Origin of the sequence: Shewanella sp. ISTPL2, assembly GCF_013283205.1 — a bacterium.
In the GTDB taxonomy this organism is placed as follows: domain Bacteria; phylum Pseudomonadota; class Gammaproteobacteria; order Enterobacterales; family Shewanellaceae; genus Shewanella; species Shewanella oncorhynchi.
Map to the genome: position 1 here is coordinate 2,710,558 of NZ_JAAPAV010000001.1, position 115,343 is coordinate 2,825,900.

A 115,343-nucleotide genomic window follows, 5' to 3' on the forward strand; every position below is an offset into this window, starting at 1 on the left:
AGCAAGCCTATTGGCGCGATGTGGGTACGCTAGACTCTTTCTGGCAAGCGAATATGGAACTGTTATCGCCTACGCCAGCACTGAATTTGTACGATGCGAAATGGCCAATTTGGACTTTCCAAGAACAATTACCACCCGCTAAATTTGTGTTTGATGACGATGATAGACGCGGTATGGCGTTGGACTCGATTGTTTCGGGCGGTTGTATTATTTCGGGGGCGACAGTGCGCCGTAGTGTATTGTTTAACGAAGTGCGCGTTTGTTCTTATTCGTTAGTTGAAGATTCAGTAGTGCTACCCGATGTAGTCGTGCTGCGCCATTGCAAAATCAAGAATGCGATACTTGACCGTGGCTGCATTATTCCCGAAGGCATGGTGATAGGTTATAACCATGATCACGACAGAGCTAAAGGCTTTAGGGTGTCGGAAAAAGGCGTCACCTTAGTGACCCGTGACATGCTAGGTTTGCCTGTAGGCTATGAATAGTGCTTTGATCATTAAAGTAAACTGATCATTAAAGTAAAAATGGCTTAGGTATAGGCAGCTTAATAAAAGCTGCACAGTTGAAGTAGCGGGAGTATCCAATTAATTGAAACAACGCATTTTGATGGTCGCGGCTGAAAACGGTGCCCTTGCGGGCGCCAAGGTTGGCGGTATGGCGGATGTCATCCGTGATTTACCCGCCGCTCTGGCGGGTGTTGATTTGTGCGCCGATGTGATCATGCCAAGCTATGGCTTTTTAACTGCGGTAGCGAATCAACCCCAAGATCTGGGTGAGTTAACTGTGGCCTTTGGTGGTCGCTTGGAGCGAGTGCATTTGTTTGCCATGCCCCATCCCCATGTGCCAGAGGCGATGATTTATCTGCTCGAACATGCATTATGGCAATCCGTACCTGGGCAGATTTATAGCCAAGGCAGTGCCGAGCGTCCTTTCGCCGACGATGCGACTAAGTTTGCTTTCCTTTGCGCGAGCGTCGCGACAGCATTAGTTACTGGCCGAGTGCCTATGCCGACTGTGCTGCATTTACATGACTGGCATGCGGGCTGCTTAGCCATGTTAAGAGCATTCGTGCCTGAGTTCAGTGTTCTCAAAGAAATTGAGTGTGTGTTCTCTATCCACAATCTTGCACTGCAGGGGATACGTCCCTTAAGCCAAGACTCATCCTCCTTTGCGGCTTGGTTTCCCGAGCTGTTTGCCACTTTGACGCTGGGGCAAAAACAGTTAATTACTGATCCCCGTTATCCCTACTGTGTTAACCCTATGCGTATGGGCATAGTGCTGAGCGACAAAGTGCATTTAGTCTCGCCCAGTTATGCCAAGGAAGTGTTGCAGCCCTCCAAACCAGAGGCGGGATTCTTTGGTGGTGAAGGGCTAGAACATGACTTACAGGTCAAGGCCAATGACGGCAAAGTGGTGGGGATTTTAAATGGCTGTGTATATTCGTCAGTATCGGATTTACCCGCTAAGCCACCTGCGCGTATTCAAGTACCCGAGTTCAAGCAATTGCTCAGTGCGATTGAAACTGCGTTAGTGCAATGGCAGGGGCATCAAACGCAAGTGAGTGGCGTGGACATGATTGCTTTTGCCCGCACCCAAGCCCATTGGCGTCAAGCAATGGCGGAGCAAGTACCGAATCTGTTATTGACTTCGGTGGGCCGTTTGACCGATCAAAAAGTCTTACTGCTGCGCCATCAATTGCCCTCGGGTTTATCTGTGCTTGAAACCTTACTTAAAGCATTGAAGCAAACAAAACCGACGGCGCTGCTGATTTTACTCGGCAGTGGCGATGCATCGATTGCTAAGTCTTTTCAAGCGTTAGGGGCTAAATACGATAACCTATTATTTTTGCAGGGATACAACGAGGCGTTATCCGAAGCGCTGTATCAGCATGGCGATCTGTTTTTGATGCCAAGTTCCTTTGAGCCCTGTGGCATCAGTCAAATGTTGGCCATGCGCGCGGGACAGCCATGTTTAGTGCATAGTGTAGGCGGTTTAAAGGATACCGTTGAGGATGGCGTTAATGGTTTTGCTTTTAACGGCAATAGCTTAAATGAGCAGGCCGAAGCGTTTCTGCAAAGGTTGACGCAAGCCATTGCTTGTTTCGAGGGGAAAACATGGCCACAAGTGCGTGCTGCGGCCATGGCACAGCGTTTTGACTGGCATTCTATTGCAGAGCAATATCGTCAACAACTCTATTGCAAAATGTAATGTGGTAAGTCCAAAGTGTGATGCGGCAAAGGGAATTAACGCATGATTTCTAAGTGATTCTGCTACACTTGTGGGGGAATGTTAAAATGGTATCAAGCCCCCTCATTTTTGGAGTCGCTCTCTGAGTTATGGATAAAGGTATTCTCTTTCCGTTAGTACAAAATGCGGCTTTATTGCTGGCGTTGGTCTTTTTGTACGACGTGATTCCTAAAAAGCATCAGCGGCAGTATTTTTTACTGTGGCGCATCATTATTGGGATGCTCATCGGTGGTATTGGTATCACTATTATGAGTACGCCTTGGGTATATTTGCCTGGCGTTTTCTTTGATACCCGTTCAGTTATTCTCTGTATTTCTGGTCTATTTTTCGGTGGTTTACCGACCTTAGTGGCTGTCGTGATGACGGCGCTGTATCGCATCAGTATCGGTGGCGCTGGTATATGGATTGGCGTCGGCGTGATAGTGTCATCCGGTTTAATCGGGGTGATCTGGCGTCAATATCGTAAGTCTCTGTTAGCCAATATTTCAGGTGGAGAAATTTTTCTCTTTGCCTATACCGTTCATATCGTGATGTTGTTGTGGTTCTTATTTCTACCCGATGGCATAGCAATGCCATTACTCGCCAAAGTGACCCTCCCAGTATTGACCATTTTCCCGATTGCGACTTGGCTATTGAGCCGCTTGTTATCGCGACGTTTTGAATTAGAGCGTGATGAACAAATTCGTCTGCAGGATGATTTTCTTTTTAGGAGCCAATTCAACGCGGGCAATATTGGTATTGCAATAACGGGGATAGATCAAAAGTGGATAAAGGTGAATCCACGGTTATGTCAAATGCTCAAGTATTCAGAAGCTGAATTGCTACGGATGACGTGGGCACAAATTACCCATCCCGATGATTTAGAAGCGGATGCCCTGAAATTTGAGCTTATGCTGCGGGGGGATATCGATAATTACGAGATGGATAAACGTTTTATCGTTAAAGACGGCAGCGTGGTTTACACCCATATGACAGTCGCCTGTAAGCGCGGTGGTAATAATGCCGTGTTGCTTGTTATTGCTGGATATTTAGATATCACCTCACAGGCCATTGCTGACCAAGAGGTGCTCGCTAGCCGTGAACAACTCGAACTGGTGTTGAGTAGTAGCGATCTTGGGGTGTGGGATTGGGATATTCGTAATGATCGTATCGAACGTAACGCCCGCAGCGCCGATATTCTTGGCTGCGATGTTGATATGCTCAACGCTAATAGTCGCCAATGGATGGATGCGATAGTCGCCGAAGACAGGCCTAAAGTGCTGCATTCGATTGAGGCCCATATTCGTGGCGAAACGGCGCAACATAAGATGGAGTACCGCTTAAATACCGTAAACCGTAAGGTGCGGTGGATCCTTGATACAGGTAAAGTCGTGAGCAGAGATGCAAACAACAATGCTCTGCGTATGTGTGGAACCTATACCGATATTACCGACGCAAAACTTATCGAAGAATCCTTAAAGTTGTCGGCACTGGTTTACGATAACAGCTCTGAAGCCATGAGTGTCCTCGATGAAAAGGGCGTGATTATTACCGTCAATGCCGCCTTTAGTGTGATGACGGGTTATCGCGAATTTGAAGTGCGGGACCAACATATTCGGCTGCTTTATTGTGACCTCAATGGCCGCGATTTTTACACCAAAATGAATAATGATATCCGCGAGAAAGGCCAATGGCAGGGGGAAATGTGGCAGCGGCGCAAAAATGGCGAAGAATATGTCATCTGGTTAACCATCAATACCATTAATGACAAAGAAGGCCATCCCTATCGACGTGTTGCCCTGTTCTCAGACATTACCGATAAGAAGCAAAATGAGCATCTGATTTGGAAACAAGCCAACTACGATACGCTGACGGGGTTGCCCAATCGGCGCATGTTGTTGGAGTATTTAAGCAGCGAAGTGAAAAATGCCGACCGCAATCGCAACCACTTTGCTTTATTGTTCTTGGACTTAGATTTCTTTAAAGAAGTGAATGACACCTTAGGCCATGCCATGGGCGATTTACTGCTGATAGAAACCGCGAGTCGTTTGAAATCCTGTGTGCGTGATGCCGACGTCGTGGCGCGTCTTGGCGGCGATGAATTTACTGTGGTGTTAAGTTCGATGGAAGACCATAAGGGGATTGAGCGCGTCGCCGAGAATATTTTGCGACGAATTGCCGAACCCTATGTGTTAGGGGAAGAAACCGCTTATATCAGCGTCAGTATTGGGATTACTTTATATCCCGATGATTCGACCAGTATTGAAGGGCTTCTCAAGCATGCGGATCAGGCTATGTATGCGGCGAAAGATCAAGGGCGTAATCGCTTCAACTATTTCACTCCATCGATGCAGGAATACGCCAAATACCGCATGCGCTTGATCCAAGACTTACGTCAAGCGGTCGTGAATAAAGAATTTGAACTGCATTATCAGCCGATTGTTGCCTTAGCAACGGGTGAAGTGACCAAGGCTGAAGCCTTGATCCGCTGGCATCATGCAGAGCGTGGTGCTGTGTCGCCTGCTGAGTTTATTCCTGTGGCGGAGGATACTGGCTTGATTGTTGAAATCGGCAATTGGGTGTTCGAGCAAGCCGCTCGCCAGAGTGCGGCGTGGCGTCATGAATTAGGGGTTGAAATCCAAATCAGCGTCAATAAATCCCCAATCCAATTTCGTGATGAAGGCACGCTGCTCAATGATTGGTTGAAGTTATTGCAAGATCTTAATATTACAGGCGCGGGCGTGTGCGTTGAAATTACCGAAGGCCTGTTATTGGATGCCAGTATGGGCGTGACCGAAAAACTACTGGCCTACCGCGATGCGGGTGTGCAAGTGTCGCTGGACGATTTTGGTACTGGCTATTCGTCACTTGCCTATTTGAAAAAGTTTGATATCGATTATCTTAAAATTGATCAATCTTTTACCCGCCATATTGATACCGATTCAAACGATCAAATTCTCTGTGAGGCGATTATCGTGATGGCCCACAAGTTGGGAATGAAGGTGATTGCCGAAGGTGTCGAAACCGATGCGCAGTGCCAAGTGTTGTTGGCTGCAGGCTGTGACTACGGCCAAGGTTACTTGTTCTCAAGACCTGTGCCTGCGGGTGAATTTAGCCGAAAATACTTACAGGATCCGCTTTTAGTCTCCCATGTCTGAGGAGATATTAACTTAGTGGCGATAATTGCCTATAAAAACGCCGCGGATTTTGCTAGACTCCGCGGCCCCGCGTTGGGGCATTGAGTATCACCTCGCATCAAAGTTTTACTACTTAGCTAAAGAGTCCCTATGAAATTTGAAACACTCGGTTTATCTTCTCCTATTTTGAATGCGATAACTGAGTGTGGCTATCAGCAACTCACTCAAGTGCAAGAGAAAGTGATCCCGCTTGCCTTTGAAGGCAAAGACATTATGGCCTGCGCCCAAACGGGTACAGGTAAGACGGCTTCCTTTGCTCTGCCTGTACTTGAAAAGTTGGCGGCCGAGTCTTTAACAAGCGACAGCAATGATAAACCGATTTTACGCGCGTTGGTGATGACGCCAACTCGCGAACTTGCGATTCAAGTCTGCGAAAATATCCAAAAATACAGCCAGTTCCTACCACTGAAAACCTTGGCTGTTTACGGCGGTGCTAACATGAATCCCCAGCGTAAAGGGGTAGAGCAGGGCGTTGATATTTTGGTGGCAACTCCTGGTCGTTTATTCGACATTATTGGCCAATTCCAGTTAGATTTGTCGAGCGTGACCACATTAGTGATCGACGAAGCCGACCGCATGTTAGACATGGGTTTTGTGCGCGACATTGAAAAAGTGAAACGCTTAATTGCGCCACAGCATCAAACCATGTTGTTTTCAGCCACATATAGCGATGCTGTCAAACAACTCGCCGAGAAAATGCTGAATGAACCTCAGTGGGTGAATGTTGCTGACACGACTACCGCATCCACAGTTGTGCAGGAAGTCTATCGCGTTGATAAACGTCGTAAAGCCGAGCTGTTGTCAGAGCTCGTTGGCCGTAATAATTGGCGCCAAGTGCTGGTGTTTGCCAGCACGAAAGAAAGCGCCGAGCATTTATTACAAGAATTAAAGCTGGATGGCATAGCCGCTGGTGTATTCCACGGCGATAAAACACAAGGCGCCCGTAATCGGGTGTTGGAAGAGTTTAAAGCCGGTAAATTGCGGGTGCTGGTGGCGACCGATGTGGCCGCTCGTGGTTTAGACATTCATGCCTTGCCTATGGTGATCAACCTTGAATTACCTTTCCTCGCCGAAGACTATATCCATCGTATTGGTCGTACTGGCCGAGCAGGATTAACGGGTCGCGCGATTTCGTTTGTTTCACCTTCTGACGATGAAATGCTCGCTGAAATTGAAGCCTTGATTGAGCAGAAACTGCCCGTGTCGGTACAACCGGGTTATGAAGAAGGCACGCCTTTGCCTGCCCGTTACCGTGATGCGCCCGCGGCACCGATTAAGCCGATTGGAAAGTGGAGCCATAAGGCGCCGCAGGATCGTACTATTGGTCAGTCTCGTCAGGGTAAGTACGCTAAAGGTAAAGCGCAGGATAGCAAAACCAGTGCCGATAAATCCTCTAGCCGTGCTAAGCCAGCTTCTGGCTCAGGTAAGCCGTTTAATGCAACTAAACCTAAGTCGAATTTGGTGAGCAATAAGTCAGGTTTTGGCTCTCGCACCAATAAGTCAAAATAGGCTAAGTCAAAATAAGTTAAGTCAAAATAAGCTAAGCACAACAATCAAGGCTAATAAGTGCAAAGTGCCTATTAGCTTAGCCGTCTAACGGTTACCTAGTTTGTTGATTTGACTGTTGAATAGTCAGTTGCATATTTTGCTACATAGCCTGTCGCTATTCTAAAAGCGCATCCTCACCGATGCGCTTTTTGTTGAGCTTCAAAGCCAATACTTCTACACTCGAGCGCCAAGCTTTTTATTCGAGCGAGTTTCCTTATGATTATCAAAGCGATTCCCACCAATATCATTACAGGTTTTTTAGGCGTAGGTAAAACCTCCCTGATTAAGCAATTGCTGGCGACTAAACCCGCGGATGAAATTTGGGCTGTGCTGGTCAATGAATTTGGTGAGGTCGGCATTGATGCGGGGTTACTGAACTCCTCCGATAACGGCATACAAATTCGTGAGGTTGCGGGTGGCTGTATGTGCTGCGCCGCAGGCGTGCCGACGCAAGTGGCAATCAATCAGTTGATTGCGAAAGCGAAACCTGACCGCTTATTGATTGAACCGACTGGGCTTGGGCATCCTAATGAAATCATTAAAGTACTGAGTGCGCCCCATTATCAGAATGTGATTTCACTGCGTAGTACCCTATGTTTGGTGGACGCGCGTAAGATCCACGATCCTCGCTATCGCGAACATGCAAATTTTATCCAACAGTTGCAAGTGGCCGATGTGATCATCGCAACTAAGTCTGACTTGTATGATGCTGAAAATACTAAGTTACTCTATGAATTGCAGACTTATTTAAGCCATATTGAACGTACTGATATTCCTGTAGTGAGCCACTCTAATCAACAGTCTTTACCTAGCGCTTTACTGGACTATCTTAACCAGCCAAGGCGCGTGTCACTCAATATAAATGGGCATGCTAGCGCGGGCCTAAAGCTGGGTAGTCTACCGACGACGGCCCCAAGCTTGTTTCGTGCTGGTGGTTCTCGCTTGAGTGAGTTGAGCCTCTTTGCCGAAGGTGCAATCGAAGCCGCACTTGATTTTGATGATCGCGGTATAGTGCGAAAGCAGAATCAAGGTGAAGGTTGTTTTAGCTGCGGCTGGGTGTTTGAACCGAGCCAAGAATTTGATTTTGATAAATTAATGGATTTTATTCAGCGGCAAGCTCAGTCATCCAACGTTGGGCAAGTGTTGCTTAGATTAAAGGCCGTGATGATCACTACTGATGGAATTGCGGGATTTAACTGGATTGACCATGAGTTTACTGTAGTTGAACTCGATGACACCTTAGATTCCAGACTAGAAATGATTACCATGGACGACGTCAATTGGGACGAGATTGAGCTGCAGTTGATTGCTTGTCTTAGCTAACAGAGTTCCCCATCACTCTTTATTACAGGTGTGAGCAAAGATAAGAGGGGCGGGTTTGGTGGGAACAGTTAGGTTGGATCAGTAAGGCAAGGTCACGCGGTATTTTTGGCCGAGTGTCGTGAGTGTGCCATTCTGGAGCATCTCCTCGAAGAAGCTGTCAAAACGAATTCTTAGCGGATCAAATTTAGCTTGTTTCGGAAAAGCCATAAAGCCGTCTCGCACATCTATTATCGGCATGATTGGCGTAATTGCTTTAGGGATTTTGATTTGGGCGAGCACTGCATTGGTATTGCGACTATTGGTGGCGAGTAAATCTAAATCACCCCGCGAAAGCCGTTCTATGCCACTTTTAATATCGACAAATTCATTGATATTTAATGATTTAGTTTGTTCAGTAAACCTTGTGCCATAACTCCAGCCCTGCATTTTTCCAATCCGTTGTGTTTTAATACTGGCATAGTCGCCATTCCACACTATTTCATTGTCTGCCCGAGCATAAAACACCATATCATCGCGGTAAAATGCCTTCGCCGCAAAAACCAAGTTGGCATTACGCTCTGGGGTATCGTAGGGACCAATAAGAATATCCGCTTGGCCACGTTCAACCATAGAGATAGCGCGGCGCCATGGGGTAATTTGATAGTGAATGTTCACACTTTGCTGCTGGGCGAAGCGATTCAAAATATCGACACCTAAGCCGGTATATTCGCCATTGGCTTGTAGTTCAAAAATTTGACTGAAACTCGAACCCACTGCGAGCAGGTCTTTGGCCTGTGCAGTCAAGCAAAGGCTGCTGAGCGCCAAAAGGACGACTTGTGCAAAGCCTTTGCTGAGTATCATGGCATTCCTTGTGTGGTTTGAATGCGGGAGGTTAGAACACAGTCTCTCGTAAAAGCGGCGATATTATTATGCAATTCACTAAGGTTAAGGTTAGCAAATTTTACCCAGATTTGATTGAACGTTAACATTTTAATGTTTTGAAATAAATGGAAGATAAATCGTAAGGGCATTAAGCCGTTGATCTTCAATCGATACATCATCCTATCTCTCAGCCTGCTTAGTTACGCCTAAAAGTTTCAATTTGTATCGTTTGTAAGTGAGAATGAGAAATGTATTTTAGCTATGCGTTTAAATCAATTAAGGCCGAATAAAGGGGATTGGGGTATGCTCTGCCATTCATTGATTTATACCCCAATGCTGGGCGGTTTATTTGAGCGGGATGTTATGAAGCTGCAGGAAATAGATAAAACCTTGTATCGTAAAAATATGAATTTATTCATTGTTATTCTAGTTGTTAGCTTAGTCGTGTTATCACTGATTTTTGGTACTGGACTCATTGCGCTGTTTGGGGTGACGCCAGTGCCAGGTGAGCCAACAGGTAATTTTCACTTGAATCTCTTAGGCGTGATTTTCAGTTTGAGTCTGTGTAGCGCCGTGATTTACAACTTAAAAGACCGACCTTTTTTCAGTGAAATTTATTATGTGTGGCAATTGAAGCAGCTCCATAATCGTATCTATCGCAAGTTGATAAAGATTAAAGCCGCTGCGGCGCAAAATGATGTGAATGCTTTGATTATATTGCTTTTTTATTACACCAGTTTAAGACAAGTGTATGTACTCGATGATAATACGCTGACCTTACCGGCACTGACTCAAGATCTTAATCGTCTAAATGCGCAAATCGAGAGCTTAGGCCTATTGCTTTCGCCCGAACAATTTACGCTCGAGTTGCTGACAAGATCTTTCTGATGCTGACAAGATAAGATGAGGATTGCTCCTCACCTTGCCATCATCTAGCCCTTATCTTGTCTTTGTCGTCCTTGCCCAGAATGAGGTCAGCGAGTTTCACTTATGCGGCTTGCTGGGCTCTTTGTAGTGTGAGTAACCACTTACCATAGATGTAAATTCCTACCGCTGAGATAGTCCCTATGGCGGCTATGATGTACCACGCCATGCCAATGTTATGGCTGTGGTACAGCAATTGAGTGAGATCGTGTGCGTTTTCACCTGTGTAACTCACCAAAGTAGTAAAGGCTTCACCTTGGGGAATGGCGCTGACCTCAGTGCTGTTCATGCCGCGCTCTAGCAATAAATCCCGCGAAAACAATTCCTTTGATGCATAAATCTCATAGAGTTTAGGGCCAAAGTAGCCTTCTAATCCCCAGCCGATCCCTTGGGGCAACATCACAAATCCTAAGTACATGGCTTTTTTGCCTTCGGGAGCAATATTACCCATAAACTCGTTTTTCTTCGGGCTAATCATCATTTCGCCAATGGAGAACATGGCAATCGCGAATACGATAAACCATGCCGCATGGAAAGCACCGATAAACACAAAAGCTAAAATACTCAGCAAACAACCAATAAACATAGCGGTAGTAATACGGTATTTAGCCGTCAGCGCCGCGACGATAAAACAGCAGGTCATAATCAGGCCCGCATTGAGGTTTAACATGCCTTCGGGCATCACCTTAGTGCCTTCGTTATTGAGGCCAAGCCAAAATTGCAGAATACCGTTACTGGTGCCTTCGCTGCCAAAGAGAGAGGTGACGATTACGCTGGTATCGACCCATTCGGAAATATGGATAGGCAGCACATCGAATAGGGCATTGAACAAGAACCAAAATCCTGAAAAAACGAGCATATAGTAGATCACAATCGGCTTTTTCAGCTCGCGCCAAGCATCACGCCACAGGGATTCTTGTTCGACTTCACCCGATTTTATTTGCTTATTGCGTTCCAGTCGCTCGGCTTTACCTGGCTCGGTATAGGTGAGTAAGAATAAGAAGTTGAGTGAAATAATCGCGGCGCAGGCGAAAAATACATTGTCCCACGACAATTGGCGCATATGCACGGCAACCAAGGGCCCGAGGAAACCGCCAATGTTTACAACTTGGTAAAAAATGCCCCAAGCCATTGAAGTGTTATTGCGATTAGTGGACAGCACTAAGGTGCCTTGAATGCCCGGTTTAAATATCCCTGTGCCTATGGCGAGGAGTAATGCACCGACAAGGAAGCCCCAAAAGCTGGGGAAGAATGCCATGACGAGATAGCCAAAGATTTTAATGATGGTGGAGCCGAAGATGGTTTCTTTGTAGCCCACTCGGTCAGACATGCCACCGGTGAATACGGGCACAAAGGTTTGCATGATTGCCCAGAGGGAAATAATAATGCCGTAGTCACTCAGGCTGATCCCAAGGCCGCCCGCAGACTCTGGCGCTTTAGCGTACAGTCCTGCACTGGCTTTAACACCGTAGTAGGCTATACGCTCGACTAACTCCATACCGCCAACTAACCAAAACACATAACCTAAGCTAGTAATGGAGGCCCACATGCCGAGCTGTTTGACTTCTCGCAGATCGTTGCCTGCATTTGGACTATTCTGACTCATGTCCTTCCCTTATTATTGTTATTGAATTTATTTCTATTTAACCCATTAATTATCAAAAACTTAAATTTATAAAGTTAATGATTTCATCTTGCTTAAATACGTTAATGGGCTTGCTTGAACGGATACTTTACCTAATTCGGCCTTAAACACCAAAAAAGTAGCAGAAAATGATGAATTAACCCACATCTGTTATTGAACTGTACTGAGTTTGTCATTTGGCTGAAATTGGACTGTTTCTTCTTAAGTCATTGTGATGATTAATCTTTATTGTTAATTATTCACAATGAACATGCTTTGAGTTCTCGCTATTTTTAGGTACAATCCATTGTCGCATTTTTGTTCACCCGATCATTTTTCTAGATAGATACGACTCTAGCCCCCCTTTTTGTGAGAAACGCTAATGACAGCAACAACATCTAATCATGCTCCTGCGGATATGAGCTTGCTCGAGGAGCCGATTGCGAAGCTTTTTTGGCGCTATACCATACCCACCATAGCCTCTATGTTGGTGACGGGCGTATATGTGACAATTGATGGCATCTTTGTTGGCCACTATTTAGGTGAAACAGGGTTGGCGGGGATGATGTTAGCTTACCCTGTTGGCGCGATTTTATACGCTATTGGCGCCATGATAGGTATGGGTAGCGCGGCATTAGTGTCAATCAATCTTGGCCAAGGTAATGTAGTCAAGGCCCGTAAACTACTGGGTAATGCCTTTACGTTATGTTTATTAACGGGATGCTTTTTTGCCCTTGTTGGTGGGATATTTTCGCGAGATATTTTGGTTGCTCTCGGGGCGCAAGGGGAGATGCTCGAAAACGCTAATGAATACTTATTCTGGTATTTTGCACTGTGTCATTTTCCCATAATTTCAATGACCTTCACCACACTGCTGCGTAATGATGGCAGGCCATCCATGGTGACTTGGGTGCTGATTTTGGGGGGTGTATTAAACACTTTCTTAGACTGGCTGTTTATTGTGGTTTTCCCCTTTGGTTTAGCAGGTGCAGCGATTGCGACTATGTTGTCGCAGGCGGTAACGGGGCTTTTGTGTTTGCAGCATTTTTTCAGTCCGCGCACTCAGCTTAAAATCACTTTTGAGCAGATGAAGCTCAAGCTCGATAATTGCCTTAATATAGCCCGCGTTGGTTTCCCCAGCTTTTTGATGAATCTGTATTTGTCGATAGTGTTAACCCTGCATAATACGGCTTTTTTGTGGGTTGGCGGTCCATTACATGTTGCGGCCTATGGTGTGGTGAGTTACACAGAAGCGTTTTTCTATCTGATTTTTGAGGGCATTGCGCTTGGTACTCAACCTATTTATAGCTTCAACGCGGGAGCTGGGCGTTTCGATAGGGTTAAACAAGCGCGCAATATTGCCTTTGGTATGACGTTACTTACCGCAGCTTTAGGTTTAGCGCTGATTTATTCTCGCCCTGAATGGTTAGTGTATTTGTTTGCCGGTGATAATCCGAATTTAACACCAGTGGCGATTGAAGGTATGCGCTGGTATTTTTGGGGCTTGCCTATGGAAGGCTTAATCTTAGTCGGTGCGAGTTTCTTCCAAGCGATTAACTGTTCGAAACAAGCTTCTATGCTGACGGGCGCTAAGCTTATTCTTATCGCTGCGATCATCTACTGCTTTGCATGGGCGTTCGGCGTGATTGGTGTGTGGGTGTCGCTCGCGACCTGTAGCACTATCTTGACGATATGGATGTTTTACGCCATGAAGCGAGTCGAGGCTCGTCTGCATTAATCCTTGCTTTGGGTTGTATTGGTTTCGCCTGATATATTGACAAGACAAGGGGCGAGGCAAGTAACCTGTAGCTGTGGCATAAGTGTTTAGTTTTACGTAAATTTTACAATTGGGGCGATTAATGGCCCCGATTGTAATTGCCTGCATATCTTTCGTCGTTAAACATGACTTAGGGCTAGCGTGGGATGATGGCCTCTGGTACATTTCGCTGGTTTAATCTGCAATCAAAAATGACTTATCCAAGTGTGCTGTTGAGCCGAGGCTATAGCCCTCAATTAACAGACTGAGTTCGCTTAGGCTTTTGGGTCGATTGATTGTTGATATGACTGGGTATTGAGCCGAATGACTCGCTCGTTGATTTTAGTAATTTATGTTTTATGAGGCCCTTATGCGCACCACTGCAGTCATTTCTATGCTGTTGCTTGGCGTGTTAACGACAGTTAATGCCAGTGCCAAAGAGAATGAGTTAGTGTTTGCCAGCGACTTCGAAGGCAATCGTTTATCTCAACCTTGGTCGTGGATCATGGGTTGTCAATTTGAAGGCGCTGAACCTCACACAGGTGAAAGTGCGCTGCTTTGCGTCGAAGGCAATAGCAGTATCGTCAGTAAGTATCCTATTTCTGAAGCGGGTCTATTAGAGTTTTGGGTCAAAACCCAGAATACTCAAACCCAATATCGAATCAATGTATTGACCTCTCCGGTATTAAAGCTCGATGCCCAGTGGCAGCATGTTGCTTTAATCGATATCACCCCTGGGGCTAACGAATATTTAGCACACCGAGTGTCTATTGATGATCCGAGTCGCCAATATATCCGTCTTGATATTGAGGCCATTAATGGCCCTATCAGTTTGGACGATTTGAGCTTAGGTAAAATTCGCCTTGATATGGCCCTGCAAAAAAATGAGCAGAAAATTATCGGCGGGATTTTAGATAAGCTGAAAGCTGACAAGAATTACGAAGTGCAGTCTGAGTCATTTCGTACTTTAGGTAAAAATTATGCCGCCCAGCTAGAGAGCCAAAGACAATACCTCGAGTACTCGAATGCTATTTATTCAAGTATCACCTTTGTGTTGGCGACGTCTGAACGCAATAAAATGTCTAACCCTATGGGATATAACACCTTTAGGTCGGTTTTAACTGACGCTAAACGTGTGGCATCACCTCTCCAACAGGCGCGTTTAGGCTCTATGGTTAAACCCTTTGGTGACTTGGCTACTGCCACCTTAAACGTGGTTAGTGCCGGTGCGTATTCCGCCTTTGCCGAACCCTTTAAGTCATTCTTAGCTGCGACTTTTGATCGCTCTAATTATGACAACAGTGACTTAAGCCGTAGTGATAAAAAGTTTGCTGAAGAAAATGGCCTGAAAATTTATCAGCAGGCCGAACGGTTTATGTCTGAAATCGAAAAAGAACTGCAACAAGTCACTGCACTTGACAATGATTTAGTCAGTATGCAGAAGAACTTAGATAATTTCCGTAAGGATCTCGACAAACATCTGCGCAGTTACTTACAGCATGCCAGTATTGCCCGCACACCTGAAAATTACAGCCGAGTGATGAGTAAAGACGAGCAGGCACGCGCGCTGGTGATTGCCGAGGCGAGTGCCAATATCAGTGCTAAAGCTGAGGCGCTATTGGCTTCGAACAGCAATGCAGAGTTAGTGCAGTACATGATTAAAACCACTGAGAAGATTGATGAATTTCAAGAGTTCAAGGAACGTTTTAATCAGATCACTTCGGCCATGCTGACCTTCTACGACAAATTTGAGCGCTCAATTGCCGCCGAGCAAAACCCCTTTACTGATCCTAGCGATCGCGCCGTGTGGGAGCAGCACGCCAAAAGCGCCCGTAACTACATTCGCCAGTCGAAGGAAGCGTTCACTAAAGCCTTTATGTAAAGGATTGTTGTAAGTAAGTGGTAGTAACGGCCTAAAATTATGGCGATTTTTCTATTTTAGGTTTGGAGTTATCAAGGATAAAACAGGTAGTCAGAATCATTTCTGTTAGTGGGCAAGGATGATGAGTAAACCCTATACAACAACTCGGTTTGACACAGATACCGCCACAATGGCGATATTTGATCCCGCGGCATTAACTCATCGCTGTGAAGATACGGCTGATTGGTGGTCTGTGCCGAGTGACGAAATTTTGGAAATCAATCAAGGTCATGTGCTATTCGTAGGACTTGGCGCCGATGGCTGTTATGAGGTTGAAATTTTCCGTAAGCTAGGTGAGGCTGGGCTCAATTCGAATTATCTCTCTGCAAACTTAACAATATTGTCAGGGTGCCTGTATATTGGCGCCGCCGAGCAAGTTCCAGCAGGAGATCTTGGGCCTGAAACAACCTATGGCGGCGCTTTAATTTATGCTGTGCGAGGGAATATTGAGGTGAGGGTGTATCGGCTTACACCCCATAAACTGGTGGTTGAATATGAGTCAACCTCAGAAGATGTACTAAACGAGTTTACGTCTAGCCCATTACTTTAAGCGGCTTACTTTATTCGCTACCATTTTTAATCCCTATATGGGCTGTTAAACACCAAAGGTAACTTGTTAATCATCAGGGGTAAAAAAGCAATTTAACATTATGAGTTCTATGATGAATAATACTAAATGGCGCGAATGTATGACGCTGTTAGCTTCTCGTCCTGTGTATTTGCAACTACAGTTGGTCGGTGAAGAGGACTTTCCTCTCGATTATGAAGCTTCAAATCAAGTGTTATCCGAGATCATGGCTACTGATTGTCTTTTTGTGCAAAGGTGTATTCGCTATAAATCCATTAACGCGATTAGAATTGCGAAAACCGTTTTTCCCGCCGGTTTGGCGGATGACAATGTATTTCTGCTTGCTGAATTAAAAATCAGATTACAGCAACTCGGCCAGTTACCACTAATTGAAGACGATCAGTTTATTGTTATTCATGGCTATCATGACCTCATGGTTTGTTGAATCCAGAGCATCTACACTGGCTTACAACACACACCATATCTTAAGTTCGCTCTGCGATGGAGTTCATAGACTTCACAACCTAACAATGGCTCAGTTCTATTAAGAACTGCGCCAAAACGTTCAAAGTAGTCCTCATTAACTTGTTTTGCACTGATAAGTGGTACTTCAATACTGACATCTACACGACCTTTACGTATCAACGCTGGGTCAAGATTATCAGGATGATTTGTGGTCATTATTACAAGGCAGTCATCAAGAGGAATGATTCCGTCTAACGCGTTTAGAACGCCACCTAAAGTGAGTGGTGGGTTATCTGCATTACTTTCAGCAGTACGTGATACCGTAGCCTTTACACAGTCACAGTCCTCTATTAACAACATAGCTCCGGGCGGTACCTTTCTAATCGCCTTATGAATAGTGGCATCATTTACAGTCGATAGATTCAATATGTATAGATCGCGATGATACTCAACAGCTAAGGCTCTCGCTATACCCGTCTTACCTGTACCCGTTTTGCCATGTAACAGTATGGTTAGCTTACTTACAACCGATTTTCCCCTACTTGCGAAGTTATCAACTTCCCTCATCAACTCCTGCTTAAACCCTTCATCTAGCACTAATTCACTAAAACCCGATGATTTCAATGTGCCGTAGCGACACCATTCGGTTTCTTCGAAAATATTCACTTTCGGCTCGGTAGAGATGTCTCCACGAGTATGTTCTAAAAAACTATATAGTTTATCTTTTGCCCACCATGGTGCACTTACAGTAATAGTATCGTATGCCATCGTACTATCGACCTTAGATCGGGTAGCCAACATGAAACAACCACCGTATTTAAACAGGTGCATACCGTAGCCGATAGACTTAACACTGACACGCCCGTCGTAACTCACACTATAGTCATAGTACACAGCCTCAGAGATAGAGCGTGAAAAAAACGGAATAGTAGTATTACTGATCAAAAAGGACAGTTTATTGAATACCTCTGTGCGCGCCTGATGACTATCGTCTATAGTGAGCCGCACAAACAGCAGACTACTGAGCCAACTTAACAGCTTCGCGGGGACATCTTTTAGCATATAGCCTACGAGTCCAATTAACGTAAATGTTAATACTCCAACAATGACAGCCGTCAACAAAGGATCACCATTGGTGAGCGCCTTTATTTGTAGTAATACCTCGTTCATTTACTCACCTTTACTATAAATGCCTCATGGACATAGTCGAGAATACTATCAACCGAGTCGAGGATACTATCAAGGTATCCTCAGTATGTGCGCTATCGCACGCGGTTAAAGCGACTTGATAAAGATCCCCAGCTTATTACTAACGATTACCTTAGGTCGTAGCAATATCACACTGTAAATCAATGTCTTAATATTTAATTGATATTTAAGCTTTCACTAACGTACGCAGATAAATATCAGAGATGGCGCCGTTCATCAAAGAGCTGGATGGGGCGGCCCTGCATCCACGGATTGACTTGAACAACATCCGCGTTTAACTGCCAGTTCGCCATCTGATAGGCAGGACGCCTGAATGTCGTGCAATGCAGGGATGCATGAGAACGACCATGGCTCTCGTTCATAAGCTTAAAGCCCTCGGTTTCTATTCACAGAGTCGGCGAGTGAATGCCATGGCAAGCCTGTAAACTGCTTGTCAATAAACGTTAATTGGTAAGCAGTGTTAGTGGTTTATCAGCCTACAAATCAAATATCATTCAGCGAAGTCTCAATAAGAAAGCCGCTAATGAAGGCGGCTTTTGTGTTTCGATTATTCCATAACCTTTGAATTTTCTTGGTTACATTAAATCTCGAGGCATTATAGCAAATACACGTTCAAGCTGCAGGCGCCGTGGGCGCCGACGACGAGGGCTTGTTCGATATCGGCGGTTTTTGATGGACCTGCGATAAACACCCCGAACTCACCTGAGGCTAACGTGATTTCTTTAGCTGCCTGATGTAGGGTCGGCACAATCTTATTCGTTGGCAGGGCTAAGATCAGGTTTTCACAGATAAAAGGTGTCACTCTGTGGCCTAGATTCTTATTGTTAACCCAAATGGCACCGTTTTCGGCAACGCCAATGTCACCTGGGATCACTGCATAATCTATGTTTTTGAGCTCGTGGGCTGTGGGTGGCATTTCACGGTTTGCCGTGACACCCTCTACAAGGGAGATGACCTGTAACCCTTGGGCGATAAGTTCATCGACTTTGGCTTGCAGGGCTTTGATGCCACCTTCTTTATGCAGCGTACCCGCGACAGTATTGAGGTTGGTCTCGAACTGGCCGACGAGATTTTCGACTCTTGGCGTCACATCTATGCTTGGCATAGGATGATTTGTTAAGGCCGACAGTTTGAGCGCATTGAGAATTTCAAGTTTACTAGACATCTTATAGGCTCCTGTGTTTCTTAAACCAAGCTTCGAAGCTGGAGTTCGGGGCAACGGGCAGTTCACGGTATTTACCCCATGCACCGCTAAAGGGTTTTAACAGACTACCCGGTAGAATGCGCAGCGCAGTTCTCGCCATACTCATAGAGCAGTTCAGCATGGTTTCGCTTGCCATAAATTTACCCACTAATGGCATGTAACTGTTTTTGCCATAGGGGAGTTTTCCGGCTTCAGCCTTAAGGCGTCTGTGGTGGAAAATAATCTTATCGAGCGGCACCTTAGTTGGGCAGATATAGGTACAGCTGCCACACAAGGTACAGGCCCAGGCAATCGAGTTAGTGTCATCAATCTTAGCGCCCACTGCGATACCAATTGGGCCAGGGATGGTGTAGTTGTAGCTGTAACCGCCGGAGCGACGATACACAGGACAGGTATTGAGGCAACCACCACAACGAATACACTTCAATGATTCTGCGAGGATTTTATCCTTGAGCATCTCAGTGCGGCCATTGTCGACGATAATAATGTGCATCTCACCTTCGGGCTGTGGGCCACGGTAAAAGGCGCTATAAGTCGTGACAGGTTGGCCTGTGGCGTTGCGTGCCAGTGTGCGTAGCAAGACGGCTGCGCTATCGATATCGGGCACCACTTTGTCGATGCCCATTGAATGCAACTGCAACTTAGGCAGGTTAGCACCCATGTCGGCGTTGCCTTCGTTCGTGCAGACCACCACGGCGCCTTTATCGGCAATCGCCATGTTCACGCCTGTCATCGCGGCATCGGCGCTAAGGAACTGTTCACGCAGGTGGGCACGGGCGGCGCGGGTTAAATACAAGGGATCGGCTGCCCCTGCTTTAGTGCCGAGTTTCTCATGGAAGAGTTCGCCGACTTCTTCCTTTTTCATATGGATAGCAGGCACGACTATGTGTGATGGTGGCATTTTGGCGAGCTGAATAATCCGCTCACCTAAATCGGTGTCTATGACCTCAATGCCACGTTGTTCTAAGTACGGATTGAGGTGACATTCCTCGGTCAGCATAGACTTAGACTTCACCAACTTTTTGACTTTATGGCGGGATAAAATGTCATGCACGATACGATTATGCTCTGCGCCATCTTTCGCCCAATGGACTTGTATGCCGTTGGCGATACAGTTTTGTTCAAAGGTTTCAAGATATTGAGCAAGATGGGTTAGCGTGTGGAGCTTAATTTCTGAGCCAAGCTGACGCAGTTGTTCCCATTCTGGGATGCTACCCGCGGCGCGGTCGCGTTTTTCTCTGAGCATCCATAGCGCTTTTGAATGCCAGTCGACACGGGTTTCGTCGCGGCAAAAAATATCGGCTTTATGGGCATGGACTTGGGAGCCATTAGCTCCGTGATTATGATTGTAAGCCATGGTGAGTCTCCTAGATCGCGGCGTTTAGCACTTGCGCTATGTGGCGAATTTCAATCGGCAATTGCTGTCTGCGGATCATGCCATCGAGGTGCAACAGGCATGAGGGATCAAAACCCACCACATACTCAGCACCCGTTGCGGCGTGGGCTTGGGCCTTGTCTTTGCCCATTTTGGCTGACACTGCGCCTTCATCGACGGCGAAGGTGCCACCAAAGCCGCAGCATTCGTCACGGCGGTCTGGATACACTATGTCTATGCCTGCAATATTGGCCAATACAGCTTCGACTTTGTTGAATCTTGGCCCCATTTGCTCACTTGGGGTGGCAAGGCTTAACATGCGAATGCCATGGCAACTTAGTTGCAGGCTTACCTTGTGCGCGAAGGGCTTGGTAAAGGCGGGGATCGGCGCGATATCGTGTAAAAACTCTGTGAGTTCATAGAGTTTGTTGATCACAGCTTGTGCTTCTGGGCTGCTATCAAACTCGTGGAAGTTTTCTTTGGCGGCCACTAAACAAGAGGCGGCAGGGCAAACAATAGCGTCGCATTCCACTCCTTTAAAGGCGTTGAGCAATTTAAGGGTGGTACTGCGTGCTGCATCGAAGCAACCCGAGTTTGTCATCGGCTGGCCACAGCATGTTTGACCCGCGGGTAGAATCACTTGGTGCCCGAGTTTCTCTAATAATTCCAAGGTGGCAATCGCGACCTCTGGCATCATTTGATTGACTAGACACGGGATGAAAAGGGCGATTTTCATTGTGTTTTCTCTTTCTTGTTAGTGAACGACATTGCCTTGCAGTGTGACCCAATATCCACACTAATGCTAAGGTAGTTGATCAAATATAGGCCTATCTTAGCGGAATAAGTAGCCCTAATTTAGTAAATGAGCTTGTAGATTTTTTCAAAAATGAGAATATTTTAACTTTATGATTACATTGATTTTAAAATGTATTTATTCAGGTTTGAAATTCTCAAAAAATACTTAATGACAAATAAATGAGAATAGTTCGCTTATATAAACAAACGGGGCTAAAAATAGCCCCGTTGTTTACTACTGACATACCAGATTAGCGGCTGCACTCTTCGAGCAGATAAGCTAAGTGGCGGTAGGAAATGCCGCTGTGTTGGGTCAAACCGACTTCGCACATACGGTTGGCGTAATAGCCTTCCTTAATCTCGACAGGAATGAGCTTTTTGATATTACGCAGTGCGCTGGCGTTGATTTCAGGCTTATACAAGCCTTTTTCACCCGCGTAACCGCAGCAGTCAATTCCTGCAGGTTTGAGCACTTGTGCAGAGCAGGCATCAGCGATTGCTTGCATCTTAGGTTCAAGTTTCATCTTGCGTGCGCTACAACCTAAGTGCAGTGCCACATTGACTTTTTTGCTGATGTTGAGCTTAGTCAGTAGCTTGTCATGCATAAACTCAACTAAGTCGATAATTTGTACTTTTGGATTACCTGACAAAGTGCGGTAAGTGCAAGACAGGGCATCGACGATCACTGGCAGCTTGCCACCATTGGTCATCTTGCTCACTGCATCGATAAGTTCTTGGCGTTTGGCATCGGCGTTTTTAAAGTCGCCCTTAGATTCCCACATCTGGCCGCAACATAAATCGCGGGTTTTTTCTGGCGTGATGACGTTATAGCCAGCACGTTCCAGCAGCGTGACAACCACCTCTGGCAAAGTGCGGTTATCGGGATCTTTTGGCGTCGGACCAAAGGTTCTACCGCCACAGGCTGGGAAGTAAACCACTGTTTCTTGGCCAACTTTAGCGGGGGATGGTTTTGGCAATTTGCCGCCTTTCGGGAAATCGGGGTTCCAATAAGGCACTTCTTTTGAAATCAAACGGCCGGTTTTCATTAGGGCACTGGTAATGTTGTCGCCAGTGATCTTGTGGATCACGCCAAGCATGTCAAAACCTGAACTGATAACCTGGTTAACTGCGCCAAAGTGTTTGGCTTGGAAATCTAAGACTTTTTGTTCAGTAGTGCTGATGTACGGCGTGCGCAGTTTACGCACCAGTTGGCCCATGCTGTTATCCACTGGACAAGCAATAGTGCAAAGCTGGCAGGCGGCACAGGTATCAACTACATCGTATTTAGCGGCGGCGCGCATTTCTGCTGCGGCGGCTTTATCACCGGATTGTTCTAAACGTTCGATTTCACGCAGAGTCGCAATACGCTGACGAGGTGAGAAGTTGAGTGCTGATGTTGGACAGGTTTTTTCACAGAAACCACATTCGATACATTTATCAACAAAATCATCGACCACAGGGCAGGGCTTGATGTTTTTAACGTGGACATTGCTATCGTCGTTAAGAATAACGCCTGGGTTTAGAATACCCTGTGGATCAAATACTTGTTTGATGCTCTTCATCAAAGTGTAAGCATCTTGTCCCCATTCTTTTTCGACGAACGGCGCGACAGCACGGCCAGTACCATGCTCGGCTTTCATTGAACCGTCGTACTTATTAATCACCATGTCGGCAATATCATCCATAAAGGCATGGAAACGATTGATATCAGCTTGAGTCGAGAAGGTGGGGGTAATGATAAAGTGGAAGTTCCCCGCAAGAGCATGGCCATAAATACAGCCTTCAGGGTAACCATGTTTATGGAAAAGCTCAGTGATATCGTGCGCCGCAGCAGCAAGGTGCTCTAGTTCAAAGGCCACGTCTTCGATGATAACTGAGGTTCCCTTTGGACGCTCACCACCTACAATCGGGAACAAGCCTTTGCGCATTGCCCAGTATTTGTCATAAACCGCTGGATTAGTACTAAATTCCATTGGGCGGATAAAGTCAAAGCCGGCGAGTTTCGCGGTGACATCTTGAGTATAATTTTCTAAGGTTTTGTCGTCATCAGCACGGGATTCTATCAGTAGAATAGCGGATAGGGCCGGTAATTCTGATAACCAATCTGGCATGCCAGGCTTGCCCGTTACTGCTTTGATTGATGGCCAATCAAGGAGTTCAGCAGCAGAAACGCTTTCACCGTTTATCAGTGGTATGGCTCGTGCGGCATCTTCCATATTATGGAATACGGCCATAGCTGAGGCTTTAAATTTAGCTTCATTCACTGTGTGATAAGTGACTTCATTAATAAAGGCTAAGGTGCCTTCCATCCCCACCATTAAGTGGTTGATGATGTCAAATGGGTCGGTAAAATCGAGTAACGAATTGATGCCGTAGCCGGTGGTATTTTTAATGGAATACTTTTTACGAATTCTGTCCGCTAACACTGTGTTATGGCGAGTCATGTGCGACAGTTCTGTCAGCGCATCCAGTATTTTTCCATGGGATTTAACAAAGGCAGCTTTCGATTTTTCACAGCCAGTATCGAGTTCAGTACCATCTGCAAAAAGAAGTTTCGCGGAAGCGATAGTTTGGTAACTGTTTTGCGCAGTACCACAGCACATTCCCGAAGCATTGTTTGCCACAATACCACCAATTTTGGCGGAGCCTATGGTGGCGGGATCGGGACCAATTTTGCGGTTAAGCGGCGCGAGTACGGCGTTAGCGTCGGAACCAATGACAGCCGCACCTAAGGTGATCTGTTTGGCATCGCTACTGACTTCAATCTTTCTAAAACCATCATGGCCAAGGATCAACAAAATACCTTCACCGATAGCTTGGCCAGATAAACTGGTTCCAGCGGCCCTAAACGTGACGGGTGCATCATGCTTACGGGCAACGGCTAATGTGAGCTTTACCTGTTCTAGGGTTTCTGCATGGACAACCACTTCTGGGACTATCCTGAAGTAGCTTGCATCGGTGGACCAGGCAAAACGGCGAACGGGATCATCCGTCACGGGATGATCACCTAATTGCGTTCTTAGATCATCGATGACCAGTTTATAGTTAATCGACATAGCATCACTCTCTTTATTAATAGATTAAAGCCGAAGTCACTGGGAGTGACTTCGGGCATTCAATAAAATAAAACGGCTTAGAATCCACCCCACAGGGTAGCTATTGTGCCCGCCAGTAAGGCATAACCAATGGCAACAGGCATTGTTTTACGGATAATTTCTGACTCTCTACCTGCCATACCCACTACCGTTGCAGCGGCAACCACGTTCATTACGCACATCATGTTACCGGCGTTTGCACCGATACCTTGTAGTGCCAATACCAGTGTGTGGTTCATGCCAATATTGTCGGCAACGCTGTATTGTAGGCTGGAGAACATCATGTTTGAGAAGGTGGCTGAACCGGATAAGAAGGCACCAAAAATCCCCACGATAGGCGCCATCCAAGCCCACACTGCGCCCATGGAACCTGCCAACATATCCGCTAAAGCGACAGGCATTGAGGCAAGACCTGCACCATTCGCGCCTGAGTTTAAGAAGATTTTCACCATAGGCACTGATGCGCCTAATGAAATAATGGTTGGCAACATGGACTTACATGAAACACCGACCGTTTGCTGAATCGCAGGGCTTTTCATTTTGAACAGGAAGAAACCTAGAATACACACGGCAACAAAGAAGGCACCTGGTGCATATAAGGTTGCGAAGCTGGCTTTAAGCTCAGTGCCCATTAGGCCTGTCCAGCTGATGTTAAAGCTTGATAACCATGCTTTTAACGGTGCCACTGTACGCGACAGTACCAAAAGCGCAGCCATGATGATGTAAGGTGTCCAAGCGGCAATTTGGGAAAACTTAGCCGTTGTTTCGACTTTTCCGCTTTCTTGACTGTCATTCTCTGCGAAATCATTCCATGGTGTTTTAGGCAGTAAGTAGCCTTTACGCGCAACCGGGATCACTAAGGCCATACCGATCAATGAACCGATAACCGAAGGGAATTCTGGGCCTGCAAGGTAGTTGATGATCCATGCGGGGACGGTAAAGGCAAGACCTGAGAAAATCGCAAATTTCCAAATTGCTAAGCCTTCCTTAAAGGATTTATTGCGACCAAAGAATCCAGTTAGCATGGTCACCATTACGAGAGGAATTAATGAACCTGTGATTAAGTCGATAGTGATCATATGCATGACGATATATCGAGCATAACCAGCATAGTTACCCCCATGGGCAGCAAATTGCTCCGCCGCCATGCTCACGCCACCTTGGATCAGACCCTGTTCCATCCCAAAAAGTACGGGTAGACCAATCGCACCGAAGGATACACAGGCCGAGTCAGCAATCAAAGCCACGACAGCTGCGGCAACGGGTGGTACACCAAGCAATACCAGTAGTGGTGCGCCAATGGCTGCGGGAGTACCAAAACCAGCACTACCTTCAATAAAGGCACCGAATAACCAACAGATGATAATGACTTGTACACGGGCATCGGCACTGATGTTAGTAAACCCTGCACGGATAGTGTCCATGGCACCTGAGTATTTCAGGGTATTGAGTAGGAATACGGCGCCAAAAATGATGGTTAATGGTGTGATGGCTGAGAGCAGTCCTTCGAGGACCGATGCCGCCAGTAATGTGGTATCCATTTGCCAAATAAACACGGCGGCGAGCGCTGTGATTATCATGGAGATAGGCATAGCCTTAGATGCAGGCATTCTGAGTAACACTAGAAATAGCATTACACTGAGCACTGGCGTCAAGCTAGCGAGGAGTTGAAGTATTGTCATGCTTGCCTCTTCATAAAGTGGTCTGTCTTATTATTGATATTAGGATTTTTCATCTGCCTTCATGTCGACTTCCCAGACCAATAAATCAGCAGTTAATACTGCAAGTACTTACGGTCTCGACATTCTGTGTTGTGTACTAGACGCTATTGTGAGCTTGACTAATATGATCTAGATCATCTTGGCTGTTATATGAAATGCTAATTTACAGTGCTGCGGGGTGCTTCTCTCGGGGGATTTTCTTATATGTGACAATGATCACTTAGACTGTTGGGTGTATATCTACTTTGGTTATATTAAATTAAATTTGTTGTTTTTCTGGTTATTAAAAGTAGAGCTATCACTCATATTCATCGTCATTATTGCAATTAACTGATCCATTTATTTCATTAATAGTCTGTTATTGGTTTTTTCAGTCATTTTTAAGGTGTGATTAAGGTCGCATAGATTGTTGTGGCTGGATTACCTCATTTACTTCTATTTTCATCAAGCTATTGTAATGTTTGCCTAATATGTCCATTTTGGAATGTTTTTTTATAGTGATCTAGAGCACCTTTTAAAATGGTGGGATTTTATTGTGATGGATATCACTTAATGAATTTTACTTTAATATGAAATTTTATAACCATTGTTTAATTTAATTTCAGTTTATTTGAGCGAACAGCCAGCCAAAATATTCAAGTATATTGAGAGAACAACAGAAAAGTTGAAATAAATAGTGACCACTTCTAATGGGTTAAGAGGGGAAATTGAGAGAATAGGGTGAAATTGAAGCAGAAATTTTAAGTAACAAAACTAAAAAATACTGTTTGAACTTTTATCAAACTGGTTAGTGTCATTAATGCTTAAACGTCATTAATGCGAATATCAGCCGTTTGTGAGAGGTGCTAAAAAGTTCACCAAAGACTGTGCAGGGGAAAAGATAAGGCTTTAATGGCAACCTTTTAGGTTAAATTTACAAAATAAAAAAGAGACGTGATATGTCTCTTTTGTTGGTGATTTAGCCCAAAGATACAGACTTAAAACAACTTGCTGCCCCAGCCTAATTTGGTCCGCAGCACGTGGAAATAGTTGTGTCCTTTAGGATGAATAAGCCGTAAACGTTCAGAGCTGCGGCGCACTATGATTTCATCGCCGGGTAACACGGCTAAATGCACGTGGCCATCACAGCTGACTTCGAGGTTTTCGCCATTTTCAGGTGACACAACCATTTTTATGGTGCTGCACGCATCGACAACAATCGGGCGACACGACAGAGTGTGCGGGAACATAGGTACTAAGATTAGGGCCTGTAAATTAGGCGTCAGAATAGCGCCGCCAGCGGAGAGGGCGTAGGCCGTTGAACCGGTAGGCGTTGACACTATCATGCCGTCGGCACGTTGGCTGTACATGAACTGATCGTCAATATAGACCTCAAACTCAATCATGTGGGCAATTTTACCCGGATGGAGTACGGCTTCGTTGACGGCGGTGTTGCTCGCCTTGAGCATACCGTGGCGATAGACTTCGGCTTCGAGTAAGAATCTATGCTCGGTATCGAACTCTCCATCGAGTACCTTGGCGAGCGCCTCTTCGAAGGCATCGGGCGGCAGATCGGTTAAAAAGCCTAAATTGCCGCGGTTAACCCCAATCACGCCTAAATCGAAGCGGGCTAATACCCTTGCCGCGCCGAGCATGTTACCGTCACCACCGACGACTATGGCTAAGTCGCAACGCGCGCCAATTTCTAGTAAATCGACCGCTATGATATTGGGTCCTAATTCGGTAGCAACACGCTCTTCCACTAAGACTTCAAAGCCCTGCATTGTCAGCCAATAATGCAGACGCTTTAAGGTTTGGTTGGTCCCTTGGTGGTGAGGTTTGCCGATAAGGCCGATAGTATGAAACTTTGTGGTCATATTTATGCTAGATCTGGCCTTAGGCCTTGAAACGTCAAAATTGATCCCCATAATATGCCCAGAGTATTTCAGAAACAAAGCATTTTTAGCTGGAGTGAAAATGAGCAACGAATCGATTAAAGCAGAACAGGATCTGATCCAAGAGGGTGTAGAGTCTGAAGTATCTACCGCAGAAGCAAGTCTGATCGATGAGCTTACCCAGGCCAATTTCCGTATTGAAGAGCTGGAACAGTTACTCGCTGAAGCTTTGGCGAAAGTTGAAGAGCAGAAGGATTCAGTCATCCGCGCCGCAGCCGAGGTCGATAACATTCGTCGTCGTGCCGCAATGGATGTGGAAAAGGCGAACAAGTTTGCCTTGGAAAAGTTCGCCAATGAGCTTTTGCCTGTGCTTGATAACATGGAGCGCGCGCTAATGGGTACAAACCCAGAAGATGAAGCGACGAAAGCGATTTATCAAGGTGTTGAGTTAACTCAAAAAAGCTTACTCACTGCGGTGGCTAAATTTGGTGTTAAGCAAATTGATCCACAAGGTCAGTCATTTAACCCTGACCAACATCAAGCGATTGGCATGCAGCCAAGCGCCGAGTTCCCTGCGAACACTGTGATGTTGGTGATGCAAAAGGGTTATGAGCTGAACAGCCGCTTGCTGCGCCCTGCTATGGTGATGGTGTCACAGGGTGGCCCTAACCAAGAAAGCGCAACGATAGATATCGAAGCTTAAGCTTTATTGGATCAGCCGCTGTTATAAAAGACAGCAACAAAAAAGGACTGCAATTGCAGTCCTTTTTTATGGGCGGAATTTTTTATTGATAACATTTAGCGTCTTAACGAGATAAGCAAGTTCAGCCTATTGCGCTAGATAAGCATTGATTTGCGCCAGTATGCCTTCGGCATCCAGTTGCAAGTCGTGGATGACTTCCTCTGGCGAGCCATGTTTAATGAACTCGTCTGGCAAACCAATTTGGAGTACGGCTTTAGGCATTTTTAGCTTTTGAAGCTGTTCAAGCACTCCGGCACCCGCACCGCCTATAATGGCATTTTCCTCCACAGTGACTAACACTTCATGGGTTAGTGCCATTTCTTTTACCAGATCAACATCAAGTGGTTTCACAAAGCGCATATCGACAACCGTCGCATCTAAGCTTTCGGCAGCGGTTAATGCCGATGCGAGCAAGGTACCAAAGTTAAGTATGGCAATACGCTTACCGATGCGCTTAATGACACCTTTACCAATTGGCAACGCAGTCATGGACTCGACTTGCATCGCTCCCGTGGCACTACCCCTTGGGTAACGCACCGCACTTGGGCCCGCATCATAGCAATAGCCAGTGTAGAGCATTTGACGACATTCGTTTTCATCGGACGGCGCCATGATCACCATATTAGGGATACAACGCATAAAACTTAAATCGAATGCACCTTGGTGGGTTGGACCATCGGCACCGACGATACCGCCACGGTCAATGGCAAATAACACGGGCAATTGTTGTAGTGCGACATCGTGAATAAGCTGATCATAGGCGCGTTGCAGGAAAGTCGAGTAAATCGCGACTACAGGCTTGAAACCTTCGCAGGCAAAACCCGCCGCTAAGGTGACGGCATGCTGCTCGGCAATCGCTGCATCGAAATATTGTTTCGGGAAGCGCTGGGAAAACTCCACCATGCCAGAACCCTCACGCATCGCAGGAGTAATCGCTAACACTTTCTCATCTTGTTCGGCAATGTCGCACAACCATTTACCGAAGACTTGAGAAAAGGTCGGTAAACCGGGTTTGGTGGCCGGTTTTTTAAATAGCGATGGGTCAAACTTAGGCACAGCATGCCAACCGATAGGATCTTTTTCAGCAGGTTCATAACCACGACCTTTTTTGGTCATGATGTGCAGCACCTGTGGACCTTTCAGATTACGCATATTGCGCATGGTCTCGACCAGAGCGTCTACATCATGGCCATCGATAGGACCTATGTAGTTGAAACCTAACTCTTCAAATAGAGTGCCAGGAACGACCATACCTTTGAGGTGTTCCTCAGTGCGCTTGGCCATTTCTTTGATGACTGGCATACCTTTTAACACTTTTTTGCCGCCTTCGCGCAGTGTGGTGTAGAAACGGCCTGACATCAGTTGTGCTAAATGATTGTTGAGGGCGCCGACATTTTCTGAAATCGACATTTCGTTGTCGTTCAGTACCACGAGCATGTCATTGTGCAAGTCGCCCGCGTGGTTCATGGCTTCAAACACCATGCCGCCGGTCATAGCGCCATCGCCGATCACAGCGACCACTTTACGACCTGCTTGTTCTTTTTCTGCAGCTATCGCCATCGCCAGCGCGGCGCTAATCGACGTGCCAGAATGGCCAACGCTGAAAGTGTCGTATTCACTTTCTTCACGCCATGGGAAAGGATGTAAGCCATCTTTTTGCCGAATGGTGTGCATCTTGTCACGTCGACCCGTGAGAATTTTATGGGGATAGGCTTGATGGCCTACGTCCCAGATCAGTCGATCAAAGGGGGTATTGTAGACATAGTGCAGTGCCACAGTGAGTTCTACTGTGCCGAGCCCAGAGGCAAAATGTCCGCTGGACATGCCAACAGACTTAAGAAGGAACTCGCGCAGTTCATCGGCTACTTGTGGTAAAAGTGCCTGAGGAAGCTGGCGGAGCTCATTGGGGGTGTTGGCCTGCGCCAACACGGGAAACTGAGAAATGTCCAAACTCATAGCGAGATACTTCGACTCTTATTATATTCTTCGCTCAATGATATAGCGGGCGAAGTCTGCAATTAACTGGCTATTGTATGGCAATTTAGCCAGCGCTGATAGTGCCTCTTGGATCAGTTGTTTGGCGGTGTCTTGTGCACCTTGTAGTCCAAGTAGTTGTGGAAACGTACTCTTATTCGATTCAGTATCAGAGCCTTGCGGTTTACCTAGCTCTTCGGTGGTGGCTACGATGTCAAGGATATCGTCTTGTACTTGGAAGGCGAGTCCGACCGCACGAGCAAAATCCATCATAGCAGCATACTGATCTTTTGGCGCGTTTGCGGCGATTAAAGCTAACTCAACGGCGCAGCTGATAAGGGCGCCGGTTTTCATATTATGTAGCTGAGTTAATGCTTTAAGATCAATATGTTTATCGGTCGAGGCTAAGTCTATCGCTTGGCCTCCACACATACCACGATAACCTGAGGCTTTGGCTAATACTCTTACCATAGCAATATGTTGTTCGCTGCTGATCCCTGGTACGGCTTCGGTGACAATTTCAAAGGCTAAGGTTTGCAGAGCATCCCCCGCTAAAATGGCCGTCGCTTCATCAAAGGCAATATGTACGGTCGGCTGGCCACGGCGGAGCTCGTCATCGTCCATGGCGGGTAAATCGTCGTGGATTAATGAATAAGCATGGATACATTCAATGGCTGCGGCGCAAGCATCTAACTTTTCGAGTTCGACCCCAAACATGCGTCCTACACTGTATACGAGGAACGGTCGAATGCGCTTCCCTCCCAATAAGGCACCGTAAGTCATAGCGGCTTTTAATTGGGGAGCTGTATCTTCAAGCGTACTAAAACGCTGTTTTAATTGATTATCAACTCGTTGTTGATATTCTTGAACGGTACTGACTAACACGCTTATTCGCCCTCAACGGCATAGGGGGATAGGGGCGCATTTTCATCTTGTTTCAGTAAAATGGCCACTTTTTGTTGGGCTTGTTCGAGTTTTGCTTGGCTATTTCGAACGAGATTGATGCCACGCTCAAATTGTTTTAACGCGTCATCGAGGGAGATATCGCCTTGTTCTAGATCGGCAACGATGCGTTCAAGTTCGCCAAGGGATTCTTCAAAACTAAGATTTTCGGGTTTCTTCGCCACGTTCAGGTTTCCTTTGATTTAGCGGACACAAGGTATATCAGGGCGGCGTAAGGGTCAAATTCAGACTAAAGATATTTGCTCAATAGCACGCTTTGTTACTGAAATTTTTCCAGAAAATATAAATTGTCGCTAAACTTGCTTAGTGTGTGTCCGATAACTGACAATAGTATCATCATTTGTATGGTAATTTTTAACTGGATAAACAAGACTCGTATGTGTGTCGGTGGGATTATCTTATTCGGTAGAATAACTGAGTGTTCTTGCTTACCCAGAGTAAGTATTATGTCGTTTATTACGAAAATTGAGGAGCCGTTGTGGATTTAGCAACAATAATCGGAATTGTGGGAGCCTTTGGTTTTATTCTCGGCGCTATGGTGACCAGTGGCGGCTTGATGATTTTCGTTGATGTGCCCTCGATCCTGATTGTGTTCGGTGGGTCCTTCTTCGTGGTAATGATGAAGTTCACTCTTAAACAGTTTTTAAGCGCCGTTAAAATTGCTTTGAAAGCTTTTGTATTTAAGATTGATAAACCAGAAGACTTGATTGAACAGTCAGTGACTATGGCGGATGCTGCCCGTAAAGGGGGTTTTTTGGCATTAGAAGAAGCGCAAATTAGCAATACTTTTATGCAAAAGGCTGTCGATATGTTAGTCGATGGTCATGATGGTGAAGTAGTGCGTGCAGCTCTAGAGAAGGACATCGCTCTAACGGAAGAACGTCATCGTACGGGGATTGGCATATTTAGAGCCTTTGGCGATGTTGGGCCAGCGATGGGGATGATAGGTACACTCGTTGGTCTCGTGGCCATGTTATCAAATATGGCGGATCCTAAATCTATTGGTCCTTCGATGGCGGTTGCGTTGTTAACCACATTATACGGCGCTATGGTTGCTAACATGGTTTGTCTTCCTATCGCGGATAAGCTAACGCTTAGGATGGGGGAGGAAATGCTCAATCGTAACCTTATTATGGATGCGGTATTGGCGATTCAAGATGGACAAAACCCGCGGGTGATTGAAGGCTTTTTGAAAAACTATCTTGCTGAAAAAAATCGTAAAATCGATACAACGGACGGAGAGTAGCCCATGGCTAAGTGCAATTGTCCACCGCCCGGAGCACCGCTCTGGTTGGCAACATTTGCTGACTTGATGTCGCTGTTGATGTGTTTCTTCGTATTGTTATTGTCATTTTCTGAAATGGACGTGATGAAGTTTAAGCAGATCGCGGGCTCAATGAAGTATGCCTTTGGTGTTCAAAATAAGGTGGAAGTTAAAGATATCCCGAAAGGGACTTCTGTCATTGCCTTAGAATTTAGACCCGGTCGCCCCGATCCGACTCCGATTGAAATCATTAACCAGCAAACGAATGAAATGACTGAACCTGTATTGGATTTCCAAGCGGGTGAAGACGATAGTGCGGGCGGCGTGCAGCAGCAAAATGGTTCTCAGCGGGGTGGCGAAGCGAGTGCTACGGCGCAAGAAGTTGCCGATGCGGTTAAAGCGGAAGCGGCAGCGGCGCAAGAAAAGATCAATCAGCAAGTGAAGAAGATGGCGCAGGAGCTCAATAAAGAGATCACCGATGGAGCGATTGAAATTGAGTCATTAGGTCAGCAGATTATTATTCGTATACGTGAGAAGGGGTCATTTGCTTCTGGCTCAGGTTTCCTGCAGCCTCGATTTAAACCTGTGGTACGCTCAGTCGGCGAATTGTTAAAAGATGTGCCAGGTGTCATCACAGTGTCAGGTTATACGGATGATATGCAAATAAGCGATGAGCTTTATAGTTCTAATTGGGATTTATCCAGCAAACGTGCCGTGGCAGTGGCCCATGAGTTAGTACAGGTCAGCGGCTTTGATTCTAATCGAATGAAAGTGGTTGGTATGGCGTCTAACAATCCGATTGTGCCTAACGATTCTCCGGAAAATCGTGCCCGTAACCGCAGGGTTGAAATTGCTATTGAGCAAGGTAAAGCGAAGGAGTCTGAAGAAATTCAGATCGGTAATTCGCCTTAAGTGTTTAGATACTCCCAATCAAAAGCCGCAATAATCTTGCGGCTTTTTTATCGAGCTAATGTGGACTTTTCCCTTTTTAGTTAACGTGTTATGCATCAAATCGCTGTGGTTGATTTAAATCCATTTGGGCTTTACGTTAATCACATTGAGTGTGTAATCCCTAAGTTTCCTTGACCATCCCTCAACGACTTATTGTTAATAATTCATCTCAAATCACTTATTTTAAGCAGGGCAATTCACACCATTCGAATAGGCTTTAGTGACATTATTTCAGCCTAACTAGCTGCCGTGATTGAGTCATTAATACGCAATGAATACGCAATGAATACGCCATAAATGTGGCCTGTGTCGCTGTTGGCTATGTGCGCTGAAACTCGCCTTTTTAGGTTGCTTGGGTATATAATCCCCCGATTATTCTTTTAACCAATTTTGCTGTTTTAAAATTGCCCGCGGAAATCCCATGAAGTTTATTGTAAAGCTGTATCCAGAAATCATGATGAAGAGCAAGCCTGTACGCATGCGCTTCACCAAAATGCTCGAAACTAACATCCGTAATGTGCTTAAAAAAGTTGACGAAGATGCAAAAGTGCAGCGTCAATGGGACCGCATTATGGTGATGGTACCAAAGGATAAGCCTGAATTGGCCCAAGCTTTCGGTGAGCGTCTGGCGTGTATTCCTGGCATTGCACACGTAGTGCAAGTGGATGAGTACAGCTTTGAATCTGTTGATGATATTTATCAGCAAGTCTTGCCTGTTTATCGTGACCAACTCGCGGGTAAAACCTTCTGCGTGCGAGTAAAGCGTACTGGCGATCATGATTTTAATTCTATTGAAGTTGAGCGTTATGTCGGTGGTGGCTTAAACCAGTTTACTGATGCGCTGGGCGTACGTTTAAAGAATCCGGACATTACCGTTAATTTAGAGATTGAGCGCGATAATCTTTATATGGTGACTAAGCGTATTGAAGGTCTAGGCGGTTTTCCGATGGCAACACAGGAAGATGTATTGTCCTTGATTTCGGGTGGTTTTGACTCTGGCGTATCTAGCTATCAATTTATCAAAAAAGGCGCTCGTACCCATTACTGCTTCTTCAATCTGGGCGGTGCACAGCACGAAATTGGTGTAAAACAAGTGGCTTACCATTTGTGGAAAACCTACGGTGAATCCCACAAAGTGAAGTTTATCTCTGTGCCTTTTGAGCCTGTGGTTGCTGAGATTTTAGAGCGTATCGATAACGGTCAAATGGGCGTTGTATTGAAACGCATGATGATGCGTACCGCGGCGCGTATAGCCGAGCGTATGGGCATTCAAGCCTTAGTTACCGGTGAAAGTTTAGGCCAAGTGTCTAGCCAGACCCTGACCAACTTAAACGTCATCGACCGTTGTACTGAGTTATTGATTCTACGTCCCTTAATCGCCATGGATAAGCAAGACATTATCAACGAGAGCCGTAAAATCGGCACCGAAGATTTTGCTAAATCAATGCCTGAATATTGCGGCGTAATTTCGCAAAAGCCGACGGTAAAAGCGGTATTAGCTAAGGTTGAAGCGGAAGAGAAAAAGTTCTCTGAGGATTTGATTGATCAGATCATCGCCCAATCTGTCACTATCGATATCAGGGAGATCGCAGAACAAATGGATACTCGGATTACTGAGACAGAAACGGTTGCCAGTATCGATACTAACCAAGTGGTCATTGATATTCGTGCCCCTGAAGAAGAGGAAAGCAAACCGCTGCAAATTGAAGGTATTGAGATAAAGCGCATCCCATTCTTCAAGTTAGCGACTCAGTTTGCCGATCTCGATAAGCAAAAGACTTATTTGCTCTATTGTGAGCGTGGGGTGATGAGTAAATTGCAGGCATTGTATTTAATCGAGCAAGGTTACACGAACGTGAAAGTGTATCGTCCATAAGTCGGGCGAAAACCTGCCCATTGCCGTATATCGTCAGTGGGATTGATTTGCTATTCAAGTACAAAAAAGCCGCATATTAATGCGGCTTTTTCTTTGCTCTTACTGAGCGCGACCTGAGTTTCAGTGTCGTTTAGGTTATTCAGCTTTAACGACTTGCTGATGAGATGTGACATCGTCTGTGGCAATCAACAGAGTGGCTTCTTGCAGCGCTTCTTGGTGCATTTTATTCATTGCAGCGGTTAAATCTGCAATGATATTGGCTTGCAAGTCGCTTGTGTCGATGACGATTTCGTCAACGAGTACATTTGCACTGGCATTGAAGCTGAGTGCTGAGACTAATATTAACGCAAATGCCGATTTTAAATTGAACATAGTCGCCTCCGGGCTGACAAATTAACGCTGTCAGACATTCCCATCATCAACTTTGAGATTGTCTAACTTAGGTATTTCATAGCTATGGATGTTTCATCGCTATTGGTGTTTCGTTGATAAGCTGTTTCATTGGCGCAAAATTTAACCAAAAACGCTGGCCTTTACAAACGATTAAATGTAACAATACGGATTAGAAAAACTAATTAAAAAACGAGACTGAGATCACTATGTCGAGACGATTACCACCGCTTAATGCGGTTAAAGCTTTTGAGGCAGCCGCGCGGCATTTGAGCTTTACGCGGGCAGCGGAAGAATTGTTTGTTACACAGGCTGCGGTGAGCCATCAAATAAAGGCATTAGAAGATTTCCTCGGATTAAAATTATTTCGTCGAAAGAACCGTTCTTTGCTATTAACCGAAGAAGGGCAAAGCTATTTTCTCGACATCAAAGATATCTTTATTCAGCTTGCCGATGCTACCGACAGATTACTCGCCCGCAGTGCGATTGGTTCGCTGACGGTCAGTATGTCACCCAGTTTTGCGATTCAATGGCTAGTGCCACGTTTGGCTAAATTCAGTGAGAAAAATCCCGATATCGATGTGCGAATAAAGGCCGTTGATACCGAAGCGAGTTCATTAACCGATGATGTGGATGTGGCTATTTATTATGGCTTAGGTAATTGGCCTGGGCTACGTGCAGATAAGCTCAGAAACGAAGTGCTTATTCCCGTGTGTTCGCCCATGTTGCTCAACGGTCCTAAACCACTCTCAAAACCGAGCGATTTAAAGTATCACACGCTATTACATGATATGAATCGTCACGATTGGCAGGCGTGGTTTAGGCAATGTGGCATTACCGATATTAATGTGAATCAAGGACCTATTTTCAGTCATTCGTCTTTGGTATTGCAGGCGGCGGCCCACGGTCAAGGGGTTGCTCTGGGTTACAGCGTGCTGGCTCGCCCCGATATCAAAGCTGGGCGACTTGTGTGCCCATTTCAAGAAGTCTTGGTCAGTAAAGATGCTTACTACTTAGTTTGCCAGCAAAACCATGCTGAGCTGGGTAAAGTGGTGGCGTTTCGTGAATGGATGTTAGACATGTTTGCCGAGGAGTCTCGCAGTGAGTTGTTGCCCGGATAAGCCGAGTTATGTATTAGAAGGGGAGCCTGCGAGTACTTTGATTTTATTGGCCCACGGTGCGGGTGCTAACATGGATTCTGATTTTATGCAGGCCATGTCGGCGGGATTCGTTGCTCAGGGCTTCCGAGTGATGCGCTTTAATTTTCCTTATATGCAGGCGAATGCAGTCGATGGCAAATGGCGTCCACCGGACCGTGCGCCTAAATTGCTCGCGTGTTTTACACAGATGCTCGATATCGCCCACTCACAACCACAAGTTGAACGTGTGGTGTTAATGGGGAAATCCATGGGCGGTCGTATGGCGGCCCTATTAGCCTGCGATCCTGCATTAGCGGCGCGCATCGATAGGGTGATTTGTTTAGGTTATCCTTTTGTGCCACTCAAAGGCGGCGAGCCTAGATTGGAACCTTTGAATGAATGCCAAGTCCCAGTATTAGTCGTACAGGGGGAGCGGGATAAGTTTGGTGGCAAAGCGCAGATCCCAAGCTGGCCCTTGAAAGCTGAGATAGGATTGGCTTGGATAACCGACGGCGATCATAGTTTTGTCCCAAGAAAGTCGTCAGGCACCAGTGAAGCCGCTAACCTTGCACGTGCTATTGATTTATCAAGTGATTTTATTCGTGAGCTTGATGTTGAGCGAATAAATGTTGAATGAGTTAATCCCATTCCAGCAGGAGCGTTAAATGCGTAAAGGTTTATTGTTACTCGCCGCCGTGAGCGGATTCTTAGCCGTCGCTTTAGGGGCTTTTGGTGCCCATGGTTTAAAAGCGGTCGCGCCACCAAACTTAATTGAAGTCTTTAACTTAGGCGTGCAATATCATTTCTACCATACCTTTGCCCTCGTCATGGTTGCCTTCTCGGGCCAATGGTTAACCTCGCGTTTACTGGACTGGTCGGCATATCTCTTTGTCGCAGGCATAGTACTATTTTCGGGCTCACTATATGGACTGGCCTTGTTTGGGACTAAGTGGTTAGGTCCTATTACGCCTATGGGTGGTGGTTGTTTCTTACTCGGTTGGTTATTATTTGCCGCCGCGGTATGGCGTCACAAAGTTATCGACGGTCATGAGTCTTAATCGCTGATGCTTATGTGAGTTAACAGGCTTAGGGTGCACCTAAGCCTTTTTTATTTCTCTAATCGCAATTCAAGGTTCAGCAGTAGGCAAATAGGGCATTTGTGGATTGAAATTGGTATACTGGCGCCCAAATCGATAGTCAGCCAATGCTTTGGCTTGGATTTCTCAGGGATCCCCATGAAAAACCTATTTTTATTTTGCCGCGCAGGCTTTGAAAAAGAATGCGCTGCAGAAATCCAACAGCGAGCCGGTGAGCTCAATGTGGGTGGCTTTGTTAAGGCCAACAATAACGACGCTTATGTTGTATACCAATGTTTTGAAGACGACGCTGCTGATACGTTAGTCAAACAATTACCTTTAGATTCGCTCATTTTCGCCCGCCAGATGTTTGCTGCTAGCGACTTGTTAGTTGACTTGCCTGAAAATGACAGAATAAGCCCAATCGTTGCGGCGCTCAGTGACGTCAGCAAAGCGGGTGAAGTGCGGGTTGAAACACCTGACACTAACGAAGCGAAAGAGCTCTCGGCTTTTTGCCGTAAGTTCACTGTGCCTTTACGCCAGCATTTGAAAAAATCGGGTAGCTTGCTCGCGCAGGAAAATCCCAAACGTCCGATTATCCACGTGTGTTTTATTGGCCCCGGCCGTGCCTATGTGGGTTATTCCTATAGCAATAACAGTTCGCCACATTTTATGGGCATTCCACGCCTTAAAATGGCGGCGGATGCACCGAGTCGTTCTAGTCTGAAACTCGACGAAGCCTTTGGCCAATTCGTGCCTAAGGAAGAGCAAGAAGAGCGTATTCGCAGTGGCATGAACTCAGTGGATTTGGGCGCTTGCCCTGGTGGCTGGACTTATCAACTGGTGCGTCGCGGCATGTTTGTGTCGGCAGTTGATAATGGCCCTATGGATGAAAAACTGATGGAAACGGGCCAAGTAAAACATTACCGTGAAGACGGTTTCCGTTTCGAACCGCAACGTAAAAATATCTATTGGCTGGTGTGCGACATGGTTGAGAAACCTGCGCGTGTTGCCGAACTTATTGAAGCTTGGGCGATTAACGGTTGGTTTAAGGAAGCGATTTTTAACCTTAAATTACCGATGAAGAGCCGCTATAAAGAAGTGACAGCCATTCTTGAGACAATGCAGACGATTCTTAAAGAGAATGGTGTGACGGATTTTAAAGTGCAGTGTAAGCATCTTTATCACGACCGTGATGAAGTGACTGTGCATTTATGGCTACGTCCTAATACCGCGTGGAATTAATTCCAGTGCTAACCCTGCAGTGATCTTGCTGTCGCTAGAATGGTAATAGTCATGCGGGTTTAGAGCCACGCAGGTTTAAAAGCTAGATAACAAAAAGCCCCAAAGGAAACTTTGGGGCTTTTTCGTGTTTATTCATTTGAGTTTCAAGCGCTTGCTTCTTTTAAGCTTTTGCTTGAACAAGCGCGTGATAGGCTCATCTTAAACGCGCTTAGCATTGAGATCACAGACGCTCAAGCACCGCTTGCGTGAAGTCAGTCGTGCCGTGAGTGCCGCCTAAATCGCGAGTCGTACGGTCGCCTTCTTCAATGACTGCAGATACCGCTTTACGGATTTGCTCAGCTTTGTCAGCCATACCTAAGTATTCCAACATTTGGATAGACGCTAAAATCACTGAGGTTGGGTTTGCGAGGTTTTTGCCAGCGATATCAGGCGCACTACCGTGAACGGCTTCGAAAATCGCGGCATCACGGCCAATGTTTGCGCCTGGCGCCATACCTAAACCACCCACTAAACCGGCACACAGGTCCGATAAAATGTCACCGAACAGGTTGGTCGTCACGATCACATCGAAGTTTTCTGGGTTCATCACTAACTTCATGCACGTTGCATCGACGATCATTTCTTCTGTCTTGATGTCTGGGTAACGTAGGCTCACTTCGCGGGCCACTTTCAGGAACAGGCCTGACGTTGACTTCATGATGTTGGCTTTGTGTACAATAGTGACTTTCTTACGGTTTTCTTTGCGAGCTAGTTCATAGGCGAAAGTGGCGATTTGCTCGGCACCTTGGCGAGTGACGATACTGGTCGCTTCTGCCGTTAAACCATCTTCAGACACTTTTTGACCATGGCCAGAATACATGCCTTCGGTGTTTTCACGTACCGTGATGATATCGATATTTTCGTAACGGGCTTGGGTACCTTTGAAAGACAGTACTGGGCGTACGTTAGCATACAGACCGAATTTCTTACGCAAGGTTACGTTGATAGAAGTAAAGCCTTCACCAACGGGAGTCGTCAGCGGCCCTTTCAGCGTGATACGGTTTTTTTCAATGAGTTCTAAAGTGCGTGCTGGCAGTAACTCGCCTTGCTTTTCAAGTGCAGTCAGGCCGGCATCGGCAAATTCATATTCAAAATCACAGCCCGCTTTATCAAGAATTTTTAAGGCTGAATCAATAATACTTGGGCCAATTCCATCACCTGGAATTACGGTTATCGTTCTTTTTGACATGGAGAAGTCCTTCCACGGTTCGTCGTTACTGCAATTGTCTGCCCCAGTGCTAACTGGATAGCAGGACTATGAATTTGGTATTTTTTCTGCCTATTATTTTAACCATCTTTGGTCAAACTTCACAGGAAATAGTGAGCAATATCACGATTTTTTATGTGGTATAACTTGTAAAAATACTGGGTTCTCACCATGATGGAGAGCCAATGGTTAAAAAAGTCTACTTTAGTCTAACAAATATATAAAAGAGGAAGACATTGAAGTTAATCCCTATCACATCTCTGGTTTTGTTATCCCTTGGAATATTGCCAGCAGTGCAGGCTGAAACCAGCACTAAATCGCTCACCCTAACAGACATTATGCATTTTGAATCCCTTGAAAAGCCGATTATCTCAGATAAGGGGCAAGTCATCGCGGTCGAGTCTGCGCCCGATCGCGGGGATAGTCACGTCATTGTGAAAAATGTCCTGTCGCAGCAAAGCTATCAAATCGCGGGGGGGTCAGATCCCTTGGTGAACCATGATGGTCGTTATGTGGCTGTAGTGGTTAAACCGAGTTTGCTTACGCGTGAGACGAGTGATGCCAAGGCGAAGAAAAAACTTAAGTCCGACATGGTGTTGCTCGATACTCAAACTGGCACGCAAACTCGCTTTGAGCGCGTGAAGGAATTTGTGTTCAGTGATGATGGTAAGCAACTGGTGATTTGGTTTGAGGCTGATGAAGAGTCCAAAAAAGATGCTGAGCCTAAAACTACCGAAAAACTCGCTGAAGCAGGCACACAAAGCCCTGCGAATATTGATAAGCCAAAGGTCGATAAGTTTGACCAAGGTCGACGTTTTACGTTGCTCAGTTTAGAAGACCAAACAAAGCGAATTGATGTCGAGCAGGTTACTGGCTATGTTTTTGATAAGGCAAGCCGTAGACTCGCGCTGGCAGTGAACGATATCACCAATAAGCAACATCAATTGCAGTTAGTCGATTTAAACACTCACAAAAAAACCGTTGCCTTTGATTCGCCTAGCCAACAGATTGGTGCGTTAGCGCTGGCTAAAAATGGTCGTTGGCTTGCATTTACGCAGGGCAAAGACAGTGAGTTACCTTATGGCCGCAGCTATCAGTTATCGCTGGTCGATTTGCAGTCGGGCAAAATCAGTAAAATCCCTGAGTCACCCGAGTGGAAACTGAATCGCTACACAAGTTTAAGCTTCTCATTGGACAGCGAAAGGTTGTTCTTTGGCCGTGTACCAGAGGTGAGTCAGCAGCTCAGTTTGCAGAAGATCACCGAAGAAAAAGACCTGTTCGATACAAATATTGTCACCGGACAGCGTGGGCTTAAGGTGTGGCATGGGGATGATCCTCGTATTAAGCCTAATGAAATCAAGCAATATGAGGATGAGCAAAAACGCACTTACCTTGCGGTATTGCATTTAGGCTCAAATAACGTGGTGCAGCTTGGCGATAAAACTGTTCCAGATGTGACGATTTCACAACATAAACGTTTTATGTTGGCCAGTTCAGATTTGCCCTATCGCAAGATGGCAACTTGGGCAGGGTTCTACCAAGATTATTATCTGGTCGATATTAATACTGGCAGTAAAGTGCCATTTTTGACACAACAGCCGAGTGATGCCGAGCCTACGCTGTCGGGAAATGGCAAGTATGTGGCTTATTATCAGCAAGGTAATGTGTATCTCTATGATATTGCACAGGACCGTCGCACTAATCTCACAAAATCCCTAAAGGTTAGTTTTGCCGATGAAGACCACGATTATCCATCCAGTGCTCCAGGATATGGTTTTGGTCCTTGGCTTAAAAATGATGCGGGTTTCTTGGTTTACGACAAATACGATGTTTGGCAGTTTAATACCGAATCTAAGGCGGGCTTTGCCTTAACCGCAGGAAAAGGGCGCACTCAGAAAATTCAATATCGCCTTGAGGGCTTAGTCGATAATCCCGATGAGCCGACAGAGCTTACCTATAACGCCACTATGTTACTCCACGGTTATAGTGATAAAACCAAGGCCGATGGTTTTTATCAAGCCACCTTGGGTGAAGCAGGCGTGAAGACGTTGATGCAAGGTGAGTATAAGCTGACAGTATTGGGACGCAGTAAAGACGCCGATACTATCGTGTTTTCTAAGGAACGTTTTGACGTATTCCCTGACTTGTATACGGCCAGCTATAGCGCACCGCAAAATGCAGTTAAGCAAACCGATTTAGATAAGCAGCGTCAAGCCTTTAACTGGAGCCAATCCGAGTTAGTTCACTGGACAAATGGTGATGGTAAACCGTTAGATGGCGTGCTGATCAAGCCGACGAATTATCAAGCGGGTAAGCGCTATCCTGTACTGGTTTATTACTATCGCTTTATGACGGATAGACTGCACGCCTTCCCGCAGATGAACATTAACCACAGACCTAACTTTGCTTGGTACATCAATAATGGCTATGCGGTGTTCCTACCGGACATTCGCTTTGAAATTGGTTACCCAGGGGCGAGCTCAGTACAAGCGCTCACCTCTGGCGTGCAAAAGCTGATTGAAATAGGAATTGCTGATCCCGATGCTATTGGTTTGCAAGGTCATTCTTGGAGTGGCTATCAAACGGCGTTTGCTATTACTCAAACTAAGATGTTTAAGGCGGCGGTTGCAGGTGCTCCAGTATCGAATATGACCAGTGCCTATAGCGGTATTCGCCACGGCACAGGCATTGCGCGTCAGTTCCAATATGAAACCGGACAGAGTCGTATTGGCGCAAGTTTGTTTGCCGCGCCGCAAAAGTATATTGAAAACTCGCCAGTATTTTATGCTGACCGTATTCAAACGCCTTTGATGATCATGTTTGGTGATAAGGACGATGCAGTGCCTTGGGAACAAGGTGTTGAAATGTACTTAGCCATGCGCCGTGCGGGTAAAGAGGTGGTGTTCTTACAATACGAGGATGAGCCGCATCACTTGAAAAAGTACCCGAACAAGCTCGATTACAGCATTCGCATGATGCAATATTTCGACCATTATCTGAAGGGAAAACCCGCGCCAGAATGGCTCAGCAAAGGTGAAGTCTATGTTGAGTATAAGGCCGATGATGAATAGGCAATTGGTTTAGTTGTTTTACAACTGAGTCAATTCGTTGATTGTCAAAATAAAAACGCCACCGATTCGGTGGCGTTTTTATTTAACTGTCAGTCGTATTTATTTACTGGTTAATGTCTCTTGGGCAGAGCTGAGGGCTGTGTCAGTATCTGCATCGAGATATTGCTTATAGGTATCTTGGCCCCAAGCAATCAATTGATCATTTTCAAAAATAAGTGGGGTACATTCCTCTTTCGTGGTTACACCGTCTGATTTTTCATGGTGAGTGCGATAAAAGAGCACCTGTAGCTTGGTTTCTTTTACGGCTTTGGCCTCTGAAAAGTCAGCTTTACCTAGTAACTGTTTTACTGAAACGATATTTTGCCCTAGCGCTAACTCGTTCATTTTTTGGCTGTTATAGGACTGTCGGTCCTCCCAACTCATGTCATCTGGCGTAGGTTCATAAACGAGTACCACCACAGCGACAAAGGCGACGTAGGCGGCGAAAATGCTACCGATGATTACCGAAACTTTTGATTTCATTTACAGTTATTCCTTTACCTCATTAAATGAGTCACGTTATTACGTCCATAAAATACGCTTTTGTTGTTCTAAGGTAAATGCGTTAATTGCAACTTTATATTAACAGATGTTTAGGCTGGATTGATTGGGTTTTCAGGCAGGCAGTTATTATCAGGAAAGGAGTTCATCACGCGAAAATCTTTTAAATTAATATTGAGTGGCAGGTCTGTTTGTAACTGTGCGAGCTTGTAGCTGAGTCTTGCCATCTCCTTACCTTCGGCAAGTTTTTTGGCTTGTTTAGCGCCTAAGTTAGATAGCGATGAAAACAAGGTTGGTAAGCTTCTAAAGGTTTTCAATAATTCGGCAGCCGACTTAGGGCCTATGCCCGCAATACCAGGAATTTTATTACCGCTATCGCCAGCTAATGCCATCAAGTCGAGAAATTGACTGCGTTCGACACCGAGTTTTTGTTCCAATGCAGCGATATCTAAGTACTGCTGATTAAAGTGATCCCACTGGCTGATTTGGCGATGATTGAGCTGACTAAAACCTTTGTCGGTGGACACTATAATGGCTTCACCCTGCGCTTTGGCGGTTTTTATCGCTAGAGTGGCAATCACATCATCGGCTTCAGCCGCCGCATAAATAGAGCTAATGTTCATCATGGTTAAGTGATCTTGCAGCGCAGCAAGGCCTTTTGCCAGCGGCTCTGGCATAGGTTTACGGCCTTTTTTGTAATCGGGGTAAAGCTGTTTACGCCATGAGATTTCATCACCGTCCCACACGATAGCCACATGGGTAGGGCGATGCACCCGCAGCAGTTTAGTACACGCCAAACTGACGCGCTCTGTGAGGCTTTGCATATCGGATTCATCGGGGATCGCCGCATAGATGCGGCGAACCAAGTTGAGACCATCGATGATTAAAAACTTGTTCATGGGGTGTTGTTGCTTCGCTCTCTATTTCACTATTTGATAGCAAGGAATATAGGCGCTTCCTGGAAGCTTCATTCTTTGTTGTTGTACAAATGCACTCAAGAGTTTATCCATCATATCCATGAGCTTGGGATCGCCTTTTAATTGGAAGGGTCCATCACGCTCTATGTGCTTGATTGTTTCCGACTTGACGTTACCCGCCACTATACCCGAAAACGCTTTACGCAGGTTGGCGGCTAATTCGGCTTTGTTGGTTTGGAAGTGTAGATCTAAGTTTGCCATCACTTCGTGGCTTGGGATAAAAGGTAACTGAAACTCAGACTCTATCTTCAGTGCCCACTGATATTGGTAAGCATCACCTGTTGAGCGGCGATAGGCTTTTACTTGCTCCATTCCTTGCTTCATGATGCGTGCCACTTCAGTGGGATTATCTATGATAATTTGGTACTTTTTCTGAGCTTCGGGTCCTAAGGTTGAGGCAATAAACTCATCAATCTTAATGAAGTAATCTGCGCTCTCCGTTGGGCCTGTGAGTATCAGCGGGAAAGGCGTTTGTTGGTTTTCTTCGTTAAGTAAAATACCCAATATATAGAGCAATTCTTCAGCTGTGCCAGCACCGCCAGGGAAGATAATAATACCATGGCCTAAGCGCACGAAAGCTTCGAGGCGCTTTTCAATATCGGGTAAGATCACCAGTTCATTGACAATTTGATTCGGTGGCTCGGCGGCAATAATACTTGGTTCAGTTAAACCAATATATCGTGCATTTTTAATCCGTTGTTTGGCATGGCCTATCGCCGCACCTTTCATCGGACCTTCCATCGCACCAGGACCACAGCCTGTACAAATATCTAATTCCCTCAGGCCAAGTTGATAACCTACCTCACGTGTGTACTGGTATTCGATGGCATTAATACTGTGTCCGCCCCAACAGACGACTACATTAGGGTCTTTCATTGGTGCTATCGCCCGCGCATTACGCAGAATATCAAACACCACATTGGTGATATGGTGGGCATTGGTCAGATTAATGTGTTTTAGTGAGTCATATCTATCACTGATATAAAGGATATCGCGTAAGACTGAGAACAGATGCTCTTGAATTCCCGTGATAATTTGACCATCGACAAAGGCTTGTTCGGGGGGATTGATCAGTTCTAATTTTACACCGCGCTCCCGTTGTAGAACGTTGATGTCGAAATCATGGTATTGCTCGAATAGGGCTTTAGAGTTGTCGGTTTTTAAACCCGCGGCAAGTACTGCTAAGGAGCAGTTGCGGTACAGTTGGTATAGGGCACTTTTGGCACTATTTTTGAGTCGATCAACTTCAAGTTGCGAAAGCTGATCCATGCTGCCTTTTGGGCTGACTTTTACTATCATTTACCACTCCTTCGTCATGACAGGAGTGATTAGAGGAGGCGTATAGTGGGGCTTAATTATACGTCAATCACAACCCTGTCTCTGCTTTCGTGTTTCGCTTTGTAGAGTGCTGCATCGGCGCGTTCAAAGGTCTCATGTATGAGTTCACTTCCCATAACTTGCGCAGCCCCTATAGATACTGTAACTGTAATTCTCTGATTTTTAAATTTAAATGGAATATTTTTTACTTTCTCGCGCACTCTGTTTAAAAGTTGAGCGATATCAGCAGGGGCCACATCAGGTAATAGCAGTACAAATTCTTCACCGCCATAGCGGGCTACAAATTCTGTATCTCGCAGGGAGTTTTTCAATGCCATTGCTATAACTTGCAAGGTTTTATCACCTGTGCTGTGGCCAAAACTGTCGTTGATGGTTTTGAAGTGATCGATATCGGCAACGGCAACCCACAGCGGGGACTTATGCCGTTGATAGTTACGGTATTCTAGCTCCATGCGCTCTTCTAATGCAGCACGGTTAGGCAATTGAGTTAAGCTGTCGAGTAAGTTGAGTTTTTGTTGTTCAAACAAACGCTCTTTGTAGGTGTTAGCCTCACTACTTAACTCATTAAGCTCTTTGCGCATTGTCTCCATCGACTTGCGCAGCAGAGCTTGCTCTCTTTGCTCTAGGGCTTCTTTACGGGCTAATGCCGAGCGGATAGAGTTAAGTTGTTCTGTTAGTTGAGCTTTAAGGTCAACGACGTCTTCCACATCGATAATGATTTCACCTGCATTATCGACGCGGGTGTTAATCTCACGATTCAGCTGGGTTTTTAATTGGAAGCTACGTTGATTGTGATTGTAAGATTCGCTCACCACTTCACGCACTGCGGCTAAGGCATCATTGAGTGCAAACAAAAACTCTTGGGATGCCGATTTCTCGCGGGCGATGTTATCAAGCAATAACGCTAAAATGGTTTGGTAGGCTTCGAGCAAGCTATCAACTTCAATCTCAGAAGAGAGTACTTCTTTGATCACTAATACTTGGTCACGTTGATCTTTACGAAACTCGATTTCCGAAATCATCTGTGCCAGCTCATGTGCTAGCTGCCTGTGCTTTGGTAAGACATCAAGCTTTTCAGATTCGCTAAATTGTAGCTGTAATATGGTTTCGTAGAAGCCAATGATTTGCTTAACTTTGGGTATATATTCCCACACAGTATGAAAAGGTTTAGCCAGATCTTGCTTGAAGTAATTGACTTCTTTTTTGAGCTTTTCAGGTGCAGAGTTAACGCGTTGGATCTGACGGATCACCTGTGACAAACCAGTACGACTCTCTTCGAGTTGTACCATCACATGGTGATATTGGCCTTTTAGCAGGCGCTCGACATCAACTAATTCTGGCAATGCCTCATCGACTCGCTCAAACGTATTTAAGTTATGGCGAAGTTTGGCGAGTTTATTATCCAGCTCAAGATTTTGCCCTTTACAGGCGAGGCTTAAGTGACCAATAAATTGGAGTAATGTCTGTAACTTTGCATTTCTATCTTCATTAACTTCATCAAGGGCAAGTTTGGCCGAATGGAGTTTCTGTTGCAGCAAGGCAAGTTGTGAAACTGTAGCGCTTGAATCCTTCATCCTGAGTATTGTCCTAACTCTGCAAGGCTAAAAAACATGACAATCCTATGTCCAGATTAGCTGTTAACTCATATGATACTAATGTTATAACACTGGGCGTAGAGTGCAAATGCGATTTATCTGTGACTCTGTGATTAATTACCGATATTGATCAAATATTTTCCAGTAATTGCCTATCTTGGTTATTTTCCCAGCAAGGCCAGCGAATATCCTCTTTATTGCCGTTGGTCTCTAATCTGATTAATCCACGCTCAATGCCTTTTTCAAGGTGCAAAAATAACGGATTTGCAAATAAGCTCAAAGGAACAAAGTCGAGGGCTCTGAGAGCGACATAATAGTCGTTATTGCCACCTAAACTACGGGCACAGGCAAGCGCCATCTGCACTGTTTCAAATTTTAATTTTGCGGCCATTTTAATTTCTGATTTCGCTAAAAGTGGCAAATGCGCAAAGCCAAGACGGAAATGATGTGTGATTTGCTGTTGATCGAGTTTCAGGCGTACTTGGCTGAGTATTTGTGTCGGCTCAATAGGTTGCGTGAACCGAACCGCAAATACCCCTTGGCGTACCACATAAACAGATGCTGCGAGTGCATCCGTTAGATGATTGGCAATTTGCGCTGTTACTGCATCACTAAAATATTGGCCATAGTCCAGATCCGCCGTAAGTTGGGTGGGGAAGGCGATAATCCCGAGTGCCGTTGTGGATTCCTGACTTTGATTATGGCTTAAGTGCGCTAATAATGCGGCATACCCTAAATTTTGAGTGAAGGGTTCCTGTAGCGTTAATTGAGTTAATGCCGCGTTTTTAGCCGTTATTTTGCGGCGATTTTGTAGCATGAAAATAATCACGAGCAGCAAGAGTCCGGCAATAAGGCTGCAAATGAGCAGTAGCGTGTGGGTGTTGTTGCTTTCTTTCACTGTCTCAACGAGTTTTCCCTGTAGCATGTTGAGCTCAAGTTTTAGCTGTTGCTCTGCAAGGGCAGAGGCCGACACAGGGGAGTCTTTATCTGTCTCAGCTGGCTTTTTACCTAGCTCAATGATACGGGCTTGGGCATCGATGGTTTTTGCTAATTCACCTAATTTTTGCGCCGCCGAGGCGATAAGTGTGAGTGCGGATTTTTGTTCATCGACCAGTTTTAAATCGACCGCGAGTGCTAATGCGATATCGGCATGGGCCATCATCAGCGGCCAATCTTGGTTGGTTTGGGCGATTTCACCAATTAAGAGTTCGTTATAAACTTGATAGTGATGGCTTTGTTTTTCTTTGAATATTTGATTGGCCATCAGTAAATATTTTAGGGCGTTAACATTGTCTTTAATATTTGAGTAGGCTTGTCCTAAATTATGGAAATTAAGCCCTTGTGCGATGTAGTTACCGCGTTTTGCATCTAATTGCTGGGCATTTAGGTAGTAATCAATCGCTTTATGCCAATCCCCTTGTTCGCCATAGACCATAGCGATCACTGTCATACAACTTGAAAGATAAGTGTCATTGCCCATTTTTTTAAAGCCAGCCGCGGCTTCATGAGCATTTTTAAGCGCTTCATCCCACTGCTTTAAGTCACGGTATACCTTAGAAAGTTGCAATTGCAGATTGGTCTTCATTGAAGGGTAATTAGAACGATTAGAGATCCGAATCGCTTCACTATAATGCTGTAATGATTTTGTAAGCTGCTGATTAAAATTGTAATAAAAGCCAAGCCTCGCTTCAGCCGCCGCGATTAAGTAATCGTTTCTGAGTTTATAGGCAATGTCGCGGTATGTGTGGAAGTGCATCAGTGCAGGCACTTCTTGGCGGATCAATAAATGTAAGCCACCTAGATGTTCATGAATATTGTGTTTAAGAATTAATGCTTCGATGTCATAGCTGTCGTTGATGCGGGTGAGCGCTTCATTATAAAGACCAATCGCTTCTTGATATTTCTGTTCAGTACGGCCAAGGTAACGGCCATTTAACATGGCGACCATGGCAAGTTCGTAGGGCGATTGCGCCGCAGTCGATAGGAGTTCAATCAAGCTTTTTGCGTTTTGAAAATCGACCTTGGTTTTAACGTTTGGCTCCATATTGAGGCGGGCCAGTAAATACAAAATCTGTTCAAATTCGAGTGGATTGTAGCCTTGCTCTTGGGCTGCGCGCTCAAATTGGTCACGGTTTTGAAATGCGAGGGGAAAGGAAATCGTTTTGTTGAGCGCATCATACATTTGCTGCGGTGATTCTCTTAACTCAACCTCATCCGCTTCGAGATCTCGGCTTTGGACTGTAAAAGGCAGTGACAGCAACAGAGTAAATAAAATAACCGTGAGTTTTTGCATTTGAACTGTGATTCCTCATTCCTTTAGTCAAGGAACTTATTTTGTTAGCTTTTGTTAGCGCCTAATGAGGATGCTACATCGACTTGTTATACTTGGAAAAATCATAAGAAGCATAATAACAGAAGGAAGCAAGAGTGAAACCCAACAGACTATCAATCTTGATATTGAGCGCATTATTTTCGGGTCAAGTATTGGCCGATGTGAAATACCAAATCGACCTTATTAAACCCGAACACCATATTGCCCAAGTGAGTGTCACTTTTCCTGAAGTGAAGACGAACGATTTTACGGTGAATCTCCCTGTGTGGCGGACGGGCAAATATCAAGTATTGCCTTTGGCCGATGGTGTGCGCTTATTTAGTGCTAAAGATAGTCAAGGTCATGAACTGCAGTGGAAGCGCACCGCGAGCGGTGAATGGCAAGTGGCGCTCACGCAGCCAACCCGTGTTACCGTCAGTTATCAATTGTATGCTAATGAATTAGGCCAAAGGGTGCGCCATATTGACGCGAGCCATGCCTATTTAGATGCTAGCGGTGTGTTCATGTACAGTCCGCAATTTCGCTCTGAACCAATATCCGTAGAATTAAAAGTACCTAAAAATTGGCAAAGTTACTCTGGGATGTCATCGGGTAAGGCCGCTCATTCCTTTATTGCCCCTAATTATGATGTGTTGATCGACTCCCCGATTGAAACTGGTGTGAGTACCCATAAACAATTTAGTGCTAATGGTAAAAACTATGAATTGGTGTTTTGGGGGGAAGGTAACTATGACACGGATAAAATAGTAAAAGATCTTAAAGCCTTAAGCGGTCAAGCTAAGGTGATTTGGGATGATTATCCTTTTGATCGTTACGTGTATATGGTGCATGCAACGAGTGGTGCCAGTGGCGCGACAGAACATTTAAACTCTACTGTCATTCAGCTGCCGCGCTTTAGTTTCCGTGAACGCAAGGACTACCTGCGCTTTATTAGCACTGCATCCCATGAGTTTATCCATACCTGGAACGTGAAGGCTTATCGCCCCGAGGGATTAGTTCCCTATGATTATCAACATGAAAATATGACGGAATTACTGTGGATGGCTGAAGGTTCTACCAGTTATTTTCAAGATCAGTTGCTGTTGCGGGCTGGAGTGATAACAGTTAAAGAGTTCCTCGAAGATTTAGCCAAGCGCGTCGAGAAAAACCAACTCAATCCGGGTCGTGAAACTCAATCTGTGGCAGAGGCGAGTGCAGGGGAGTGGAGCAGTATCGGTGGCGATTATGCCATTAACCACAGTGTAAATATTTACTCAGAAGGCTACTTAACCTCTTTAGCCTTAGATTTTTCATTGCTGCAAGATTCCGAGCTTAAGTATTCATATCGCGATGTGCACCGTCGTTTATATCAAGAACATCGCGTACCAAAAGGCTATGGTGTTAGTGATGTTCAGTACATTCTTAAAGACTTATCCGGCAAAGATTATGCACCTTGGTGGCAAGCCAATGTGAATAGTCCCATGAGTTTAGATTTCCCAGAATTATTATCACAGGCAGGGTTAAATCTGTCCTATGGTAAAGATTCAAAAGCTGAGGCATTTGCGGGAATGACCTTGAGCAGTACCCATGGCTCTTTAGTGTTAGACCAAGTGTTGCGTAATGGTCCTGCTTGGCAAGCGGGTATAGTTGCGGGGGATGAAGTATTAGCGATTAATGGTCTCAAGGTGACTGCTGCGGGTTTCTATAAGCGCATCAAAGACTTTAAGGTTGGCGATAGTGTAGAGGTGATATTATTTAGCAACGATAAAATCAAGCAAGTACAGCTCATCCTTGGCGAGCAGCAAAGCGGTAAGCTAGTGCTCAAGGGGGATGCAAAAGCGACTAAACAGCAAAAAGCTTTCTTCAAGACTTGGTTAGGCATTGATTGGCCGTTTGACAATAAAGGCGAGTTAGCGACTAAAGCTTAATGTGGTTAGGACTTCATATTTAGCATCTAAATGCCTTTGTCTTAAAGCCACTTAAAGTAAAATCGTCATAAAAAAGGCGCAACCATTATTTTGATGGGGGCGCCTTTTCTTATCTTGTTCGGCTCAGTCTAACAAGCGAATTGCAGATCTCGTCTGCTTAACGATTTCTGCTTAAACTTGTGCGTCTTCGAGTCCACCAAGGGCGGCCACGAGTGCATGCATTAAGGCGACTAACTCGCTGCCCATTAGGGCAAAGTCTGCATCTAAACGAGCCATAGGATCGTCAGTGCCGACTTCATCGTTCCCTGCTCTAAATTCTTCAGAGAATTTAAGGCGCTTCACGCTGGCATCTGATTGCAATAATAGTGCAATCGATTGGCCGAAATGCAGCGCTAACTTGTGTACTTGCTTACCTGTTGCTAAGTGAGCTAACACTTCGTCTTCTTTCAAATCCTGCTGCTTAAAGCGCACAATTCCGCCTTCATCAGCTTCAGATTTGAGCTCGGCTTCGTCTTGCATTTCAAAGGGTAATGGCGCGCTGCCAAGTTTTAACCATTCAGTTAAATTGGATTCGACTGGCGCTTTAAAGCTCAGTGGGATCACAGGTAAACTGCCGAGAGCTTTACGTAATAACGCTAATAATTCTTCGGCCTTAGTGGCACTTGAACTATCAACGAGGATCATTTCTAGCTCAGGCAAAATCAAGGCGTGGGTTTGGCTTCGGCGCGAGAAAGCGCGTGGCAGTAGGCTAGTGATGATTTCATCTTTTAGCGCATCTTTTTCTTTTTTCGCCAGTTTACGATTTTCTTCATCTTCAATGAGAGCCACTTTTTCTTCTAAGGCTTCTTTGATGACTTGGCCTGGCAGAATTTTCTCTTCTTTAGTCACGCAGATCAGATGGCGATTGTCAGCGCTATGGACCAAAGAACTGCCTTTTTTGCCTAACGCATTTGAGAAACCAAATTTACTGACATCTTGGCTTGAGCAGGGGGAGAAAGTGAAATCGGCCAACGCAGTTTCTAGCGCTTCGGTTTCGACGGCAAAAGGTTTATTGAAACGATAAAGAGTAAGATTTTTAAACCACATAAGAGGCGCCCATTGAAAATTAAAGTGGCAGTTTACGGCATAGTTTGGGCGGGGTAAACCTGTGTTCAATAGCTGATTTTTAACTGAGGATCAGAATTCATTAAACTGTAACATAATAATTAGCTTAGCTGCAGCCCGCATTTTTACTGGGTTTTATGCCTGGCTTCGCGTCAGCTTTTTTGCACGCCAACGTTAATGGTCACAATTGAAATAAAATTGAAACACATTCATTGCAAACTTTCGGTCGTTCCAAACCAATAACCAAGACGAACATAACGTCGAAAGGATTAAATGATGAACGTTTTTTGTAAAACTCTACTTGCTTCTGCGCTAGCTTCTGCAACTCTGGCTTCAGCTAATGCCGCTGAGCCACTGACTGTTTATGGTAAGTTGAATGTCACTGCTCAATCAAATGATGAGAAAGGTGATGCTACAACAACTATTCAAAGTAATGCTTCTCGTTTTGGTGTGAAGGGTGATTTTGCGCTGTCTAGCTCGCTGGAAGCTTTCTACACAGTGGAATATCAAGTTGATACAGGTGCAGCATCAAGCGATAACTTTACTGCACGTAACCAATTTGTTGGTTTGAAAGGCGCATTTGGTTCGTTCTCTGTGGGTCGTAATGATACCTTGTTGAAAATTTCTCAAGGTGATGTTGATCAGTTTAACGACCTTTCAGGTGACTTAGGTAAGCTGTTCAAGGGTGAAGTTCGCGCTGCTCAAACGGCGACTTACCTTACGCCTTCCTTTGGTGATTTTGTATTTGGTGTTACCTATGTTGCCGAAGGAAATGATGTAAAAGGTCAATTTGCTCAAGATGGTTTTAGCTTAGCTGCCATGTATGGTGATGCGAAACTGAAGAAAACACCCGTTTATGCATCTCTTGCTTATGACTCTGATGTGTCTGGATATGAGATTGTTCGTGCCAGCTTACAAGCTAAGTTAGCCGGTATTAAACTGGGTGGTATGTACCAGCAACAAGAGCAAACCTATAAATTTGATTCTGCAACGTCGATGCCAGTTGAAGTCACTGCAGAAAGTGCTAACGGCTATCTATTAAGCGCTGCCTATGATATCGATGCTGTTACTTTAAAAGCTCAGTTCCAAGATATGGAAGAACTTGGTGATTCATGGTCGGTAGGTGCAGATTACAGCTTAGGTAAGCCAACTAAACTATTCGCTTTCTACACGAACCGTTCGTTAGAAGCGTCTACAGATGATGACAAATACATTGGTGTTGGCTTAGAACACAAATTCTAAATCCAGCATTAAAACTCAATTAAGGAGGCATATAGCCTCCTTTTTTATTGCTATAAACAAACAGTTATATAAACTTATTATGACAAATATTACTACTATATGGCTCAAGCGGCGTGCTTATTCATAAATCTGTAATAAAAATGACTAATAATAGCCGTGTTGACATTCACTGACAGAAAATCACTTATGACTGCAAGGATATTGATAGTAGAAGACGAGTTGGCCATCCGCGAGATGCTGACTTTTGTAATGGAACAGCATGGGTTTACAACCTCTGCGGCGGAAGATTTTGATTCGGCCATTGCGCTGCTAAAGGAGCCTTACCCCGATCTGATTTTATTGGATTGGATGTTTCCTGGCGGAAGTGGTATTCAATTGGCGAAACGCTTAAAGCAAGATGAGTTTACGCGCCAAATTCCGATCATTATGTTAACCGCCCGCGGTGAAGAGGAAGATAAAGTCAAAGGCCTCGAAGTTGGCGCCGATGATTACATCACTAAACCATTTTCCCCTAAAGAGCTGGTCGCACGTATTAAGGCCGTATTGCGTCGCAGTGCACCGACTCGTTTAGAAGAAACCATTGATGTACAGGGCTTAATGCTCGATCCTGTGAGTCACAGGGTGAGTGTGGGTGAAACTGTATTAGATATGGGCCCAACCGAATTTCGTTTATTACACTTTTTCATGACCCATCCTGAGCGTGTTTACAGCCGTGAACAGCTGCTCGATAATGTGTGGGGCACCAATGTGTATGTTGAAGACAGAACCGTTGACGTGCATATCAGACGCCTTCGTAAAGCCGTTGAAGAGTCTGGTCATGATCGCTTGATCCAAACGGTTCGTGGCGCTGGTTATCGTTTCTCTACACGCATTTAGTGCTGAATAACTGTTAGGCACAAGTTAGCTTTTACGCTATCTTGTGCTCCTCTTATTTAGCCTGATGTTTGGGTTTATTTATGTCTGACTCTTATTCAGGGTATCGGTTGTTTACGCGCTTAGGTTTATATCTACTGCTTTGCGCGCTAATAGGTTTATTGGTAGGGAAACTTCTCTGGATACTCTTTATCGGCACGCTAGGGTTAGTTTGCTGGCATTACCGGCAATTATCACGGCTTAACTTTTGGTTATGGCGGGATAGGAAACTCACGCCGCCGCAGGGCAGTGGGAGTTGGGAAGGTGTATTTAACGGTATTTATCGCCTTCAAGGGAAGAATCGTCGACGAGTCGGTCAACTGGCAGCACTGCTGGCACGATTCCGTCAAGGTGCAGAGGCGTTACCCGATGCCGCTGTCGTGCTTGATTCAGAACATAATATTTTATGGTGCAACAAGTTGGCGCAACTCATTCTCGGTTTTGTGTGGCCACAGGATAATGGTCAACGAATCGATAATTTAATCCGTCATCCTGATTTTTCTGCTTACATTAAATCCGCACAATACAAAGAGCCGCTGGAGTTACCTTCGCCGGTATCGGATAGGCGTTTGCTTGAAATCCGTATCATGGCTTACGGTGATAGGCAGCTACTGTTAATTGCGCGGGATATCACTCGTATACGTCAGCTCGAGGGCATGCGTAAAGAGTTTGTCGCCAATGTGTCGCATGAATTAAAAACGCCGCTCACTGTGTTACAGGGTTACCTCGAAATGATGCAAAGCATGGCTGAGCCTGATTCGATGAACGTCAAGCCGTTAGCATTGATGCAGCAGCAGACACGACGAATGCAATCTATGGTCGAACAGCTATTGATGTTATCGCGAATTGAAGATGCGGCGGATATTAATCTCGAAAACACAGTCAATATGACGCAGTTAATGGAGGTACTCAAGGAGGAAGCTAAGGCGCTGGCACAAGATAAGTATGAGTTGAGTTTCTATTGTGAGCCTGGACTTGATTCTCACGGCAATGAATTGCAGCTGAGAAGTGCTTGTTCTAACTTGATTTCTAATGCGATTCGTTACACAGAACCTGGCGGGAAAATTACAGTGCAGTGGTGCAGTGTGGCTACGGGCGCCATCTTTAGCGTAACGGATACGGGTGAAGGTATTGCGGCTCAGCATATTGGTCGATTAACGGAACGCTTTTATCGGGTAGACAGTGCGCGCTCAAGGCAAACGGGTGGTAGTGGTTTAGGTTTAGCGATAGTAAAACATGCGCTTAACCACCATCACAGTAAGCTTAAAATCAGCAGTGAAGTCGGTAAAGGCAGTACTTTTAGTTTTATTATCCCTTTGCATCTTATCGAACGTAAGAAATAGTATGTGTGAGTGAAATATTTACAATAAATAATAAAAACAGGCCATTAGGGCCTGTTTTTGTTTCTAGGTTTATTGAGTCTTTATTATACCAATAGTATTAAATATCTGTTCATTCAGCGGGGATTCAACGCGCTTTAGACAAGGCGAAGGCTTGAAGGCAGAGTGGTGCTCTGTCGAAAGCCTTTAACGCAGTATAAAGCGCGTTCATGCCGTTTACATCAGCCGCCCTTCGGGAGCCACACAAGCATCCCACTCCGGTGTTGCATTGACTTAAAAGGGAATGACCATTTCTGCGCCAATGCGCCTTGGATTGAAATGCCTGTGAGGCTCTGAACTGATTAGATATTTAATGTGATTGGTATTAATGACAGAAAAAAGCGATAAATAGTGCATTGTCATTTAAGTGTCATATCACGGACATAGAATTGTCATTGTAGCGATTGATACTGGCTGCGTCTGAAGAAACTTAAGTTACAAATTAGTTAGCTTACTACTGGAGCACATAATGAAACTGAAAAAGCTTGTCGGCGCGATTACTCTAACAGCCGCTGGTGTATTCTCTGCCACTGCGATGGCATCGATTGATCCATCTCTGCCTACTTATGAAAAAGCGAGCGGTGTATCTGGCAACTTATCATCTGTAGGGTCAGATACCTTAGCCAACATGATGACACTTTGGGCAGAAGAATTTAAACAAATGTACCCTAACGTCAACATTCAGATCCAAGCGGCGGGTTCTTCTACTGCGCCACCAGCGTTGACTGAAGGCACTTCACAGTTCGGTCCTATGAGCCGTAAGATGAAGCCTAATGAAGTTGAAGCGTTCGAAAAGCATTTTGGTTATAAGCCAACTGCGATTCGTGTAGCTATCGATGCTTTAGCCGTATTCGTGCACAAAGATAACCCAATCAAAGGCTTAAGCGTTGAGCAAGTTGATGGCATTTTTTCTTCAACTCACAAATGTGGTAGCAGTGACATCCAACGTTGGGGCGATTTAGGCTTAGACGGTAACTGGTCTGCCAAAGACGTTCAACTTTACGGTCGCAACTCAGTATCGGGCACTTACGGTTACTTTAAAGAGCACGCGCTTTGTAAAGGTGACTTTAAAGCTAACGTAAACGAGCAACCTGGTTCAGCTTCTGTTGTGCAATCTGTTTCTCAATCTCTGAATGCGATTGGCTACTCAGGTATCGGTTACAAAACTGCAGGTGTTAAAGCTGTTGCCATCGCTAAGAAAGGCAATGAGTTTATCGAAGCTACAGCTGAAAACGCGGCTAATGGTACTTACCCACTATCACGTTACTTATACGTTTACGTGAACAAGCAACCAAACAAAGACTTAGCACCAATGGAAAAAGAATTCCTGCGTTATGTATTGTCTAAGCAAGGTCAGCAAGTGGTAGAGAAAGATGGCTATGTGCCAGTGCCTAATAGCGTAGTTGCTAAAGATTTAGAGCAAGTAGGTATTCGTTTGTAAGTCAAATGGCTTGTTAATCAAGGACCTCCCAGGAGGTCCTTTTTGTTTTTGTGGTTTTAAATGTGTAATGATGTCGGGTTTATACCAAATTAAAGACATAAAAAAAGCAACCTAAGTAGGTTGCTGTAAATTCCAATTCGGAATCTTGGGACGGTCGCGCTAGAAACCATCTAAAGGAGAATGATGATGAACGAAGAAACTCATTACAAAGATTCGGTTCATAATATCTGACTCAGCATCATCAAATTAGTTCAGGGAAAGTGCGAAATATTTTAAATAATTTTGCATTTTGTTTTTATAAAAAGAGGCTGACTCGATTTTTGCCAAGTTTGCACGTCTCAATTTTAGCTGCTTCTACTGTGACTACCGATAAATCCAGCAAGCTAGAGATAGCTTATTGCAAACTCGGTACCTACACCCAAAGATGAACTGTTACAAAAAACTTGTTCCTAAGGAGCTCTAGAGCTCAGTTACGATTTGCCTCTGAGTAAATTTGCAGTCGATAATACCTCCCAATGATTAGTGATAAGTTATCAAGCCCGTCACTACAGCAAGGTAACTCATAACTCACTATTTAGAACATACCGCTCAAAACTTGAATATCGAGGCGACAGTGTTGCAACCAACTAAGAGTACATTAGCTGATGTAGCCCCTTGGGATTTAACCCGAGATTACCATTCTTTTGCGAATACCGAACAAGTGCAAGTGACCCATGTCTCTTTGGATGTCATGGTGGATTTTGACGCGCAGCGTCTTTTCGCTAAAGCGACGCTGTCCTTGGATTTTCTTGAGTGTGATGTAACAGAGCTTTGGCTTGATAGTCGAGATCTAACCATACTTGCTGTGACTTGCTTTAATGCTACAGAGGGGGTGAATGCATTAACAGAAATGGATGAAGAACCGCTCGACTTTGTGCTTAATGAAGCTGACCCCATACTCGGGCAAAAATTGTGTATCACTTTACCTGCATTTCTTTGCAGGCAGGTTTGTATTCACTATCAAACTTCGCCGTCTGCCCAAGGATTACAGTGGCTAGCGCCTGAGCAAACCGCGGGTAAACAGTTACCTTACCTCTTTAGTCAATCGCAACCGATCAATGCCCGCAGTTGGATCCCATTACAAGATACGCCTAAGGCGCGGATCACTTTTGATGCTAAGGTGCAAGTGCCCAAAGGCATGCGCGCCGTTATGAGCGCGATGAATCATCCCGATACGCCACTTAATGGTGTGTTTCACTTTGAGATGGAACAGCCTATTCCGACCCATTTAATGGCCTTGGCTGTGGGTGATATTGCCTTTCAAGCGATAGGTCCAAGATGCGGCGTGTATACCGAGCCGAGCCTGCTAGCGGCCGCCGCAAAAGAGTTTGAAGATACTGAAAATATGCTCGACGTTGCCGAGTCATTGTTAGGTCCTTACGTATGGGGCCGCTATGACATGATTATCTTGCCGCCGAGTTTCCCATTCGGTGGAATGGAAAATCCGCGTTTAGCCTTTTTAACGCCCACACTCATTGCTGGCGATAAAAGCTTAGTGTCAACCGTTGCCCATGAGTTAGCGCATTCTTGGACGGGCAATTTGGTCAGTAATGCGACTTGGCGTGATCTCTGGTTAAACGAAGGTTTCACGACCTATTTTACTAACCGTATTGTCGAGGCTGTCTACGGCAAAGAACAGGCAGAATTAGAATGGGTAATAGAGTTTGGTCGCTTAAAAGAAGAAATCGCGTCTTTGCCTACGGGTAAGCAAACTTTACCCGCTAATGTGCAGCAGGACGATCCTAATCTTGCCTTTAATCGTTTTACTTATGATAAGGCTTCGATGTTTGTCCATGATTTAGAGCGCAGGCTAGGGCGAGTAGAATTTGATAAATTTTTACTCACTTATGTGAATCATTTTGCGTTTAAAGCCATTACCACCGAAGTGTTTGTCGAGTACGCAAAACAAACTTTACTGCAATTACATGCAGATAAAATCACTGAAGCTGAACTATTAACGTGGATTTATGGTGAAGGCTTACCTAAGGGCTATTGTGGACCAACATCCATGAGTTTAGATAAAGTCGATGATGCGCTGGCGTGTTTTCTACAGGGAACAGCAGCGGGCAGATTAAGTGTTAAAGATTGGCGAGTGCACCATTGGCAATATTTTCTGACCCAATTACCAGAAGTCGTTAGTCAAGTTCAATTGATGGATCTGGATGAAACCTTCCAATTAACCCAATCGACTAATGCAGAAATTGCCTGTGATTGGTTTCGAGTCGCGATTCGTAATCATTATGATCCTGTGTTGCCGGCATTAAGTGCCTATTTAGTGCGTATTGGACGCGGTAAATTTGTGCGGCCACTCTATGCTGAGTTACAAATTGCGGGATATCACTCTGAATTAAAAGACATCTATACAAAGGCGCGTGCAGGCTACCATCCTTCGATTCAAGTTCAATTGGACAAATCACTCAGCTTATAAAAATTTAGGTAAAAAAAAATGGCAACCTATGGATTGCCACAAAGAAATCAGTGCGGGATACAAATAGAATTCAATGCGCTAGCGTGTTTTCTATTGTGTCCCAAAAGGGAGATGATGATGAACGACCAACTAATTCGACTCAATGCGATAAAACAGAAACTGTGTCATTTGAGTGCATGAAACTGCGACTTCACATATTTCATTCTCAAGGTGCATTTAATCTTATCCGTTAATCCTTACCTATACTCAGAGTCGCCATTTTTAATTAAGTTCACTGATATCAAAAAAAATCCCAAAAAGTTTCAAAAAGATTTTCTGGGACATTTTTCTGGGGAATACTGAGTGCTTACACTTAAGTGTTACATTTGTTTTACATTAAAATCATGGGGATAAAAATTAAACGTATGCCAGATTTATTAATCTATGAGCTAGCGTTAGCGCTTGTTGAAATTTGAGCAAAAAAAATGGCAACCTAAGGTTGCCACAAGGAAATCAGTGCGGGATACAAATAGAATTCAGTGCGCTAGCGTGTTTTCTATTGTGCCCCAAAAGGGAGATGATGATGAACGACCAACCAATTCGACTCAATGCGATAAAACAGAAACTGTGTCATTTGAGTGCATGAAACTGCGACTTCACATATTTCATTCTCAAGGTGCATTTAATCTTATCCGTTAATCCTTACCTATACTCAGAGTCGCCATTTTTAATTAAGTTCACCGATATCAGAAAAAAGACAAAAAAGGTTTTTGAGAGATATTGAGTGCCCACACTTAGTTGTTACATTTATTTTACATATAAAATAAAGGGATAAAAAAAGGCAACCTAATGGTTGCCTAATGACCTATTCCTAGGTCAAGGGGACTGCGCTAGAAGCCCCAGGGAGATGATGAACATGAAAAAGACATTCACTGTTCAATACATTTGAGGGGCCTTGTACGGTTAAAGTTCCATAAAAAAATTAAAATAAATCTAAATTTTTATAAACTGCAAGATTTCAAATAGATAGTGATTAAATTATTTTAGCAAAGCAGCAATTTTACTTTCTAATGCTTCGGGTTTTGTCGTTGATGCAAATCTTTCGATTGCTTCGCCTTGGCGATTAACTAAAAATTTAGTGAAATTCCATTTGATACCTTGAGTGCCTAATACGCCGGGAGCGGCTTTTTTAAGGTATTGATAAAGTGGATGGGTATGTTCGCCATTCACTTCTATTTTAGAAAATAGCGGAAACGTCACGCCAAAATTCAATTCACAAAAGGCTTGAATGCCTTGTTCATCGGCTTTTTCTTGGGCGCCAAATTGATTGCAAGGAAAGCCCAAAATCACTAATCCTTTATCTTTGTATTCTTGATATAGCGTTTCTAATCCTTTGTATTGCGGTGTAAATCCACATTCACTTGCGGTGTTGACGATTAAGAGTACTTTGCCTCGATACTGCTCTAAACTTACCGCGTTGCCTTGAATGTCTGTTGCTGATTGGCTGTATATATTCGTAGTCATGTTCACCTCCGTAGGATCTTAGCTAAACAGCATAAACCTTAAAATAATTTTCAGCAATATAATTGCGCGCAATTTATTTTGTGGGTTTGCTAATTTACTTAATTATCAATATAGTTACAGCAATTTTGTGGCTAAAGAAAAGGGCATCTGTGTGATAGAAAATGACGCAGAATACGAAACAAACATGCAAGCGGATGTGGGGCAAGTAGTTCAACAACTCACTGAAGTTGAAGGCGAAGAACAGGCTGAAGTGTTTAGTGAAATTCTGAATGACTCAGAACCTGGAACCATAGCCTTAGCGCTTGAGTCCTTGCCCTTGGATGAGCGTTATGAGCGTTGGCAGCAAGTTGAATTTGCTGACAGAGTGACTGTGCTGAGCCTAATGCGTGCCGATCCACGCATGGGGATCCTGAAGCGGATGCCTGACAATGAAGTGGATCTGTTATTTGCGCAATTAAGCCCTGAAGATTTAATTGAGTGGAGTGATTATCTTCCTGAAAGTTTTACCGATCGTGCCTTGGCCCAGATGGGCGAGCGTCAGCGACAACGATTCGAACTCTACGATCAATACTCTGAGAATGAAATCGGCCGCTATACCGATCATCAAATGTTGGTGCTCAGTGATAAGGCGACAGTTGCTCAAGCGCAGCGCTTCTTTCGCCGTATAGAGCTCGATTGTAACGACAATTTGTTTATCGTGGATGATCTGGATAAGTATCAAGGTACTGTTCGTCGTTATGATATTTTTAAACATAATCCCGATGAGTTATTGATTTCACTTTTGTCTGAGGACTGCCGTGCGTTATCCGCCGATACGAGTCTTTTGGAAGCGGCCGAAGCGATAGAGCACAGCCGCGAAATTGAATTGCCTGTGATTGATGAGTCCGGAGAGTTAATCGGTCGTGTGACGCTACGAACCGCAACGGCATTAGTGCGTGAGCATTATGAGGCGCAGTTGATGGCAACAGCGGGTATGGATGAATCCGACGACTTGTTCGCCCCTATTATGAAAGGTGCTCAGCGCCGTGCTGTATGGCTTGGGATCAATTTACTGACGGCTTTCCTTGCCTCAGCGACCATTGGTTTATTTGAAAATGTCCTATCGCAAGTGGTTGCATTAGCGGTGTTGATGCCGATTGTCGCTTCTATGGGCGGCATCGCGGGGAGCCAATCTCTAACGCTAATGATCCGCGGCATGGCCATGGGACAGATTTCGGCGGGTAACTTGTTTTCGCTAATGAAAAACGAACTCGGCATTGGCATAGTTAACGGATTTTTGTGGGCGATAGTGATAGGTTTAGTCTCTGGCTGGTGGTTCGGTGAAGCGACGATAGGTATAGTGATTGGCTGTGCGATATTGATTAATATGGCCGTTGCCGCTATTGCTGGGGTGATAGTGCCTATGGTGTTACAGAAGTTTAATCAAGACGCGGCGTTATCGGGTTCAGTGATCTTAACGACTGTGACCGATGTGGTGGGTTTCTTTACTTTCTTAGGTATGGCGACGTTGTTATATCTGTAGCGTGGGTTCTTGGGTGAGTTTGGAAGATGAATGCACGGCAATTTGGTGTGCATTCACCGTATGTTGGGAACATTAACGGTTTAATCTGGATATGAATAACATTCAGTTTGTTATAGGTAAAAAGCCGGAAGAATTAGCGCTGGCGGCACAATTAATTGATGGGCGTGATGATAATGCTCATCCGTTGGATCATCAGGTCTTTTTCCATTCCCGTGCGGTGATCTTAGCGAAAACTATCGAGGGTGAGATAGTCGGTTGCGCCGCGATAAAAGCTGGTAAAGGCACTGTTGGTAAATGCACTGTCGGTGAACTGGGTTATCTGGTGGTGTCTCCCTATTATCGGCGTCAAGGCATAGCTCAAGGTTTAACGCAAAAACGGATTGAGGTGGCAAAGGCCCTAGGTATGTCGATTTTGTATGCGACTATTCGCGCCGAGAACACGTCGAGTCAAGCTAATTTATTGAAGGCAGGTTTTCAGTTTTGGCGTAATTATTTGAGTATCCGTGGCACGGGAAATACTGTGGGTTGGTATTACTTAGCTTTAAGCGTTAATGTCGATGCTGAAGCGATAATGCAGTCTTTAGTTGGCGATCGTACCCCAGTGGTCTAATTGTGTTGTAAGTGAAAAGACTTAGATCTTAATGTGTTTTCATCTTGTTTTACATTTGTATATTCCTCGCAAATAATTCCTCTTTATACGCAAATAGGCTGATTTTCTTTATTTATTCGGTATGATCCGCGGCTATTACCCACAGTCATTATTGAGGTGTTTTTTTATGGCTAAGTTCAGAGTAGCAAGTGTCTTATTATTGAGTGCAGCAGCGCTGCAAGTGAATGCGTCAGAATTTAATCTTGGGTTGAACAACGATGTGGTTTCAACTGAGTTAGAACTGCAATTGAACAAAGATACTAACGCAGTTTTGGGTTATATCTATGCGGATGAAGGCGGCCATATCGCTCAAGGTGCAATGCACATGACCCATGATGCGGGTGTGCATCACTTTGAGGTCGGTGCTCAGTTAAGCCAGCTTTGGTCTGACTATTCACCCAATGGCAGTGCCGTTTCTGTTGGTGGTCGTTATGCACTATCAATGGGGCCCAATATTTCACTGCACGCTGCGGCTTACTATGCACCGTCTGTATTGTCATTTGGCAATGTTGATGGTCATTATGAATTAGACTCAAAAGTGCAATACCGTATAACGCCAAACATGGCACTTTATGTTGGTTACCGCAAGATTGCCTTCGAATACGATGATGCCCGCAATTTTACTTTCGAAGATGGTGTGTATATTGGCGGTAAATTCCGTTTCTAAGCACAAGGCTTATTGATTTAGCTATATTGCGATCGTGATGTCGAATTAAAGAGCCGGCGAGGTTAACTTCGCCGGCTTTTCCATTTCGCCTTTAGCTCACTGTAGCTTGGTAATATGGATGAGAAAATGACTAATCCAATCCCGATTAAAATCACTAGGCTGAGTTCTTCATCGAGTATCCACCAGCCTAACAAGGCTGCAAAAATCAATCCTGTATATTCTACTGGTGCCATTTGGCTCGCATCGGCACGTCGATAGGCATGGATGATGAGATAGGTCATGGCAATGTAAAATAGTCCCAAAGTCAGCCCCACTTGCGCCACTGGTAAACTAAATTCGGCGCCTTCGTATAAGGTCGCAGGTATCAGAAATATCATCGCAAAGGCATTAGACCAAAAGAGCATGGAAAAAGGATGTTCATGGGTCGAATAGGCCTTTAAAATCAAACTATTCAACGCTGATGTCATGGCACCGAAAAAGGCTAAACCTATGTACAGGTTAAATTCTGTTGGTTGGCTGATAAGCAAAATGCCGCTAAAGCCGATAAGACCTGCGACCGTGCGTCGATAACCAATACGTTCATTTAAAAAAATGGCCGATAGTACTAGCAGTAACAAGGGTGAGGTATAAATCACTGCTGTTACTGTTGCGAGCGGAAGATGCAGAATAGCAAGCATAAAAATGGCGTTGCCCAGTCCAATCAATAGTGCGCGGGCGAGATGCACTTTGTAAAAAGGACTCAGTTTAAGATTACCCTGTAAGTGCCACACAAAAGGCAGTACAAGCAGAGTGGCAAATAATTGCCTGTAGAGTACCAGTTGAAAAACAGGCGCATTGGTTTCAAGCAACTTAACCAATAGGTTACCGCTGGCAATCAGTAGTTGTGCGGCTAAAATCATCAATAGAGGCTGCATAGGATCCCAGCAAAAATAAGTCAGTATTAAGGTGTATCTTGAATTTCATGCCGCAGCTTGGACTTTGAGACTAAAATAGCATCATAAGGCATGGTATATCCGACTAATTTAGCCTAACTGATTGTAAAAAACTAAATGTAGCCATAAAGTTAACCTACAAATCCAACTATCGACTAAGATTGACAGCATTAGCATTTTCTTCATAGCTGTAAAAATGATCTATGGCCCTTTAACTAAATAAGCCGATGAACAAACTTAAACAAACTCTATTTGGGTGTTTTTTACTTTTCTTGTGGACATTAAGTCCCTCTGTATTAAGCGCTGAAATTGCGTTGGACTCCCCGTATTTGTTCCATGCTAAAGCGGATCAACAGCCTCCTGAGCGGTTTGAAACCGTGCCCCATTGGATGGAGCAACTCGACGAAGCTAGTTCGGTCAGCTTAACCGGTGGCGATTATTGGATGATTACACCTGTGATGGTCAATCAACGTCAATCAAACTGGGTAGTGGATGCAAGTAATTCGATTATTGAATCCGTAGATTATTGGATACTCGGCAGTGATGGCAGCGTACAACATGCCCACAGTGGCTACAGTGCTCCATACCAGTTTTTATTCGATTATGGCCGTAAGGTCACCTTGAATATGGGCACGGATTATTGGCTGGTAGTGAAGCTGAGCAGCCGTTATTACTCATCTCCCCCTGAGATAGCATTGCAAAGTGTGGCGGATCATCAACTTATGTCTGACCGTCTCGCAATGGCAGTGCTGTTGTGTTTGGGCGGCTTATTGTTTATCGCCTTATATAATATTTTGATTTATATCTCTATTCTTGATAAAGCCTTTCTCTACTATGGCCTTTACGTATTTGCCTACTTTGGTGGCTGGGCACTGACTTTCCATTTGCCCGCACACTTATTTAATTTCCATTACCTCGAGTTGCATCATCTGTTTTTTATCAGTTTGCCCATTTTTAATATCATGTTTTACAAGCACTTCCTTCAGTTGCCTAGTTACTCACCGCGGCTGTGGCGTCTTAGTCAGTATTTAATGTTTGCCTGTATTGTGGCTCTGCCGACCAGTATTTGGCTGTTGTCCTATACGGCAATTATTGCCTCTGTACTGATCATGCTATGGATTGCTTTAGCAATTACCTGCGGTAATGTGTGTTTGATGAAAGGCTTTGCTCCTGCGCGTTATTTTATTCTTGCCTTTACTTGCTTGCTGTTGCCTGCGGTGATTATTTTACCCGGAAATATGGGGCTCACTCCCGATTTCATTGAACATGCAGAGCTTGCGACTCTGATGGGCGGTACGGCTGATGCGTTATTACTGTCCTTAGCGTTAGCGAATAAGCTGAAATTACTTGCTGAGGAACGTAAGGCGCATATTGAAGAGTTAGCGATTGCATGGGAAAAGGCACGTTTAGATGGATTAACGCGAGTCGGTAATCGTTATGCCTTTGACGAATATATGAACTCACAATTAGGATTTGCCGATAAAGTCGTGCAACCAATGGCGTTAGCACTATTGAATATCGATAGTCTGAAAAGTGTCAATGAAACACTCGGCCATCAAGAAGGCGATAGATTATTGCTGTTGATAGTGCAGTTATTGCAAGCAACAGACTTAGCGCACATGAAGGTTTATCGGATTAGTGGTGACGAGTTTGTGATTGTGACGCCTTCTGCTGGTATCCCGTTATTACAGAGTGCTTTGAGTGGCTTAGGTGAAGAATTAGCAAGCCATGGTTTTAAAGATTGCCAGTGTAGTTTTGGGATGTCGTTAAACACTGAGGTCGCAGATCCCCATGAGTGGTTGCGTTCTGCTGACACTCACTTATATCAATCGCGTATGGATAAGCGTCGTCAAGAGTATGCAGATACTCGCGGTGTCGATGTGAGGCTACATTTAAGCTAGCTATTGAAAATTTAAAATAATCGTTTTATACCAATCACATTAAATAGCTAATCAGTTCAGAGCCTCACAGGTATTTCAATCCAAGGCGCATTGACGCAGAAATGGTTATTCCCTTTTAAGTCAATGCAACACTGGAGTGGGATGCCTGTGTGGCTCCCGAAGGGCGGCTGATGTTTACTACATGGCAACGCGCTTTATACTGCGTTTAAGGCTTTCGACAGAGCACCACTATGCCTTCAAGCCTTCGCCTTGTCTAAAGCGCGTTGAACTCCCGCTGAATGAACAGATATTTAATACGATTGGTATTATTAGAACATTAGAAAACATAAATGGCGCAGAATTTATCTGCGCCGTTTATGTTTTTATCTTAGATTTATTAGCTTCATCTTGCTTGGACTAAGCAGTGTCCAAGTTTGCGACTTAGCTAGATTTAAGGACGAGCTTAGAAGTCTTTTTCGCCCTTAATCACCGCAGGATGACCCGATATCGCTTTTGATGTGTGCATTCCCGCCATCGTCGCCGCTTCGACGCAGCCCGCATTAAGGCCTGTCTTTATCCAATCGCCCGTCATATACAGGTTATCTATCCCTGTGCCATCTGTCGTGATGCGATACTGCGAGCTGTCTTTAACCGATAAGACATAACGCTCGGATGGGTCTACATTTGCGCGCCAATATTGGCTATCGAAGCGGGCAACTCCTTGACGGCCTTGTTCATCGTGTAACCATTCCCAAGGGAAGCTATCACCGACATTTTGCCAAAGTTTATGGATTTCGGTATTGAGTTGATGGATAGCGCCCGCTTTTGCTTCTAAGGTTTTCCGTTGTTGGAAATCTACATCCGAGCTTGGTGGATAGGCCTCGACAGGCAATGCCGAGCAAAAGTAATTGGCATTTTTAGGTTCTAAGCCGCGCCAATCTTCTTTGTCTAGTAGTTGGTTCATCGATGCCCAAGTATCGAAGGGTTCGGTGAAGCCCGATAATACGGGTTCCTCGCCATCTTCAGAGTAATTAGGCCAGCCTATCCCATTCAGATCTTGGTTCATCCACAGTTGATAGGCTTGAGTGGCGACAGTTTGCACCTTATCAACGCAAAGCTTGAGGGCTGGGCTTTGTGCCATAACTTCACTCGCCACGTGGGGCACAGAACCTATGGATAGACCGAAGATCACTTTGTCGAAATCTACGCCTTTGACTAAACGCTTTTTCGGCAGGGCTTTGCCAAAGTGAGTTTCATACACGCTGTCCCAATCGCTCCAGAAGTGTTCAAGATTGATATTATGGGCTTTAAGCAGTGCCGCTTGTTCAGGCTCAAGTTGCTCATAATTGGGCGTACTCGGCCAGCAATCGAGACCTTTCACATCGATCAAAGGATCGTAGTTTGTGACAGTCGGCGCCAGAGCTACTTGCTCAGTGATCTCAATCGCTTGAATACTTTGATTGTGACATTCGAGATTATCAACTCGATTGAAGTAGTGGAAATTGACTCCGCGGCGTTTGAGCACTTCGTAAAAAGGTGTAAACACAACATCACCCATTCCCGCCTGCATTTTCCACATCACGCCACCTTGATAGCACAGGGCAATACGCAGCATAGCGCGGATAATTGTGCCCGCTTCGACATTAGGTTTGTCGAAGTTGCCTTTCTCATAGGCAAACACTAAGTCGTAAAAACCGCGCACTGGGGCGCTGTCGACTGTGTACTTAAGGCTGGCGCCGTGTTTGGTTAACCATTCGCGATAATCATAGTCATTGATGGCGTCAAAGCCTTTTTCAAATACATCGTCGGCAAACATGCCCTTGAGGATCGTGAGCCCCAGATCGGCGGCTATATATAAGTGGCGCAGTTCGTCATTATTATCTAAATGTCCGCTAAAACGTTTCACGAGTCTTTGATGCAGGGCATCGACAGCTGATTCTACAAAACCATCGTCACTTTCACTGTGTACATGCTCATCGCACTCGCGGCCAATCATTTGATTAAAATGGCATTCAAGCTTATCACCGAGCGCGTCGAGTGATTCTTTGGCATCTTCGACCGAATCCTCTAACTTATCTTTTAAGCGTTCAAACCAGCTGCTATCGAGCCAGTTTTTAGGTGTTCCCATGGCTTTTTCATCTGCATCGAGCAGGTCATCCATGTCTTTGAGCCATTCTTTGATCCACGCAAAGGCGACTTTAACGACTTTCCAGAAGGTGAGGGTTTCGGTGCCATCACCTGGGATGCCTGGTAGCATTGGGAAAGTGATTGGCCAACTTACAGAACGGCCATCAACGTCTTCCTGTAAGACGATGAAGTTATGCGGTTTAAAGGCATCAAAAAAAGTCGCAAGCGGCGCGTTTGCTGGCCTATCCAATTCCTCATACGCTTTGCGCATTAAGGCAAACGCGTTTTGATAGAAACCAAACCAGATGTGTAAACCATGTTCTTCGATGCGTTGTCCCATAGCGGCATTGCGGCCACTAGCCCCTTTACCACCGATACGCCAGCCGAGTTGATAGACATCAATCTCATATTGATTCTGCCAGCCGGGTTTATCGGTTAGATAACAGGCTGCTGTCATTGCCGCGACACCGCCACCGAGAATGGCTATTTTCTGTTTTTTGATTTCGGAGTTATCGACTAATACCTCGCCGGGCGGCACTTCAAAATCGAAGTTCACATGGTAAGGGAGTAAAACGTGCTGCTCACCAATCTCGACCCCGAGCGTATCCTTTAACGGGAAGCTGGCATTATCAAAAATGGTCGCGACAAAATCATTTTTTAGCAGGGCAACACTGTGCACTTTATTCACTTGGGCTGGCGCGGCAACGATGGCTTGATAAATGGCTTTTTGCCCTGACGAGTCGGGGAACTGTTTTAGAAATACTTGATCGATAGCGGGTTTAAATAACAGATGAAATAGCTGCTCTTCGCCAAGCAGGTCAAGTTCTGGAATAAAATCGGTTTGTTCTTTAAAGAGTTGCCAAGTTTGGGTTATCGCTTCAAGGGTTGAAAGCTGTGCCTCGGGTTTGGCATCGCAATTCACTTCAATTAATGGATGCAGGGCAAGTTCGGTTTCGGGTGAGAAATGTAAAAAACTTTTGGTCTCAAGGGATAATCGCGTCAGAGGCTCGCCAACCGCTGGCATAGTGTATTCACATAAATACTTAGGATAACCAAAGAGTTCTCTGCCATTAATTAAGGCCATGGCATCGTTCACCCAAATGTGTAGCGGCTGAAAATACACTTGGCTGATTTGTTTACTGTCGCTGCTATCTTGGCGCCCGACCATGACCCAAGTGATGATGTCCGTTTCTTGGATCCAGCCCTTAGCTCTGTCCTCTGGATAAGCGGAATACGCTTTTTCAATTTGAGTGAAGGTTGTCAGTACGTAGGGAGACAGCACCTTAAAATACATTGCGCTGCCGGCAACTTGATTCAGGGTTTTATCGATAGAGCGTTGCAGGTTTTCCTGTTTCCCCTTAAGAAAAAAACCGTACATATCGGCTTTATTTAGCACTAAGGGCGAGTGCATCAACATACTGCCTTGGGGATAAATAAAGTCGGGGCGCTGTTTTTCCATGGCGTTCATCCTTAAATTTCAGTGTAAGTCCAATGATTTGGGAGTTATAGCCCAAAAAGCATAGGGCAAATAAGCAATTAAGCCCATTGATTTTACACTGGAATGATTAAGTATTTGAGAGGGGATAACGGGGTTGAGTAGCAAGTTGGATATTATCCAACTTGCTCAGATTTGGCAGGTTTAGCACAGAACGAATTTGTAAAACAAACCCGTGAGAGCAAGGGTACTTAGATTTAGTTACTTCGATTTATTTTGGTAGAAATCCACCTCTGTATTATCGTCCGAGTAACGTCGCTTAGTATCTCTGCGGCGCTGTTTCACGCGTTTATTCTTTTGCTTACCTTTGACGTTATCGCTCCATGGCGCATCATCGTCGTCAAATTCATAGGAGTGTGACATGGTCAAAATTCCAAAAATACCTGTGCCATTCGCAGCACCCGATCTTTTTACCCAAAGGTGAGATGAAGCTAAAGCGAAATATTTAATCACTGATGGTGAAAAGTTTTGTCCAAAGGCTATATCTTGCCACTGAAATGGCCGAATCTGAGATTTTAATGGGGAATGTGTGGATTATCCTTATGATAATTAAAGGATAAGTGTAATTATCATCGGAAATTATATTATATGATTGAAACTGGCGCCCAGAATGAAAGGCGCCAAGTTTTGATACAAAATAATGAGTTAGTGTTACTTGCTGCGCAGCATACGCGCGACAAACATACCATCACTATTCGCTTCAAAGGGCCATACGGTCAACATTTCTGTTTGTTCACCCGTAAAAGGATGGCGTATCGGCGTGAGCGTGAACTCTGGATGTTGCTTTAAAAACGCCGTCACCACGTCTTGGTTCTCGAGCGGCGACAAGGAACACGTGGCGTAAACGAGGATGCCGCCCGCTTTAACTGCGCGGCTACTACGGCTTAAAATATCGAGCTGTAACGCGGCTTTATCGGCCACGGCTTCAACACCATCCAACCAACGCATATCGGGATTACGTCGCCAAGTGCCAGTGCAACTGCACGGGGCATCGACTAACACACCGTCGAAATGATCCGCTGGTACCGGCAGGGCATCGCTCTTCCAACGGGCAACGCTAATGTCGTTAAAGTGGGCTCTTTGGGCACGTTTAGTCAGTTCTTCTAGGGCATTGGAGCGAATATCCGACGATATAATGCTGCCCGTAGAGGGTGTTTTATTATCAGCAGCCTTGGCCAACATCAAAGACCGCAGCTGCAGGGTTTTTCCGCCAGCACCACTGCAGGCATCCCACCAATGGTCATCGGGTTCTGGCGCGCAAATTTGCCCTATGACCTGTGAAGCCAAATCTTGGATCTCAATGTTACCGTCTTTATACAGGGCGATTTCATTAAGATTCATACTCTTGCTGCCAAGATTGATGGCATCGCTAAAGTAATGACCATAACTCGCTTCTATACCGAGCGCTTGCAGTTGTGTCGCCGCATCTTGGCTAGTGATCCCCTGTGCGCGTCCCCAAATCGGCGGGCGACTGGACATAGCTTCAATTAATTGGGTTTGCTGCGCAGCATCAACAGGACACACTTGCCAGAACCAGTCGGGTAATAAATCCTGTGGCTTAAGCTTCGCCGTGGGAAATAAATGCTGCATTAGTGCCAGTTTGTCGTCGAGACTTTCAACAGTAAGTGCTTGAGCTTGCTGATAATCGATGGGCGATTGTGATAACTCATGCCAAGCGCTAGCAATATCTTGCCAAGCGTGAGCTTCCAATAGGGCACTGGCGCTTAGGCTGGCAAAATAAGTCGCTGATTCTTGTTGATCGCCTAATCGCTGAAACCAACCCCACCAGCGAAACAGACTAAACAAAGATTCACGAATGACTTTACGATCCTTCGAGCCGTGTTTTTTATGTTCTCTAAAGTAGTTGGCCAGAATACGGTCGGCGGGCATTTTACTGCTTTGAATTTCATCGAATAATTGCTTAATTGTACTGGCGTAACTGAGTGCACGTTTTTGCGCTGGAGTGCTCGCCTCTGCATCTAACGCTGACGATGTGTTTGAGTTGGATGCTTTACCGGAAGAGAAGCTGCTTGGATTACCCATAAATTTAGCCTAGATCATGCTTCTGTGACTGCGCCTTATGTAAGAGGTGTAGCGAACAGAGGGGAAAAATAAGTGGCGCAGAGTGTAGCAGTTTTGCCCGATAACAGGCAGAAAAAAAGCCCCAAAGTAGTATCAACTTGCAGGGCTTTTTGTGGTTGGGTCACTGAGACTCATAGTGCATTCAGTACCAAAGGGTTATTTGCAGGCTATCGCTCAATTACCGCTTAGAAGGTGATTATTTCGTCACCATCTTTTGGATTTGCTTAGCCCGTTCTTCATCACTCATTTCCACCGGTGGTGGCGTGACTATGCCTTTTTGGCACGCGGGTCTGAGTGCTAACTCATCTAACCAACGTTGCAAATGTGTCAGACCTTCCATATTGATGCCGCTCCACTCGTGGATCCGCACCCAAGGCCAAGTTGCGATGTCGGCAATCGTGTATTCGTCACCAGCAAGGTATTGATTTGTAGCTAGTTGAGTATTCATAACCTCGAATAAACGTCGACCTTCTTTTTGATACCTGTCAATGGCTGCGGGGATTTTTTCAGGGAAGTACCTAAAGAATACGTTGGCTTGTCCCATCATGGGGCCGACGCCGCTCATTTGGAACATTAACCATTGGATCACCTGTGAGCGCTTTTTCGGATCGGCTGGCAGGAATTTACCTGTTTTTTCGGCTAGATACAGCAGAATCGCACCTGATTCGAATACCACAAAATCCTCGTTATCGCGGTCGATAATGGCGGGAATGCGACCATTGGGATTAATGGCAATAAACTCGGGCTGTTTTTGCTCACTGGTACTGAAATCTAATTTATGGACGCGATATTCAAGTCCCATTTCTTCCAGTGCGATGGAAATTTTAAAACCATTAGGGGTCGCGGCTGTGTATAAATCTATCATGATGATTCCTTAAGGTTATAACGCTTATAGCTACTCACTTTAGTGCCCATGAATATTCATCATCAGGCATTAGCGCCGCTATTTTTTAGGGGTTAACGATACTATGGCAGGACGCTGCGTCATAGTGTTGAACCAAGCCTTGAGATGCGGCAAGTTATCAGCCACTTCGATGTCTAAATTTTTAATAAAACTGATAAAAACGTAAGCCGAAATATCGGCAATACTGAATGCATCGCCTGCCACAAAGGCTGACGTGTTCAATTGTTGGTCTAAGGTTGGTAGGAAGTCAATGACCCTTTGGCGTGATTCTACGCCCCAAGACTCGACACAATTTTCCCTGTCTTTATAGACACCGCTTAAATTACGAAAGGCTTGAAACCCGACCATTAATCCTTGTAACTCTATGATGCGTTGCCACATTTCTACTTTGGCGCGCTCAAGCGGTGTATTACCAAACAGTGAATGCTCACTCGGGTGAATTTCGTCTAAATAGCGGCAAATGGCAACAGATTCACACAGGTAGCTGCCATCATCGAGTTCGAGCAGTGGAATGCGGCCATTTACACTTTTGGCTTTAAACTCAGCGCTTAAATTTTCTCCTCCACGGATATCGACGTTCACTCTTGGCACTTCTATACCTTTTTCCGCAAGAAAAATACTGACGCGGCGTGCGCTGGGAGTCGGAGCTAATTCGTAGAGTTTCATCTAAAGTCCTGTAGTTTTTATCAGTGCTTTATGCTCGATTCGGGCATATAAGGCTTTTTCTGAACGTTCGGTTAGGTTAGAATTTACGCCATATCTAAACGATCAGTCAAGAATGATTTACCCCTCAACTTTCTGTAGTAAAGAGGAATGGTGAAGCTGAACATGAACGCGTATTCAAGAGATTAGGTCGCAGGCTATGGCACGGAGTTGTAATTTTGATCGGCAAGAAAAACTCATATTGGCGATGGAGCTTTTTTGGCAAAAGGGCTTTGCTGAAACCTCAATTTCCGATCTCGTCGGCCATTTAGGCATTAATCGATTTAGTCTCTATAACAGCTTTGGCGACAAGCAGAATCTTTACCGCGAGTGCCTCCGTTTTTACCTTGATCATTACTCTTTTGGCGCTTCAGATACTTTGCTGCATGAAAAAGCGGGCTTGGCTGAAATAGAAGCTTATTTAGCGCGCTTTGTTGCTTTGCAGCGGGAGCAAAAGTACGGCTGTTTTATGCAAAATGCCGTGCTCGAAAAGAGCCTTAACGATGGAAGTGTGCTGCAGGAATGTCAGCGATTATTTTGTCGATTACAGACCTCATTCACCCAAGTGTTACAAGTTTGCCAAGCGCGTGGAGAGCTATTAGCCCATGTGCAACCACATCAAGTTGCTGCTTTTTTAGTGCTGCAATTACAAGGGATTAGAGTGTTAGGCAAGGCGGGCGAATATGAGTTGTTAGACAATGCGTTTGTTGTATTGCAAGACTATTTACGTAGTTTGAGTGCTAATCAGACTGCATAACTGCAAATGACATAGTTTGATTGGCCTAGGTTTTTGCCTAGGCCATGTTTTTAGAAATCTATTTTTAAAAGTTTATTTCTAAAAGCCTATTTCTAAAAGTCCAAGTCCAGCGCAAAACACAGATAGGCCATCAGTTGAGTGCAGTGTGCAAACTGCTCTGCACAAAAACTGGCTGCATCTGGACGGCAGAGTTCCTCAAAGGCGATATTTTTAACTGCGATAAAATCTTTTCGTTTTAGCTCTATCAGCATAGGGTGGTTTTTATCAAATCCCTTTGGTGGTCTAGTTAAGCTGTCGCCATCCATATTAAATCCATGACCTTGTAAGGTCTGTAGCGCCTTTTTATAGCCGTTAGGATTCTCATCAATACAAGTGCGAATGGCATTTAAGGCTTTTGATTCTGGGTGCCAAATCCCTGCTGCAATAAAACAGCCATCTTCGGCAATATGTAGATACAGTCCCGGGGCATGTACGTCTTTACCTTGAAAATGGCGAAATTGAATGCCGACATTGGTTTTATAGGGCGTTTTATCTTTGCTAAAACGGCTGTCTCGCTGGGGACGCATCAAGCTGCCGCCGACTTTTTTTGGTACGGCAGTGAGCCTAGGCGAGAGGGCGAGGATACTGGGCTGCATTTGCTCGATAAACTGCAGTGCAGGCGTTCGCACTGTTTCTTCGTATTCCGCCTGATGGGCTTTAAACCAGTCGCGGGAGTTGTTTTGTGCCAGTTGATTTAAAAATTGCAGGCTCGCCGCGCTGAACGTTGCACCAGTCGCGATGGGGATTTTAGTTGTTAGAGTGGCCATTATCAGGGAACCTTATTAATGCAGATAAACCGAGCACAAGCAGTATTAATGCCGATTGAGGAGCAAGGTGAGTTGCTGACATATCCTTCCGTATCGCCCGCCCGTTCTTACTCACGATAGTTAAAACACGATAGTTAAGACTGCCAAGTTGGGTGCCAATACTGCCATCCTTCGGCAAGATCTTCACTTAAATTTTTGCATTGTGCCGCTTCTACCTTGTTTTCAATAAGTCGGTTATTTACACGTAAAGCTAAGTGAGAACTATTCTTATCTTGTTCGTTAGTGCCTATAATGCCGCCCTATTTTTAGATTGGTTTGTTAATAGGATGACGTTGAATGGGTTGCCTGCCTAAATGTGATAAGTGGAAAGCGAATAGAAATCTGTCGCTTATGGGATTATGTATATTGCCCTCAATGCCGTTGTACGCCGCTGAGGTATTGGGCGAGCCTAAGGTTGAGCCGATTGAGATCCTGCAGGTTCATGGGCAGCAATATCGCAGGGCCATCACAGTCGCTAAACCCGGCGAAGCGATTATTTCCATGGAACAAATCGAGGAGATGCAGGCGACAACTTTCGCCGAAGTGATCGATGATATGGCGGGGGCGCATATCGATGGCGGTACCCGCAGTGGCGGTGAGCGGATTAATATCTGGGGTTTTGGCGAGACTGAAGATTTTAACGTTTATGTGGATAATGCTCCGGTGGGATTTGAGCAGTATCGCTACGGCTCATTTTTCCTCGATCCTGACCTCATCAAGCGAGTGGAAGTAATTAAAGGTGCCCATGATGTGCGCTCGGGCAATGGCGGTTTTGGTGGTGCCATGTATGTGGTCACTAAATCGGCTGATGATTTTCTTAAATATGATCAATCCCTTGGCGCGCGAGTCAAAACCAGCTACGCCAGCAATAATGACGCTATGGGTTATACGGGGACAGTTTATGGCCGCGTGAATTCACATCTATCTGGCTTGCTGCATCTTACGCGTCGCGATGCGGGGGATGTCACTTTAGCCAATGGTGAAGAGTTTGAATATTCAGGTTATGAGCAAAATAACTACCTAGGTAAGATGGATTACGCGCAGGGCGATCACCAACTTGCCTTGAGCGTGACCCATTATCTTGATGAGGGCCGCAAACCTTGGGCTAACCGCCGTGGCCCTATGCCTGCAATTTCGGACTACAACATCAAAAAGTACGGTTCCTACGAGCAGGCTCTGTATGCCACAACTGCCTACAACACCTATGAAGACAACACTTGGTCGGCAAATTATCGCTATTCGCCGAGTAATCCACTGATCGATACCCAAGTGGTGATTTCCCATTCGGCGAATGCACGCCACTGGGTAAGACCCGATATCGCGTGGGAGAAAATGACGGTTTCCGTAGGCAACTTCGGTCACGAATCTTGGCTAGACTATAAACGTGACTACATTGATATCAACAACTTGAGCTTGATTGGCGATCATGAGATCACCACAGGATTACAGTACCGTAGTCTTGACCGCACTTCGTTAGTGTTTAACAAAAGTTATGAAACAAATCCCGAGAAAAACTTTGGCTGGTACACACCTTACTACCAACCTGAAGGCCGTCAAGATACCTATGCTGCCTATATTCGCGATGCAATTCATCTTACTAATGACTTAACTGTGACTCCCTCGCTGCGATATGACTTTATCTACAGCATAGGTCGACCAAATATTGCACCAGATTACAATGATATTGCTGCGGGCCATGACTATAGCTCAACCCATCATTCGGGGTTCTCACCCAGATTAGGCATAGATTATCAACTGACAAATCACGCTCGGTTAAACTTTGATTACGCTTATAGCTTGCAAGCCCCTGTGGTGGATGAGATTTATGCCGTGCAATACGCTAAAGCCAGCATTACCGGCACGAGTCGCGACATTGATGTCGAACGCTTACATGCCTTCAAATTAGGCCTAATGACGCAGCATCAGCATGTAATTGCCAATGAGGATGCTTTGTCGACGCAAATTACCCTGTTTGCCAATTTAGGTCGTGATGATATTGCCCAGCGCCGCGGAGCTAAGTCTGATAAAACCCAGTTAATTCAAAGTGGTTATACAAATCTTGATGGTTACCATATTTACGGTGCCGATTTTGAAGCCCAATATCGCTATCAAGATGTGTTCAGTGATCTTGCGGTTTCATGGCTGCAAGGACAGCACAATGGGTCACTCAGAGACAGCCAAGATGACGATGAATATTTAGCTAACATAGCCCCGCTCGATATTCGTTTGCGTTTAGGCATGTATATCACAGATGACATTTCTATCGCTTGGCAGGGCGCTTGGTATGATGCGCAAACCAATGTCCCCCACGGTGATATCTTTAATGCCGAGTCGCCAAGCGAGAATTATTTCCTACAGAATGTGTATCTCGCCTATGAACCTCAAGCCATCTTAAAGGGATTAAGTGTGCGTTTGATGGTAAAAAATCTTACGGATCTGCAAGTGGTGCCGTTTCTCTCCGATGGGATACCCGCCGCAGGGCGTGATGTTCGTTTGAGTTTAGCCTATGAATTTTAAAGACTAATCACCAAGGCTGTGTGGACTAGGTATATATAGCTCATAAAAAATAGGGTTATATTGCCTCAGCCCCCTGCCGAAAAATGCCAGTTTATGGCATAATCCGCGTTTTACTAGGCATATAGAACAGAAAAATGACTGAAAATGAATTGCTAAGTCGCTGTGGCGGCAAGTGTGAACTGTGTGGCAGCGAGCTTGAACTCTCTATTTATGATCTGCCAGCCTCCGATGGCCGTGACAATGAGATCATGATTTGTGAAACCTGCAGTGGCCAAATTGCGGCACCAGATACCATGGACATGAACCACTGGCGTTGTCTGAATGACAGCATGTGGAGTCCTGTACCGGCAGTTCAAGTGATGTCATATCGTATGCTTAAGCGCTTAAATGGCGAAAGCTGGGCGCAAGATTTGCTGGATATGCTTTATCTTGAAGACGATTTAAAAGCGTGGGGTGATGCCGAAGTTGCCGCAGCAGGTGACGATGCTACGCCAACGTTAGACAGTAATGGTGCAGTGCTCAATGCTGGCGATACTGTGGTCATCATCAAAGACTTAAACGTGAAAGGCACTAGCTTTGTGGCTAAGCGTGGCACAGCTGTGCGTAACATTGCTTTGACCAACAACCCAGAGCATATCGAAGGCCGCGTTAACGGTACTCGTATTGTGATTCTGACATGCTTCGTTAAAAAGTCTTAAGTTTCGCTTAGTGTGAGCGCGATTTATTTAGCTCAACACAAAAAAAACCGCCATGATCGTTAGCCGACATGGCGGTTTTTTTATGTTGAGTTAGGTAGTTAAGATACGCAGCGGGTGATTTGATATTGGCGTGCATAGCCCTGCGGATTAAATTGCCAAGATAATATCCACGCGATCACACTTAAGCCACCGAGTAATAACCAAGCACTGTTAAAGCTGTTGAAATTATCGCGAATTAATCCGGCAATCCAAGGCGAGATAGCCGCTATGGTATATCCCACACCCTGCACGAAGGCGGTTAATTTACCTGCTAACATAGGATTTTGTTGATGATCCATAGTGACAATCAGCCCGAGTGGAAAAATCCCGCCAATACCTAATCCTGCAAGTCCCGCCCATAAAAATAGCGATACTTGAGGGGCGAGTGCGAGTCCCATAAAGCCAATGAGTTGTAGCAAGCAGAGTAGGGCTATGATGGCACGTCTGTCCGTCGACTTGCTGGCAAGCCAAGGAAACACTAAGCCCGCGATCACTTCCATGCTGGTTAAAAAACCTAACACTAATCCAGATTGAGTTTGGCTATAACCTAGCTCGACCGCGTAGGGGGCTAACCATGCAAGTACGCAGACATAACAACTTGTGCCTAATGCAAAAAATATCGCCAATAGCCAACTGCGACGAAAACGCCAAAAGTTAAGCTGCAAAGCTTGCTCTTTTGCTTGGCTCGGTAGTGCAGCTTTATGTTTAATCAGGAGCCACAGCACGAGTGCGAATATGCCTAGCCAAGTCCAATGACCTAGACCCGCGCGCCAACCTAAGTTCATCCCGATAAAAGGCGCGCTACTCGCCGCTAATGCGGCGCCACCCATAATGGCGGTGACGTAAAGCCCCATCATTAAGGGGACCCGTTCACCAAAATTAAGCTTAATCATGGCGGGCATTATGGTTTGAATGAGGGCGATTGCGACCCCTGCCAGTAATGCCGAGCAGATAAGCCAATTGGCATCTATCGCCCAGAAGCGCATTGCAGTAGCGGCGATCAGCAGTAGCAATGATCCTGTCATTACGGTATTGAATCCTAAGCGTTTGGCGATACTAAAGCCTGCAAAACAGCCCAGTCCCATGGCGAGCACGGGCAGCAATGTCAGCATAGATGCTAAGGTAAAACTTAAGCTGATATCCTTTTGTATGCTGGGCAGTAAAGGCCCAACGGAGGCGAGAATGGGTCGTAGATTTAGACCAATAAGGATGAACGCGAGTCCGAGCAGCAATAAATTCGCTTTCTCTGTCTGGGGGGATCGCATGGATTGTCTCCAAAAATAAGCTGAGTTTGATTTGCTGAAAAAGTGATTTGTAGCAGCATTTAGCATACTCATGATGATTTCCTTTCAACAACAGTAGGTTGAAACTACATCACTACAATTCAAAAAGAATCTCTTTCAGATGTATCTTGATATAAAGATATTTTAATTCTGCGAGAAAATGACTAAGATGTAAAGAATGATGTAAAGAATCTTTATATTGAGATAAACCTATGACAGCTAAAATGACGCTAACTAATGCCAGTCCTGCGGATACTAACGCGAGTTCTACGGATAAAAAGAAAGCGGATTCGAATACCAAAGAAGATGGCCTCGATAGAATTGTTGAACAGTGGCAACAGCAAGGGGTGACTGAGGATTTGATCCCTATGGCTGTGCTCGGGCGAATCGCTCGTTTAACGAAATATATCGAAGTGGTACTGCTGCAATGCCACGCCGAATTTGGCTTAGGTCAGGGGGAGTTCGATGTGCTCGCGACGTTAAGGCGCTCGGGAGAACCATTCACACTCTCGCCTTCGCAACTTTATCAGAGCATGATGCTAAGTTCTGGCGCTATGACCAGTCGTTTAGACAGACTCGAAAATAAGGGGCTGATTGAGCGGGAGCACAGTAAGGAAGATCGCCGCGCCGTCCATGTCTCGTTAACTGCTGAGGGTAAGGCGCTCATTGATAAGGCATTACCTCAGCATATTCAATGTCAAAGTGCGTTGTTTGCGGGCGTGAGCGTTGAAGATAGGCCTGTGTTGCTGCAGATTTTAAAATCTTGGCTGAACCAATTTGAGCCGCAATAATTCGTTTAAAATCCCACTTTAGTCTTTAAAGTAGGCTGATATGCAATAGCGGATCACTTTGGCAAAATGCGGTAAACATGAGCCAACCGCGCGGGATAACATTTGATAGAACAAGGGAGTTGCCATGGTAAAAAGACGTGAAGCATTTGAATTAGCGGGAAAACGAGTCACAGCCGGGACGCAATTAGGGATCAAACTACCTGCCGCTAAGTTGTATACCGATACGCAACTCGATATTCATGTGGAAGTGTTTCACGGAGCCAAACCTGGCCCGACTTTACTGGTTTGTGCCGCCATTCATGGGGATGAACTTAATGGTATCGAAATTTGTCGGCGTTTATTAGCCAGAGTAAATCCAAAGAATCTGACGGGCACGTTAATTGTGGTGCCAATAGTGAATGTGTTTGGTTTTATTCAGCAATCCCGTTATTTACCCGATCGTCGTGATTTAAATCGTTGCTTTCCTGGTTCTAGCAAAGGGGCGCTCGCAAGCCGTTTAGCTAATCTGTTTGCCACTCAGTTATTAGTTCATGCAACCCATGTGATTGATTTACATACTGGGGCCGTCCATAGGGATAATTTGCCGCAAATTCGCTGTGATACTAATGATGAGACTATGCTGGCCATGGCGAATGCCTTTGGTGCACCGCTGATCATGCATTCTAAAGCGCGCAGTGTTTCTATGCGAGGTTATGCTAATCAACAGGGCATTCCTTGCATTTTATATGAGGCTGGAGAGGCGTTACGTTTTAGCGAGTTGTCGATAAAATCTGGCCTCAAAGGTGTGCTCAATGTGATGCGCAGTTTAGATATGCTTAAAGGGCGAGTGAGTAACAAAGGCGCGAGTGTCAGTGCTATTCGCAGTTATTGGGTGCGCAGTGAATCCGATGGTTTAGTGAATATGAAGCTTAAACTCGGCCAGCGGGTGACTAAGGGTTATATCATTGCCCATATCGTCAGCCCCCACGGCGGTGACAGTGTGGCCATTCGCGCGCCAACTGACGGTATTATCATAGGAATAAGTAATATCCCTGTGACTAACGAAGGTGAGGGTATGTTTCATATCGCCCAGTTCGAAGGTGACGAGATTGAAATTGCCAACGAACAGCTCGATGAATTCCTGATGGAATATGCCTAGATTCTAGGTCCCATCACCTCTACAGTTTAAACCGCTCCACTGAGCTGGTGAGTGAATGGGCAAGCAGAGTGACTTCGTTGCTGCGTTTGGCCATGTCCATAGCTTCATTGGCATTTTGGTCTGCAGATTGTGCCGCCTCACTCATGCTCGACTCAATCCGCTGGCTGTAATCTAACTGCTCGTGGGCGGCGTGGGTGATCTCTAGACTCATTTTATTGAGGGTATGTAAGGTGCTTTCTATGTGAGCGATAGCATCCTGCAGGGTTTGGCTTTGTCCGACACACTCATTTGCTTGATTTTGCCCCGTAGTAATCGCATCGGCTGCCGTGGACGTTTCTTTTTGCAGGGCCGTGATCATGGTTTGAATTTCGGCGGTGGCGGCTTGGGTGCGTGAAGCAAGTGATCGCACTTCATCGGCCACGACGGCAAAACCACGACCATGTTCCCCCGCTCTGGCGGCTTCAATGGCGGCGTTCAGTGCCAGCAAATTGGTTTGTTCGGCAATGCTGCTAATGGTGGTTAAAATGCTGCCAATATTATCGCTTTGAATGCTCAAGCGAGACATGACTTCAACTGAGCTACTTAAACGGGCGCTCAGTTCGGCAATTTTATTGCGATTATCATCGGCAATTTGCTTCACTTGATTACCGTATTTCGAGGCTTGACTGATTTGTCTCGCCGACTCACTGGCCTGTTCTGTCACTAGATTTGAGCTAGTAAACATCTGTTCTGCCAAGGCTTTCGTTTCATCGACTCGACTGATTTGCGCCGTTGCGGCATTGGCGATGCGCTGGCCTTGCTCATTGGTTTGGGTGGCAGAGCTGTCCAATGAATGGGCATTTTGGCTGATATTGGTTAACAGCTTGGCAAGATCGTCACTCAAGGTATTCATGTTATCGATTAGGGCACCAAATTCATCGTTATGGCGTTTATGAATGCGTTTAGATAAATCCCCTCGAGCGATACTGGCAAGTGCGCCGTTCACTAAGGCCAAGGGATTGAGCATGGCCTTGGAGGTGAAGAAGGAGATAAAACTCACCATGATGATAAATACCAGTGCTAGTACAATCGCTAAGGTTTGACCCTGTTGAATATCATTACTGGCAATGGTTTGCAGGCTGGTAAATCGGCGGTCGGCTAAGTTGATTAACTTATCTAAGGCGAGATTATTCGCATTAAACTCTTTATCGGCATCGAGGTAATGTTGCTCTGCTTGTCGTTGTGCCTCAACTACGGCTTCCTGCACTTTATAAAGTTCGGCAGGCGCTGCGAGTAAGGTATTGATAATCGCATATTCTTGCTCGAATGTTTGCAGTAGGCCTAATGTATCAAGCCCATCTGTTTGTTGTTTTAAAAAGGTAAAGTTAGTGGTGAGGTTCCCCAGTAAAATACCGACATCCTGTTGGTGCGATTGAATAACATCCAAACTTTGAGTGTGGATCAGTTCCCCCATAGTGTTGGCTAGCGTATAGAGCATGTCGTCAATGCGAGTACCTGTGCCGACAATTTCTTCGAGTAAAGTGGGATTATCGGGGATGGAAAGAGTTTCGAGATCAATCATCGCATTACTGGCGTTGGTCTTGGCATGGTTAAAGCGCTCAAAGAGTTGCAGGTACTGCCGTTTTGCTTGTTCATTGGCGAGTTTAGCGCTAAACATGGCTTGGCTTTGCTGCAAATAGGCTTGGTATCTTGCCTGCGCTTCGTTTAGGGATGTTTGCATCTTAGGTTGATCTGCAACTCGCTCAATTAACTCATTTTCGATACTTTGATATTTCTTCTGCAGCGCGGTAAATGCTTGCTGACTTTTGGTTAAGGCGGCAGTGTCTTGCTGACTATGGGCTAGGGTGGCAAGGCGTGACATTTTTAATAGCACTAGTTGTAAGCTATTACTCTGCTTTTGCACGGGTACGGCTAAGGTTTCAATATTTTGATAGGCGGTTTGCACTTGGGAGAGTGAATAGTAGAAAAAGCTACTACCAGCGATGAGCAGCGCGCCAATTGCACTAAAACTAAAGATGATTTTTTGTTTTATGGTAAGCGTTAACATAGTGCGAAAACCTCTTCTATGACTGTCCCTGTAAAATGGGTTTATTAATGGTTAGATCGCTGTTTTCGTTGAAATATTGATTTAAGTGTAGCAGAGTTCGTCATAAGTACAGTGATTAGTTCAATTGAACGTTTAGATTTAATTTAGGTTAACTAATTGATTTTGTTATTTAAAATAATCTCAACCCTAGCTTAAAAAGGATTAAAGATGAAATCAGTCGTGTTAGGTGAAAACCTTATCGTACCGACAAAAATTCTCTGCATTGGGCGTAACTATGTTGAGCATATCCATGAATTAGGTAACGAAATTCCCGAGGATATGGTGGTATTTTTAAAGCCCAATTCGGCCATTTCGACTGTGCTTCATTCTGAGCATCAAGGGGAAACCTTGCATTATGAAACCGAGCTGTGTTTTATGTTTCAAAATGGCCGTTTCAGTAGCGTCGCCGTCGGTTTAGATCTCACAAAACGTGATTTGCAAACTAAGTTAAAAGCTAAGGGATTACCTTGGGAGCGAGCAAAAGCCTTCGATGGTGCTGCGTTATTCAGTCCGTTTGTGGCGATTGATGATGCAGAGGCACAGCTGCATTTCACCTTGAGTATCAACGATAACTTGGTCCAAGAGGGGCATATCGATTTAATGATTTACAAACCTCAGACCATATTGTCCGAGCTACAGGCATTTATCAGTCTCGATGAGGGCGATATTGTAATGACAGGCACGCCCAAGGGCGTGGGAAGCATTCCCGCTAAAAGTGTATTTAACGTCACGCTGAGCCGTGGCCTGCAAGCGAGTGCTGAACCCTTACTCGAATGGCAGTGGTTAAGTGTTTAGTGATAAATCGCTGAGTTGCTCGCATGATTGAACCTGATGACGTAAAAAAGACTGCTGTATTGCAGGTGTCAACTTGCCAGCCACTGCAACAATATTTGATTGCGTTAGGGGCGAGTCAAGCTGCTGTTGAACGTTACTTACCACAGTTTAAAGCGTTGAACGTGCCGGCGGGAGAGGTGCTTCTTGGCCAAGGAAATGAGCAGTCACAGGCATATTTTGTTGTGGATGGTATCGTGCGCGCTTGCCATTATACTCAGGAGGGCATAGAGCGCTGTAAAGAGTTTTATTTCGAGGGTGAACTGTGTTTTTTGTATGTCAGTTGGCTTAAGCAAATTCCCGCTCGTTACCAATTAGAAGCCTTAAGCGCCTGTAAACTTATCCAAATGCCGTTATCTGTGTTGGATGATACTTCGCTGCAGTCAGTGCAACTTGGGTTACTTAAACAGCAATTATTGTATAAAGAACAAAAGGAAGCCTTTTTACTGCTGCACACACCTGAGCAACGTTATCTGTATTTACGCGAACATTCACCACTTTGGCTTGAGCGGTTAAGCCAAGGTCAGCTAGCTAATTATATTGGCATTACGGCAATCAGTTTGTCGCGTATGCGTAGACGACTTCAAGACTCTCTTTAACGGTTTTTGCTCCCAGTTAACTTAAGTTAATGCGCTAAAGCGCGATTCCCATGATGCTGCGCCTTAAGTTGCGCTCTCAAGTCTATAAGGCTTTCAATCAGAGTGCGCATTATTGCTTAAAGCGAAGGAGCTTAATAAGTTGACTGCGTTTACTTTGTCTCAAGTTTTGGTGGCGATAGCCATTATCTTCGATCTGATTTCGTTTCAATTTAAGGCGCGGGAGCGGATAGTCGCCTGCCTTTTTGTGTCTGGCATCTTGATTTCAATTCATTTTTGTTTGCTGGAGCAATGGACTGCCGCAGGCTTAATGGGCATAGCCACAGTGCGTTATCTCATCAGTATTTTTACCACCTCAAAAGTAGCCCTATGGTGTTTCTCTATTGCTGCACTTGTGATGAGCATTGTGACCTTTAATGGGGTAACGACTGTGATCAGTTGTATAGGTACCTTGTTTCAAACCCGCGCCGCATTCTGTCAAAGGGATAAAGATCTCAGACTGCTTATGATAGTCGGAACCAGTTTTTGGCTCGTTCACAATGCCTTAGTGGGATCGCCTGTGGCAGTGTTAATGGAGGTACTCTTTATTGGCAGTAATTTGGTGGGCTATTATCGACACTATTTTCGTGGGCAGCTTAAGCAACTGCCGTGATCAGTTTAAATAATCTCATTGATAATTAGAGAGATATTTACTTCATAACGGCGAATTACAGTGACTGTTGTAATCGTCGCTTGGCCGTCGATGTGAGGCTAATGCCAGTGTGGGTTGGATCTGGAATGATTAGAGTCCCGCGACGGCTTCCATATCGAGTTCGATATCAGTGCAGCCCTTAGCACAGTAAATTCCTGCGGTTTGTTCTGCCTTTGCCTGCTCAGGCAATATGACTTTAAGTGTCTGTTTACAGCTAGGACATTGCACTGGCTTACCTTTAAATACCCGTTTAATCAGATTTTTCTGTTCATTAAACGAGGTTGCTGTGGTTTGGTTTAACACGGCAAAGGGGCTAGTAGAAGCAGTTGTCATCGGTTGGCAGATCCTTAGGCTTGATAAAGTATTATCACGAGAGTGTCATCGCGAATAGCGAGATTATAGCCTGAGTTGCGCTGTTATTGAAAAGCCTCAATGTAAGCTCATGCTTAACCCATCGACCAGTGGTATTAATAGTCAATTAACGTATCGGCCATCACATGTGATGGCCGACATTGTGCGATGAACGATTAGAGGGAGCTTTGCCAAGTCGATGGGCGAGAGTAACGTGCGCCATCTTTGACTCTGGCGCGGATGTGTTTGACATCATTAAGCTTGAAAGCTTGGCGGTAGCTTAGCCAAGGTCCTGAGTCGAGTTGGTATTCCAACTCGGCATTGGGATATAAGCTATTGAGCACTAACTGCTGATGTTCAACACGTATTCCAGGCGGTGCTATGCGATAGAAAACTCCCGCTTTTGCTAACTTAGGTTGCACTTTATTGGCGTAAACCGCGGCGAAGGTTTGCCAATCCTGTTTGAGCACTTGCTCGGCTTGGCCATTGAGTTGGCGGGCAAAATGTTGAGTTTGCTGACTATATATTTTACCTTGATAATCATAGGCTAATTCCCATGGAGCCTTATGCCATGCCCGTTCGGCGAGGGCGACCATGCGCGGGAATAACATGTATTCTGCTTGCTCGTCCGATTGCACCATTTCGCTCCAAAGATGTCCCTGCAAGCCGTAAAAACCGTGTCCCGGTTTGAGCTGGCTGCGGCTATCGTCCGACACAAATGGCTGATTTAAGCTATTGTGCCAGCGCTCGGCATGGGCGGGCAGATTATCGGGCATAAAGCTAAACACCTTAAAACTGTCTATTGCCCTCGAGGCCCAATGATTGCCGCGCTCATCTGGATGGCTAGCGTAGGGGAAATCGAAATAGGTGACTTCTGGCGTTGAGATAACGACCTTCCAGCCAAGATTTGCTTGCTTATGGGCGATTTGATGGCCGTTGTTTGAAATCTGCGACCAAGCGTTAGATTGCACTTGGGCGGGCATGTTTTCGGGACGCACTTCACCCATACCATCATTCCAACCAGCGGCAATAATCCCTTTCTCCGCCAGCATATTAGCAACGCGTTCGATAAAGTAACCATTGAGCGAATGCAGTCCGGTTAACTCATCGGCTTTTTGTTTTTTCATTGCGATACACGCAGGGGATTCTACCCAAGCGCCTGCGGTTTCATCGGCGCCTATGTGGTAATGCACTAAAGGAATGCCTACGGCTTGGTGCATCTTTTTAACTTCATCAATCACAGTATCAATAAAGTGATAGGTACTCGGCAGACACACATTGAGTGTGTTGTCGTGGTAATACTGAATCGACGAATATTGGGTTTTATCTGCAAATTCAGTCAGTAAAAACTCCTCCGCCTTATCTTTGTCTCCCTTGGCGAGGTAATGGTGATAACGCGCCTCCATGGATTTTATTGCGGCGCGTGAATGCCCCGGCATGTCCAGTGAAGGGATCACTTCGATATGGTGAGCATCAGCTAGTTGTAATATTTCTTGGTATTGCGCCACGGTTAAGTAGCCATCGACGGGATTTACGTCCGCTATGCCGCTGCCCAGTTGTGGCAATAAACAGGTTTTCTCGGTTAAATCGAAACAGCGTTTTGCACCCACATCGGTCAGTTCAGGTAAGCCGGGGATGGCTAAACGCCAGCCTTCATCGTCGGCTAAGTGCAAATGCAGCTTATTGATTTTATAGGCGGCGAGCTGTGGGATAATGCGTTTAATAAAATCGAGCGAGTGGAAGTTACGGGCTAAATCGATATGCAGGCCGCGAAAGGCGTAGCGAGGTTGGTCTTGGATCTCGATGGCGACGAGTTGATCGTCACTTAAACTGATCAACCCAGCTAGGCTTTGTAGGCCATAGAAGAGTCCTGCTTCACTGCCCGCTCGAATACTGATTTGCTCAGCCGTTATGGTTAACCGATAGGCTTCGCTGCTTTTAATTTCACTATCATGGGCTCCAGTGCTTGCAACTTTAGGTGCTTGAGTATCGAGTTGCAATAATAGCGGCGTGCCTTTGTCCTTGGCCGAAAAGCCTAAAGAATCGAGGTAATCAAATGCCGCCTGCCGTCCCTTAAAATCGACAGTTGCAGCCGTGAGTCGATAACCTTTAGCAAGGGATAAAGGCGCTGAGTTTAGGCTTTGGCTATGAAGTGGCGTGGGGATGAGTTTGCCGCTAATGTCAGGTGCTTTGTCTGCGGCTAAGGCTTGATATTGCTCTGCTAAATACTTGCCATCGGCAAAGGGGGTTGCATCGTTTTTTGCCAGTAAGAATTGTTTCTCTGCATTAAAGGGCGCCAGGTAGTCTTGCTCGGCTAAACCTGTTTCTTTATCGCGCCTTGTTTGAGTGCTCTTTATGATCTGCGCCTTATCGCCCATAGCGACAAAGAAGTTTGGCATAAACTCGGAACGGGTGATTTGGCTACCTTTGCTATAAAACTCAATATGATAAACTTGATTGGCGACGAAGCCCTTAAAGCTGGCTTTAGGAGTGATTTTATGTAAATCGCCATTGATATGCTCAATGCTAAAGTCACCCGCATCGACGAAATAAACGGGCGATAATTGGCTGAAATAAATTTGCCAGTCGCCATGATTTAGCTCTTCGCTGGATAACTTGTCGTTGGATAACTGAGTGGGCAGGGTTAGCTCAATGGCGGAGCGATAGCATTGGGCTTCTTTAGCGGGACAGGTTTCAAGATAACTAGCGGTTAGCTGATAATTTAATTGGAGCTTATCGGCCAATTGATTCAGCGCGACATGATTTGCCTCCTGCACAGCATTGGCGGCCAGTACTGATGGCATAACAAGTATTGAAAGCACCGACGCCACGGGAAGCACTGCCATCACGCCGCTGACTAAGGCCGTCTTAATCCTCTGCCACTGTATTTTCCCTTTCTGTGTTATTTGTCCTTTCACTTAGCTGAGTCCTTTTGTTGTAAAAACCACTGCGCGGCACCTATGAGGGCTGCATTGTGATGTTGGCTGGCTGAAATCGTCAAGTCTGTCAGTTGCGGGCCATAGACTAAACTTTGCAATTTCTGTTTAAGCGCTTCAATAAAAAAGGGAAAGCTTTGGCTGACTGAGCCGCCAAGGATGATATCTTTGGGATCGTATACTAGTAAGGTTTGGGCGATCATGTGCGCCAAGTGTTCGCCAAAATGGGCGAAGGCTTGTAGCGCTTGGCTGTCACCTTCACAGGCTTTTTGGTACAAATGCTCACCACTCATGTGATGATGAGTGGTGAAGTATTGCCCCGAGCAGTAGTGCTCAATAATGCCATCACGATAACTCAAACTACCTATTTCACCTGCGGCGCAATGTTTACCCGAATACAGCTGACCATTAAAAATCACCCCAGCGCCTACGCCAGTGCCTAAGGTAATCCCGAGCATGTCTTGATTGTGATTGAGTACAGCTTCGCCGAGGGCAAACAGGTTAGCGTCATTATTCACAACAACATCCATTTCAAAGGTATTTTTAAGCTGCTGGGCTAACCGCGTTGCCGTTAGTGCTGGGATGTTGAGCACTTCGAGTAAAGTGCCGCTGTGCATATCCACCATACCGGGTATCCCGATGGAAATACCACAGGTTTCAGATGTGAGGTGGCTGTGGATACAGGTCACGAGGAAATCGAATAATTGTTCAAAATTGCCATCTGCGGGAACAGGATACCGCCAAGTGTCGAGTAAGGTTTTACCTTCCACCTGTGCCAACATCAGTTTAGTTCCCCCAAGATCTAAACATAGGACGCTCATAATAGCTTGTTGCCTCTCGTGTTGTTTGTTGCCATAGGAACGGCATCCTTTGATGCCGCTTTCGCTGAGAACAGGGTAGTGTTTTTAATCAAGGGACGAGCCGTTAGGGCCACATAACCTATGTAAGCCATAGGGATTAACAGCACTAACATCCCGAGCCGTAACTCGCCGGATAGCTCGCTGATAACACCAATGATCGGCGAGATAAACGCGCCGCCGATAATGCCGGTACAGAGAATGCCGGCGAATGATCCATGATCTTGAGTGCGCGAATTGAGCGCCAACGAGAAGATCACCGACCACATGATAGAAATGAAAAAGCCAACCAATGGGAAACAAATTAATGCTAGTTGGCTCGGTCCCCATATCGCCACCAGAAAACAAACCAGTGAACTAAGGGAAAAACTGAGCAGCAAGATCTGACTGTCGATAAGTTTAAGTAGCAGTAAACCGAGTAGGCAGCCGAGCGTCATGTAAAACCAAAAATCGCTAACCACATTGGCGCCGACACTTAAGGTGTCAAGACCATAATATTGCAGCAAAAAGACTGAGATACTGTTAGCAAGCCCTTGCTCAAGCGCAACGTAGGCGGCGATAGCGAAGAAGAATTTAAAAACGGTTTTATCTTTGAAAAGGCGTAAATGGGTCTCGAGGGCACCTACCGACTCATCTGCCAGTTTATTCACTTTGGGCATCTTCACTAGGCTGGCAAAGAGCACCATGGCGAGCGCGACCACGGCGAATAACCAATACATGGCGAGCCAACTCATGTTCTCGGGCAATAGCTGTTGCACATAGTTGGCTGATGCAACACTGGCTTGATCTAAGGCGACAAAATGCTGATACACCAGCGGCGCTAAGGTCGCGGCGCCGCCAAAGGCAAGTTGGGCCAGTACGGAGAAAAAGGCAAAATGCTCTGGCCCCGCAGCTTGTCGCAATAAGGGATTCACTGCTACCTGCAATAAACTCATGCCAGTGCCAATACAAAACAGGCTAAACATGGCGATGCTAAAGGTGGGCAGACACACAAAAGTCACGGCGCCGATAAACGCGAGGCTAAAGGCTAAGATGATCACCCGCTTTTCACCGTACTTGTCCACCAAAATCCCCGCAGGAATCGATGTCACGCCGTAGGCGATAAAAAACGCAAAGGGAAATAACCCCGCCAACGTCAGGCCGATAGCATAACTGTCAATTAACGCAGGGAAAATCGGCCCCATGCTGTTGGTCATCAAGGAAATCACAAAGAAAGTGCAGAGAACAAACAGAATGATGAGTTTGTGTTTCATGTGCTTAGCCAATTGAATTAAGTGAAATTCATTGTGGCTTGACGCTCGCCTTGGTGGTGATACGAATGGTGCCTCTGTCGATACTTTTCTCACATAGTCAAATCGTGTTTGCGCTGATTGGGCTGATTTACATCAGGTGCTGTAAATACTTGCTGTAGATAGTGGGCAGCAGATAGCTGCTGCGGATGAGCATAGAGAAAACCATGTTTTAGCCTCTGCTGATAACCTATTTACTTGTAAAATAGTTACCTTTAATTAACATTGGATAGAATAGTATTGGAGTGGCGGATTTTAGTATCACTGCAAGGCTGACTTGCTATAGACAATAGTGCGCGAAGGCACAGCTATTTCGCCGCGCTGATAGGTCAAGGCTGGCATTAAAAATAAGGTCTAAGTAATTGAATAATTTAACAGGTTGGCATAACGGCTAGCTTGAGTGAATGGCGTTGAACTATAAGAGCTGATTGAAGCTAAGGTAAAGGAATGAGCAACTGGAGTTTAATGGATGAAACCTCTGTGTGAAAAAGTGATCCCCGATGAAAACAGTTCTTGGCGTTACTTTCGTTATGAATGGGAGCACATGGATCTCAATTGGCATTATCACCCCGAGTACGAAATCTGCTTAACCCTCAACAGTTATGGTATGCGTTATGTGGGCGACCATATTGCCCGTTATGGCGATTATGATTTAGTGATCATAGGCCCAGATATGCCCCACGGCTGGCAATCCGAGGCGAACCTTGGTGTTTCAACTGACGAGATATCAAATGGCAACGCGCTAAAAGACGGCACTTCGAATGCGAGGGTGCAGGAAGTCGTTTATGTGGCACAAATTCCAGCGGTCTGGCTACACCAAATTGTGAATGAGCAACGTGAGTTAGCGTCTTTGCATTCACTTTTGACCCATGCCAAACGAGGTGTGTTGTTTAGTGAGGAAACGGCGCGTAAGGCCCATAGTGTGTTTATCGCGATGGAGACGGCCAATCCTTTTAGACGCTATATTTTGTTATTGGAATTATTAGCGTTATTACAACAGGATAGTCAGCAAGAACTCTTGTCGAGCACCTTGTTTACCCACGGTAGTAAACTCGACTTTACCGTGAAAAAGCTCGATAAAGTGATTGAGCATATTTATGACAATTACACTCAGGCCTTGTCGGCACAGGATTTGGCAAAGTTAGCGCACATGAGCACCAATCATTTCCATCGATTCTTTAAAAAACGCACCGAGAAAACCTTAACTGAGTTTATCAATCAACTCAGGATAGCTAAGGCGTGCAAGTTACTGCTGTCAAATCAAAGTCCGATATCAACCATCAGCGATCAGTGTGGTTTCAACAACTTATCTAATTTTAATCGGCGTTTCATTCAATTTAAAGGTGTCACGCCGAGTCGTTTTCGTCAGTGCTTTAGCAGTAAACAAAGGGCAATTTAACCATTCTTATCACGGATGCTTAGGCTGAAAATACTGCTCCACTAAGGTTTGGCTGTAGCGTATCGCTTGCGCCGTGATCTCCGCTGAAATCGGCTCAAATGGGCGCTTCAGTTTTGGGTCGCGGTAATCCATTCCCGCTAACAGCGCATACCAAGAAGGGCGAAAGTAGGCGAGTTGCTGATCGTATTGGTAAAGCAGTAAATCAAAGTCTTCCCCTTGATACCAAGCTTGCAATAGTTGCGTCAGCCTTTGGGAAATGGTGACTTTTCTCGCCGCCAACCAATAGGGTTCGCTGCGCTGGCTGGTGACATAATGGGCCTGAATATAATCCTTTATGCCGAGCACTAACTGCATGACCGCCTGATTGAGTGTTTGTCGACTTAAGGTCTCTGCCTGCTTATTCAATTGATAGCGCTCGAATAACGACATAAATTTTTCAAGGGTAAATTGGGTCATCATGATCGACGTGGCTTCGAGTGGTTCGATAAAACTTTGCGCGAGTCCTATCGCCAAAACATTGTTGTGCCAAGCCTTGTCACTGACACCGACCCGCATCTTGAGAAACCGTACTTGGGTTGATTCAGGCAGATTAACACTGTGCAACAATTCCTTGGCTGCGGCATTGGCACTGAGGTGGCGACTGCTATAAACATAGCCATTGCCAAGCCTGTGGGTAAGGGGGATTTGCCATAGCCAGCCCGCACTGAGCGCCGTGGCGCGGGTATGGTACTTGGCTTGCTGTGCTTGGGTTTGCAATGCATGGTTTTGTAGATCATGGGTTTGCTGTGTTTGAGCGGAGTCCATTAATGCAGGTACAGGAACAGGTACAGTGACTGCGCTGTCGTTGGGCAGTTCATTGGCGAAGGATTGAAAGGGTACGCCTAGGGTTTTATGAATTAACTTAGCGCTAAAGCCGCTGGCATCGATAAAAAAGTCGGCGTTAAGTCGTTCGCCATTCGCCAGCATTAAGGCGTCTATATGTTGGTTTTGGGTTGTTGAAACTTCAATGACATCGCCGATGAGGTGTTTTACGCCGCGTTGGCAGGCATAATCTTTTAAGTAATTGGCCAGCTCAGTGGCATCGAAGTGATAGCCGTATTCGTTAGCGCAGGGCATTGTTTTATTCGGCCTTGGGCTGAGATTGTGCTTGGCCAATACGCCGCTGGAGAAAAATGCATCGGGTTTAACGGCATTCCCATGCCCTCGGCGTCTTGCATTGGCGTTGATAAAGAAAACTTCAGCGGGTTTCACATCCATTTGACAATAGAAGGGGTGAAAGTATTGCTGCCCGTCCCCATTCCAGTTGATGAAATCGATGCCAGTTTTATAGCTGGCGTGGCATTGTTCCATCCAATCTTTTTCGCTAATGCCTAAGTTGTCCATAAAGCGTTTTAAGTGTGGAGTTGAACCTTCACCAACGCCTATGGTGCCTATGTTGTCCGATTCCAGTAAACAGAGCTCAATGGCGGCAAATACGGGGTTATTCGCGAGGGCGGCCGCTGCCATCCAGCCTGCGGTGCCGCCGCCTAAGATAATGATTTTTCTGATTGCTTGCTTCACTTTCATGATTTATACCCTCTGCATTACCAACGCAAAAAGCCGACCCTAAGGTCGGCTATGCTGTGACTCAAGTTCAAAATTTGTAGCTGGCACCGACGAAATAACGTGAACCAAATTCGATGGTATTTTGGGTTAATCCGTATTTAACATCATAGGATTGCACCACTTCATTGGTTAAGTTAACCCCTTCGAGTGAGATATCTAAGTTCTCCATTGCATGCCAAATAATCGAGGCATCCACTTGTTGATAGCTGTCGTTTAACACGTTTTGAATATTACCTACGCCTAAGTATTCTGAACGCCAGTTATAGGCGATACGGGCGCTGAACAGATCATCTTCGTAGAAGAGTGAACCGTTGAAGGAGTTTTCTGATACGCCTTCAATCATCTGCTCGGTGCCATCAGGGCGAGTGCTTTTACTGTCAACATAGGTGTAGTTGGTTAAGAAGCCAAAACCGCTTTCAAAGTTATGTTGTAGCTGGATTTCAAGCCCAGTAACAGAGCCGCTACCGCCGTTGGCTGGGGCTGTGACACGGCATTTATTCCACTCGGATTCTGACGCGCCGCAACCTTCAATGTACTGAGTCGACTCAGTGACAAATACTACGTTATCAATATCTTTGTAGAACAATGCTGCCGACAGCATAGAAGATTCAGTGAAGTACCATTCGATGCCAAGGTCGGCTTGGTTTGCCTTATAGGGTTTTAAATTTGGATTACCGCCGGTCGCAGTACCAAAGTTTTTCGCTATGGCTAAACCTGGTTTGAGGTCGCTGTAGTTGTTACGCGCCATCACGGCAGAGGCCGAGGCACGTAGGATTAGATCTTCTTGTAGATCGAAGGCGACGTTGATACTCGGTAACCAATTATCGTAATTAACGGATTCATTGTAGGGTTTGCCATCGGCAAAACCGGTTGAGGTTTGGTCTGTGTTAACGTAACGCAAACCAAAGTTACCACGATAGAATTCGCCGCTGAAATCCGCTTGGGCGTACAGGGCCAACATATCCTCTTCGACAGTGAAGGTGTTACCGAGATCGGCGACTTCCACTAACTCGCCATTGGCGTATTTCTCGCTGATAAACGCCCACCATTTGTCTTCATCTAACTTGGCATAAGAATCGAGTACATTGCCGCCGCTCTGGGAATGCAGGCCAGACAGTACGCCATCGCTCCAGTTGGCTAGGTTGCCATTAGGCACGAAACCTAAGATTTCTGCGGGGTTACGGTTGAAGGCATTGCGCTCGAAATCACTGGTGTTGTACTTAATCCCGACCGCAATTTTATTAATAAAATCATGATCGAGTTGATATTCGAAGTCAGACTGCGCGTAGGTGACTTTATGATCTTGCACTGTGGTTTCGTAGTTGGCTTCCTGCGCATGCTTGAACTGGCTAGCATCGTTGGCATCTAGGCTCGTGAGCACCACTTGATAGGGACCTGTGGCATCGTAACTAAAGCCACCATCGACACTGCCTTGACCATTAGGGAAGGCGGGATCGCCAATTTTGCCGCCTTGGTCCGTCGCAGGGATCCACCAAGAAGATGAGCCGCCTTGGGTGCCGCCATCTGAGGTCGATTGGCCAATGACGCCGCTAAGGGTGAAACTGTCCCCGACGTATTTTCCGGTTAAGTTGAGTACGTCAGATTTCATATTGACCGCGTGGCGCACCACAGGGTTATAAATAATCGACGCATACGCCGGCAGAATCGTTGCCGATGCTGTGCCGCCTTGGGCATTGTTCACTACGTTGGTGGAGCCTGAACCGCGGGCGCCAACGGTTAAGAAGTTGTGGTTTACGTGGGGGATATCGAGTTCAAAATTAAAGTAATCTAAGGTGAACTCTGTTTTTTCAGTCGGTGCAAATTGCAGTGTAACTTGGGCACTGGTCCTTTCACGTTCGGCCCTAAATGCTTGTGAGCCAATCCCCCACGCCCCGACAGTTGATTCTTGGTTTTGTGCAGGATCAGCGGAAAAGTACTCATAGTAACCGCTGAGCGATTCTAATACATGCCGACCACTGGTGAGTTTTTCTACTGAGTAAGCGCCTAAAATACCAAATTTTTCATCGTCATTTTTCCAGCTTCCGACGAAAGATCCACTCGGATCTGTTTCATCGTACAGGCTGCTTTGGCTCAACTCACCCGCCACTTGATAAGTGTGAGCATCGAGATCTAAGGGCTTACGGGTTTTGAGATCGACAGTGCCGCCCAGCGCACCTTCTTCAAGGCTAGCGGTTGGCGTTTTGTGGACTTCAACCGCACTGACTTGCTCGGCTGACAATAATTCCATGTTGAAGGTACGAGTGGCAGGACCAAGATCATACCAAGAGGTGCTCGCAACGGTTTGACCGTTCAGCAAAATACGACTCTGTTCTGGCGCTGTACCACGAATGGTGACCCCACTCACTTCACCGTATTGCCTATCGACCGTCACCCCAGAAATTCGCTGCAGCGCATCACCGATATTTTTATCGGGAAACTTACCGATATCTTCCGAGGTGATAGCATCGACCGTGGAGTCGGCGAAGCGTTTGGTATTCATTGAGGCTTCAATCGAGCGACGTATGCCGCGTACTTGGATCACCTCAATATTTTCTGCGGTTGCCTCTTGTTGCTCCGCCGCGATTGCGGTTGAGCTCATCCCGAACAAGGCGTTAGCGATACATAATGCGAGCAAAGAGCTCTTAAATAGTTGACCTTCTGACATGTTATTGCATCCCTGTAGTACTTTTGTGTTGTTTTTTTCTCCAGTTAACTTACCTGTTATCGAATTGTTGATGCGGTACTTTTCACACTAGGATTGGTATTTTTCTATTGTCTTTGAAGCCTTGGGTAAGGGGGATAGTTAATACCAATCGTATTAAATATCTGTTCATTCAGCGGGAATTCAACGCGCTTTAGACAAGGCGAAGGCTTGAAGGCATAGTGGTGCTCTGTCGAAAGCCTTAAACGCAGTATAAAGCGCGTTGAAACCCGCCCTTTGGTAGCCACACAGGCATCCCACTCCGGTGTTGCATTGACTTAAAAGGGAATGACCATTTCTGCGTCAATGCGCCTTGGATTGAAATGCCTGTGAGGCTCTGAACTGATTAGATATTTAATGTGATTGGTATAACTGGTGCAAAGGCAGGATTTATCGACTTAGCGTAGAAAAGTATGGCTTGTTGCTAGGATGGTATAACTAATGCCGGCGGGATTACTCACTATAGATAAGCTAAACGGATGAGTGAACTCGCTGTCTACAGGTTATGAATTAACCAGTGCGTAAAGAGAACTAACTTATTCATCTTTAAACATTATTTATAGGATGAAATCATGAAACTGAAATCGATAGCCGTTGCAGTTGGGCTTTGTGTTGCGAGCTTGAGTACTGGCTTAAGTGCGGCCTACGCCAGCGATAAAACCATTTACCTTACCTTTGATGATGGTCCAATTGACGCGACCTTAGGGCTGTTAGATGCGTTAAAGGATGCCAATATTAAGGCGACGTTCTTTATTAATGCGTTTCATATGTATGGCGAAGGAGATGAAAACGAGGCATTAGCGGCTGTCGCCCTACAACGTTTGCTAGACGATGGTCATATTCTGGCAAACCACAGTTACGATCATATGCTGCATAACTGCACTGATGGCGTGCAATCTGGGGCGGCATATTGTAATCAAGTTGGACTCTGGCCTGTAAAATCCTATCAAGATGCGGCCACCGATTTCACCTATTTTGTGACGAACACGGCCAAAGTGGTTGAACTTATTCCTAATGCCGCCAGTTATCCCAATAACAAGATGACTAAGTTGGCACGTTTGCCTTACACCAATGGTTGGCGAGTGACCAGTAAACTCAAAGGCGACGGCTTGTGTGCGACATCCGATACTGTGCCGCCTTGGGATCCTGCTTTTGCTTGTACCGCAGAAACCTCGACCAACAGTTCGCAAGTTGCGGTGCAAATTCAAAACATGCTTGCCGAGAGTGACTATAAAATATTTGGCTGGGATCTAGACTGGGGACCAGAGGATTGGGGGGTTGCCTTTCCTGCTGAATCCATGGCCGATGGGGTTGAGCTGGTGGCAAAAGTCAATCAAGTGATTAACACCTGCGCAGGAACGACGATGAATCCGCTTAACAGTCGTACGCAGAACTTAGATTGTAGTGATGGTTTACATAACAGGAAAGTGGTGATCTTGACCCACGACTTCCTGTTTGAGAATGCGCACCGCGGACAAGGTGCAACCATCAACTTGCCTAAAATTAAGCGTTTTGTTGAAGAAGCTCAACGTCAAGGGTATCGTTTTGATACGCTAGATAATTATGCCCCTGCTTGGCAGGATCAGCATAATTATCAACTACCTGAGTTTGTGTCCTATCAAGATAAAATCTATTCCTTAGTGCAAGCGCATTTCTCCCAAAGCAATTGGCAACCAAGCCAGACCCCTGCCTTGTGGAAAAACGAAAAGTAGTGATGTATTGGGCTGAGTATTTACTCGGCCCATCATATTGGTCGAGTAAAAGGCATGTTGCTGAACTTAGCCTGACAAAATTCAAAATAGCGGCATTTTTTATACTTTACCCACTTCGCTTTAACTCAGTATCTGTAATACTGCTCCGACATTGATTTGAAGTTTATCGGTGTTAGAAAAGTAGCGCATAACGAGCGCGATTGGGGAGAGAAGATGAGTACGTTTGTAAAATTAACCATAGCGGCAACCTTAGTGGTATTAGCCTTACTTGCTGCGGGTATTTACCGTTTCAACATGACCAATGATGATATTTATATGGTGATGGAAGATGGACAGGTGATGCAATACGATGAAGCCATGGCGCATGAAAAAACTCAGGCTCAGGCGAATGAGATCGAAACTGTGACACCTTTTGAGGTAAAGCCTGTGGCGAATGCATCGGAAGTGATGCTCAAACTCTTTAGCTTAAATACCGCCAATCCTGTTGAAATAACGCTGCCTGAGGGCGGCAAGTCCGTTGCACTGACACATTTTATTAAGATCAAGCAAACAGAGTTTGCTATGGGCGACTACCAAGATGGTGAGGTAAAAGGTCGAGCATTACTCGATTACTTGCGCATTACACCGTTAAATTTCGATCCCGCTCTAGAGCCGGACACCCAAAGTGACGCACCGATTCAAGATGATCCTAAAATGCAAACTATGCCCTTTGTGGCGCCCTTTATTGTGACGACTCAAGGTTCAGGCGTATTTTGGTATCTTGGATTGTTTAATCTGGATTTTAAACACAATAGCTTGAAACACTTAGGCAGTGTCATGCTTGGCGATCGAATCGAAGTGGATAGTATTGAACCTGTTTATCCTTTTGAAGCCCCATTCAAAATTGCTGTGACTTATCGCGATAGAGCGTCTGACCAACCTATGTCTGAAAGCCCTGAAATAGTCAAAACCATAGAGATGGTAGTGAGTGAGACCAGCATACATAAGTAGCGTGTAAATGCCATTATGGATCTGCGCAGGCTTATGCTAAGTTGTTTTTCGGTAAGTGGGTGATGTTTGCTTTAGTAGCAAGCGTTAGCAGGTAATCGGTCAGCATAAGATTTCGACAAGGAGAGTGTCATGCAAGTTAGCAAAATCACTGGGAAATTTGATGTTAAGCTCACTCCTGATAGCCCCTATGCTACTGGCATTGGTGGTGTGACGTTAGGACGTATGGGCTTAGATAAAACCTTTTATGGTGAGCTTGAGGGGCGCAGCAAGGGGGAAATGCTCAGTGCTATGACGTCAGTCAAGGGCTCTGCTGGCTATGCGGCCATTGAACAAGTGGTTGGTAATTTGTGCGGTAAGCAGGGCAGTTTTGTATTACAACATTTTGGCATTATGACCGATGGACAAAATCGTCTGATCTTAGAAGTGATACCCCATTCTGGGGCGGGGGAGTTGCAGGGGTTAACTGGCACTATGACCATCAATATTGAGAATGGCCAACATTTTTATGCATTCCAGTTTGGCTTTGAAGCTTAGTTTGGCTTTGAAGCTTGAATAACGCCTGTGTTTTAGCTCAGTTTTCTGTAACTCTTCTCCTTTATGATCATTCGAGTCATCTTAATTCACCCCTCTTAATTTAAGCGAGTAAGTCTTTTCGATTGAGTCTGAAAATGGACATAAAAAAACCAGCTGAGGCTGGTTTTTTTGATTCTTTTTTCATAAAGCACTATCGAACCTTTAGTCTAGATCGGCGTGCTGTTACTTAAAATACGTTTAATTTAAAAAATGCCGTTGTCGCGAGAGTTAAGACACTTTTTTAACCACTTTAATTTTATCAACGACCTTTTTCACATCGTCGGTATTTTCGGCAATTTTCAGTGCTAGTTGACGTTCGGCATCGCTGGCAACTTCACCTTTCAATGTCACTATGCCATTGGCAACATCCACATTAATTTGGGTGCCGGATACGTCAGTTGAAAACAGTAAACGCGTTTTGATGACTGTGGCAACTTTAGAGTCAGTTAAGGTGGCAACAACTTCACTGGTGCCTTCTTTTTCATTCATCACAGTGAGTTGGTTATCGACATCTTTCACCCCATCTAAGCTCTTGATGAGCTCTGTGGCGAGGGCTTTATCCACACTGCTTTCCACTTTACCTGTTAACGTCACTTTACCATCTTTGACATCTGTAATGATGTCGAAGGAATTGAGATTCGTGTTGAGCAGTAAAGTGGTTTCTGCTTTACCATCGATCCACGCATCCTTGGTTCCGCCTTTCCAATCTTGGGCGGCAGCCACATTTAAACTGATTGAACCGACAAGTAAAGCCACTAGTACTGATGCTGTTGTAGTTTTCATAATCATATCCTCCGTTGTTTTCTCGAAGCTAGATAATGCGCCAATCGTGCCAATGTTTTTAAGGTAATGATTTTTAATGTTTAAATTGTTTTATCTGGCGTTTTTATACCTTGGCATTTTCCTTTAGGTCGGTCTTTTTTACCGACAAAATGTAATTTTTTCTGGCATGCTGAGCCATCATTCGAGCATAAAAAACCGCACTCATCAGTGCGGTATTATGTCTGTAATAAAAGTGGAGGGGAGTCGGTTAAATATGGCTCACTTAGCGACAGGGAATTAATGGTGATTGAGCGATCCCGTACCGTCGTAACTCATTTGCAGCCAAGCGGCGCCTTCTGCAAGTTGGTTTGCAAGTTGTGGCTGATGCGCTTGCCTTACTGCTTGTTTTATTTGGATTAGCACTTGCTGTTCTATGTCGACAAGGGCGGTCATAGCCTGCGAAATTTGGCACTGTTGCAACAATTCTGTTGCTTGAGTATAAGTGACGGGCACGGTGTGACTTAGGCCATTAATTGGCTCGTCAGCCAAACGTCTCAGCTGTTCAAACCGAGTTAACATTCGTTGGTGGATGTTAGCTTTGGCGGAAAAAACACGCTTAAGATTATAGTCTTCGACATACCTCCTCGCTTGGTTGTAAAATGTGAGTCCTTCCTGATTCAGCTTGATGATTTCATCGATCAACATGATATCGGCGCGGATATCAGTCTGATGTTGCACAACATTAGACTTCATTATGGGCCTCCTAATGCCAGTGTTCGACATAGATTGTTTAACTGCTTGGGTAAACTGATTTTGTTTCGTTCAGCTACCATGCATATTCTGTTCTCGTTTTTAATGATATTTTAACAGGCTGATTTTTAGACTGATATTCTCAGTTCATCGAGATATCATCTTAGAACATCGGCAACTATTACCGTTGCTGTTGTTAAAATTTCATGGCTGACATACAGTAGTTTTTCATACAGGGAGTAGATACGCATGGCTCGACTGACACTTTTTTATCACTTGCAGGATGTTGGCGCCGAGCAAGCAATCATCGAACTTGCTGGCGCTGCAGACTTTAATAAGCTACGCAGTGTCGATGACTTGCCTTGGATAGAGCAGCTAGGGGCAAATCACGTCGATGTTGCCATTATTGAGTTATCCAGTCTTAGTCGTGAAGATTACCTTGTGCTGCTAGATAATGCGGCCATGTCAAATATTGAGTTTATTTTTCTCTCCGACGGTCAGCCAAACCCCAATCTTGATCAGTTAATGTCTCATTTTGCGGGTTACCACTTTCGCAAACCTTACGATATGCCGCTAATCAGCGAAATTTTTGCTGATTTTGCACAGTATTTAGCATCATCGCCTAATCGACTGCATCCTTTTGCTAGCGAGCTAGACCAGTACGGTTTGCTTGTTGGTTCATCAGCTCCTATGCACAAGCTATATCGCACAATTCGTCGCGTCTCTGCGACAGGCAGTAATGTGCTGATTATTGGGGAAAGTGGGGTCGGGAAAGAACTGGTTGCTAATACCATACATCTTGCCAGCCCTAGGGTAAACGAGCCTTTTATTGCAATTAACTGTGGTGCATTAAGCCCTGAATTGGTCGACAGTGAGCTGTTTGGTCATGTCAAAGGCGCATTTACGGGGGCGAATCGCGATCACAAAGGCGTATTTGAACAGGCTGAAGGCGGGACCTTGTTTCTCGATGAAGTCACCGAAATGCCGATTGATCATCAAGTGAAGTTACTCAGAGTGTTGGAAAATAGCGAGTATCGTCCTGTGGGTGGTGACAAAGTGCAACGTGCAAACGTACGTATTGTGGCAGCGACTAACCGTGATCCCATAGTGGCGATAGAGGCAGGGCTATTTCGAGAAGATTTGTACTTTCGTTTGGCTCAGTTTCCCATTCGCGTTCCGCCCTTACGGGAACGTGGCGAAGATATTATTGGGCTTGCGCAGCATTTTCTTGCCTATCGTAACGTGGCCGAAAAGCAGAATAAGAGCTTAGCTGAAGACTGTATTCAGATGATTGCTAAGTACCCTTGGTCTGGTAATGTGCGCGAATTAAAACATGCAATTGAGCGAGCCTATATTCTGGCCGATCAGGATATTTTACCCAGCCATTTACAGCTACCTCAGACGAATGAAGTGGGTTTATGTGGTGGTGAGCAAGTTGTTATCCCCCAAGGCATGCGCTTAGATGATTTAGAGAGAATCGCTATTTATCAAGCACTAGAAACCACTCAAGGTAATAAAACGGATACCGCCGAACAACTGGGGATCAGCGTTAAAACCCTCTACAACAAGCTCAGCAAGTACGAGCAGCAAGTCGAGACCGGTGAAACGACTGCTGAATAAACATTAATTATCAAATTAATATTGAAACAGAGCTAAACTTTATACTCTTTTTTTTGTAAATAATAACTCCTATTCTACAGCCCTTAAACAGAAAAAGCGGAGATAGAATATGAAACATTTATTAACAACAGCATTATGGCTTTCTTTGACAGCCAGTAGTTTTGTGAACGCCACCCCAGCAGTAGGAAGTCTTGAAACAGTCGCTGAATTGCCAATACGACCTGGCAATGTCAGCGTCACTGCACAAGGTCGGATTTTTGCCACAGTACATCCATTTGATACACCATCAGGTTTGCAATTGATTGAAGTTAATCGTGAGACCAACGCTTATAAAGCTTGGCCTTCAATGGATTTGCAAAAAACATCGACAGCCAATACTGCTCAATTTGATACCTTATTAGGTATTGCTCAGGACAAGGCTGGACACCTCTGGACCGCAGATATGGGGTTAGAATTAGGCCAGACAAGGATTTGGGGATTCAACATTAAGGACGGCAGTCTATATAAACAAATCGTCCTACCACAAGCTCTCGCGCCTAAAGGCAGCTTTATGCAGGATCTGGTTGTCGACTCTCAAAAAGGCTGGATTTATTTAGCCGATATCGCCAACCCTGGCCTCTTAGCGGTGCGTATCGACGATGGCCATACAATACGTTTTTCAGGTCATAGCTCGCTGCAGGCCGAAGCGGATGCAGTAATGAACATAGATAACAAAACAACATTGTTTAATGGCAAAGTCGCTAGTGTAGCGGTCAATCCAATCAGTTTATCTGCCGATGGAAGTACACTCTATTATGGTGCAATGAATGGTACTCACTGGTATCAGTTATCGACTGCAGCTTTACAAACAGGCAATAATGATAAAATTATCGCCACGGTAAAATTAGTCGGAGCCAAGCCTGTATCAGATGGCGCTGCAACGTCCAAACAAGGTAATCATTACTTTACCAATTTGAACCACAATGCCATTTCCATGCTAGATAACAAAGGCACACTAACAACAGCGGTCAGTTCTCCACTACTGGATTTTCCTGATAGTGTGCAATTTGGTGAAACAGGCTGGTTATATATTTCAGTGAACCAATTGCATAAAGCAAAAGCCTTTAATGGAAAAGCCGAAACAGCCAAACCGCCTTATCGTATTATGCGACTCTGGACCGGTGAGGATACTGCTGCGGGTCAATAACACCTTAGCTGCAACTGCAAAGTTGCAGCTTATATTTGCAGTATGAGTTATATCGCAACTGTTTATTTACGTTGATGTGAGTCTTTGGTTTAACTCGAAAGCGTCTAGAAATGAGTTAGGTGTTGATTGTGCAAACTATCAATGCCTCTTATTGTGACTGGCACAGGTCAATATTGAATGGTGAGATAATTTTGGAACAAGGAACAAGGAACAAGGAACAAGTTCAGTGAAACTCAATCAACCTTCTAAAAATGCATTTTATATTCAAACTCTGAGTACTCAGTACCGACCTCTATTATGGCTGTTTGCTGCTGGGTTATTACTGCTTGGTTTACTCTGCGCCAGAGCAACCTATTTACAACCCGATCCGATACTACAGCTCGTTCTCGGCTGGGTAACACTGTTTCTATTGTTACCCGTGTTACCGACTGCGTTTGTTCAGCAACAGTGTTGGTTAGATGCCGAGCAACAGCAATTGTGGCTCGGTAAAGGTTTATTCAATGGGAGGTATATGGGATTGTGGCGGTGGCGTTCCTATGCTTTTTCGGACATCAAAGCAGTGCAACTTTATCAGCTGCAAATCACCCGCTGGCATCAGATCAGCCGCAATCGCCAAGCGGAAGATACTGTCCAACATTATCTGGCTTATTTAGAATTGCATCAGCCCAACGGTGCTCAATTGATATTGGGTGACAGTACTGATAGAAAGGAATTACAACAAGTTCTACAGCAATGTGCGCAGGCAATAGACTGTAAATTTCAGGATTTTAGTAACACCACTCAAAAATCACTTCCCAAAGGTAGTGAATTTAATTTCATGCGGGTACTGGTTCTGCTGGTTATATTTATTTTGTTGAATATTTTATATTTTTTGTTCGTTCTATAAATTCTCAGTCATCCTGCCTAAAAAGTTAGGCTGGATGTCCTCCACAACGATCACTCATCTTGCTCTGTGGTTTCCTGATAAGGAACAAACACTTTAAGAGATGCTGGCTGGACTTCAATAGTGAGATCCGCTGGCTCAAATACTTCACCATCAATCACATATTTACACTTAGGCTGGCTGCTGATAGTGACCTTTTTAGCATGGGCATGATGGACTTTACTTGCACTCGCTTGTTGATCTCGCACATTCTTATTGCCTTCTTTTACCCATCCCGCAATCGCTAATTCAGCGAGGCTAAGCAACTGCTCTTTGGGTTCATCGCCAGCATCCAACCAAGTAATGTCGAGCAAACCGTCGGTCATGTTTGGTTCGCCATCGCCCTGCGCCAACACGCTGGTAAACGGTGCGGCATTGGCAACGATTAGGCTATGGGTCGTTAATGTTGTGGGTTTTGCATCATCTAAGCTGAGTTGGATGGTTAAAGTGATATCGGCATTCACTGCGCGCCATAAGCCATCGAGGTAGGCAAACTGGCCGAGAGCATTTTTACGCTCACGGTTTGCGGATTCAATCATTTGTTGCTCAAACCCTATGCCTACAAGCAACAACACTAACTCCTCATTACAACGCGCGGTATCAATGGCTTGGCAATGCCCTTGAATAATATTATCCAGCGCCTGAGAGATAGGAATAAGCTTACTGCCTAAACCAAAGAGGGCATGGCTGAGGGCATTAGTTGTGCCAAGAGGAATGATGCCTAAGACTATATCCGTATCAACGATTTGAGAGGCCACTTCAGTCACAGTACCATCGCCACCACAGGCGATAATGATATCAGCGCCTGCATTACGGGCTTGCTCGGCGAAGACATTTGCGGTTTCGTCTGCTGTTGTGAGTTTTAAAGTCAGGTCAAAATAGGCTTTGAGTTCATCTTGGATTTGCTCGCTGTATTCTTGCCATTTCCCGCCACCAGAAACTGGGTTGGCGATAATCCACGCCACTTTGTGGATGTTAATTTTCCCTTGACTAAGCATGCGATCGAGCGCGCGTAATTGCCATTTGTTTAAGCCAGCGGTTTTGCGGATTTGCTTTATCTGTTGCAGTACTTCGGCGAAGTGCTGTTGTTTATCTTTACAAACCAAATAAGCGGCGAGTACCAGCACTGAGCGGCCACGACCCATTGCACAGTGGATGAGTACCTGTTTATTGGCGCGCACTTGGCGGTGCAGCCAGTTAACGGCTTGATTGAGTTGGGCACTGGTCGGTACGCTATGGTCGAGGATGGGAATATTTAAATACTCGATATGATCTTCAAATTGCGACCAATCTAAGCCATCAAATTCAGCGGTGACATCCAGAATGGCAGTGATCTTATTGGCTTTAATCGTTTCCAGATCTGCGGAAAAGAGTCTACAGCCGAGATACAGATGTTCATCAATCCTCTGCATGGGTGGTACTGAATCGTATTTTCTGGCCCAGTGGTTATAGAGTCGACTGCCTAATAAAAAGGGAATAAAACCCCAACGAATATACCAAGGAATAGTGCCATCTTGGCGTTTTCTAAAAATACTGGCGAGATTAAACCAATAGGCTGAACCGACTAAAAACAGTGACAGACTTGTCCATGCACAAATGAAAGTGAGCAGGGGAGAAGTGTCTGTTACTGCAAAATAGGCTAACAATACTGCACCTGCAGTGTACAAATATTTGATGTGGATCTTCGTTAGCATGCAAGTCCTCCAATGCCATTGTTCTTGGTTAAAATCGTTGCACTTGAATGGATAGATGTCGAGATGAGAGATGCAGAAATGAGCGAGTCTAAACCAAAAGGGTGGCAGTAGACGAGTCTATTGCCACCCTAAAGTGAGGTTTGTTTAGCACTTAGTATCTTTAGCTTTAACACCTTCTTTGACTTCTTCACAGGCATCTTCGATGGCATTACCTGTATCAGTCATTACTTCATCGATTTTTTCGCCCGCGTCTTCGGCTTTGTTATCACTACAGGCCGTTAAACCTAGGGCGAGTAATAATGCGAATGCTGCACTTGTCATCAGGGTAAATGGTTTCATATCTATCTCCTTTTCTAAAAAAAATTATAGTCGCGGTGATTTGCCCTTAAGGGCATTGATCAGCAGAGAAATCACTAATAACACAATAAATATGAAGAAAATGATTTTCGCTATTCCCGCCGCTGCGCCAGCAATCCCAGCAAATCCTAACAACCCGGCAATCACGGCAACAACTAGAAATACTAATGTCCAACCTAGCATAATAACCTCCTGCCCTTGTATTAATCCTTCGCATGACCGTTTGTGTCACTTGTAAGGTAACGGCTAATGGCTCTTACTTGATTGCGATCTTAATGCCAACTTTAAAAATTTTAAGTAGTTAATTGATTTTAAATATAATTTAAATCATTTTATTTAAAATGGTGTGAGTGAATTAAAAGAGGGGTAGGCAATTTTTACCTAAGCTTCGGTAAGAGTTTCAGCCTAATACGTTGAATCAAAGACTGTGAGCTGATGTCGTTCATAAGTAAAGATAAATAAAAGCCGACACTGTGAGTTTGTGTCGGCTTGAAGATATTATGATCTTATAATACAAGATGATAGGAGCTAAATACGTTTAAAAACGATTTAATGGTTTCCAGCGTTGCAGGCTAACTGGAATGGTCGCGCCTTGGGATAACAGCAGGTTAATGCGGGATTGATATGCTGCGCCCACCATTAAATGTTTGGCTAAATCCACCGCATTACGGGCCTTATAGTCATCTAAATAACTGCCTTTTGCCCAAGCGTTAAATGCACCCAGTGCTGGGCCAGCCCAGATTTGGTAATCCATTTCGCGGCCGATTTCACCTGTGTTTGACCAGCGGCTAGACAGACCCAAATACCAGCGGAAAATCAGCGCCATCTTACGTTTGGGGTTATCCAGTGCACGCTCGATTTGTTTAGGATCGCGCTCGTTAAAGTGGGCGACAGTGCCCGCCCAAATATCATCGAGTGATGAGCGGAACACTTGCTCTTCGAGCTTTTTACGCTCGTCCGCAGGGATGGCATCAATCGAATCGTAACGGGTGTAGATCTCATAAAGCTTATTGGCGCGCATCGGGAACAAAGTACCGCGCTTAACCACTTGTAATTTCACGCCCATTTCGAACATATCGGCGGCAGGCGCCATAGTCACATCGGCCATTTCTGTGGTGGCGAGTAACTTACGGGTGTGTTCGCTGGCGCCCGCTTCGACGCAAGCTTGGTTGATAGAACCTGTGACGATGAATGCCGCACCCATGTTGAAGGTGGCTAATGCTGCATCGGGTGTGCCGACGCCGCCGCCAGCACCCACGCGGATGGGCGTTTTATATTGATACTTAGCTTGGATTTCATCTTTAAGCGCCAAAATCGTCGGCAATAGCGTGACGAGTGGACGATTGTCGGTATGGCCGCCGGAGTCGGCTTCGGCTGTGATGTCGTCTGCCATGGGCACCAGTAATGCCATCGCCATTTGGTCTTGGCTGATAAGGCCGTCACTCACTAATTGCTGGAGGATTTTGGCCGGCGCCGGCTCCATAAACTTAGTCGCGACTTCGGTGCGGCTGATTTTGGCTATGACTTTGTTGCCAATGACTATCTCGCCATGTTCGTCGCGGCTCAAACCCGCCGCGCGGTAATAGACGATTTGCGGCGTTAACCCTAAAAATGCCGAGGCTTCGACCGTGCGCACTTTATGTTTTAAGAACAACTCAACACTGCCGCGCTCTAATGCGGGCTCGCTTGGGCTGTGAATTAAATTAAAGGCGTAAGGACCATTGGGTAGCGCCGCTTGAATGCGAGTAATGGCCGCTTCAACGCGCGATGGGATTAACCCCGCCGCGCCAAACGAACACAAAATGCCCGCTTGGCCCAGCGCGATAACCAGTTCTTCTGAGGCAATACCGTTAGCCATAGCGCCAGCGTAGTAAGCGTATTTAACCCCGTGTACGCGGCGAAAATTACTGTCGCCTAAACTTTGGGTGCCAAGGGCGGGCGCAAAGGCGCTGACGGGGTGTGAGCCTAGTGGCGCTTGGCTGTCGCTTGTGGTGACTTCGGCTGTTTGCGCTATGCCTAAGCCTTTTTCACTGTGATTCACTAAGTAACAGGCTTGGCTTAAATCTTTGAGTTTTTTGCCTAATGCGTCGATATCAAAGCTCAGCGCGGCATCGTTGACTTGCCACGGCCAAGGGCTGAGTTTTTCGTTATTGCTATTGAATTGATCTAGAGTATGGCTAGTCATAGGTGTTCTCATGTTATTTGTGCCGCCTTGGTGATGTGGATAGCCAAGGCGGCGCAACTATTCGTTATTCGTTATTCGAGATTAGCGTCTTTCTAACAGCGTAAACTCGCTAGGCTTCTTCAATACAGATGGCGATATCTTTGACTTCATAAATTCGCAGGCCATCTTTACTCAAGTTGGCATCGCCCATAATGATGCGTTTGCCATTGTCGTCTGTCACGCTGGTAATGTGCACATCCAGTGACATCTGCTTGTTTAATGGGTTAATTTGGCCGCGATATTTCCATTTGATATCCGATAAAATCTGCCCAAATTTAGGATTGTTAAAGCCCGCGCCAAGGTCTTGGTCAATCGCATAGGTTTGCATCAGCTCGATAATGGCTTCAACCCCTAAGGAGCCTGGCATCACAGGATCTTGATGGAAATGGAATTGGAAGAACCAATCACTCGGGTCAATCGTGCGCTCGGCGTATAAATAGCCAAGGCCCGCCTTACCGCCGGCTTTCACGATTTCAGCCTTGTCGATAAAGTTAAGTTGACCGCCCGCTAAACGGTAATGTGGTTGACCTTTTGGTGCGTTAAAGCTGCGATGTTGTTTATCTAACAGATTGATTTGGCTATCGGCTGCTATGCCATTTTGCACATGCCAAGGCTGAGTGGTCTTGCCGTTGTCTATGCCTAACTGGTTTTTCAGCGCATCGCCCTTGAAGTAACCAAATACCGCTTTACCTTGGTAGAAAGGCTCGCCATCGCAGCTTAATTCAAAACTGAAATTCTGAATGATGTTGCTGCCAGCAATCACAGTCGATAACAAACGTGAGTCGTTCACTATGGTTTTGCCACGTAAATCCACATGGCGCAGTAGCTTACCGTTGCCGTCTAAGTTACGGAAAAACAGCTCTTGGCCGGGGAAGCCCAAGGTAGTGCCCATATAGCCCGAGATAAAGCCGTTTGGCTGCAGTGATATTTCCATCAGCACAGAATAGGGCATAACGGCGTGATGGCTGTTTTTATCATAATACCAAGCGTTTGCTGGCACTTCGTATTCAGCGATACACGAAGAGGGCTTTTTCAGCTCGCCGCGTTTGCCGTCAATCGCAATGACGCGAGTTGTGAGCTGCAAATCACCGCAAGGCGTGCGCGGTGGAATTAGGCCGCGATAGATACTGAAATCGGGGCCGAAGCAGTTTTCGATGTCGCCAGTGGCAAATTCGAACATGTGGTACGGCGTGAACGGTAGGGTATCGGGCACGCGGTTAGCATACTTTGAATCCGCAGGCGCAATCGGCGCAGGTACATGCTTTAGCGGCACTACGCCTTTGTTGGTTGGCGCAGTTAAATCTGGCAGCTGGGCCATCAACGGCGCAGCCGAAGCAGCATTTTTGGCAGTATTGTCAGCTGTGCTGGCATCATTATCCGCGAGGTAGCGGGTGCATTCGGCTTCTTCTTTGATCATCACTCCAAGGTTTTGGAAATCCACGACCACTTTGCCATTGAGCAAAATATCGATATTCGCCTTAGCATACGGGCGCGGGCTCATACCGATTTCGGTGATTTCCATGCGATAGGTGAGCAGGCCAGATTGCGGCAAAACTTGACCGCGACAGCGCACTTTTTGTGACGCGTTTTCTAGCGGTTGGAAACGCCCGTCTTTTACACCGAGGTGCATCCCAATATGCAGCATAAAGAATTGCAGTAATTGACCACAGCCTTCGGCCATTAACGATCCCGCCATCACTTGGTCGCCCTTGAAATGACACGGGAAATACCAATGATCAGCTTCGAGCTGCTTATGGCCTTGAACTGAGCCTAAGCCCCACGCGCCGCCATGCACCTCAAGATTGCTGACTTGTTCAATCATCAGGAATTTTTCGGATGCAAAACATAAAGAGGGCTGCAAACCATATTGGGCTTGATGCGCCGCATGGGCGCCGCCAAAACAGCCACCGATATCGGCGCCGAGCAGTTTATGGATTTGGCTGTAATCAAATTGGCTTTGCGCGCAATCAAGCAGCGGATTAAAGCGCTGTTTATTCGGATTATTCAAGGCGAGGTTGCGCGCTTTGATTTCAGCTTCGGTGTGAATAACACCTTTGCCGTCGGCCAGTTCTTTGTCGGTGAAGAAGCCGGCGCAGCCGCCATCCATTTTCAGGATCAGCTTATCGCCCACAAAACATTCGTAGGAGAAGAAGAACAACAAGGTATCGCCATTGCGGGCAAAGTTGTTGATGGAAATGTCGTAGCGCAGGGTGTCGCCACCGCGCGGTAAGTCGCCAAGGAAGGTCAGGGTGCAATCGAGCAGGCGATAAACGCGCTCGCCTTTATTTTCAAAATCGATACCTAAGTAGCTGATCAGCATCAAGTCGCATTGACCCGATTCGACCGCCACGGCCCAAGGGATTTGGCCATCGACCAAATACGGCGCGTCCACAGGAATGTCGTATTCCGTGGTCATAGTGCAAGGCTGATATTGGTTCATCTGGGCGTTTAATTTCGTTACCCGAGATACCAGTAAATAGTCCGTGGTTGGCAGGCGTACACGGCGCGGATAGCTGTCGATAATGGCGTAATCTGGGCCAAAGACGTTAGCAATATCACCTTCGGCGTACTCGACTAAATCCGCATAATCCCAAATGCAAGGCTTGCTTATCGGTGTTGGCGGCATGTACTCAGGCACTTTTGCATGATTGGGATAAAGCACAGGATGTGGAAGAACCGCTGTCGCAGATGCCTGAACAATGGCTTGCTGTTGTACTGGCGCAGCTTGGCCAATTGATGTCAGTTCGCCCTTAAGTTGGGCTTTCATCAAGGCATCGGCCAGTTTCAAGCCTTCAGCACGGCTTTGTAAAAAGGCTAAATGGGCTTCACGGGCGAGTTGCTGATTGCTTAAAAATGCCGCGTCTTTTAGCTCTGCTTGAGTGGCGTTGTTATTGGGCGTGCTTAGGGCATTCATTGGCATGCTGCTTAATGTCTCTTTTTGTTGAGCCGTGGTTGGGCTGCTTGTTGCAAAGCGACTCGTGTCTTTGCTCGCTATTTGGGCCAAATTTTTGCGTTGGCTGCGCGTTGGCAGTGCTGTCATGGCTTGGGCTTTTTGTTGTATAGCATCAAGGCCTGCGAGCGGCGTATCTAGGATATGCTGATAGATATCGCGGCCACCGAGCGTTACTTGTTTTATTAAGTGTTTTTGCTCTGAAAGCGTTAAGTCTTGTTCAAGCCTTTGCTGCAAACTGTATGCTTGCTTGGCACTTTGGCTGAGCAGTAACTGCGAGCATTTACCTTGGCTAAACGTCGCTACGAGCGCGTGCTGCTGAGCTTGAGAAGAATGCTTGTTAAGTTGCGCTTGGTTTTTAAGTTGTCCGTGATTTTTAAGCTGCAACAGCGCGCTCAAAATACTCGCCATTCCTGCGGCGGCAAAGTTGTGGCCTAGGGCATCAGCGGCTTGGCTGCGCTGGTTCACACTCGGCAACAGGGTATTGAGTACTAGCTCTGAATCGGCAAGTTGCTCAACCGCAATACTGGTTTCAATCAAGCTAATCTGGCTGCTATTCACCTTGGCTTGAGTTAGCAGGTCATCGCAAATGCGCGCTGTGTTGCTATTACCCTGTTTGTCACAAATCGCGCCAAATACTTGGCCGCTGATGTGACCATAACTGTCGCCATAGCTGTTATTAGCATTAGCATTAGCATTAGCATTAGCATTGTCAGCGGCAGTGCTTGGCTGGGTTGCACTTGATTGCGCTGTCGTGAGCACTAATGCGCCTGCACCTTCACCGACTTTCCAGCCTGTGTCAGTGGCAGTAAATGCCACTGGCGATACGGCGTTTTTGAGGATCACTTGCTCTAAACTGCCACTTAAATCGAC

General features: G+C 45.4%; 89 protein-coding genes (2 of these 89 only partly in view). 45 read left to right on the plus strand and 44 right to left on the minus strand.

Annotated features, from left to right (window positions below; genetic code table 11):
• The 5 genes from glgC to HUB64_RS11985 all read left to right on the plus strand — a co-directional run.
• A protein-coding gene (glgC, locus tag HUB64_RS11965) for a glucose-1-phosphate adenylyltransferase (RefSeq protein WP_006085131.1) crosses the window boundary here: on the plus strand, nt 1–485 show its final stretch. 778 nt of this gene lie to the left of the window's left edge; the window shows 485 of its 1,263 coding nt (coding positions 779–1,263); its start codon lies beyond the left edge, outside the window; its stop codon occupies nt 483–485.
• A 103-nt stretch (nt 486–588) separates the two neighbouring features.
• Nucleotides 589–2,208, plus strand: a complete 1,620-nt coding sequence (locus HUB64_RS11970; RefSeq protein ID WP_173497056.1) for a glycogen synthase — start codon at nt 589–591, stop codon at nt 2,206–2,208.
• 128 nt (nt 2,209–2,336) lie between these two features.
• Nucleotides 2,337–5,384, plus strand: a complete 3,048-nt coding sequence (locus HUB64_RS11975) for an EAL domain-containing protein (protein ID WP_105249783.1) — start codon at nt 2,337–2,339, stop codon at nt 5,382–5,384.
• A gap of 129 nt (nt 5,385–5,513) precedes the next feature.
• Complete coding sequence (locus HUB64_RS11980; RefSeq protein WP_131522993.1) at nt 5,514–6,932, plus strand: DEAD/DEAH box helicase; 1,419 nt, start codon at nt 5,514–5,516, stop codon at nt 6,930–6,932.
• A 255-nt stretch (nt 6,933–7,187) separates the two neighbouring features.
• Complete coding sequence (locus HUB64_RS11985; RefSeq protein ID WP_173497057.1) at nt 7,188–8,294, plus strand: GTP-binding protein; 1,107 nt, start codon at nt 7,188–7,190, stop codon at nt 8,292–8,294.
• Nucleotides 8,295–8,372: 78 nt separating this feature from the next.
• On the opposite strand, the gene HUB64_RS11990 is transcribed toward HUB64_RS11985, so the two are convergent.
• Nucleotides 8,373–9,134 (minus strand): ABC transporter substrate-binding protein, encoded by a 762-nt coding sequence (locus HUB64_RS11990; protein WP_173497058.1) that lies wholly within the window; start codon nt 9,132–9,134, stop codon nt 8,373–8,375.
• A 384-nt stretch (nt 9,135–9,518) separates the two neighbouring features.
• Here HUB64_RS11990 and HUB64_RS11995 point away from each other — a divergent pair, with 384 nt between their 5' ends.
• Nucleotides 9,519–10,043 carry a DUF3087 domain-containing protein gene (locus tag HUB64_RS11995; RefSeq protein WP_173497913.1) on the plus strand — a complete coding sequence of 175 codons (525 nt, stop codon included), beginning with the start codon at nt 9,519–9,521 and terminating at the stop codon, nt 10,041–10,043.
• A gap of 100 nt (nt 10,044–10,143) precedes the next feature.
• Here the strand turns inward: HUB64_RS11995 and HUB64_RS12000 are convergent, their stop codons facing one another.
• On the minus strand, nt 10,144–11,685 hold the full coding sequence (locus tag HUB64_RS12000) for an MFS transporter (RefSeq protein WP_028760700.1): 1,542 nt from the start codon (nt 11,683–11,685) through the stop codon (nt 10,144–10,146).
• 400 nt (nt 11,686–12,085) lie between these two features.
• Here HUB64_RS12000 and HUB64_RS12005 point away from each other — a divergent pair, with 400 nt between their 5' ends.
• From HUB64_RS12005 to HUB64_RS12020, 4 genes are all read left to right on the plus strand, one after another.
• Nucleotides 12,086–13,441 carry an MATE family efflux transporter gene (locus HUB64_RS12005; protein ID WP_028760699.1) on the plus strand — a complete coding sequence of 452 codons (1,356 nt, stop codon included), beginning with the start codon at nt 12,086–12,088 and terminating at the stop codon, nt 13,439–13,441.
• Between the two features lie 388 nt (nt 13,442–13,829).
• Nucleotides 13,830–15,341, plus strand: a complete 1,512-nt coding sequence (locus HUB64_RS12010; protein ID WP_113941018.1) for a hypothetical protein — start codon at nt 13,830–13,832, stop codon at nt 15,339–15,341.
• Between the two features lie 121 nt (nt 15,342–15,462).
• Nucleotides 15,463–15,930: a DUF6386 family protein gene (locus HUB64_RS12015; protein WP_242068337.1), complete on the plus strand. Its 468-nt coding sequence runs from the start codon at nt 15,463–15,465 to the stop codon at nt 15,928–15,930.
• Nucleotides 15,931–16,042: 112 nt separating this feature from the next.
• Nucleotides 16,043–16,393, plus strand: a complete 351-nt coding sequence (locus HUB64_RS12020) for a hypothetical protein (RefSeq protein ID WP_254451413.1) — start codon at nt 16,043–16,045, stop codon at nt 16,391–16,393.
• An 11-nt stretch (nt 16,394–16,404) separates the two neighbouring features.
• Here HUB64_RS12020 and HUB64_RS12025 read toward each other — a convergent pair whose 3' ends face one another.
• The 7 genes from HUB64_RS12025 to nadK form a co-directional block, all read right to left on the minus strand.
• The gene (locus tag HUB64_RS12025; RefSeq protein WP_173497059.1) at nt 16,405–17,583 is read right to left on the minus strand and encodes an AAA family ATPase; all 1,179 of its coding nucleotides are present in this window, start codon (nt 17,581–17,583) and stop codon (nt 16,405–16,407) included.
• Between the two features lie 634 nt (nt 17,584–18,217).
• Nucleotides 18,218–18,787, minus strand: coding sequence for an LUD domain-containing protein (locus HUB64_RS12030; RefSeq protein WP_028760696.1), 570 nt, complete (start codon nt 18,785–18,787; stop codon nt 18,218–18,220).
• A gap of 1 nt (nt 18,788) precedes the next feature.
• A complete protein-coding gene (locus HUB64_RS12035) occupies nt 18,789–20,183 on the minus strand; it encodes a lactate utilization protein B (protein WP_173245996.1) in 1,395 nt (464 codons plus the stop codon).
• A gap of 10 nt (nt 20,184–20,193) precedes the next feature.
• The gene (locus HUB64_RS12040) at nt 20,194–20,937 is read right to left on the minus strand and encodes a (Fe-S)-binding protein (RefSeq protein WP_173245993.1); all 744 of its coding nucleotides are present in this window, start codon (nt 20,935–20,937) and stop codon (nt 20,194–20,196) included.
• 310 nt (nt 20,938–21,247) lie between these two features.
• Entirely contained in the window at nt 21,248–24,052 is a 2,805-nt protein-coding gene (locus tag HUB64_RS12045; RefSeq protein ID WP_173497060.1) for an FAD-binding and (Fe-S)-binding domain-containing protein, read from the minus strand.
• A gap of 77 nt (nt 24,053–24,129) precedes the next feature.
• Nucleotides 24,130–25,773 carry an L-lactate permease gene (locus tag HUB64_RS12050; protein ID WP_049821741.1) on the minus strand — a complete coding sequence of 548 codons (1,644 nt, stop codon included), beginning with the start codon at nt 25,771–25,773 and terminating at the stop codon, nt 24,130–24,132.
• A 1,016-nt stretch (nt 25,774–26,789) separates the two neighbouring features.
• Nucleotides 26,790–27,668, minus strand: a complete 879-nt coding sequence (gene nadK, locus HUB64_RS12055) for an NAD(+) kinase (RefSeq protein WP_081729057.1) — start codon at nt 27,666–27,668, stop codon at nt 26,790–26,792.
• Nucleotides 27,669–27,768: 100 nt separating this feature from the next.
• Here nadK and grpE point away from each other — a divergent pair, with 100 nt between their 5' ends.
• Nucleotides 27,769–28,389 carry a nucleotide exchange factor GrpE gene (gene grpE / locus HUB64_RS12060; protein WP_028760692.1) on the plus strand — a complete coding sequence of 207 codons (621 nt, stop codon included), beginning with the start codon at nt 27,769–27,771 and terminating at the stop codon, nt 28,387–28,389.
• Between the two features lie 126 nt (nt 28,390–28,515).
• Here grpE and dxs read toward each other — a convergent pair whose 3' ends face one another.
• Genes dxs through xseB form a run of 3 tightly spaced genes read right to left on the minus strand, consistent with a single transcriptional unit; the run spans nt 28,516 to nt 31,529 of the window.
• Nucleotides 28,516–30,384, minus strand: a complete 1,869-nt coding sequence (gene dxs / locus HUB64_RS12065; protein WP_105249771.1) for a 1-deoxy-D-xylulose-5-phosphate synthase — start codon at nt 30,382–30,384, stop codon at nt 28,516–28,518.
• Between the two features lie 21 nt (nt 30,385–30,405).
• A complete protein-coding gene (ispA, locus tag HUB64_RS12070) occupies nt 30,406–31,287 on the minus strand; it encodes a (2E,6E)-farnesyl diphosphate synthase (RefSeq protein ID WP_173497061.1) in 882 nt (293 codons plus the stop codon).
• Between the two features lie 2 nt (nt 31,288–31,289).
• A complete protein-coding gene (xseB, locus tag HUB64_RS12075) occupies nt 31,290–31,529 on the minus strand; it encodes an exodeoxyribonuclease VII small subunit (RefSeq protein WP_006080884.1) in 240 nt (79 codons plus the stop codon).
• Nucleotides 31,530–31,843: 314 nt separating this feature from the next.
• Between xseB and pomA the strand changes: the two genes are divergently transcribed.
• From pomA to thiI, 3 genes are all read left to right on the plus strand, one after another.
• Nucleotides 31,844–32,611: a flagellar motor protein PomA gene (pomA, locus tag HUB64_RS12080; RefSeq protein ID WP_173497062.1), complete on the plus strand. Its 768-nt coding sequence runs from the start codon at nt 31,844–31,846 to the stop codon at nt 32,609–32,611.
• Nucleotides 32,612–32,614: 3 nt separating this feature from the next.
• On the plus strand, nt 32,615–33,541 hold the full coding sequence (locus HUB64_RS12085; RefSeq protein ID WP_113941028.1) for a flagellar motor protein MotB: 927 nt from the start codon (nt 32,615–32,617) through the stop codon (nt 33,539–33,541).
• Between the two features lie 460 nt (nt 33,542–34,001).
• Entirely contained in the window at nt 34,002–35,456 is a 1,455-nt protein-coding gene (thiI, locus tag HUB64_RS12090) for a tRNA uracil 4-sulfurtransferase ThiI (RefSeq protein ID WP_028760687.1), read from the plus strand.
• Nucleotides 35,457–35,591: 135 nt separating this feature from the next.
• On the opposite strand, the gene HUB64_RS12095 is transcribed toward thiI, so the two are convergent.
• Nucleotides 35,592–35,828 (minus strand): hypothetical protein, encoded by a 237-nt coding sequence (locus HUB64_RS12095; protein WP_173497063.1) that lies wholly within the window; start codon nt 35,826–35,828, stop codon nt 35,592–35,594.
• A 227-nt stretch (nt 35,829–36,055) separates the two neighbouring features.
• On the opposite strand from HUB64_RS12095, the gene HUB64_RS12100 reads away from it, so the two are divergent.
• The 4 genes from HUB64_RS12100 to rlmM all read left to right on the plus strand — a co-directional run bounded on the left by HUB64_RS12100 (nt 36,056) and on the right by rlmM (nt 39,306).
• A complete protein-coding gene (locus HUB64_RS12100; protein ID WP_105249769.1) occupies nt 36,056–36,967 on the plus strand; it encodes a transcriptional regulator GcvA in 912 nt (303 codons plus the stop codon).
• A complete protein-coding gene (locus HUB64_RS12105) occupies nt 36,948–37,622 on the plus strand; it encodes an alpha/beta family hydrolase (RefSeq protein ID WP_173497064.1) in 675 nt (224 codons plus the stop codon). Before HUB64_RS12100 ends, HUB64_RS12105 begins: the two co-directional genes overlap by 20 nt.
• Nucleotides 37,623–37,650: 28 nt before the next feature.
• Nucleotides 37,651–38,043, plus strand: coding sequence for a DUF423 domain-containing protein (locus tag HUB64_RS12110; protein ID WP_173497065.1), 393 nt, complete (start codon nt 37,651–37,653; stop codon nt 38,041–38,043).
• 177 nt (nt 38,044–38,220) lie between these two features.
• Nucleotides 38,221–39,306, plus strand: a complete 1,086-nt coding sequence (gene rlmM / locus HUB64_RS12115; RefSeq protein WP_011846285.1) for a 23S rRNA (cytidine(2498)-2'-O)-methyltransferase RlmM — start codon at nt 38,221–38,223, stop codon at nt 39,304–39,306.
• A 220-nt stretch (nt 39,307–39,526) separates the two neighbouring features.
• Here the strand turns inward: rlmM and HUB64_RS12120 are convergent, their stop codons facing one another.
• Nucleotides 39,527–40,534, minus strand: coding sequence for an isocitrate dehydrogenase (locus HUB64_RS12120; RefSeq protein WP_113941031.1), 1,008 nt, complete (start codon nt 40,532–40,534; stop codon nt 39,527–39,529).
• Between the two features lie 254 nt (nt 40,535–40,788).
• On the opposite strand from HUB64_RS12120, the gene HUB64_RS12125 reads away from it, so the two are divergent.
• Nucleotides 40,789–43,623, plus strand: coding sequence for a prolyl oligopeptidase family serine peptidase (locus HUB64_RS12125; protein WP_173497066.1), 2,835 nt, complete (start codon nt 40,789–40,791; stop codon nt 43,621–43,623).
• Between the two features lie 99 nt (nt 43,624–43,722).
• On the opposite strand, the gene HUB64_RS12130 is transcribed toward HUB64_RS12125, so the two are convergent.
• The 5 genes from HUB64_RS12130 to HUB64_RS12150 all read right to left on the minus strand — a co-directional run bounded on the left by HUB64_RS12130 (nt 43,723) and on the right by HUB64_RS12150 (nt 50,366).
• A complete protein-coding gene (locus tag HUB64_RS12130; RefSeq protein ID WP_028760680.1) occupies nt 43,723–44,145 on the minus strand; it encodes a DUF3192 domain-containing protein in 423 nt (140 codons plus the stop codon).
• Nucleotides 44,146–44,255: 110 nt separating this feature from the next.
• Complete coding sequence (xni, locus tag HUB64_RS12135) at nt 44,256–45,062, minus strand: flap endonuclease Xni (protein WP_173497067.1); 807 nt, start codon at nt 45,060–45,062, stop codon at nt 44,256–44,258.
• Nucleotides 45,063–45,083: 21 nt separating this feature from the next.
• Nucleotides 45,084–46,439, minus strand: coding sequence for a nucleotide 5'-monophosphate nucleosidase PpnN (ppnN, locus tag HUB64_RS12140; protein ID WP_028760679.1), 1,356 nt, complete (start codon nt 46,437–46,439; stop codon nt 45,084–45,086).
• A 56-nt stretch (nt 46,440–46,495) separates the two neighbouring features.
• Entirely contained in the window at nt 46,496–48,052 is a 1,557-nt protein-coding gene (locus HUB64_RS12145; RefSeq protein WP_105249767.1) for a GGDEF domain-containing protein, read from the minus strand.
• 151 nt (nt 48,053–48,203) lie between these two features.
• On the minus strand, nt 48,204–50,366 hold the full coding sequence (locus tag HUB64_RS12150; RefSeq protein WP_173497068.1) for a lipopolysaccharide assembly protein LapB: 2,163 nt from the start codon (nt 50,364–50,366) through the stop codon (nt 48,204–48,206).
• 134 nt (nt 50,367–50,500) lie between these two features.
• On the opposite strand from HUB64_RS12150, the gene HUB64_RS12155 reads away from it, so the two are divergent.
• Nucleotides 50,501–52,312: a PDZ domain-containing protein gene (locus HUB64_RS12155; RefSeq protein WP_173497069.1), complete on the plus strand. Its 1,812-nt coding sequence runs from the start codon at nt 50,501–50,503 to the stop codon at nt 52,310–52,312.
• A gap of 171 nt (nt 52,313–52,483) precedes the next feature.
• On the opposite strand, the gene rdgC is transcribed toward HUB64_RS12155, so the two are convergent.
• A complete protein-coding gene (rdgC, locus tag HUB64_RS12160; protein WP_113941038.1) occupies nt 52,484–53,398 on the minus strand; it encodes a recombination-associated protein RdgC in 915 nt (304 codons plus the stop codon).
• Nucleotides 53,399–53,689: 291 nt separating this feature from the next.
• On the opposite strand from rdgC, the gene HUB64_RS12165 reads away from it, so the two are divergent.
• The 5 genes from HUB64_RS12165 (at nt 53,690) to HUB64_RS12185 (ending at nt 60,857) form a co-directional block, all read left to right on the plus strand.
• Entirely contained in the window at nt 53,690–54,658 is a 969-nt protein-coding gene (locus tag HUB64_RS12165; RefSeq protein WP_168823290.1) for a porin, read from the plus strand.
• 186 nt (nt 54,659–54,844) lie between these two features.
• Nucleotides 54,845–55,534: a phosphate regulon transcriptional regulator PhoB gene (gene phoB / locus HUB64_RS12170; RefSeq protein WP_006085167.1), complete on the plus strand. Its 690-nt coding sequence runs from the start codon at nt 54,845–54,847 to the stop codon at nt 55,532–55,534.
• An 80-nt stretch (nt 55,535–55,614) separates the two neighbouring features.
• Nucleotides 55,615–56,913 carry a phosphate regulon sensor histidine kinase PhoR gene (gene phoR, locus HUB64_RS12175; RefSeq protein WP_105249762.1) on the plus strand — a complete coding sequence of 433 codons (1,299 nt, stop codon included), beginning with the start codon at nt 55,615–55,617 and terminating at the stop codon, nt 56,911–56,913.
• Between the two features lie 505 nt (nt 56,914–57,418).
• Complete coding sequence (locus HUB64_RS12180) at nt 57,419–58,390, plus strand: PstS family phosphate ABC transporter substrate-binding protein (protein ID WP_113941039.1); 972 nt, start codon at nt 57,419–57,421, stop codon at nt 58,388–58,390.
• Nucleotides 58,391–59,003: 613 nt separating this feature from the next.
• Nucleotides 59,004–60,857 carry a M1 family metallopeptidase gene (locus tag HUB64_RS12185; protein ID WP_173497070.1) on the plus strand — a complete coding sequence of 618 codons (1,854 nt, stop codon included), beginning with the start codon at nt 59,004–59,006 and terminating at the stop codon, nt 60,855–60,857.
• A gap of 1,017 nt (nt 60,858–61,874) precedes the next feature.
• On the opposite strand, the gene HUB64_RS12190 is transcribed toward HUB64_RS12185, so the two are convergent.
• Entirely contained in the window at nt 61,875–62,360 is a 486-nt protein-coding gene (locus HUB64_RS12190) for a glutathione peroxidase (protein ID WP_028760673.1), read from the minus strand.
• A gap of 151 nt (nt 62,361–62,511) precedes the next feature.
• On the opposite strand from HUB64_RS12190, the gene HUB64_RS12195 reads away from it, so the two are divergent.
• The 3 genes from HUB64_RS12195 (at nt 62,512) to HUB64_RS12205 (ending at nt 65,198) form a co-directional block, all read left to right on the plus strand.
• The gene (locus tag HUB64_RS12195; protein WP_028760672.1) at nt 62,512–63,882 is read left to right on the plus strand and encodes a magnesium transporter; all 1,371 of its coding nucleotides are present in this window, start codon (nt 62,512–62,514) and stop codon (nt 63,880–63,882) included.
• A 91-nt stretch (nt 63,883–63,973) separates the two neighbouring features.
• Nucleotides 63,974–64,492 (plus strand): GNAT family N-acetyltransferase, encoded by a 519-nt coding sequence (locus tag HUB64_RS12200; protein WP_173497071.1) that lies wholly within the window; start codon nt 63,974–63,976, stop codon nt 64,490–64,492.
• Nucleotides 64,493–64,658: 166 nt separating this feature from the next.
• Nucleotides 64,659–65,198 carry a YfaZ family outer membrane protein gene (locus tag HUB64_RS12205; RefSeq protein WP_028760670.1) on the plus strand — a complete coding sequence of 180 codons (540 nt, stop codon included), beginning with the start codon at nt 64,659–64,661 and terminating at the stop codon, nt 65,196–65,198.
• Nucleotides 65,199–65,260: 62 nt separating this feature from the next.
• Here HUB64_RS12205 and HUB64_RS12210 read toward each other — a convergent pair whose 3' ends face one another.
• Complete coding sequence (locus HUB64_RS12210; protein ID WP_105249758.1) at nt 65,261–66,112, minus strand: DMT family transporter; 852 nt, start codon at nt 66,110–66,112, stop codon at nt 65,261–65,263.
• A gap of 245 nt (nt 66,113–66,357) precedes the next feature.
• Here HUB64_RS12210 and HUB64_RS12215 point away from each other — a divergent pair, with 245 nt between their 5' ends.
• Nucleotides 66,358–68,031: a diguanylate cyclase gene (locus tag HUB64_RS12215; protein ID WP_173497072.1), complete on the plus strand. Its 1,674-nt coding sequence runs from the start codon at nt 66,358–66,360 to the stop codon at nt 68,029–68,031.
• 181 nt (nt 68,032–68,212) lie between these two features.
• Entirely contained in the window at nt 68,213–68,431 is a 219-nt protein-coding gene (locus tag HUB64_RS23185) for a hypothetical protein (protein ID WP_105249756.1), read from the plus strand.
• 42 nt (nt 68,432–68,473) lie between these two features.
• Here the strand turns inward: HUB64_RS23185 and HUB64_RS12220 are convergent, their stop codons facing one another.
• From HUB64_RS12220 to HUB64_RS12240, 5 genes are all read right to left on the minus strand, one after another.
• Nucleotides 68,474–71,596, minus strand: coding sequence for an NAD(P)-binding protein (locus tag HUB64_RS12220; protein WP_173497073.1), 3,123 nt, complete (start codon nt 71,594–71,596; stop codon nt 68,474–68,476).
• 237 nt (nt 71,597–71,833) lie between these two features.
• Nucleotides 71,834–71,995 (minus strand): small highly charged protein, encoded by a 162-nt coding sequence (locus HUB64_RS12225; protein WP_173497074.1) that lies wholly within the window; start codon nt 71,993–71,995, stop codon nt 71,834–71,836.
• A gap of 288 nt (nt 71,996–72,283) precedes the next feature.
• On the minus strand, nt 72,284–73,675 hold the full coding sequence (locus HUB64_RS12230) for an RsmB/NOP family class I SAM-dependent RNA methyltransferase (RefSeq protein ID WP_173497075.1): 1,392 nt from the start codon (nt 73,673–73,675) through the stop codon (nt 72,284–72,286).
• Nucleotides 73,676–73,910: 235 nt separating this feature from the next.
• Nucleotides 73,911–74,579 carry a glutathione S-transferase family protein gene (locus tag HUB64_RS12235; RefSeq protein ID WP_014610189.1) on the minus strand — a complete coding sequence of 223 codons (669 nt, stop codon included), beginning with the start codon at nt 74,577–74,579 and terminating at the stop codon, nt 73,911–73,913.
• A gap of 78 nt (nt 74,580–74,657) precedes the next feature.
• Nucleotides 74,658–75,284 (minus strand): glutathione S-transferase, encoded by a 627-nt coding sequence (locus tag HUB64_RS12240; RefSeq protein ID WP_173497076.1) that lies wholly within the window; start codon nt 75,282–75,284, stop codon nt 74,658–74,660.
• Between the two features lie 196 nt (nt 75,285–75,480).
• Between HUB64_RS12240 and HUB64_RS12245 the strand changes: the two genes are divergently transcribed.
• Nucleotides 75,481–76,077, plus strand: a complete 597-nt coding sequence (locus HUB64_RS12245; protein ID WP_173497077.1) for a TetR/AcrR family transcriptional regulator — start codon at nt 75,481–75,483, stop codon at nt 76,075–76,077.
• A gap of 92 nt (nt 76,078–76,169) precedes the next feature.
• Here HUB64_RS12245 and HUB64_RS12250 read toward each other — a convergent pair whose 3' ends face one another.
• Complete coding sequence (locus HUB64_RS12250) at nt 76,170–76,883, minus strand: DUF2461 domain-containing protein (protein ID WP_173497078.1); 714 nt, start codon at nt 76,881–76,883, stop codon at nt 76,170–76,172.
• Nucleotides 76,884–77,219: 336 nt separating this feature from the next.
• Between HUB64_RS12250 and HUB64_RS12255 the strand changes: the two genes are divergently transcribed.
• The gene (locus HUB64_RS12255) at nt 77,220–79,439 is read left to right on the plus strand and encodes a TonB-dependent receptor (protein ID WP_173497079.1); all 2,220 of its coding nucleotides are present in this window, start codon (nt 77,220–77,222) and stop codon (nt 79,437–79,439) included.
• Nucleotides 79,440–79,573: 134 nt separating this feature from the next.
• Nucleotides 79,574–80,137, plus strand: coding sequence for an alkylphosphonate utilization protein (locus tag HUB64_RS12260; protein ID WP_011790067.1), 564 nt, complete (start codon nt 79,574–79,576; stop codon nt 80,135–80,137).
• A gap of 98 nt (nt 80,138–80,235) precedes the next feature.
• Here HUB64_RS12260 and HUB64_RS12265 read toward each other — a convergent pair whose 3' ends face one another.
• Nucleotides 80,236–81,441, minus strand: a complete 1,206-nt coding sequence (locus tag HUB64_RS12265; protein WP_173497080.1) for an MFS transporter — start codon at nt 81,439–81,441, stop codon at nt 80,236–80,238.
• 230 nt (nt 81,442–81,671) lie between these two features.
• Here HUB64_RS12265 and HUB64_RS12270 point away from each other — a divergent pair, with 230 nt between their 5' ends.
• Complete coding sequence (locus HUB64_RS12270) at nt 81,672–82,250, plus strand: MarR family winged helix-turn-helix transcriptional regulator (protein ID WP_173497081.1); 579 nt, start codon at nt 81,672–81,674, stop codon at nt 82,248–82,250.
• A 124-nt stretch (nt 82,251–82,374) separates the two neighbouring features.
• Nucleotides 82,375–83,388 (plus strand): succinylglutamate desuccinylase/aspartoacylase family protein, encoded by a 1,014-nt coding sequence (locus tag HUB64_RS12275; protein WP_028760658.1) that lies wholly within the window; start codon nt 82,375–82,377, stop codon nt 83,386–83,388.
• A gap of 19 nt (nt 83,389–83,407) precedes the next feature.
• On the opposite strand, the gene HUB64_RS12280 is transcribed toward HUB64_RS12275, so the two are convergent.
• On the minus strand, nt 83,408–85,435 hold the full coding sequence (locus HUB64_RS12280) for a methyl-accepting chemotaxis protein (protein ID WP_173497082.1): 2,028 nt from the start codon (nt 85,433–85,435) through the stop codon (nt 83,408–83,410).
• A gap of 207 nt (nt 85,436–85,642) precedes the next feature.
• Here HUB64_RS12280 and HUB64_RS12285 point away from each other — a divergent pair, with 207 nt between their 5' ends.
• From HUB64_RS12285 to HUB64_RS12295, 3 genes are all read left to right on the plus strand, one after another.
• The gene (locus HUB64_RS12285) at nt 85,643–86,269 is read left to right on the plus strand and encodes a fumarylacetoacetate hydrolase family protein (protein WP_131525338.1); all 627 of its coding nucleotides are present in this window, start codon (nt 85,643–85,645) and stop codon (nt 86,267–86,269) included.
• 23 nt (nt 86,270–86,292) lie between these two features.
• Nucleotides 86,293–86,904: a Crp/Fnr family transcriptional regulator gene (locus HUB64_RS12290; RefSeq protein WP_173497083.1), complete on the plus strand. Its 612-nt coding sequence runs from the start codon at nt 86,293–86,295 to the stop codon at nt 86,902–86,904.
• Between the two features lie 139 nt (nt 86,905–87,043).
• Nucleotides 87,044–87,553, plus strand: coding sequence for a YgjV family protein (locus HUB64_RS12295; RefSeq protein WP_173497084.1), 510 nt, complete (start codon nt 87,044–87,046; stop codon nt 87,551–87,553).
• Nucleotides 87,554–87,682: 129 nt separating this feature from the next.
• Here HUB64_RS12295 and HUB64_RS12300 read toward each other — a convergent pair whose 3' ends face one another.
• From HUB64_RS12300 to HUB64_RS12315, 4 genes are all read right to left on the minus strand, one after another.
• Nucleotides 87,683–87,925, minus strand: coding sequence for a hypothetical protein (locus HUB64_RS12300; RefSeq protein WP_173497085.1), 243 nt, complete (start codon nt 87,923–87,925; stop codon nt 87,683–87,685).
• A gap of 194 nt (nt 87,926–88,119) precedes the next feature.
• Nucleotides 88,120–90,861: a family 20 glycosylhydrolase gene (locus tag HUB64_RS12305; RefSeq protein ID WP_173497086.1), complete on the minus strand. Its 2,742-nt coding sequence runs from the start codon at nt 90,859–90,861 to the stop codon at nt 88,120–88,122.
• Nucleotides 90,858–91,700, minus strand: coding sequence for an ROK family protein (locus HUB64_RS12310; RefSeq protein WP_173497087.1), 843 nt, complete (start codon nt 91,698–91,700; stop codon nt 90,858–90,860). Before HUB64_RS12310 ends, HUB64_RS12305 begins: the two co-directional genes overlap by 4 nt.
• On the minus strand, nt 91,697–92,989 hold the full coding sequence (locus HUB64_RS12315) for an MFS transporter (protein WP_173497088.1): 1,293 nt from the start codon (nt 92,987–92,989) through the stop codon (nt 91,697–91,699). The genes HUB64_RS12310 and HUB64_RS12315 overlap by 4 nt, the downstream gene beginning before the upstream one ends.
• A 505-nt stretch (nt 92,990–93,494) precedes the next feature.
• Here HUB64_RS12315 and HUB64_RS12320 point away from each other — a divergent pair.
• Nucleotides 93,495–94,424, plus strand: coding sequence for an AraC family transcriptional regulator (locus HUB64_RS12320; protein WP_173245916.1), 930 nt, complete (start codon nt 93,495–93,497; stop codon nt 94,422–94,424).
• A 9-nt stretch (nt 94,425–94,433) separates the two neighbouring features.
• On the opposite strand, the gene HUB64_RS12325 is transcribed toward HUB64_RS12320, so the two are convergent.
• From HUB64_RS12325 to HUB64_RS23400, 3 genes are all read right to left on the minus strand, one after another.
• On the minus strand, nt 94,434–95,990 hold the full coding sequence (locus HUB64_RS12325; protein WP_173245913.1) for a tryptophan halogenase family protein: 1,557 nt from the start codon (nt 95,988–95,990) through the stop codon (nt 94,434–94,436).
• A gap of 67 nt (nt 95,991–96,057) precedes the next feature.
• Complete coding sequence (locus HUB64_RS12330; protein WP_173497089.1) at nt 96,058–98,694, minus strand: TonB-dependent receptor; 2,637 nt, start codon at nt 98,692–98,694, stop codon at nt 96,058–96,060.
• A gap of 104 nt (nt 98,695–98,798) precedes the next feature.
• Complete coding sequence (locus tag HUB64_RS23400) at nt 98,799–98,978, minus strand: hypothetical protein (RefSeq protein WP_309247079.1); 180 nt, start codon at nt 98,976–98,978, stop codon at nt 98,799–98,801.
• A 324-nt stretch (nt 98,979–99,302) separates the two neighbouring features.
• Between HUB64_RS23400 and HUB64_RS12335 the strand changes: the two genes are divergently transcribed.
• The 3 genes from HUB64_RS12335 (at nt 99,303) to HUB64_RS12345 (ending at nt 101,966) form a co-directional block, all read left to right on the plus strand.
• Nucleotides 99,303–100,442 (plus strand): polysaccharide deacetylase family protein, encoded by a 1,140-nt coding sequence (locus HUB64_RS12335; protein WP_173497090.1) that lies wholly within the window; start codon nt 99,303–99,305, stop codon nt 100,440–100,442.
• 213 nt (nt 100,443–100,655) lie between these two features.
• Nucleotides 100,656–101,432 carry a hypothetical protein gene (locus tag HUB64_RS12340; protein WP_105249748.1) on the plus strand — a complete coding sequence of 259 codons (777 nt, stop codon included), beginning with the start codon at nt 100,656–100,658 and terminating at the stop codon, nt 101,430–101,432.
• Between the two features lie 129 nt (nt 101,433–101,561).
• Nucleotides 101,562–101,966 (plus strand): DUF3224 domain-containing protein, encoded by a 405-nt coding sequence (locus tag HUB64_RS12345; protein WP_173497091.1) that lies wholly within the window; start codon nt 101,562–101,564, stop codon nt 101,964–101,966.
• A 267-nt stretch (nt 101,967–102,233) separates the two neighbouring features.
• Here HUB64_RS12345 and HUB64_RS12350 read toward each other — a convergent pair whose 3' ends face one another.
• Entirely contained in the window at nt 102,234–102,788 is a 555-nt protein-coding gene (locus HUB64_RS12350) for a BON domain-containing protein (protein WP_105249747.1), read from the minus strand.
• 276 nt (nt 102,789–103,064) lie between these two features.
• Nucleotides 103,065–103,520 carry a hypothetical protein gene (locus HUB64_RS12355; protein WP_028760642.1) on the minus strand — a complete coding sequence of 152 codons (456 nt, stop codon included), beginning with the start codon at nt 103,518–103,520 and terminating at the stop codon, nt 103,065–103,067.
• Between the two features lie 246 nt (nt 103,521–103,766).
• Between HUB64_RS12355 and HUB64_RS12360 the strand changes: the two genes are divergently transcribed.
• The 3 genes from HUB64_RS12360 (at nt 103,767) to HUB64_RS12370 (ending at nt 107,209) form a co-directional block, all read left to right on the plus strand.
• On the plus strand, nt 103,767–105,137 hold the full coding sequence (locus HUB64_RS12360; RefSeq protein WP_028760641.1) for a sigma-54-dependent Fis family transcriptional regulator: 1,371 nt from the start codon (nt 103,767–103,769) through the stop codon (nt 105,135–105,137).
• Between the two features lie 109 nt (nt 105,138–105,246).
• Nucleotides 105,247–106,323 carry an L-dopachrome tautomerase-related protein gene (locus tag HUB64_RS12365; protein ID WP_173245901.1) on the plus strand — a complete coding sequence of 359 codons (1,077 nt, stop codon included), beginning with the start codon at nt 105,247–105,249 and terminating at the stop codon, nt 106,321–106,323.
• Nucleotides 106,324–106,549: 226 nt separating this feature from the next.
• Nucleotides 106,550–107,209, plus strand: coding sequence for a hypothetical protein (locus HUB64_RS12370; protein ID WP_173245898.1), 660 nt, complete (start codon nt 106,550–106,552; stop codon nt 107,207–107,209).
• Between the two features lie 50 nt (nt 107,210–107,259).
• Here the strand turns inward: HUB64_RS12370 and HUB64_RS12375 are convergent, their stop codons facing one another.
• From HUB64_RS12375 to HUB64_RS12395, 5 genes are all read right to left on the minus strand, one after another.
• Entirely contained in the window at nt 107,260–108,939 is a 1,680-nt protein-coding gene (locus HUB64_RS12375; RefSeq protein WP_173497092.1) for a diacylglycerol kinase family protein, read from the minus strand.
• Between the two features lie 144 nt (nt 108,940–109,083).
• Entirely contained in the window at nt 109,084–109,278 is a 195-nt protein-coding gene (locus HUB64_RS12380; protein WP_028760637.1) for a hypothetical protein, read from the minus strand.
• 24 nt (nt 109,279–109,302) lie between these two features.
• Nucleotides 109,303–109,479 (minus strand): DUF1328 family protein, encoded by a 177-nt coding sequence (locus tag HUB64_RS12385; RefSeq protein ID WP_028760636.1) that lies wholly within the window; start codon nt 109,477–109,479, stop codon nt 109,303–109,305.
• Between the two features lie 355 nt (nt 109,480–109,834).
• Complete coding sequence (pfaD, locus tag HUB64_RS12390; RefSeq protein ID WP_173497914.1) at nt 109,835–111,481, minus strand: eicosapentaenoate synthase subunit PfaD; 1,647 nt, start codon at nt 111,479–111,481, stop codon at nt 109,835–109,837.
• Nucleotides 111,482–111,590: 109 nt separating this feature from the next.
• A protein-coding gene (locus HUB64_RS12395) for a beta-ketoacyl synthase N-terminal-like domain-containing protein (protein ID WP_173497915.1) crosses the window boundary here: on the minus strand, nt 111,591–115,343 show its 3' portion. The gene runs 2,151 nt beyond the window's last position; the window shows 3,753 of its 5,904 coding nt (coding positions 2,152–5,904); the start codon falls outside the window, past its right edge — the gene reads right to left on this strand; the stop codon is at nt 111,591–111,593.

What these genes read in the sequence shown, in the direction of transcription:
- HUB64_RS12365 (WP_173245901.1), top strand. Translation starts at nt 105,247, where the DNA reads ATGAAACATTTATTAACAACAGCATTATGGCTTTCTTTGACAGCCAGT.
- phoB (WP_006085167.1), top strand. Translation starts at nt 54,845, where the DNA reads ATGACTGCAAGGATATTGATAGTAGAAGACGAGTTGGCCATCCGCGAG.
- HUB64_RS12325 (WP_173245913.1), bottom strand. Translation starts at nt 95,990, where the DNA reads ATGAAAGTGAAGCAAGCAATCAGAAAAATCATTATCTTAGGCGGCGGC.
- HUB64_RS12190 (WP_028760673.1), bottom strand. Translation starts at nt 62,360, where the DNA reads ATGACTACGAATATATACAGCCAATCAGCAACAGACATTCAAGGCAAC.
- HUB64_RS12010 (WP_113941018.1), top strand. Translation starts at nt 13,830, where the DNA reads ATGCGCACCACTGCAGTCATTTCTATGCTGTTGCTTGGCGTGTTAACG.
- HUB64_RS12260 (WP_011790067.1), top strand. Translation starts at nt 79,574, where the DNA reads ATGACTGAAAATGAATTGCTAAGTCGCTGTGGCGGCAAGTGTGAACTG.
- HUB64_RS12030 (WP_028760696.1), bottom strand. Translation starts at nt 18,787, where the DNA reads ATGTCTAGTAAACTTGAAATTCTCAATGCGCTCAAACTGTCGGCCTTA.
- HUB64_RS12180 (WP_113941039.1), top strand. Translation starts at nt 57,419, where the DNA reads ATGAAACTGAAAAAGCTTGTCGGCGCGATTACTCTAACAGCCGCTGGT.
- HUB64_RS12285 (WP_131525338.1), top strand. Translation starts at nt 85,643, where the DNA reads ATGAAATCAGTCGTGTTAGGTGAAAACCTTATCGTACCGACAAAAATT.
- HUB64_RS12380 (WP_028760637.1), bottom strand. Translation starts at nt 109,278, where the DNA reads ATGAAACCATTTACCCTGATGACAAGTGCAGCATTCGCATTATTACTC.
- HUB64_RS12335 (WP_173497090.1), top strand. Translation starts at nt 99,303, where the DNA reads ATGAAACTGAAATCGATAGCCGTTGCAGTTGGGCTTTGTGTTGCGAGC.
- HUB64_RS12205 (WP_028760670.1), top strand. Translation starts at nt 64,659, where the DNA reads ATGGCTAAGTTCAGAGTAGCAAGTGTCTTATTATTGAGTGCAGCAGCG.
- HUB64_RS12265 (WP_173497080.1), bottom strand. Translation starts at nt 81,441, where the DNA reads ATGCGATCCCCCCAGACAGAGAAAGCGAATTTATTGCTGCTCGGACTC.
- HUB64_RS12095 (WP_173497063.1), bottom strand. Translation starts at nt 35,828, where the DNA reads ATGTTCAATTTAAAATCGGCATTTGCGTTAATATTAGTCTCAGCACTC.
- HUB64_RS12100 (WP_105249769.1), top strand. Translation starts at nt 36,056, where the DNA reads ATGTCGAGACGATTACCACCGCTTAATGCGGTTAAAGCTTTTGAGGCA.
- HUB64_RS12000 (WP_028760700.1), bottom strand. Translation starts at nt 11,685, where the DNA reads ATGAGTCAGAATAGTCCAAATGCAGGCAACGATCTGCGAGAAGTCAAA.
- HUB64_RS12350 (WP_105249747.1), bottom strand. Translation starts at nt 102,788, where the DNA reads ATGAAAACTACAACAGCATCAGTACTAGTGGCTTTACTTGTCGGTTCA.
- HUB64_RS12110 (WP_173497065.1), top strand. Translation starts at nt 37,651, where the DNA reads ATGCGTAAAGGTTTATTGTTACTCGCCGCCGTGAGCGGATTCTTAGCC.
- HUB64_RS12290 (WP_173497083.1), top strand. Translation starts at nt 86,293, where the DNA reads ATGATTGAACCTGATGACGTAAAAAAGACTGCTGTATTGCAGGTGTCA.
- HUB64_RS12375 (WP_173497092.1), bottom strand. Translation starts at nt 108,939, where the DNA reads ATGCTAACGAAGATCCACATCAAATATTTGTACACTGCAGGTGCAGTA.
- HUB64_RS12215 (WP_173497072.1), top strand. Translation starts at nt 66,358, where the DNA reads ATGAACAAACTTAAACAAACTCTATTTGGGTGTTTTTTACTTTTCTTG.
- pfaD (WP_173497914.1), bottom strand. Translation starts at nt 111,481, where the DNA reads ATGACTAGCCATACTCTAGATCAATTCAATAGCAATAACGAAAAACTC.
- HUB64_RS12050 (WP_049821741.1), bottom strand. Translation starts at nt 25,773, where the DNA reads ATGACAATACTTCAACTCCTCGCTAGCTTGACGCCAGTGCTCAGTGTA.
- HUB64_RS12280 (WP_173497082.1), bottom strand. Translation starts at nt 85,435, where the DNA reads ATGTTAACGCTTACCATAAAACAAAAAATCATCTTTAGTTTTAGTGCA.
- ppnN (WP_028760679.1), bottom strand. Translation starts at nt 46,439, where the DNA reads ATGATAGTAAAAGTCAGCCCAAAAGGCAGCATGGATCAGCTTTCGCAA.
- HUB64_RS12250 (WP_173497078.1), bottom strand. Translation starts at nt 76,883, where the DNA reads ATGGCCACTCTAACAACTAAAATCCCCATCGCGACTGGTGCAACGTTC.
- HUB64_RS11990 (WP_173497058.1), bottom strand. Translation starts at nt 9,134, where the DNA reads ATGATACTCAGCAAAGGCTTTGCACAAGTCGTCCTTTTGGCGCTCAGC.
- nadK (WP_081729057.1), bottom strand. Translation starts at nt 27,668, where the DNA reads ATGACCACAAAGTTTCATACTATCGGCCTTATCGGCAAACCTCACCAC.
- HUB64_RS12315 (WP_173497088.1), bottom strand. Translation starts at nt 92,989, where the DNA reads ATGAAACACAAACTCATCATTCTGTTTGTTCTCTGCACTTTCTTTGTG.
- HUB64_RS12230 (WP_173497075.1), bottom strand. Translation starts at nt 73,675, where the DNA reads ATGGGTAATCCAAGCAGCTTCTCTTCCGGTAAAGCATCCAACTCAAAC.
- HUB64_RS12200 (WP_173497071.1), top strand. Translation starts at nt 63,974, where the DNA reads ATGAATAACATTCAGTTTGTTATAGGTAAAAAGCCGGAAGAATTAGCG.
- rdgC (WP_113941038.1), bottom strand. Translation starts at nt 53,398, where the DNA reads ATGTGGTTTAAAAATCTTACTCTTTATCGTTTCAATAAACCTTTTGCC.
- HUB64_RS12275 (WP_028760658.1), top strand. Translation starts at nt 82,375, where the DNA reads ATGGTAAAAAGACGTGAAGCATTTGAATTAGCGGGAAAACGAGTCACA.
- HUB64_RS11975 (WP_105249783.1), top strand. Translation starts at nt 2,337, where the DNA reads ATGGATAAAGGTATTCTCTTTCCGTTAGTACAAAATGCGGCTTTATTG.
- HUB64_RS12040 (WP_173245993.1), bottom strand. Translation starts at nt 20,937, where the DNA reads ATGAAAATCGCCCTTTTCATCCCGTGTCTAGTCAATCAAATGATGCCA.
- HUB64_RS12330 (WP_173497089.1), bottom strand. Translation starts at nt 98,694, where the DNA reads ATGTCAGAAGGTCAACTATTTAAGAGCTCTTTGCTCGCATTATGTATC.
- HUB64_RS12035 (WP_173245996.1), bottom strand. Translation starts at nt 20,183, where the DNA reads ATGGCTTACAATCATAATCACGGAGCTAATGGCTCCCAAGTCCATGCC.
- HUB64_RS12270 (WP_173497081.1), top strand. Translation starts at nt 81,672, where the DNA reads ATGACAGCTAAAATGACGCTAACTAATGCCAGTCCTGCGGATACTAAC.
- HUB64_RS11980 (WP_131522993.1), top strand. Translation starts at nt 5,514, where the DNA reads ATGAAATTTGAAACACTCGGTTTATCTTCTCCTATTTTGAATGCGATA.
- phoR (WP_105249762.1), top strand. Translation starts at nt 55,615, where the DNA reads ATGTCTGACTCTTATTCAGGGTATCGGTTGTTTACGCGCTTAGGTTTA.
- xni (WP_173497067.1), bottom strand. Translation starts at nt 45,062, where the DNA reads ATGAACAAGTTTTTAATCATCGATGGTCTCAACTTGGTTCGCCGCATC.
- HUB64_RS12045 (WP_173497060.1), bottom strand. Translation starts at nt 24,052, where the DNA reads ATGTCGATTAACTATAAACTGGTCATCGATGATCTAAGAACGCAATTA.
- HUB64_RS12165 (WP_168823290.1), top strand. Translation starts at nt 53,690, where the DNA reads ATGATGAACGTTTTTTGTAAAACTCTACTTGCTTCTGCGCTAGCTTCT.
- HUB64_RS12015 (WP_242068337.1), top strand. Translation starts at nt 15,463, where the DNA reads ATGAGTAAACCCTATACAACAACTCGGTTTGACACAGATACCGCCACA.
- HUB64_RS12225 (WP_173497074.1), bottom strand. Translation starts at nt 71,995, where the DNA reads ATGTCACACTCCTATGAATTTGACGACGATGATGCGCCATGGAGCGAT.
- grpE (WP_028760692.1), top strand. Translation starts at nt 27,769, where the DNA reads ATGAGCAACGAATCGATTAAAGCAGAACAGGATCTGATCCAAGAGGGT.
- HUB64_RS12355 (WP_028760642.1), bottom strand. Translation starts at nt 103,520, where the DNA reads ATGAAGTCTAATGTTGTGCAACATCAGACTGATATCCGCGCCGATATC.
- HUB64_RS12210 (WP_105249758.1), bottom strand. Translation starts at nt 66,112, where the DNA reads ATGCAGCCTCTATTGATGATTTTAGCCGCACAACTACTGATTGCCAGC.
- HUB64_RS12235 (WP_014610189.1), bottom strand. Translation starts at nt 74,579, where the DNA reads ATGATAGATTTATACACAGCCGCGACCCCTAATGGTTTTAAAATTTCC.
- HUB64_RS12320 (WP_173245916.1), top strand. Translation starts at nt 93,495, where the DNA reads ATGAAACCTCTGTGTGAAAAAGTGATCCCCGATGAAAACAGTTCTTGG.
- HUB64_RS12150 (WP_173497068.1), bottom strand. Translation starts at nt 50,366, where the DNA reads ATGCAAAAACTCACGGTTATTTTATTTACTCTGTTGCTGTCACTGCCT.
- HUB64_RS12385 (WP_028760636.1), bottom strand. Translation starts at nt 109,479, where the DNA reads ATGCTAGGTTGGACATTAGTATTTCTAGTTGTTGCCGTGATTGCCGGG.
- HUB64_RS12130 (WP_028760680.1), bottom strand. Translation starts at nt 44,145, where the DNA reads ATGAAATCAAAAGTTTCGGTAATCATCGGTAGCATTTTCGCCGCCTAC.
- HUB64_RS12005 (WP_028760699.1), top strand. Translation starts at nt 12,086, where the DNA reads ATGACAGCAACAACATCTAATCATGCTCCTGCGGATATGAGCTTGCTC.
- HUB64_RS12300 (WP_173497085.1), bottom strand. Translation starts at nt 87,925, where the DNA reads ATGACAACTGCTTCTACTAGCCCCTTTGCCGTGTTAAACCAAACCACA.
- HUB64_RS12255 (WP_173497079.1), top strand. Translation starts at nt 77,220, where the DNA reads ATGGGTTGCCTGCCTAAATGTGATAAGTGGAAAGCGAATAGAAATCTG.
- HUB64_RS11995 (WP_173497913.1), top strand. Translation starts at nt 9,519, where the DNA reads ATGAAGCTGCAGGAAATAGATAAAACCTTGTATCGTAAAAATATGAAT.
- HUB64_RS12345 (WP_173497091.1), top strand. Translation starts at nt 101,562, where the DNA reads ATGCAAGTTAGCAAAATCACTGGGAAATTTGATGTTAAGCTCACTCCT.
- HUB64_RS11985 (WP_173497057.1), top strand. Translation starts at nt 7,188, where the DNA reads ATGATTATCAAAGCGATTCCCACCAATATCATTACAGGTTTTTTAGGC.
- HUB64_RS12360 (WP_028760641.1), top strand. Translation starts at nt 103,767, where the DNA reads ATGGCTCGACTGACACTTTTTTATCACTTGCAGGATGTTGGCGCCGAG.
- dxs (WP_105249771.1), bottom strand. Translation starts at nt 30,384, where the DNA reads ATGAGTTTGGACATTTCTCAGTTTCCCGTGTTGGCGCAGGCCAACACC.
- HUB64_RS12145 (WP_105249767.1), bottom strand. Translation starts at nt 48,052, where the DNA reads ATGAAGGATTCAAGCGCTACAGTTTCACAACTTGCCTTGCTGCAACAG.
- HUB64_RS12085 (WP_113941028.1), top strand. Translation starts at nt 32,615, where the DNA reads ATGGCTAAGTGCAATTGTCCACCGCCCGGAGCACCGCTCTGGTTGGCA.
- HUB64_RS12310 (WP_173497087.1), bottom strand. Translation starts at nt 91,700, where the DNA reads ATGAGCGTCCTATGTTTAGATCTTGGGGGAACTAAACTGATGTTGGCA.
- HUB64_RS12340 (WP_105249748.1), top strand. Translation starts at nt 100,656, where the DNA reads ATGAGTACGTTTGTAAAATTAACCATAGCGGCAACCTTAGTGGTATTA.
- HUB64_RS12020 (WP_254451413.1), top strand. Translation starts at nt 16,043, where the DNA reads ATGAATAATACTAAATGGCGCGAATGTATGACGCTGTTAGCTTCTCGT.
- HUB64_RS12120 (WP_113941031.1), bottom strand. Translation starts at nt 40,534, where the DNA reads ATGTCAAAAAGAACGATAACCGTAATTCCAGGTGATGGAATTGGCCCA.
- rlmM (WP_011846285.1), top strand. Translation starts at nt 38,221, where the DNA reads ATGAAAAACCTATTTTTATTTTGCCGCGCAGGCTTTGAAAAAGAATGC.
- HUB64_RS12240 (WP_173497076.1), bottom strand. Translation starts at nt 75,284, where the DNA reads ATGAAACTCTACGAATTAGCTCCGACTCCCAGCGCACGCCGCGTCAGT.
- HUB64_RS12025 (WP_173497059.1), bottom strand. Translation starts at nt 17,583, where the DNA reads ATGAACGAGGTATTACTACAAATAAAGGCGCTCACCAATGGTGATCCT.
- HUB64_RS12245 (WP_173497077.1), top strand. Translation starts at nt 75,481, where the DNA reads ATGGCACGGAGTTGTAATTTTGATCGGCAAGAAAAACTCATATTGGCG.
- HUB64_RS23185 (WP_105249756.1), top strand. Translation starts at nt 68,213, where the DNA reads ATGGCAACGCGCTTTATACTGCGTTTAAGGCTTTCGACAGAGCACCAC.
- HUB64_RS12220 (WP_173497073.1), bottom strand. Translation starts at nt 71,596, where the DNA reads ATGGAAAAACAGCGCCCCGACTTTATTTATCCCCAAGGCAGTATGTTG.
- thiI (WP_028760687.1), top strand. Translation starts at nt 34,002, where the DNA reads ATGAAGTTTATTGTAAAGCTGTATCCAGAAATCATGATGAAGAGCAAG.